Genomic DNA, 113,056 nt, shown 5'->3' with positions numbered 1-113,056 from the left:
ACGGCTACGGCCGCGGCGAGATTGTGCCCACCCTGGAACTGTTCCACTCGCACAAGCACCCGGACGACCGGAACCGCAGCAGGGAGATCTTCACACAGGTCCACAACGAGGGCGGCAAATTTTTCAGTTTCGACCGGCTGATCGACGCCCGCCTGCGGGAGCACCGGATCCTGACAACAGGGGAGGGTATCCTCGACCGGGACGCCAGGCTGAGCCACATAGCCGGCTTCGTCGTCGACCTCACCATGACGCTGCGGCGTGAGACCGAACAGTTCGCCCGGGCCGCCGTCTCAGCGGCCAATGCGAGCCGGAGCACCATCGAGCAGGCCAAGGGGATCCTGATGGGGGCCCTGCACATCAGTGCGGAGGATGCCTTCAACCTGCTCGTCAGCCACAGCCAACACAGCAACATCAAGCTGGCCCGGACTGCAGCCGACCTGGTGGACCTGGCCAACAACGCCAAGGACCCCGCACTTCTGGACAGCTTCATCCAGGCCCTCCACCGCGGCCCGTTCCGCCGCCGGCCGGAAACGCTTGGCATCCGGGGGCACCATGGGAGGCGGCAGCAGCGCTCCATGTAAAATTCCTTCTACGATGACTGCCGACGACGCCAACCGTTCCTCGCTGTTGCCCGCCCGGGCAATGGCGGGCCGCGATGACCCAGTGGACCGCATTCTTGCGACCGCCTATGAGCTTTTCTCCCGCCGCGGGATCCGCGATGTGGGGACAAACGAACTCATCAGCCGTTCCGGGGTGGCCAAGGCAACGTTCTACCGGCATTTCCCGTCAAAAGACGCCCTGGTCCTGGCGTTTCTGGCACTCCGGGACCAGGTGTGGACCGTTGACCTCATCGTCTCCGAAGCCCGCCGCCGCGGCAGCACCCCCGAGGAGCGGCTGCTCGCTGTTTTCGATGTGTTCGGCGACTGGTTCCACCGCGATGACTTCGAGGCGTGCACGTTCATCAACGTCCTGCTGGAAATGGGACCCGAGCATCCGCTGGGGAAGGCGAGCATCGGCTACCTCAGCCGGATCCGCGGCCATATCGAGGCCCTGGCCGAGGAGGCCGGGCTGAGCCGGACCGAGGAATTCGCGCGGTCCTGGCACATCCTGATGAAGGGCTCAATCATTTCAGCCACCGAGGGGGACTTCCTGGCGTCGAAACGGGCCCAGCAGATGGCCGGCTGGCTGATCGAGCACCACCGCAACTGAGCGCTTAGGCGTCCTGGGCGGCTGGGACTGCCGCGTCAGCAGCGGTATCGCGCAGCGGGCGGCGGGCCAGCCAGGCGGCCACGATGGCCCCCGAGATGTTGTGCCAGAGTGAAAACACCGCGGACGGCAGCGCCGCCAGGGGGCTGAAGTGGGCCGTTGCCAGCGTGGCGGCCAGGCCGGAATTCTGCATCCCCACTTCAAAAGCCAGTGCGCGGCGGGCCTTGTCGTCCAGGCGGCCGAGCTTCCCGGCCAGGTAACCGAGGCCCAGGCCGAAACCGTTGTGCAGCACAACGGCAAGGAACACGATGCCGCCCGCAGCAACAATCTTGCTGGCGCTGCCGGCCACCACAATCGCCACAATCAGTGAAATTACGACGGCGGACGCCCAGGGAAGCGCCGGCAGCACCTTCGCGACGAGCTTCTTGAGGAACAGGCGCGCCAGGAGTCCCGCAACCACCGGCAGCAGGACGGTCTTGACGATGTCCAGGACCATGGCACCGGCATCGATCTGCAGGAAGGACCCCGCCAGGAACAGGACCAGCAGGGGAGTGACGATCGGAGCGATCAGCGTGGAGACGGACGCGACGGCCACCGACAGTGCCACATCGCCCTTGGCCAGGAAAGCCATCACGTTCGAGGCCGTTCCCGACGGTGCGCAGCCCACCAGGATGAGGCCTACGGCCAGTTCGGGTGGCAGGTTGAGTCCTACGGCAATCAGCCAGCCGGCACCCGGCATGATCACGTAGTGGGCCACGATGCCCAGCACCACGGCCCAGGGGCGCTTGACCACCGAGGCAAAGTCCGGCGGGGTCAGCGTCAGGCCCATGCAGAACATGATGATGCCCAGCAGGTAGGGGACGCTTGGGCCCATGGGCTTGAAGGCGCCGGGCAGCAGGAAGCCGGCAATGCCTGCGGCGACTACCAGCAGCGGGAAAACCGTGACGGCGATCCGGGCAATTTTCGCCTCGGCGGCCAGTGCCGGATTCAGCGGGGCGGCGTCGGCTTCGGGGCCGGCTGCGGAGTTATCGTGGGTTTTTGTTGCCTCAAGCATCCAATAATGCTCACATCCTGGCGCCTATTCCAGCCACTTCATGAACAGACGTCAGACATTTGTGTCGGATTTCGGGCCGCTGTAATCGGCGATGTGCGCCGTGGCTGCGTGCTCGCGGATCTCCGTGACGCCGGAAGCTGCCGCTGCGCTGTCCCGGTAAATGCCCGAGACTGCCAGGATGTTGCCTGCGCCGTTGACGAGCCGGATGCGGACGCCGCCCTGTTCCGCGGCGACGAGTTCGAATTTACCTGCCATGCTGGACCTCCCCCAAGGTGGTGCGCCTGCACGGTAGCCGCAGGCTGCTCCCCTCCAACTGTAGATGACAATTCTTGTCATATGAATTAGACAACGATTTGTGTCGGCAGGGCGGAAGGCCGGCAGCGTTGTGTGGCAGGCGCACGGAACCGCGCTAGTCCGCGGCGTTCAGCTTCCCTGCGAGCCGTTCACGCATCTGGCTGCTGGCGGAGTTGAGGCCGATCAGCTCCACTTCCCTGCCGTGCCTGCGGTACTTCTCGGTGACGGCGTCCAGCACCGCGATGGTGGACGCATCCCACAGGTGGGAGGCATGGAAATCGATGATGACGCGGTCCACCGTGGGTGCGGCATCGCGGGCGTACTCGAACTGCGTGTAGAGGTCGTTGGAGGAGGCGAAGAAGAGCTCCCCGTCGACTGTGTACGTGGCAACGGTGTCTCCGTTGAGTTCGATCTCCGTCCGTTCCACGGTGGCGAAGTGGGCTACGCGCCGGGCAAACATGGCCATGGCCGCCAGCACGCCGACTCCCACGCCGATGGCCAGGTTGTGAGTGGCCACGACGGTGCCCACGGTGATGAGCATGACCGCTGTTTCGGACTTGGGCATCCGCTTAAGTGTCTTCGGGGCGATGGAGTGCCAGTCGAACGTGATGGCGGAGACGAAAATCATCACGGCCACCAGAGCGGCCATCGGGATCAGCCCCACGATGCCACCCAGCGTCACCACCAGGACCAGCAGGAAGACGCCGGCCAGGAACGTGGACACCCTGCTCCGGGCGCCGGAGCCCTTGACGTTGATCATGGTCTGGCCGATCACGGCGCAGCCGCCCATGCCGCCGAGGAATCCGGTGACGATGTTCGCGACGCCCTGGCCCCAGGACTCGCGGGTCTTGTTCGAGCGGGTATCGGTGATGTCGTCCACGAGCTTGGCCGTCATCAGCGATTCCAGCAGGCCCACCAGCGCCATGGACAGCGCGAAGGGTGCGAGGATCTGAAAGGTCTCCAGCGTCAGCGGCACATTGGGAATGAAGAGGGACGGGAGGCTTTCGGGAAGCTGGCCCTTGTCCCGGACGGCTGGAACGTCGAGGTGGGCCAGCACCGCAAACAATGTGAGCGCCACGATGGCCACCAGCGGGGAGGGCACGGCCGTGGTCAGCCGCGGGAGCGCAATAACAATTACCAGCCCGACTGCCACGAGCGGATAGACCAGCCAGGGAACGTTGATCAGCTCGGGCAGCTGCGCCATGAAAACAAGGATGGCCAGGGCGTTGACGAAGCCCACCATCACGGAGCGCGGAATGAAGCGCATGAGCTTGGTGACGCCCAGGAGCGCCAGGAGAATCTGGAAGACCCCCGCCAGGATCACCCCGGCGATCAGGTAGTCCAGGCCGTGGCTCCGCATCAGCGGGGCGATCACCAGCGCAACCGCGCCGGTAGCTGCCGAGATCATGGCGGGCCTGCCGCCCACGAAAGAAATGGTGACGGCCATGGTGAAGGACGCGAACAGCCCGATCCGGGGATCCACGCCGGCAATGACGGAGAAGGCAATGGCCTCGGGGATGAGGGCCAGCGCCACCACCAGCCCGGCTAGGGCTTCGGTTTTGAGGCGGCGCGGGGAGCGGAGCGTGGCCCGGACGGACTGGAGTTGTTCGGGCTTCATGTGTTCCTAGGGCTTGGTCTGGCGATAGCGCTCGATCTGCTTCAGCCTCCGCAGGAGACTGTCGCGCCGGGGGTGCGGAACGACGTCGGGCGCCTCCGCGGTGAGGTCAATGTGTTTGGTGCCGTACTGCCACAGCAGCAGGTCATCCAGCAGCCGGTCCGGGCCGGGGGAGTACCTGTGGTCCAGGGCCTTGCGGACCTCGGTGATCCGGTTCGCGCTGAGCAGCTCTGCCAGCTGCATGGTCTGGTTGAGGCCGTGCGCCGCCATGAGTTCGGCTGCCCAGCCCCAGTCATCATCCACTTTACGGTCAACGTGCGGAAGCAGCGTCCGCCAGACGTCGCGGATCCGGTTGGGTGTGAGCTGGGCTGCGCCTTCACCGTCCGTGTCCCAGTAGCTTCGGACTTCTTCGTACCGTTCGTGCAGGTCCGCGAAGGCGCCTTCCACTGTTTCCAGCATGGCCGCCGTGGCGGTGAACTGGCGGTCGAAATGCGGAGTCCAGGCCCGCGGGTCCTCGGCCTTGAAGCGGATGTCGTGCTCGATCTCGCTCCAGGCATGCGCAAAAACGGTGCGTATCTGGCATTCAAAGAAGTAGCTGCCGTTGGGCTGGATGTCCGGGTTGAACGCCTGCTGGTACTCCTTCACGGCCTCGTTCTGGATTGTCCGCAGGATCAGGTGCCGGCTGGAGTAGCCGTAGGTACCGGATTCGATGGAGCCGATGTCCTTTTCGCGGTCGCCGCGGCAGTCAAAGAGCTGCCGCTGGCGCTTGATCAGGTTGGCCACCACCGCGTTCTCTGCCGGCAGCTTGGTGATGACGCGGACGCCCACCATGTCATTGAGCGTGCGGAACGGGTCCGGGAACTTCAGGACCGGCGGCCCGCCCGGTTCCAACGGTTCCTCCACACGGGAAATCTTCTCCTTGAAGGACTCCACTGTCTTGGTGCGGCCGGTGACGAACAGCGGCGTTACCTCGGTGTCCTTGAGCATGCTCCGCAGCGTCAGCAGGACTTCCCGCGTGACCAGCTTCAGGGCAGGGCGCACCTGTGCATAGAGCTCCACGTTTTCCTGCACGGACTCGCGCAGGCCTGCGTCCAGGCGGTCCCAGTTGGTAGCCATGTTTCCAGCTTACGGGCGGCCTGCGACAGCCAGGCGGGTGACACCCCCGGGGTGTGTGCCGACCACGGCGCCGCGGTGCACGCGGCGAACGGCGCACGGCGCCGCCGTCGAACGCGCTGGCGCAAGCTGTCTGCCGCCCAAGGTAGGCTCGGCACATGGCTGATGTGCGGCGTCGGACCCTGCTTTCCCGCGGGCTTCTGGGCGCCGCCGCAGCAGTGACACTGGGGGCACTGTCCGCTTCCTGTTCGTCGGGCCCGAAGGAGGACGCAGTGAAGCGGCACAAGTACCAGTACGGCGATGACCCCAGCCAGTGGGGTGAGCTGTTCCTGCCGGACGCGGCGGTAACCCGCGGCGTGGTGGTGGTCATCCACGGCGGGTACTGGCGCTCGCAGTACGGCGCCGAGCTGGGCGAACCGCTGGCCCGGGACCTTGCCATGCACGGAATGCCCGCCTGGAACCTGGAGTACCGGCGCGCCGGCAACGGCGGCGGCTGGCCGCACACCTTCGAAGACGTGCTGGCGGGCATCGACAAACTCAGGGACGTAGCGGCCATCCACGGGCTCGGGCTGGAAAAAGTGGTGGCCCTGGGCCACTCCGCCGGCGGGCACCTTGCAGTCTGGGCTGCCGGCCGGACCCGGCTCGGACAGCTGGGCGCACCGGACGCTGACCGGCAGCTGAAGCGCAGGAACGACGACGACGGCGCCGTGCAGCTCACCGGGGTGGTGAGCCAGGCCGGCCTCCTGAACCTGGCCGATGCCGAAAAGCTGAACCTCAGCAACGGCGCGGTCAGCAACCTGCTGGGCGGTTCGTCGGCGAAATACCCCAAACGCCACAAATACGCGGACCCCATGAGCGCAGTCCCCCTGCGGGTTCCCGTGTACGCCGTCCACGGCAGTGACGACGACGACGTTCCCGCCAGCCAGTCCGTGTCCTACGCCGGCGCGGCCAAGGCTGCGGGCGGACCCGTCCAGCTGCTGCACGTCCCCGGAGACCACTTCGCCTTGATTGACCCCAAGGCCCCGGCCTACCGGAAATGCCGGGACCTGGTGCAGGAACTCCTGGGCTGAACCGCCGCGCCGCCTCGGCCCGCGCGGCGGCAGGGCCCGTCCCCTAGACTGGACGAAGGTGCGCCGGGAAGTCTGGTCGGCATGATTTTGTCGACTCAACGTTTAGGACGCTTCATGAGCCACACACCTCCGCCCGCCCCGGACGCCAAACCGCGCTTCACCGTCCTTGGCTACGGCAGCTACGCGGAATCGCTGCGCATCGGCGAGATCCTGCGCAAGGAAACGGTAGGCGGCGCCCTCCTCGTGGCCGCGGCCGTCATCGCCCTCATCTGGGCAAATTCACCGGTCTCCGACAGCTACTTCGCCTTGCGGGATTTCCGGATCGGGTACGAACCCTGGCACCTCGAGCTGAGCCTTGGCGCCTGGGCAGCCGACGGACTGCTGGCCATTTTCTTCTTCCTGGTGGGCCTGGAACTCAAACGGGAGTTCGTGGCCGGGGACCTGCGGCAGATCAGCAAGTCGATCGTGCCCGTGGCCGCCGCGGCCGGCGGCGTGATTGTTCCGGCGCTGATCTACACCGCCGTGAACATCGCCAGCCCGGAAACCCTGCGCGGGTGGGCCATCCCCACCGCAACGGACATCGCGTTCGCCGTGGCGGTGCTGGCAATCATCGGCTCACACCTGCCCAGTGCCCTGCGCATTTTCCTGCTCACCCTGGCAGTGGTGGACGACCTCATTGCCATCAGCATCATCGCGTTCTTCTATTCGAGCGACATCCAGGCCGTCCCGCTGCTGTCCGCCCTCATCCCGCTGGCCCTTTACGCCTTCCTGGCCCAGAGGTACCGCCGCTTCTTCGGCACCCACTTCCTGGCGGCCTGGGCCATCCTCCTGCCGCTCGGCGTCGCCGCCTGGGCCCTGGTGCACGCCTCCGGCATCCATGCCACGGTGGCGGGCGTGCTGCTGGGGTTCGCCGTGCCGGTGCTCCGCTCCAAGGCCAGCGGAGGTCCGGACGCCGGACCCGGCCTCGCGGAAATCTTTGAACACCGGTTCCGTCCCATTTCCGCCGGAGTGGCCGTTCCCGTCTTCGCCTTCTTCTCGGCCGGGGTGGCCGTCGGGGGCTGGGAAGGGCTGGGTTCGGCGCTGGCCGACCCCGTGGCCATCGGTATCATCATGGCCCTCGTCCTGGGCAAGCCGGTGGGAATCATGGGCACCACGTGGATCCTCACCAAGGCCACCCGGGCGCGGCTGGACGCGTCCTTCAAGTGGATCGATGTGTTTGGCGTTTCCCTGCTGGCCGGGATCGGTTTCACTGTGTCGCTGCTGGTCGCGGAACTCAGCTTCGGCCACGGCAGCCTGCACGACGACCACGCGAAGGTTGGCATCCTGGCGGCGTCGGTCCTCGCCGCAATGCTGGCAGCCGTGGTGCTGCGGACCAGGAACCGCCAGTACCGCGAGGCGGAGGAGCGCGAAAAGGTGGACTCGGACCAGGACGGCATCCCGGACGTCTACGAGCACGGAAACCAGGCCTGACGGGCTCCGCCGGCCTCTTGCTGCGCCATACCCCTATGGGTATGGTTTGAATACGGCCGGAAGCCCCGCCGCCAGGGGCAGGTAAGGCCGCCGAGGAGGATGCCATGGACGTCATTGTCATCGATACGCCGCCGCTGGGAGACCGGAGCTACCTGGTGCACGACGGCACGGTGGGCCTGGTCATCGACCCGCAGCGGGACACCGACCGGGTGGAGGCCGCCGCGCGTCAAGCGGGCGTGACCATCACCCACGTCGCTGAAACGCACCTCCACAACGACTACGTCACCGGCGGCCTGGAGCTCGCCAGAGCCCACGGCGCCAAGTACCTGGTCAACGCCGCGGACCCGGTCCAGTTCGAGCGAGAAGCCATAAACGACGGCCAAGCAATCCGCGTGGGATCCCTGACGGTCAGGGCCGTCGCCACTCCGGGACACACCCACACCCACCTGTCCTTCATCGTGGACGACGGCGACAGGCAGGCCGTGTTCTCCGGCGGCAGCCTGCTGTACGGCTCCGTGGGCCGGACGGACCTGGTCGCCGCGTCCGACACCGTGGGCCTGACCCACGACCAGTACGCTTCCGTTCGCCGGCTCGTGGCCGAGGCGCGGCCCGAAGCGGCACTGTTTCCCACGCACGGCTTCGGATCGTTCTGTTCCTCCGGCCCGGCCAGCAGGGCGGGTTCCTCCACTCTTGGCGATCAGCTCACTGCCAACCACGCCCTCACCGATCCGGACGAGGACCACTTCGTCCAGGAACTCATCGCCAACCTCTCCGCGTACCCCTCGTACTACGCGCACATGGGTGCCCTGAACGCCAAGGGGCCCGGCCCCGCTGACCTCGCCGTCCCGGAGTCCGTGGACCCCGCAGAGCTCACCCGCCGCCTGGATGACGGCGAGTGGGTGGTTGACCTTCGCCGCCGCGTGGCGTTCGCCAGCAACCACCTCAAGGGCAGCGTCAGCTTCGAATACGGCAGCGGCTCCAACTTCACCACCTACCTGGGCTGGGTCCTGCCCTGGGATGAGAAGCTCACCCTCGTGGGCTCGCGCGAGGACGTTGAAAAGGCCATCCGGGACCTTTCCCGCATCGGCATCGATTCGCCGGATGCCGCCGTCGGAACCGAGCCGCAGGCGCTGGCGCCGGATGCCGCCGTCGCCTCCTACCCGCGGGTCGGCTGGGACGGCCTGCTGGCAGGCCGCACGGACGGTGACACGGTCCTTGACGTACGTCGGACGGACGAGTTCGCTGCGTCCCATGTGGCCGGTGCCGTCAACGTTCCCGTCCACCAGCTCCTGACCCGCCTGGGCGAAGTGCCGGCCGGGCGGCTGTGGGTCCACTGCGGAACCGGCTACCGGGCCGGAGTGGCTGCCAGCCTGCTGCAGCGCGCGGGCCGGGACGTGGTCCACCTGGATGCGAGGTTCAGCGACGCCGAGGCAGCCGGGGTGCCCCTGGACAACGCCCCGCCAGCGTAATCAGGAGCGCACGCACCCCCTTCTCTGGCAGAGTATGACCATGCTCACAGTTATTGGCGAAGGCCTGGTCGACGTTGTCCAACGATCCTCGGGAATCGAGGCCCACGTGGGCGGCAGCCCGCTCAACGTGGCAGTGGGACTGGCGCGCCTGGACCACCCCGTGCAGTTCATCGGCAGGTTCGGGCGCGACGCCTACGGCGAGTCCGTGGCGGCCCACCTGAAATCCAGCTCGGTGATGGTCCCGCAGGGCCCGGATGCCCTGCCCACCAGCGTGGCCACCGCATTGATCGACGACGACGGCGCCGCCACCTACACGTTCGACCTCGCCTGGGAGCTTCCCGGACTCGCGGACCGGCTGCCGTTCATGCTGCAGGGCACCACCCTGGTGCACACCGGCTCCATCGCCACCATGCTGGCGCCGGGGGCCGCTGAGGTGCTTGCCGCCGTCGAGCACGCGCACCCCTCGGCCACCATCAGCTTCGACCCCAACTGCCGCCCCAGCATCATCACGGACGTGGACTATGCCCGCCGGCAGGCGGAAAAGTTCGTCACCCTCGCGGACGTGGTGAAGGCCTCCGATGAGGACCTCGAATGGCTCTACCCCGGCGTGGACGTCCTGGAGTCGGCCCGGCGGTGGCTGTCCCTGGGCGGTCCCGAGGGGCCTGCCCTGGTGGTGGTGACCCGCGGCGCGGCCGGACCGTGGGGCATCACGGCCGCCGGGGAAGCGGAGTTCCCCGCGCCCAGGGTGGAGGTGGCGGACACGGTGGGCGCAGGCGATTCCTTCATGGCCGCGCTGATTTCCGGGCTGGTGGACCGCGGCCTGGACGGTGCCCAGAACCGCAAGGAGCTGCGCGAACTACCGGCCGAGTCGCTCCGCGAACTGCTGGCCCATGCGGCGTGGGCCGCCGCCGTCACCGTGTCCCGGCCGGGAGCCAACCCGCCGACGAGGGCCGAACTCAACCACCTCGAGCTCGAAAGCCTGGAACGCGAGGCGGAATCCGCCGCCGAACGGGATGCCGCGCTCGCCGGCGACGACCTGAGGAATGCCGACTCCGCCAGCAACTGAAAGGCAGCACATGTCCAGCCACCAGTCCCCGTCCCTGCACGTCAGCAGCGAGTCCTTCCAGGACGGCCACACCCTGCCGCCCGCCCAGCGCAGCGGCAAGATGCGCGCCGGGGGCAAGGACGAATCGCCGCAACTGAGCTGGAGCGGTGCGCCGGCGGGGACCAAGGGCTATGCGGTCACGATGTTTGATCCGGACGCCCCGGGCCGCGGCGGCTTCTGGCACTGGGCGGTGCTGGACCTCCCGGCAGGCGTCACGTCGCTTCCCGCCGGCGCCGGTGCCGAGGGCGGCGGGCACCTTCCGGCCGGTTCAGTGCAGTTGAAGAACGACGGCGGTTTCCACGGCTACCTGGGCGCCGCGCCGCCGCCCGGCCACGGCCCGCACCGGTACATCGTCACGGTCTACGCCCTTGATGTGGAGCGCCTCGGGGTGGACGCGGGAGCCAGCCCGGGCAAGCTGGAATCCAAGCTGGCCCCGCACGTGCTGGGCCGCGGGACGCTGACCGGCATCTTCGAGCGCTGAGCCCGCCTGACCCGGACGGGTCCGCCGCCGGGCCAACGTAGACTGGCTGTATGCGGCTGGTAGCAAGTGATATCGACGGAACGATCCTCGGGCATGACGGCAAGATCAGTGACCGGACCATCCGCGCCTTCCACGCGTGCCGCGATGCCGGCGTCGAACTGGTGTTCGTGACCGGACGCCCGCCCCGCTGGCTGCACCCCCTGGAAGACCAGCTGGGGCACGCCGGAACCGTGATCTGCTCCAACGGTGCCGTCGTGTGGGACCTCGAGGCAGGCCGCCTGGTCTCCGCGCGCGCCCTCGCCCTGGAGGCTGTCTTCGAAGCGCGCCGCATCATCAAGCAGCTCCGGCCGTCCGCGCTGTTCGCGGCGGAAACGCTCACCGGCTTCCACCTGGAGCCGGGCTTCATCGAAAACGACTCCAGCGAACTCCTGACCGAATTCACCCCCGCCCCGCTGGCCAGCACGCTCACCGCCGACGACGCCGTGGTGAAGTTCCTGGCCATCGTCCGCGAAGGCACGGCGGACGACTTCCTGGCCGAAGTGTCGCCCGCAGTCGCGCACCTCGCCTCCGCCACCCACTCGGCACCCACCGTGGCCATGCTGGAGCTGGCCCTCCCGGGCGTCAACAAGGCGGTGACCCTCGCCGAATACGCCGCCACCCTGGGGATTGACGCAGCGGACGTGGTGGCGTTCGGGGACATGCCCAACGACATCGAGATGCTGCGCTGGGCCGGTGACGGCTACGCGATGGCCAGCGGCCACCCGGAGGCCATCCGCGCCGCAGGGCAGCAGGCGCCACATTTCGACGACGACGGCGTGGCCCAGATCCTCGAAGCCAAACTGGCCGAATTTGGCGTGAAGAGCGCCTAGGCAGGCGCCTGGAATGACCGAGCCCCAGCCTTTCTTCACCGCCGGAAGCGCGTCCGCGCGGATCGCGATGGCGCACCGCGGATTTTCGCCGGACGGGCTGGAAAATTCGATGGCGGCGTTCCGTGCCGCCGTCGAACTCGGCTACCGGTACCTGGAAATGGACGTCCATACCACCGCCGACGGCGTGCTGCTGGTGTTCCATGACCCCGCACTGGACCGTGTCACGGACGGGCAGGGACGCATTGCCAGGCTGCCTGCGGCAACGGTGGCCCAGGCCCGGATCGGCGGCCTGGAACCCATCCCGCTGTTTGAGGAGATGGTGCGGGCTTTCCCCGGCGTCCGGCTGAACCTGGACGTCAAGGACTGGAACTCCGTCCACGGGCTCGCCGCCGCGATTGAGAAGTACGCCGTTCACGATCAGGTGCTGATTACGAGTTTCTCGGACCGCCGCCGCCGGGCGGTGCTCAGACGGTTGAGCCGGCCGGTCGCGGCGTCGGCCGGCGTCGTATCCAATGCGCTCTTCACCATGCTGGGGCCGGTGCTTCCCGCGCCGGTCATCCGGCGGGTGGTGCGGGGCATCCACGCGCTGCAGGTGCCGGTCAGCTACAGTGCCGTCCGGGTGGTGACGCCGGCGTTTGTCCGCCGCGCCCACCGGCACGGCCTCCAGGTCCATGTGTGGACCATCAACGACCCCGCGGAGATGCACCGGCTCCTGGACCTAGGCGTTGACGGCATCGTGACGGACCGGGCCGATCTCCTCAAGACGGTGCTGCAGGACCGGGGGCAGTGGGACTAACTGCCGTGGTGTGAAGCCCGCTGCGCTTCCAGCACGGCCGCGAACTCGTCCGCAGGAACCGGGCGGCCGAAGTAATACCCCTGGGCGCTCACGCAGCCGATGCTGGCCAGGTGCTGTGCCTGTTCCGCCGTCTCCACCCCTTCCCAGACCGCTTCGAGGCCGCACGCCCGGATCAGCTGGAGAATCGCTGCGATCAGGTCCGGCTGTGCCGGGTCCGTTCCGAGGTCCTTCAGCAGCGAGCGGTCCACCTTGACCTTGTCCACCGGAAGCTTGCGCAGGTAGCTGATGGAGGAATAGCCCGTACCGAAGTCGTCGATTTCAAGGCCCACCCCGAGCTTCCGCAGGCTGCTCAGGGAGTACCGGTCCAGCTCATTGCCGCTGACAATCGCGCCCTCCGTGAGCTCCAGGACGAGCAGCTCCGGGCTGATTCCGGCCCCGCTGAGGGCATCCCGGACCTCTTCGATGAACTCGAGGCGCTGAAGGTCCGTGGGCGAGATGTTGATCCGCATGGAGAAGTCGTCCCCCGCGCGGCCCTCCGCCCGCCAGTCCTGCAGTTGCCTGACGGCGGTGCGGAGCACCCAGCCGCCCAGCTCGGAAATGAGTCCGGCATCCTCAGCGAGGGGAATGAACTCGTCCGGCATCACCATGCCGCGGGAAGGATGCTGCCAGCGGACCAGGGCTTCCGCGCCCTCGATCCGGCCGGAAGCCAGCGCGACCACGGGCTGGTAGAAAAGCACCAGCTCTGACTCGGAAATGGCCGTCCGCAGGTCCTCAATAAGCTGGCTCCGCAATTGGCGCGCGTGCAGCATGGCCGGTTCGAATACCTTGAGCCTGTTGCGCCCGCCGGCCTTGGAGGCATACATGGCCACGTCGGCTTCCATGAGGAGCTGTTCGGCGCTTTGCCCGGCGCCACCGATGCACAGCCCCATGCTGGCGCCGCACTGGACGGAATCGTTGTCGAGCTCCACCTGGCTGTCCAGGGCAGCGAGGATGCGGTTGCCCACGCCCGCGGCGCGGGCAAGGGTGGTGGCGGGCATCAGGACGGCGAATTCGTCACCGCCCAGGCGGGCCACCGTGTCCGTGTCCCGGACCGATGCCTTGATCCGTTCCCCGACGGCGGCCAGCACCTGGTCCCCGGCGGCGTGGCCGAGGGAATCGTTGATGCCTTTGAAAGCATCGAGGTCCAGCAGGAGGACGGCGGGCGGAAGGTCGCCCCGCTCAGCCTCCGCCAGGGTGTCGTTGAGGGCGCTGACCAGTGCCGTGCGGTTGGCCAGGCCGGTCAGCGAGTCCGTCAGCGCCATCTTCTGCATTTCCAGGTGCGCTTCGTTGAGCAGCCGGGTGCGCAGTTCCACCCGCTGTTCCAGCTCCTGGTACATGATCTGCAGGTCTTCGGCGAGGAGGTTGGTGCCCATGATGACGGCATCCAGCTCATCCCTCGCGGGGGATACTTCAATCCGCGAGTGAAGCTCCCCTGCGGCAAGGCGGACGATTCCGTCCAGCAGCTTCCCCAGGCGGGGGTCGCCCTCAGTGAACATGGGCGTTTTCCTTCAACCACTTGAGGGCCTCGGGCTCGGACGTGAAGTAACTGGCAGGCCCGGACTTGAAGTCGCCGCCAAGGATGAAGTGCGCCAGGATCCGGTCCACCGGCGTCCGTCCCAGCAGCGCCCAGGCGGCCACCGTGCTCACATTGCTGAACACCGCCCTCGCCGCCCTGCTGACCGACGCTACGTCCGTCACATCCAGGAGTACGGCCAGCGGAGAGCCGGAGCGCGGGCGCTGAAGGCCGGCAGCGAGCAGCCTCGCTGACTGCTCATCCAGGTGTTCGTCCCGGGGAAGCACGATCCTGACTATTTGCTCTTGCATCAATCCAAGCGGCTTAGACATTAATCCCCCGAACATATGAGAAGAGCCGTTCGGCCTCCCTGGCGCCACCTAACCTCCGGCGAGGCTTTGAAACTAAAAATACACCGTCCGTCCCTCCGGAGTGCGTTAGCTGACACCTGCCGCATACGCACGGACCTGGGCGCTTCGTTCGGAAGCGGCAGCATTGTCGAAGAGTTCGGCCGCATCAGCCAGGCGTTGGAGTGCTTCCTCGTGTTCACCGTTGGCAAGGAGCGATTTGCCCAGCAGGAACGAGGCCTCACCCGCTGTCTGGGTGGCCAGGATTCCTGCTTCGGTGCACAGCGGCCGGAGCATGTTGATGGCCGTGGCCATATCGCCGGTCAGGAAATGCCAGTGCGCGCGCACGAACGACATTTCAAGGAGGTCGCGGTCACTGCCGCCGACCACTTCGGTGGCGAGCTCGGCCCGCTCGATGCAGCGAAGGGTTGCGGGGTCGGTGAGCTCCGCCTCGAGGCGCATCACGGCCGACGCGCGGTTGAACCGGGCCCAGAGGTCCACGTCCTTCGACGGTGACAGGCTCTCTGCCGCCATGTCGTGGTAGCGGCCGCCGTCCATCACCCGGCCGGTGAGGAACGCGACGTTTCCAATCACCCAGTAGGCTTTTCCGGCAGTGTCCTCGTCCACGAGGTCCGTCAGCAGGCCCTCCAGCAGGAGGCACTGCTCCCACGCCTCATCCAGCCGGCGGCTTTCCGCGAGGGCGGCGATGAGCGCACGCTGGGCCTGGATGTGGAGGTAGACGTACTCGGGGTTGCCGGCAACGAGGTCGGCGGCGGAGGTGGCTGCGGCGACGGCGTCAGGTAGCCGCCCCAGCCCCTGCTGCGAGAGCGCCAACAGAATGAAGGCCCGTGCTCCCAGGGCCGGTTCCGCCGTGGAGAGCGGGTGGCCGGACAGGTACGTGATCAGCTCCATGCACTCGTGGATCTGACCCATGTCCTTGAGGCATTCAGCCTGGAAGAGCGTCATGTTCCACCAGGCGGTCTGGTCCCCCTCCAGCAAGGCGAGCTCCGCTGCCCTGCGTGCTTCGTCCCGCGCCCGCGAGTACTCGCGGCTTTTCCAGCTTTCGCGGGCCTGAAGCTCCGCAACCACATGCGGTAACAATTTCCGGGGAATCGGCATTTTTCAATTATCCCCCGGAATGGTTCTGCATCGTCCATCCGCGTCAATATTTTGCTGGTGTTACTGGAGTTAAATGTTGATCTTGTGACCGTATACTGACGCTCGTAATGAGTTTTTGCGCCCAATTGATTGAAAGGACCCGCGGATGAAGAAAATAGCCGCTACATTCTTGCTCACCGGCGTCCTGGCTGTCGCAGGTTTTGCTGCGCCCGCCACGGCCGCTCCCAAGTCGGATACCACCGTCAGCACGTCAAGCAAGGCGCCCACCACGCAGGCACACATCGGCTGGTGGCCAGACTAAGCTCCATGCGCCAAGACTGCCCCCGGATCTCCGATCCGGGGGCAGTTTCGTTTAAGGCCCGGAAACCGGCAGTTTTACGGTGATGGTGGTGCCCCTGCCCAGTTCCGAGCTGACCGCCACATCTCCCCGGTGCGCCTTGACGATGTCGTACGCAATGGCGAGTCCCAGGCCGCTGCCGGGGACGGCGGCCGAGGTCGCGTTGGATGCCCGGAAGAAGCGGGTGAAAAGATGCGGGATTTCTTCCTCCGGGATTCCAACCCCCGTATCACGCACGTGGACATTAATGCCGGGCTCGCCATCCGTCATTGACTCAAGGCTGCAACTGACAACAATCCCGCCTCCGCGAGGCGTAAATTTGATGGCATTTGAAACAAGGTTCGTAAACACCTGCTCCAGCTGAACTTCGTCGGCCATAATCGCGGAATCGCCGTCGCAGAGCTCCAGCGAGATGGAAACATCTCCCAGTTCGGCCAGCGGGCGCAGCGCCACTGTCACGATCTGGAGAGTGTGGCCCAGCTGGACGGGCCCCAGGTGGAGGTTGGCGCCGTCGTAATCCTGGCGCGAAACAGTGAGCATATCTTCGATCAGCCGCCGCAGCCGTTCCGAGTTCCTGACAATGATGTCCAGCATCCTGTCCACTTCCGCGGGCACCGGCCCTCCCACGCCGTCCTGGATCATGTCCAGGTAGGCGGAAATGGACGTCAGCGGAGTACGGAGTTCGTGATTGACGGTGGCAAGGAAATCGGTCTTTGCCTGGTCGAGCTGCCGCAGCTGCTTGACCACCCGCTGCTGCGCGCTCATCAAGTGGCTTTGGATGAGCCCGTACGCAACGTTTCCGGCCACATGCTGAATCAGGGAAATTTCGGTGCGCGTCCAGACCCGCGGCTCGTCCAGCTGTGCGATCCAGATGACGCCGAGCGATGACTTGCCCTCGCCCACGGGAACGAAGGCAGAGGCCCAGGGGGCCATATGCTCCGACCATGCCGCCAGTTCGTGGTCCTCGGGGGACCACTCGTGGAACCGGTGGTCCTCCACCGCGAGGACTTCGGCTTCCGACCACAGCCGGTCCGCAACGCGGTGCGCGGAGGATTCCTGGATGCCGAGGCCGTCCGGGACCGGGGCAAGCCCGGGCCGGTGCCACTGGGCAGCTATCCGCGGGACCCGGTCGTCGTCGAAAGTGGTGAACAGGACGCGGTCGGCGCCGAACGTCTCCCCGAATCCCGTCACCAGATAATCCGAAATCAGGAGGGGATCGTGGGTGGCGCGGACCGCAGAGGACACTCCGCGGAGCTTCTCGCGCAGCCGCTCAGCGCTTTGCCGGGCATCGGAGCGCTGCGCAGCGCGGCTGATCAGGACGTCCGCCCGATGGACAAGTTCGGCCGGGGCCGGGGGTTTCGCGATGTAGTCCGCCATGGGGAGCGACCGCACGCTTTCGGCCGCGGATTCGTCGTCCAGATCGATCAGGAGGAGCAGCGGTGCATCCACCGGCGGGCCGGCCAGCGAATGGTCCGCGACGACGATGCTGGGATGGTGCCGGTCCAGCAGCCCGGCGAGGCTTTCGTGGCTGGAGGCCGTGGAAACCTCGAACCCTGCGTCCGCCAAAACGGCCGCTGTAGCGGACAGGCGCCCGCTGTCCGGATCGGCCACGACAGCCGTGCGTTGTACAAGTGATTCCTGCGCCGCCTGAATTGCCACACTGCCCCCCTCGGTCCCCGGTTGAGTACATTGTAGGGTGACATAGGTCGCACGCATTCCGTGCGGTGCTTACCCTGGCGGGAGGAAGGGTGGATATGTCCGGAAATCGCGAGATGGGCACGGAAGCGGGACTGGCTCTGGGAGCCGACGGAGTGCTCCGGTTAACGTGGCCGCGCGGCGCCGTGATCACGGCCGAGGACGCGGAGCGTGCCATGCTCAGGGTGAACCAGTTGTGCGGCGACGAGCGGCATCCCATGCTGGTGGACATGGCCACCACTGCCGATGTGAGCAGGGGCGCGCGCGCCGTTTTTGGCCGCCCGTGCCAGGCCTCCCGGATCGCCTTGCTGGGGGCATCGCCGGTTGACCGCGTCCTGGCGAATTTCTTTTTGGGAATCAACGCGGTGCCGTGTCCCACGAAGTTCTTCACGTCGGAGCGGGACGCCATCGCCTGGCTGTCTGTGACCTGATCTCCGGACCTGGCTGACCGGGCATCAACAGACGTGCCCTTATATTTGGACCATGCTCGCCGCCCTAAAGAAATATCTGATGATCCCCAGGCTGGTGCGATTGTCCGCCGGCGCACCACGGGACCACCATGTTGCCTGGGACCGGTTCTGGTCCTCCGTGAAAACCACTGGGGCCACCGGCGACGTTCTGTGGGACTCCGGCAGCGACCACGAGATGCAGGGTTACGTGCACAGGCTGCACCAGCACCTGGACCCCCGGCTGCCGGTGGTGGACATCGGCTGCGGCAACGGCAGCTTCACCCGGCAACTGGCCGCGCTCTTTCCGCACGCCATGGGAGTTGATGTCTCCGCCCACGCAGTGCGGCGGGCGCTCAGCGAGTCAGCCGGGCTGGCGAACGTGTCGTACCTCGTCCGTGACATGACGGCCCCCGGCGCCGGCGGCAGGCTCGGGGAAGAGCTGCGGCTGCTTGGCGGGGGAGCCGGGGCAGGGGCGAATGTCTTTATCCGGGGCGTACTCCACGTCCTGGGGGAACGTGACCGGCACGCCCTTGCCGAAAACGTTCGTGCCATCGCCGGAGCCGACGGGCGGGTGTTCCTTGCCGAAACCGACTTCCAGGGAAACGCCGTCGAATACGTCTCACACCTCGGCGCAACGCTCCGGTCCATCCCGTCGCCTCTCGAAGGGGCCATCCGCGGGCTGCCGATGCCAGGACGCTTCGGCGCGAAAGAACGGAACCTGGCCTTCCCCGCGGGCCGCTGGGAACTGATCGAGGACGGTCCCACGACAATCGAGACGATGCCCCTGTCCCACCCGACGCGGGCTGACCTCATCCCCGGCTACTTCGCGGTGCTCAAAGCACGGAACTGGGAGAAGTTCCCTTAATCCGTTCCCGGGAGGACTGTTTCGCGGATACAGGCTTCACCCGCACCCGTCGTGTCATGACTTGAGCAAGCCCCGTGTTACTCGCAGGCAAGCGCTTTCCGGCGGTTGCTGGCAGGATAGACCCATGCGCATTCTCATCGCTCCGGACAAGTTCAAAGGGTCACTGACTGCTGCGGAGGCTGCCAGTGCCATCGCCGAGGGGGCGCTGCGCGTCTATCCGGACGCGGTGGCCACGCAGTTCCCCGTGGCCGACGGCGGGGAAGGCACCTTGGAGGCCGCCGTTGCCGCCGGCTACGAGGAACGGCTGAACGCCGTCGTCGGTCCCATCCTGGCGCCCATAGGCGCGGCCTGGGCACTCCGCAAGGATGCTTTCGGCGGAGCCACCGCTGTGATTGAAACCGCCCAGGCCTCGGGGCTGGCGCACATGGAGCCGACGCCCGCCAACGCGCTGCGCGCGCACAGCTACGGCTGCGGCCAGCTCATCGCGGCCGCGCTGGACGCCGGGGCCACCGAAATCGTGCTGGGCGTGGGCGGCTCTGCCATGACCGACGGCGGCAGCGGCGCCCTGCGCGCATTGGGACTGAAGTCGCTGGACGCCGGCGGCAACGTGGTTCCGCTGGGCGGCGGTTCACTGGGGGATGTTGTAGGCGTTGACGTTTCCGGCCTGGACCCCCGGCTGGCTGCCGTGAAATTCCGGATCGCCGTGGACGTTCAGAACCCGCTGTTCGGAAACGACGGAGCTGCGTACGTCTTCGGTCCGCAGAAGGGTGCCGACGCGGACGCCGTGGAACTGCTGGATGCGGGGCTCCGCAACTGGGCGTCGGTTCTGCGGGAGGCCACGGGACGCGACGTCAACGTTCCCGGAGCCGGCGCGGCCGGCGGGTTCCCGGCGTCGTTCCTGGCTTTCAGCAATGCCGCCCTCGAAGGAGGCTTCGCCCTGGTGGCGGGCCTCACGGGCCTGGCGGTCCAGCTGGCCGAGGCGGACCTGGTGATCACCGGCGAGGGATCCATGGACTCGCAGTCGCTGGAGGGCAAGGCGCCCATCGCTCTGGCCGATGCAGCGCGCGAGCGGGGCATCCCGGTGATTGTGGTGGCCGGCCGCATCCTGGTCACACCGGAGGATCTGGCCAGGCACGGGGTGGTGGCCGCGGCGCAGCTGCTGGACGTCGCTGCCAGCCCGGAAGATGCCGTCGCCAATGCCGCCAAGTACCTCACCTGGGCCACCAGCCAGGTCCTCGAAGGGGCCTGACCCGGGCCGCTAAGCCCCGGTCTCGTAATGCGGTTCGGCCACAGGTTTGGACTCGGGCGAGCCCCGTTCGCGCAGGTAGACGGACGCGCCAACCAGCACGGCGACCGCCAGGAATTCGCTCTGCCAGTTCTGGAACGACTCGAACCAGAACCGGCTGGTGCCGAGGTAGCCGAGCAGCGTCACGCCCGGCTGGCCGTGGCTTTGTTGTTCCTGGCTGTACTCCTCGCTGCCGCCAACCGCGTGGAGGATGAATGAGGCGAGGAACAGCACCAGGAACATGATGGACAGGGAGTGCTCGTAGAGCTTGAGCACCCAGCCGCCGCGACGTACGGGCCACGGCGTGGCGGCCTTCATGGCTGCATCTCGGGGGTCCTCGTCCTGCGGGGCTGCTTTACCCATCGGCTTCGATTCCGAAGAGCCTTTTTGGAAAAGGAAAACCGTCAGGATGACATACATTCCCATCTGCAGGAACTCCGATTCCCAGTTCTCGAACGTGGCTTCCAGGAACGCCCCGGTGGCGAGGTACTCGGCCACGGTCACTGCCGGCTGGCCGTGGGCGAGCTGGTCCTCGCTGTAATCGCTGGCTCCGCTGACCACCATGCCGCTGAAGAACGCAAGGAACAGCCCCACGTTGGCAAGCATCAGACCGTGTTCCTTGGCCCACTTCTTCATGGCGCCTCCCGAATTTGACTGGTGAACTTCATTGAAGACAGCCTTCGAACTATCCTCGCCTGGCGCGTTTGTTGAGCTGGATCGGGACGATTACCAGCAGGATCAGCAGGACTGCCAGCAGCAATCCGCCTGCCGTGAGTCCCGCGTTGCGTCCTGCGGTTACGTCGAAGACCAGGGCTGATGTTCCGACGCTCAGGAGTGCGACGCCGCCGAGGGCAACCTTCGTAATGCTGTCCGCGCTCGAAACCAGGGTGGCCTTCAGCCGTTGCCGGAACAACCTGCGGTGGACGCTGACCGGCAAGAGGATCAGTGCTGTGGTCAGGGCGGCCAGCACCACGTTGGTCAGGTAGAGGCCCACCTGGAAAGTGTCGAGGTCCTCGAACCGGGACTGGAAGGGAAGCGTGAGCAGGAAGCCGGCAAGGATCTGGACGCCGGTCTGGAGCACGCGCAGCTCCTGGATTAGCTCCATCCAGTTGCGGTCCATTTGCTGCTCGACCGTTTCGTTCCTACCGTTGCCCGGCGTCACCTCCGGGTCCGACAATTGCCCACCTCCGGTTGCCGCGAGCGGCCGAGCATGGCCGCAACTATGTCTCAACCTAGGCTTGAAGGCCCCTATTATCAAGCACTACTAAGTTTACTGACTAATTTGGCCAAAACCGTGGACTTGCCTTGTGCGCTGGGATAGTTTCGAAGAGCCAGTCACGCACCGGACCAGAAACGAACTGAGACGTTAGCGAGGTGGAAATGACCGACGAAAAGCAGGATCACCAGCCCCGGGACCCCAGGGCGGGCTACCATGACGGACCGTTCCCGGAGCAAGTCCAGAAGCAGCCCGGGCTCACGGCGCCCATGGAGCCACAGCCGGACCACGGCGAGGAAAGCTACGAAGGAAGCAACGCGCTCCCCGGCAAGGCAGCGCTCATCACCGGGGGAGACTCCGGCATCGGACGGGCGGTGGCCATTGCCTTCGCCCGCGAGGGGGCCGACGTCGCCATCTCATACCTTCCCGAGGAGGAAGCGGACGCCCAGGACACCGCCGCGTGGATCCGCAAGGCCGGGCAACGCGCGCTGTTGCTGCCGGGCGATGGGCGCCGTGAAGACTTCAGCACCGGGATCGTGGCGGACACGCTCGCGGAGTTCGGTCGCCTGGACGTGGTGGTGCTGAACGCCGCCTACCAAAAGAACCGCGACAGCTTTGAATCGCTGCCCACCGAGGAATTCGACCGTGTGTTCAAGACAAACCTGTATTCCCTGCTCTGGACGGCACGGGCCGCGGTGCCCCATCTCAAGGCAGGCGCCTCCATCATCACCACCGCCTCCATCCAGGCCTTCAACCCTTCTCCGCAACTCATTGACTACGCCATGACAAAGGGCGCCCAGGTGGCGTTCACCAAGGCGCTTGCCCAGGAGCTTGGACCCAGGGGCATCCGGGTCAATGCTGTGGCCCCGGGCCCCATCTGGACACCGCTCATTCCCGCGACGGAATGGCCCGACAAGCTGCCGACGTTCGGCCAGGACACTCCTCTGGGACGCGCGGGACAACCCGCGGAACTGGCGGCCGCCTACGTCCTGCTGGCCTCGGACCACGGCTCCTATATCTCCGGGGCCGTGCTTCCGGTGACAGGCGGCAAGGGTCTCTGATCCCGTCCAGGTCCAGGGTCCAGACTTTGGATCCAGGCCCGCATCCAGCAAGCCAGCAATCCCTACCACCCAGGAGGAATGAAATGACGCAGGATAACCAAGGAACACCCATCGAGGAAGAGGGCGGGTACGGTACGCCCACTGTGGAGCAGGAAATGGGTGGCGCTGACACGAAGAAGTTCGCCCAGCCGCGTGAGCAAGAGGCGTTCGACGCCGCGGGCCTGAGCCAGGACAGCCCGGACGGCGAAACCTATCCTGCCGGAGCGCCGGACCTCAGCCAGCTCGGCGGTGAAGACCAGGACAGCGCCGGCGAACCCGGCGCCGGCCGTTTCGGAGGAACGGAGGATCAGTTGCACGCAGAGAGTGAAAGCACGGACCCCGGCTTTGAGCCGGCTGAAGGCGACGCCGCAGTGCCGTCCGCGGAGGCGGAAATGGATGGATCCAACACCGAGGATCCCGACGCCGGACGGCCCTTCTCGTCTGAACCGCCGCAGGACGCCGCCGGGATCCCCGACGGCAGCGGCACGGACCTGCCGGACAGCAAAGCCCCCAAGGACCGCGAGGACGATGCCTTCGACGCCGGATAACGCTCCGCCGGTAAACGGCCCGTGCGGGCGGCTGCCGAGGCGGCCGCCCGCACGCGGTGCTTAAGGCCGCTTCTTCGGAGTCCGCTTGGCGGCGGCGTTGATGGCGGCCTTGACTGCAGGGGGCAGGCCGGCCTGTTCGGTCTCCGGCTCAGCGACGCTGCCGCGGGCCTTCGCGATCGCCTTCATGCCGTGGTAGATCACCAGCGCGGCGGCGGAGCCCAGGGCGATGCCGGTGAACGTCAGCTCGCCGATGGTCCAGGTGTAGTCCGCGATGCCGATGATCAGCGCCACCGCTGCGGTGGTCAGGTTGACGGGGTTGGAGAAGTTGACCTTGTTCTGGACCCAGATCTTGACGCCCAGGATGCCGATCATGCCGTAGAGCATGGTGGCCGCGCCGCCCAGCACCCCGGCGGGAACCGTGGCAATCAGTTCACCGAACTTGGGGGAGAAGCTGAGGATGATCGCGAAGGTGCCGGCCACCCAGTAGGCCGCCGTCGAGTAGACCTTCGTGGCTGCCATCACGCCGATGTTTTCGGCATACGTGGTGGTTCCCGAACCGCCGCCGAAGCCGGCCAGTACGGTGGCGGCGCCGTCGGCCATCAGGGCGCGTCCGGAGACGCCGTCGAGGTTCTGGCCCGTCATGGCGGACACGGATTTCACGTGGCCGATGTTCTCCGCAACCAGCACCAGCACCACGGGAACAAAGAGGCCTACCACGCCCAGGTGGAATTCGGGGGTCTGGAAATGCGGCAGCCCAACCCACGCTGCGGCGTCCATCTTGCTGTAGTTGACTTCGCCGCGGAGCATGGCCACAAGGTAGCCCACCACTACGCCCACCAGGATGCTGAGGCGGCCCAGGATGCCCTTGAACAGCACACTCACCAGGATGATGGTGGCCAGGGTGATCACGGCGGTGACCGGGGCGGCGTCGAAGTTGTTTTTCGCGGCCGGGGCCAGGTTCAGTCCGATCAGGGCCACGATGGCGCCCGTGACGATCGGCGGCATGAGCCGGTTGATCCAGCCGGCCCCGAACTTCTGGACCACCGCGCCGATGACGGCCAGGCCCGCGCCGGCGAGCACCACCCCGCCCAGGGCCCCGGGAATCCCGAACTGCTGCTGGGAGGCCATGATCGGGGCTATGAACGCAAAGCTCGAACCGAGGTAGCTGGGCACCCGGCCCTGGGTGATCACCAGGAATAGCAGGGTTCCGATGCCGGAGAAGAACAGCGTGGTGGCCGGCGGCATGCCGGTGATGATGGGCACCAGGAACGTGGCCCCGAACATCGCCACGACGTGCTGCATTCCCACCCCGATGGTCAGCGGCCAGGTCAGCCTTTCGCCGGGGGCCACCACCTCGCCCGGGCGGACCGACTTACCGTTGCCGTGGAGCTTCCATTTGGTACCAAGCATGCTCATGGCCGGGAGCCTTTCAAAGGAGGATGTGTCGGGAGCGGGGAAGGAATCTTCCGGAGCAACATTACCGCGCAGGTCCGCCAGTGCGCCCCGCAATCCGCCCGGCCCCCGGGGAGCCTGCGCTCCGGGCCGCCCGCCGGGGAGCCCGGCCGCCGGGCTGCCCGCCAGGCAGGTCGCCGCTGTGGGGAAGGTCACGCGGGGTCACGGGAAGAGGAATGATTCGCTTGAAGTTGCAACTATGGATAGCAGAACTGCCGGCCGCCTTCGGGTGAGCGGGCCCAGCGAAAGGTATGCAGATGACAATTGCCCATGAAGAAGCAGTGATCGACGCAGCCGCAGTGGACGCGATTTTCGCCGAAGCCCGTACGGCCAACGCATTCACCGGAGAGGTCACGGACGAGCAGGCCCGCGCCATCTACGAGCTGACCAAGTTCGGCCCCACGGCGTTCAACTCCCAGCCGCTGCGCGTGACCTACGTCCGCTCCGACGAGGCCCGCGCACAGCTCGTGGACACCCTGGCCAACGGCAACAAGGCCAAGACCGCGTCCGCCCCGCTCGTGGCCATCCTCAGCTACGACACCGACTGGGCCGGGCAGTGGGACAACTTCCTCCCCGGCTACAACGCCCCCAAGGCCATGTACGACGCCTCCCCGGAACTGGCCGCCAGCACGGGCAACAACAACGCCCACCTGCAGGCCGGTTACTTCATCCTGGCGGTCCGCTCGCTCGGGTTCGCTGCCGGCCCCATGACCGGAGCCGATTTCTCCGCCATCGATGCGGCGTTCTTCCCCGCCGGGGACCAGAAGAGCTTCCTGGTGGTCAACATCGGCCAGCCCGGTCCCGACGCCTGGGGCGAAGCCAAGCCGAAGTTCGCCTACGAGGATGTAGTCCGCACCGTCTAGGTCCCTAGCGTCCGGGCCCGGAGTGTCAACGGGTCCGGAGTGTCACCGGGTCCGGAGTATCAACGGGTTGGGCGAGCCCTGATGCGCAGAGAGGCCCCCGGCACGATGGGGGACACGCCGGAGGCACTCTAGACACATTTTTGCAGTTGAATGCATGGCATGTGTCCTGGGCCACTTCCCATTTTAGTCCAAATCGCCACGCTGGCTACTGTGCCCGTCCGCGCTCGCGGACGGGCACAGCCGGCCTGCGCAGTGGCACACTGGCCCTATGCGGAACCTGATTCTGGTGGCTTTCACCGAGCCCGTCACCGACGGGCTCGTTTTTCCCCGCGACGACTGGCCCCTGCATATCACCCTGGTGAAGTTCGACGTCGACCCGACCTCGGGCGCCGACCCCACCGAACGGATCGCCGGACTCATCGACCTGCCCGTGCGGGCGGCCCTTGGCGCCCGGCTGACCATCGGCGCAGACGCCGGCTTCGGCCGGCGGGAGTCCATCCCGGTCAGTCTCGTTGAGCCCAGCCGGCCCCTGCAGGAACTTCACGAGTCACTTGTGGAGGTCGTGGCGGCGCTGCCCGGCCGGGTGCCCACGCCGGACCACACCCTGGCCAACTATCGTCCCCATGTGTCGCACCATGGTGACAAGCGCACCCGCCCGGGAGACGCCGTCGTACTGGACCGCGTGGCCCTGGTGGACATGGCGCCGGACGGAAACCATTCCGTCCGGCGCATCCTCCACTTGTGGGAACTTACGAAATAACCCCGTCAACCAGTGCCTTGGCTTCGGCCTGGACCTGCTTGAGGTGGTCGGCGCCCTTGAACGACTCGGCGTAGATCTTGTAGACGTCCTCGGTGCCGGACGGGCGGGCGGCGAACCACGCGTTCTCGGTGACCACCTTCAGGCCGCCGATCGAGGCGCCGTTGCCGGGAGCCTCGGTGAGCTTGGCCGTGATCGTTTCGCCGGCGAGCTCCGTGGCGGTGACATCCGACGGCGACAGCTTGCCGAGCGCGGCTTTCTGCTCGCGCGTGGCGGCGGCGTCGATCCGGGCGTAGACCGGATCGCCGAACTGGTCGGTCAGGCCCTTGTACAGCTGCGACGGCGACTTGCCCGTGACGGCGGTGATTTCCGAAGCCAGCAGCGCCAGCAGGATGCCGTCCTTATCGGTGGTCCACACGCTGCCGTCCATCTTGTTGAACGAAGCGCCGGCGGATTCCTCGCCGCCGAACGCGCCCTCGCCGGACAGCAGCCCGGGAACGAACCATTTGAAGCCCACCGGCACCTCGACGAGCTTGCGCCCCAGGCTTTCGGCCACGCGGTCGATGATGGACGAGGAGACCAGGGTCTTGCCGATCACGGACTCCGGGTTCCAGCCGGTGCGGTGCCGGTACAGGTAGTCGATGGCCACGGCGAGGTAGTGGTTCGGGTTCATCAGCCCGCCGTCCGGCGTGACGATGCCGTGGCGGTCGGCGTCGGCGTCATTGCCGGTGGCCACGTCAAAGTTTGCGCCGCTGGACATGCGGTTGATCAGCGAGGCCATGGCCGACGGGGAGGAGCAGTCCATCCGGATCTTCTCGTCCCAGTCCAGGGTCATGAAGGCCCACTGCGGGTCCACGGTGGGGTTCACCACGGTGAGGTTCAGGTGGTGGCGCTCGCCGATCTCGCCCCAGTAGTCCACCGAGGCGCCGCCCATCGGGTCGGCGCCGATCCGGACCCCGGACTCGCGGATGGCGTTCAGGTCCAGCACGGACGGGAGGTCGTCCACGTAGCTGCTGAGGAAGTCGAACTTGCCGGTCGTCTCGGCGGCCAGTGCGTCCGCCACCGGGATGCGCTTGACGCCGCGGAGTCCGTTTTCCAGGAGTTCGTTGGCGCGGTTGGCGATCCAGCCGGTGGCGTCCGTGTCTGCGGGGCCGCCGTGCGGCGGGTTGTATTTGAAGCCGCCGTCACCGGGCGGGTTGTGGCTGGGCGTGACCACGATGCCGTCGGCCTGCGGTGCGCCGGCGGGGGCGTTCCGGTTGTGCGTGAGGATGGCGTGGCTCAGCGCCGGGGTGGGCGTGTAGCCATGGCGGGCGTCAATCAGCACGTTCACGCCGTTGGCGGCCAGCACTTCAAGCGCGGAGTTCTGCGCCGGTTCGCTGAGGGCGTGGGTGTCCTTTGCCATATACAGCGGTCCGGTGATGCCCTGCCCGGCACGGTATTCCACGATTGCCTGGGTGATGGCCACAATGTGGGGTTCATTGAACGACGCCTTCAGGCTGGATCCCCGGTGCCCGGAGGTGCCGAACGCAACGCGCTGGCCCGGGTCGCTCAGGTCGGGGGAAACATCGTAGTACGCATCCAGGAGCGCAGTGAGGTCAACAAGGTCTTGGGGTTGGGCAACTGTGCCCGCGCGGCTAGCCATGGCACCAGCATGCCAGACGACGGCGGGACGCAACACGGTATGTCCGGAATCCGGCCCCTGTGACGTCGAATTTCATCCGGCATTTACCAATTCATTCCCCTTTGCATTTATTGAGGGGCAGTAATTGGCTGCGGAAAAGCGAGTAGTGGCGCCAAAAGTACCTATATACCGGCCGTCCCGCGGCTGCTAATTTCTAAACAAATTACGACGGCGGGCCCTCCGCCGCCGTCAGCGTGGCGGCGAATCCACGTCGGATTGGTCCAGGTCCGGATGATCCAGGGTGCGGCAATTCAAAGGAGGACAGCCAATGGCGGCAGGCGACGAAGCGTCGGAACAGGCCCGGCTGGCTGCCGAACGGATTGCACGGCTCAAACGCCAGCTGGAGCATGCCGAACGCGCCGAGGAACCGTGGGGTTCCGGTGCGGACGGAGAGCGCCGCACTGCCAGCCTGCTGGGCCAGCTGACCCCGCACGGCTGGTTCCTGCTGCACGACGTGCACTGGCCCGGACGGCCCCTGGCCAATCTCGACCATGTTCTGGTGGGCCCGGGCGGAATAGTGGTGGTGGATGCCAAGAACTGGTCAGGCGCCGTTGAGGTCCGGGCAGGCGTCCTGAGGCAGAACGGCTACTCACGGAACCCCGCCGTGGACGGCTCCCTGGGGCAGGCGGCCGCCGTGGCCGCCCTGGTCGACGCGCCGCACCGGCACCTGGTCCGCTCGATCATCTGCCTGACCGGCCAGCCCGACCTCGCGGAGGTGACGGGGTCCGGGGTCGAAGTGCTGGGCGTCAACCGGGTGGTTGCACGGGTGGCGGCCCTCCCGGCAGTGCTGGATCCGCAGTCGGTGATTGGAATCTACTCCCACCTGGGACAGCAACTGACGCAGCCCCAGTCGCCCGCAGCCTCGGATGTCCGCGGGAGCGCGGGCCGCCATCCCCCGGCTCGCCCGTTTCAGGGCGGCGCTTATCCGTCGCCGGTCCCGGCCCGCACCGGATACCGGTCCGTGGCTGGTCCACCGCACTTGGGAAGCCGGTCCCTGGGAAGCCAGCCCAACAGAGGCTGGCTGGTGGCCGGATTATGGAGCCTGCTGGTCCTGGGGATCGTGGTGTTCGCACTTTCGACGCCGCTCTGGAACCTGTAGGTCCTGCCCGCTGGCGTATCACGGGTGTATCACGGCCGCGCACCTCCGGGCGGTGCGTTGGTAGGCTGGTTCTAGCCTTTCAATAAGGGGAATTCCCATGTCGAACCAGCCTGCCCCCGGCGACGAGGGGACGCCACAGGGCTACCAGCCGCCGTCGTACATTCCACCGCAAGGGTCACAGCCGGCCGGACCCTACGGCGCTGCCTACGGGCAGCCGTCCTATTACGGCATGCCGCCCGAGCCCAAGGGCCTGAGCATCGCCAGCCTGTGCTGCGGCATCGCCGTCTTCCTTGGCCTGGGCCTCTTCATCCTGCCGCAGATTGCGGCCGTGGTCCTGGGCCACCTGGCCCTGCTCAAGGAACCTGCCGGGCGGGGACTTGCCATCGCCGGCCTGATCCTTGGCTACCTCGGCCTGGCCCTGACCGCGATTGTGCTCACGTTCGCCGTGGCAGCGATTTTCGCCGCGGCCAACGCGGGGTACGGCTACTAGAACCGCTTCGAAACCGGCGCGCACCAGCCAGTCCAGGTACTCCGCCACGGCGAAACGCTGCGGCTGGTGCGGGCGGCGGATGGTTCCGCCCACCCGCACCACGCTGTCGGTGACGTCGGGTCAGCGGACGCCGCCCATGAGCTTCTTGATGGCCGGCGACGCAGCCGCAAGGCCGACGGCCAGCACCATGGCCGTGCCGCCGATGCCGATGAAATACGGCAGTTCGTCGGCCGGGTTGTACAGCCCGGACAGGATGCCGGCCAGGGTGGTGCCCAGCGAGACCGACAGGAAGAACAAGGCCACCATCTGGGTGTGGAAGGCCTGGGGCGCCAGCTTGGTGGTCACGGACAGGCCGATGGGGGAGAGGAAGAGCTCCGCCAGGGTGAACAGGAACAGGATCCCCACCAGGGCCAGCAGGGGCGTTTTCCCGTCGCCGGCGAGGGGGATGAAGGCCAGGAAGGCCAGCCCCATCACGAACAGGCCGATGGAGAATTTCACGGCCGAGCCGGGCTGCTTCTGGCCGAGGCGGGTCCACAGTGCCGCCATGACGCCGGCGAAAATGATGATGAACACCGGGTTGATGGACTGCACCCAGGCGGCCGGCATTTCCCAGCCGAACAGGTTCCGGTCCAGCTTCTCTTCCGAGTAGACGGCAATGAACGTGAACTGCTGCTGGAAGAGGGCCCAGAACGCCGCTGAGGCGATGTACAGGGGGATGAAGGCCACCACCCGCTTGCGTTCGGTGCCGGTGACCTTGTTGCTGCGGAAGATCAGGGCGAAGTAGAGCACGGAGGCGCCGATCGCCGCGTAGGCCATGGACATGGCCAGGTTTTCGGCGTTCACGGTGCCGGTGGCCAGGAGAACAGCCACCACGACGGCGATGCCCAGGAAGATCAGGCCGTACCTGGTGCGCTGGGCGGCCGGCAGCGGGTTGGGTACGTGATGGGCTTCGTCGGGGAGCTTCCCGCGTCCCATGGCGTAGATGCCCAGGCCCAGGGCCATGCCGACGGCGGCAGCGCCGAAGCCCCAGTGGAACCCCTGGCTTTCCTGCAGCCAGCCGGTGACCAGCGGGCCGATCAGTGCTCCGGCGTTGATTCCCATGTAGAAGATGGAGAAGCCGGCATCGCGGCGTTCGTCCTTCTCCCCGTACAGGGTGCCCACCAGCGCGGTGGCGTTGGCTTTCAGGCCGCCGGAGCCGACGCCCACCAGCACCAGCCCGGCGATGAGGCCCGGAATTCCGGGCACCAAGGCCAGTGCGATGTGGCCGGCCATGATCAGGACGGCCGAGCCGAACAGGACCCGTTCCGAGCCGAAGAGCCGGTCGGCCAGCCAGGCGCCCAGAATGGTGGAGAGGTAGACTCCGCCGCCGTAGGCTCCGACCAGGCTGGCAGCCAGGCCCTGCTCAATTTCGAGCCCGCCCTGCGCGGCCGTGAAGTACATGTAGTAGAGGAGGATGCCCTGCATGCCGTAGAAGGAGAAGCGCTCCCACATCTCTACGGAGAAGAGGCTGGCCAGCATCTTTGGGTGGCCAAAAAATGACGTATCGGCCGGCGTTGTAGCGGGACGATCGGATAAATGAGTTGTGCTCATTTACTTAAGGGTGACACCGGAGCGCGGGATTGTCACATTCGCGGCGAGAGGAAGCAAGGCGGACACGCTGGGTGGACGCCCCGTCTAGAACCCGATCTGCGCCGCGACCTGCAGCAGCAGTTCCTCGGATCCCGTGGGCCCCACCAGCTGGATGCCCATGGGCAGGCCGGCCCCGGCTGAGCCGCCGGTCCAGTGCACGGGAATGCTGATGGCGGGCAGCCCGCACACATTCACCATGCTGGACCACGGCGCGTATTCGCATTGTTTCCGGTAGTCGCCGTCGGCGTCGCCGGCCCATTCCGAGGCCGGCCAGTAACCGTCGCCGTGGGAGGCGCCCGTGAACCAGCCGACGGGCCGGGGCGTCTGGGCCAGGGCTGGCATCAGCATGAGGTCCCACCGGGAGTACTGGGACACGGTGTCCCGTTCAAACTGCCGCAGGAAGCCCAGCGCCTCATTCAGTTTTGACGCACTCCGCTGCTGGGCGCGCCGGCGGAAGGTGCGTGTGAGCGGGGTCAGCAACGCTTCGCGCTGCGGTGCAATCCTGGCACTTCCGACGCCGGCTGTCCACGCCGTGGTGAACGCGTCCGGGTAGCGGTTGTCGTACCCGACGGCGGCTTCGGCCGTGGAATGGCCCGCTGCTTCGAGCAGCCGGATGCCCTCCTTGAGGGCGTCCATTGCTTCCGGGTCCGGCGTAAACGGGAATATGGCCTGCCAGGGGCTGTCCAGGCTGACGCCGATCCGGAGCCGGCCCGGAGCCCGGGCCAGGGACTCGAGGTACCGGCCGTTGCCTTCCGGCACCATGGCGTCCAGCATCAGGGCGGCATCTCCGGCTGAGCGGGCCAGTGGTCCGGCCACGACGAGCCGTGCCGGGTCGCCGGTGCTTTCGCCGGCCGGGACGAGCCCCCGCCCGGGTTTCAGGCCCACCAGTCCGCAGGCGGCCGCCGGAATTCTGACGGAACCGCCGCCGTCGGACCCCGGAGCAAACGGCACAAGGCCGGCGGCCACCGCGGCGGCGCTGCCGCCCGATGATCCGCCCGAGCTGCGGCTCAGCGCATATGGATTACGCGACGGCGGCGCGATCAGGTTTTCGCTGTAGGCCGTCAGGCCGAACTCCGGAACCTGGGTCTTGCCCAGCGAGATGGCACCGGCACCCTTCAGGGCCGCCGCGAGTGCACTGTCCGCGGGAGCGGGCTTGTGGTCCAGGGCAGCGCTGCCGTGCGTGGTCACCACGCCCGCCACATCCGTCAGGTCCTTGAAGGCCACCGGCATTCCGTGCAGCAGCGGAAGCTGCCCGGGCGCCTCTGCGTGGAGGGCGTGGGCGTAGAGCGCGTCGGCGCGGGCGGCATCGTCCAGTGCCTGCTCTCCGGTCACCGTGATGAAGGCGCCGAGGCCCGGATTCCGCGCCGCTATCCGGGCCAGGAAATGCTCCGTCACTTCGCGGGCGGACCGATCGCCCGAGCGCAGCGCGTCGCGGAGTCCCACCGCGGACAGCTCGTGGATGTCAGCCAAGGAAACGGGCCTCCAGCCGCTCTTCGGCGGCGGCGGGTGCCCCGCCGTCGGCCTGGCGGGTGACGCGGTACGCCGCCTTGCCGTGCACTTCGGTGACTGCGTCCACGAGGTCCGTGCCGAAGTAAACCAGCCCCGCGCCGTCGTCCGTGCAGTGCGTTTCGCCGAGGGTGCCCTCGGCCACCAGCCGGTGCACCAGCGGGCGGCGCTGGTCCTCGGAGTCGTAGTGGACGCCGTTGGCGTACGGCAGGAAGCCCAGCGCGTTGGTCACGGGGCGCAGCTGCGGGCCGAACGAATCCGTGGTGCCGCCCTGGTACCAGCAGATGGACCCGGCCGAGACGCCTGCGAGGACCACTCCGGCCTCCCACACGCGCCGCAGGATTTCGTCGAGGCCGTGTGCGCGCCAGATGGCCAGCAGGTTCACCACCGACCCGCCGTTGACCCACACCACGTCCTGCTCCATGAGGTGCGCTTCAGGATCGTCGATGCTGGGCATCGTGAACAGGTTGAGGTGGCTGAAATCGAAGCCGGCGATTTTCGCGGCCTGGTCCAGCTCGGCATTGAACCAGCGCTGGTCGCCGGCGGCAGTGCCGATATGCGTCACGCGCGGCGCGCGTCCCGTGACGCCGGAAAGTTCGACGGCGTGGTGCAGCAGGGCGTCGAACTCCAGGCGTGAACGCTGGCCGGCCTTATATCCGCCGGACGTTGCCAGGATGGTTGGCTGTGGGGCTGTCATCGGCGATTCCCTCCTTTGCGGTCACCTTGAAGCGTAACGTGCTCCGGATTCGGGGTGCCTGCCTCCAGCGGCGGCTACGCTGGAGGCAGACCTTCATTTTCCGGAGAGGATTTCCATGAGCGACTTCGAAACCGTGACCGTGACCGACGTTCCCGCCGACGCCAAGATCCTTGATGTGCGGGAGGACTACGAATGGTCGGCCGGGCACGCGGAAGGTGCCCTGCACATACCGCTGGACCAGCTGCCGGGCCGGCTCGGCGAACTGGATCCGGACGAGGACCTGTACGTTATTTGCCGCACGGGCGGCCGCTCCTTCCGTGCGGCCAAGTGGCTCGTGGGACAGGGCTATACCGCCATCAACGTGGCCGGCGGAATGGACCAATGGCTCGAATCGGGCCTGCCGCTTGTGTCGGACAACGGACTCAAGCCGGTCATCCTCTAGCGCTCCTGCCAGTACCTGCGGCACCCGCAGTAGCCGCCGGGCCGCCCGCCGGGCGGCGCTTAGATTATCGAGAAGGACAGTCCATGCCCGCGTCGCCCGTCACCTACACCTTCCTCGGCCCGGAGGGGACGTTCACTGAGGCGGCGCTGATGCAGGTGCCGGGCGCCGTCGAGGCCGTCCGCATCCCCTCCTCCAATGTGAACACCGCGCTGGACAAGGTACGTGACGGGTCAGCCGATGCCGCCATGGTGCCCATCGAGAATTCCGTGGAGGGCGGTGTCACGGCAACCCTGGATGCCATCGCGTCCGGCCAGGAACTGAGGATTGTCCGCGAGGCTCTGGTTCCCATCAGCTTTGTCCTGGTGGCCCGCCCGGGGGTGGAAATCCGGGACATCCGCCGGATCTCCACCCACGGACACGCCTGGGCCCAGTGCAGGCTCTGGGTCGAAGCGAATATGCCAAATGTGGAATACATTCCCGCTTCCTCCACAGCGGCGGGGGCCATGGGGCTGCTGGACGAGGAGGGGGTCCACTACGACGCCGCCATCTGCGCCCCGATCGTGGCCACCGAGCAGCCCGGGCTGCAGGTGCTCGCTGAGAACATCGGCGACAACCCCGGGGCAGTGACGCGCTTTGTCCTGGTCAGCCGGCCCGGGGCGCTGCCACACCGCACCGGAGCTGACAAGACCACGGTGGTTGTGCCCCTGCCGGAGGACCGGCCCGGTGCGCTGATGGAGATCCTGGACCAGTTCGCCACCCGCGGCGTGAACCTTAGCCGCATCGAGTCACGGCCCACCGGCCAGTACCTCGGCCACTATTTCTTCAGCATCGACGCCGACGGCCACGTGGAGGACGCCCGTGTTGCCGATGCTTTGGCCGGCTTGCACCGGATCAGCCCGGCCACTCGATTCCTCGGCTCCTATCCGCGGGCCGACGAGCAGAGTCCGGAGGTGGAACCGCACACCTCCGACCAAGCATTCCAGGCGGCACATGAATGGGTGGCAGGGATTCTCCGAGGAGCATCGATCGCTCCCGTCCATGCCCCGCAAGGTTCGCCCACAGCTTAGGCAAATGCCCCTTGGGGTACTTCCCCGCCCGCACAGCAGTGCGTATGCTTGCCTGATCCATTGGGGAAGACCTCTACCGGAAGGAGCGGGTCATGTCAGGAACCAGCAGCGACAATGACGGCCAGGGAATGATTGTCAATCCCAAGCCGACTGCCGACAACCAGGACTGGGACGGCGACGATGCAGACAGGGCGGATCGCCTGCGCTTCGAAGAGGAGCAAGCCATGATCCGTGAACAGTCCGAAGCCCGTGCGGCGGCAAAGGCCGCAGCCGAGGCGGAGGAGAAGAAGGCCAGCGCCTGATTCCGGCGTCCCCGCAGGAAGCGTCCGTCCGGAGGCCTACTGCGGGGTGGAAGCTTCCCCTGCGGACGGTTCGCCGCCCTTGCTTTCCGTAACCCGCACCAACAGTGATCCCGGCGCCACCTGGACGGTAACGTCCGTGGCCTCGCCTGAGGGATCGCCGTCGACCTGCGTGGCCACCGGTTCCGCGCACTTGATCACGATCTTGCCGGAGCGGTAATAGCTCATCACCGGCAAGTTCCTCTTGTGCTTGAACATGATCTTTGTGTACATCGCAATCCACCCGATGGCGCTGCGCGGGCTCATCACCACCACGTCCAGCATGCCGTCGTCGATCATGGCCTGCGGGATGAAGTCGATGCCACCCGGAATCAGGCCGCAGTTGGCGAACAGCACGCTGCGGATCTTCCGGGACTGTTCCGGCTGGTCGTCCAGGGCGATGGACACCTTCTTCCGCCGCCCGGGCAGGTGCCTGACCCCGGCCTCGGTGTAGGCCAGCCAGCCGACGGCCTTCTTCAGCCCGTCGTTGGTGTCCCCGACGACCTCGGCATCCATGCCCATGCCGGCAATCACCAGGAACACATGCTCCGACGACGCGCCCGTCCGCGAGTTCCGGATGCCCATCCGCGCCGTGTCGATGTGCCGCTGGTGCCCGAAGAGCGCCGTCTGGATGCTGCCGTGGACGTCGTTGACGTCCAGGTGGATGTTCCTGGCCAGCAGGTTTCCGGTGCCGAGCGGGATGATGCCCATCGGCACGTTGGTGTGGGCCAGCTTCTCGGCCACAACGCGTACCGTGCCGTCTCCGCCGCCCACCAGGACGACGTCGGCACCGCTCTTCAGTGCCGCGTCGGCCTGCGCATATCCGGGATCTTCCGCTGTTGTTTCGAAAAAGACGGGGGCTTCCCAGCCGGCCGACAGGCAGGCGCGCTGGATGAGGGCGCGGGCCTCCGCCGACTTGGCCTTGATCGGGTTCATCACCACGGCCACCTTCTGCTGCTCCAGGCCGGGATGGTACGTGTCCTCCTGGACCGCACTGCGTGTGTGCAGCGCTTTGAGCCTCCGGACACCCCACCAGCTGGAGACCGCGAAAGCCAGGGCCGCAGCAAGGATGAGGTAGAGCAGCCAATCGTTCATGGTGCTCCAACACTATCCCGCACGGACCTCCGAACGGCCCACCGCGTCATCCCGGGCGGATTCGATACTCTTGTCTGGTGATCGACGTAAAAGACCTCAGCGAAAATCCGGACAAGTTCCGTGCCAGCCAGCGCGCCCGCGGCGCCGACGAGTCCGTGGTGGATGCGATCATCTCAGCGGACGCGGCCCGCCGCGCGGCATTGATCCGCTTCGAAAACCTCCGCGCCGAGCAGAATGTCTTCGGCAAGAAGGTGGCACAGGCCAAGGGCGAGGAAAAGCAGGCCCTGCTGGCGGAGGTCAAGGTCCTGGCCGCGTCGGTCAAGGAAGCCTCGGCCGAAGCCGACGTTGCCCAGGCCCAGCAGGAAGAACTGCTCCGCGCCATTCCCAACCTGATTGTGGACGGGGTGCCAGAAGGCGGCGAGGACGACTACGTTGTGGTCAAGACCGTCGGCGAACCCCGCGAATTCCCTGATTTCGAGCCGAAGGACCACCTGGAAATCGGTGAGCTGATCGGCGCCATTGACATGGAGCGCGGCGCCAAGGTGTCCGGCTCACGCTTCTACTTCCTCCGCGGCGTCGGCGCCCGGCTGGAGATGGCTCTCCTGCAGATGGCCATGGAACAGGCCATCGATGCAGGTTTCGTCCCCATGATCACCCCCACGCTGGTCCGTCCCGAAACGATGCAGGGCACCGGATTCGACGTCAAGCATGACGCCGAGATCTACCGCCTCGCCGAAGACGACCTGTACCTGGTGGGCACCTCGGAGGTGGCCCTCGCCGGCTACCACGCGGACGAGATCCTGGACCTCTCCGCCGGCCCCATCCGTTACGCGGGCCAGAGCTCCTGCTACCGCCGCGAGGCGGGGTCGCACGGCAAGGACACCCGCGGAATCATCCGCGTCCACCAGTTCAACAAGGTGGAAATGTTCATCTACACCACGGTGGAGGAGGCAGCTGCCGAGCACGAGCGCCTGCTCGCGTGGGAAGAGGAGATGCTGGCCAAGTGCGAACTCCCGTACCGGGTGATCGACACCGCCGCCGGCGACCTCGGCAACTCTGCAGCCCGCAAATTCGACTGCGAAGCCTGGGTGCCCACACAGGGCGCCTACCGCGAACTGACGTCCACGTCCAACTGCACCACGTTCCAGGCCCGCCGCCTGAACATCCGCGAGCGGGTCCTGAACGAGGACGGCGCGCCCAAGGGCACCCGCGCCGTCGCCACCCTCAACGGCACCCTGGCCACGACGCGCTGGATCGTGGCCATCCTGGAGCACCACCAGAACGAGGACGGCTCGGTGAACGTCCCCCGGGCGCTCCAGAAGTACCTCGGCGGCCTGGAAGTGCTTCCGGTCCTGTAGTTTTCGGGTTCTCCTAAGCTTGTTCGCGTTTCCTGCCCCTCACGGGCCTGATGCGCGGACAAGCTTAGGATCTGCCGGACGGAGGCGGCGTGACCGTTCCTCCACACGTCGCTCGGGTCCACATAGCCCACCGTTTCCGGTGCTGGCTGCCGCCTGGTGCGTCATTCTGTTGGCATGGAAATCCCGCCCGGACTGATCGACTCAGCCGCCGTTCTGCGCACCCAGGGCGGCACCAATTTCATCCATCGCGAGTTCAGGGCGGGAAAGCTGGTGCGGATCCGCCGCGGCTACTACGTGCGCACCACCGATTGGATCCGCGCCCACCCGTCGCAGCGCTTCGCATGGTCGACGGCGGCGGTGGCCAGATCGGTGAAAGACGCCGTGCTCTGCGGGGAAACGGCAGCCCTTGCCATCGGCCTGCCCACGCTCAGGACCCCCGCCTGCGTTGAGCTCGCAACAACCCTGCCCGGACGCAGCGGGACACGGTGAGTTCCGGTGCACGGGGCTGATGCAGACCGCGGTGGATGTCATGGCTTCCGGCCAGCTGGGCAACGCCCTGGTGGTTGCTGACGGTGTGGCCCGAAAACTGCACGCGGGGGGCGCCCTTGCCGCGGGTGCCAGCCTTCTTAGCGTGCCCGGCATTGCGGACCGCATAGCCGCCCACCCGTTTGCAGCTGCCCGGCGTCGTGCGGAACTGACTGCCGGCCTCGCCAGTCCGCTGGCTGAGTCTGTTGGCGAGTCGTTCAGCCGTGCGGCCTTTGAGTCTCTGGGCTTCGAGCAGCCCGTGCTCCAGCACGTCTTCAACGACCATGATGGCTTCATTGGCAGGAGTGACTGCTGGTGGCCGGAACAAGGTGTGGTGGGGGAGTTCGACGGCAAAGGCAAGTATGTTGACGCCGCGATCCGCGGCGGGGTCACGCCGGAGGAGGCCCTCTACCTCGAAAAGCTACGCGAAGACCGGATCCGCGGCCTGGGGTACGGCTTCGTGCGCTGGAGCTGGGCGGATGTGGATAACCCTGAACGGCTGAGGCGCAAGCTCCTGGCGGCCGGGCTGCGCCCACGGAACCGGCCCTAGTCCGCGCATCAGTACCCTCAAGGGCAGGAACTGCGAACAAGGTTCGGAAAGACCGGGATTTTGCGGCCGCACATGGCGTCGGGTGACACGCAGGCAAACACTCACAATGTGGACAAACTGTGGGTGTTTACCACAAGTTAACATCGGCTGTGGCGTGCGTCCTAGCGGCTGTCCGGGGGCGTCTGCTGTACTAGGTGAATGACAACATTGACTGAAACCTCAGTCGCTGGCAACGATGACCAGCGAGACAACGGCAAGAACAACTCACCCAAGCTCATGGTGGCCCTGGACGTGGACGGCACCCTGGTCAACCACGACGGCCACATGTCGGCCCCCGTCCGTGAAGCGGCCCAGGCTGTCGTCGCAGCGGGACACGAGGTCATGATCGCCACCGGCCGGTCCCTCAACGCCACCCTCCCCATCATCGAGCAGATCGGCATCGAAACCGGCTACGCGGTGTGCTGCAACGGCGGCGTGACGCTCCGGCTGGATCCGGCACACCCTGACGGCTACGAGGTCATCCGCAAGGCCACGTTTGATCCCGGCCCGGCGCTCCGTGCCCTCCGCAAGCGGCTCCCCATGGCCAAGTACGCGCTGGAGGACGAGCACGGCAACTTCCTCTCCACCGAGCGCTTCCAGGACGCGAGTTTCGGCGTGGAAGCCATCGGCGTGGATTTCCAGACCATGCTCGACGCCACCGCAGTGCGCGTGGTGGTCTTCAGCTCGGAAAACACCTCCGAGGAGTTCAACGAGGCCATCAAGCACATCGGCCTGTCCGGTGTAACGTACTCCGTGGGCTGGACCGCGTGGCTGGACATTGCCGCGGAAGGCGTCACCAAGGCCAGCGCCCTGGAACACCTCCGGGGGCACCTGAGCATCGAGTCGCACCTCACAGTGGCGATCGGCGACGGCCGCAACGACATCGAGATGCTCACGTGGGCCGGCCGCGGCGTCGCCATGGGCCAGGCTCCCGACGAAGTGGTTGCCGCCGCGGACGAGGTCACCATGTCCGTCCACGACGACGGCGCCGCGCACGTTCTCCGCAGCCTGCTGTCCTAAGCCGGACTGCTTTCCGGGGCGTCGCCAGGTAGCGTCGCTTCTACTTCTCGTCCGGTCCCAAGTCGGGCCCGACGGCGAACGTCACTTCACGCGTCGCGCTTCCGTGCAGTTCCAGGACGGCGAGCTCGTTGGGGCCTTTGCGCACCAAAGGTCCCGGGACGTAGAGCGTGCGCTGGGGGCCGCGGCTCCAGTACCTGCCAAGGTTGAACCCGTTGATGAACGCAACACCCTTGGTCCAGCCGTCGAGGCGCAGGAACCGGTCGCCGGGGCCGTCGGCCTCGAACCTGGCAAACGACAGTGACGGGCCCGGCATACCTGCCTCAGCGCCACCCGCCGCCGGCAGTTCCTGTGCCGCATCCCGGAAGGGCCCCAAGTCGCCCATATCAACGGTCCGGATCTCCCAGTCCCGCACTTCGGTGCCGTTCAGCAGCGCCGGCCCGATCAACCCCTTGGGTTCGCCGATCCGCTCCCCGTAATTGACCCTGCCTAGGTCCTCCAGAAGGACCCGCAGGCGCCCGCCGCCGGGCAGCGTGATGGCGCGCTCGCCGAGGTCGCGGCTCAGGACGCCCACGGGAACGTCATCCAGAAAGAACTGGGCACGGTCCCGGACCTCGGCGAAGGACAGGACGCCGCTGCGGGCAATGTCCACCTCGTAGAGATAGAAGCCGCGATAGCGCCCGGTGGCCTCGGTCGTAGGCACCGGACCCGGCACGGAGGACGGGGAAGCGAGGAGGGGCGCAATGTCCAGGAGCGGCAGGGACTTCTCCACGGAAATGACCGCCGCAGGCGCCTCCTGGCGCTTTGCCGGCGCCTCATCCGGCACAGGGAAATGCTTCGCGATGACGTCCCGGAATGCAAAGTACTTGGCGGTCGGGCTGCCGTCCTCGGCGAGCGGTGCGTCGTAGTCGTAGGAGGTGATGGTCGGCTCGTAGATGCCTTTGTCGTTGGCGCCGTTGGTGAAGCCGAAGTTGGTGCCGCCGTGGAACATGTAGATGTTCACCGAAGCCCCTGCGGTCAGGAGCGCATCGAGTTCGGCGGCGGAGGCAGCGGCATCGGTGGTGTGATGGTGTGTGCCCCAGTTGTCGAACCAGCCGTTCCAGAACTCCGCGCACATGAGCGGTCCGGCGGGCTGCCGTTCGCGGAGGAATTCCAGGCGTTCCACAGCACGCGAGCCAAAGGTTCCGGTCTTGTGTAGCCCGGGCAGGGAACCGTCCTCGATCATGGTGCCGAAGGGCTGGTCGCAGGTGAACAGCGGAACGTCCACGCCCTCCCGCTTCACGAGGTCCACCAGGTGCTGCAGGTAAACCTTGTCCTTGCCATAGGCGCCGTACTCGTTCTCGATCTGCAGCAGGACCACCGGCCCGCCGCGGCTGATCTGCCGCTCCACCACTATCGGCAAAAGCGCTTCGAAATAGGAGTCGACGGCGGCAAGGTAGCCGGGTTCGCTGCTGCGGACGCCGACGCCAGGGTCGGTGTAGAGCCACGCCGGCAAACCGCCATTGTCCCACTCGGCGCAGATGTACGGGCCGGGACGGACGATCGCCTTCATGCCCTCGGCCGCCACCAGCTCCAGGAAACGCCCCAGGTTCAGCCCGCCAGAGGTATCAAAAACACCAGGAGTAGGCGAATGCTCATTCCACGGCACATACGTCTCAATGGTGTTGAGTCCCATGAGCCGCGCCTTGCGGATGCGGTCCGCCCACAGGTCCGGGTGAACCCGGAAGTAGTGGATGGCTCCGGAGAGGATGTGGAAGGGGTGGTCGTTCAGGAGGAAATCCCGATCGCCGATGGCAAAGGTTTCCAAGGATGGTCCTAACAGTCGTACTGCGCCCGGCGGTACTAGGCGGAGTGTAGGGCGGCGTGGAATGAGTACGAAGCGTTGCTCCAGACCACGAACAGCAGCGGTGCGGGCGCCAGCGCGACGCCGAGAACGGGCTGCAGGACGGCGGCGGAGACGATGATGCCCAGCAGGATCAGCATGGCCACGCTCAGGTACCAGCGCTGGACGGCCAGATAAACGGATGCCTTGAGGATGCTTTTCAGTCCCGCCTCGGGCAGAAGCACGACGCCGGCAATCGCCGTCACCGTGAGGCTCACCGTCACAACCGCCGCGACGACGATCAGCGGCACCAGCACGGCTGCTGCCGGCATGGCTTGGACGATGACCAAGTCCACGCCGAGGAACATCAGCACGGCCACCGCACCCACACCGAGCGGTGCGGCCTGCCGGAAACTGCGCTGGTATCCGCGAAGGAAGGCGGCAACCGGCTTGACCGCGCCGCCGTCGTCGTTCAAGGAGCGGAAGGCGGCGAAGATGCCGGCGAGCGACGGAGCCACGGTGACCATGAGGGCCAGGAAGAACGGCCAGGCGGCCGCTGGATCGGCCACCAGCGCGAGGCACAGCACCAACGGCGCGTTGGCAGCAGCCAGCAGGACGTTCCCGGCCAGGAAGGTGTAAATGAACCCGAAGACGCTTCCGAAGGTTTCGAATCCCGGCCCCGCCCACCGGCGTGGCTGCTCCGACGCGGGCTGCTCACGCACAGCCGTCATCCTTTCATTCCGCTCGTCGCGATGCCCTGGATGAAGTAGCGCTGGCCAAGCAGGAAGATGAAGAGGATCGGGATCACGGAGATCACGGATCCGGTCATGATCATGGCGTACTCGGCGTCGAACTGGCCCACGAAGGAGCGCAGGCCCAGCTGGACGGTCCAGAGGCGGTTGCTGGTGAGGTAGATGAACGGACCCATGTAGTCGTTCCACGTGTTGACGAAGGTCAGCAGCGCCAGGCTGGCGAGGGCCGGTTTGGACAGGGGCAGGATCACCCGGGCCCAGATGCCGTACTCGCTGAGGCCGTCGATGCGGGCGGCTTCGCAGAGTTCATCCGGGATGGTCATGTAGTACTGGCGCATCAGGAACACCCCGAAGGCGCCGAACGCCTGTAACAGGATCAGGGCGTTGAAGCTGTTGGTCAGTCCCAGCTGCTGCATCATGATGTACTGCGGCACCATGTAGGCCTGCCACGGCACGGCGATGGTGCCGATGTAGCAGAGGAACAGGACATCGCGGCCCGGGAAGCGGACCTTGGAGAAGCCATAGGCCGCCAGCGAACCGGTGAGAACCTGCAGGCAGGTGATGATCACCGCGAGGTACAGGGAGTTCTGCAGGTAGCCCATCATGGGGATGCGGGTCCAGATGTCCGTGTAGTTGCTCCACACGAACTCGCTGGGGATCCACTGGATAGGGACGGTGAGGACCTGGTTGTTCTCCTTCAGTGAGGAGGAGACCATCCAGATGAACGGCATCATGAGCGCGACCACCAGCACCACGAGCGCGCCGTAGATGATGACATTGGTGGTCCGCTTCTTCCGTTCCCGGGTGGACCTCCGGTGGGTGGTATGACGGCGGTCTTCCGTGCTAATCGCGCCGCCCCTCAACGGTGCTCCGCCTGTGAGATCAGGGGCCTTGACGTCTTCGGCCATGTTGGTCATCAGCGTTCCCTCCGCTGTTGGATCTTGAATTGCAGGACGGTGACCGTCAGGACGATGAGGAACAGGACCAAGGAGATTGCCGACGAGTAGCCGAACTTCCCTTCGCCGATGCCCTCTTGGTAGATGAGCTGGGACAGAACCGTGGTGGATCGTCCGGGACCGCCGTTCGTCATGACCACGATCAGGTCGAAGACCTTGAAGCTGGAGACCGTTAGCATGACCACCACGAAGAAGGTGGTGGGCCGCAACGAGGGGATCGTGACGTTCCAGAAGCGCTGCCAGGCACTGGCGCCGTCAACTTCGGCGGCTTCGTAGAGTTCCGCGGGGATGGCCTGCAGGCCGGCCAAATACAGAACCATGTAGTAGCCCATGTCGCGCCACACGCTGGTGATGATGACGGCCGGAAGGGCCCAGTCGGAGCTGGACGTCCAGCCGGGCGCCTCGGCGATGCCGACGGCGTGCAGGAACTGGTTGATGGGGCCGCTGTCAGGACTGAACAGCATGTTCCAGACGACGGCGACAGCCACCAGCGAGGTGATGTACGGGAAGAAGATGGCCACGCGGAAGAAGCCGATGCCTTTGAGCTTGCGGTTCAGCAGCATCGCCAGGACCAGGGCGAGGGCCATGGTGAGCGGGACGTGGCCGAGTGCGTAGACCACCGTGTTGCGCAGGGCCACCCAGAACGAGTCGCTGGCGAACATCCGCTGGAAGTTGGCCAGGCCCACCCACTTGGGTGCGGTGAACGAGGTCCATTCCATGAAGGAGAGGGCGAAAGCGGCCAGGACGGGAATGAGTGTGAAGGCCAGGAAGCCCAGGAAGTTCGGAAGGATGAACGTCCAGCCGATCAGCGTGTTGCGCCTGGCCTGCTTCCTGTTGCCGCGGCTGTGCGGTGTGGTCCGTGCAGGGCCGGGAGCCTGGGTGATTGTTTCTGTAGTCATGGCTACTTCAGGACTTCGTCCTTGACGCGCTTGCCCATCTCGGCGATGCCGTCGGCGACGGAGCGCTCGCCGACCATGATGAGGTCGTGCTCCTGGTTGAGGATTTTGTCCGTCGCTGCGGACTTGTCGCTCACCGGCATTTCAAGGGCTGTCTCGTCCGGCGTGAAGGCCTTCTTCGAGAGCTCGTCGGTGGGCAGGCCGTCCAGCTTGAAGTACTCCGCCGTGACGGCGTCGTTCTTCAGGGCCGGCACAACGCCGATCTTGGAGATGGCCTTGGCGCCTTCCTCTCCGGCTGCCCACTCGATGAACTTCTTGGCTTCATCGGAGTGCGCTGCGTTCTTGTTCACAGCAAAGGCGGTGGGGGAACCGAACGTGGTGACCTTGCCGTTGGCGTCCTTCTGCGGCAGCGGAGCCAGGCCCCAGTTGACGTTGGTCTTGCCGTCCTTCTTGGCCTGGAGGATGCCGGCGATGTACCAGGTGCCCATGGGCATCATGGCAGCCTGGCCGGATTCAAACATGGTGCGGTAACTGGTCTTCTGGCTCTTCGCGGTGCCGAAGTCCAGGGTGGCACCGGCCTTCTGGAGGTCCAGCGCAGTGGTGTACTGGTCCTGGAAGAAGCCGTAGTCGCCGCTGACCTGGTCGCCGTCGTTCTGGGCAGCCGCGATTGCCTGGACCACCGAACGCCAGATGTGGTGGTACGTGCCGTAGACCTTCTTGCCGTCGGCGGTGCTGGTGAGCTTCTTGGCGAGTTCGGAGTACTTCTCCCACGTGAGGTCCTTGGGCTCGTCCACTCCCGCGGCCTTCAACAGGTCCTTGTTGTAATAAAGCAGCCAGAAGTCCTGCCGGTACGGAGCGGCAAAGTACTTGCCGTCCAGGTTGAAGGCGTCCAGGCCCGCAAGGTTGTCCTTGCCCACCGTGTCCACCACACTGTTGATCTCCTGCAGCTGGCCGTTGCTGGCGTATCGGGAGTAGTCGATGACGTTCTTCATGGTCAGGACGTCGGTGGTGTCGCCACCGGCCAGCATGGTGGTGACCTTCTGCGGGTAGTCGTCCGCCAGGATGTCCACGGGTTCAATATCGACGTCGGGGTGGGCCGCTTCGTAGCCGTCGAAGAGTGCCTTGAACTCCGGCGTGCCCTCGTAGTTCCAGACCGAGACCGTCAGCCGGGTCTTGCCTTCGGCTGCCTGCGGTTCCGCGGTTCCGGCGGCGCCGGCGCAGCCTGTAAGGCCAAGTCCGGCGGTTACCGCCAGTGCGATCCCGGCGAGGGTTGTGCGCTTCATTGCGTTCTCCTTAGTAGGGGTTAAAGTTTGCCGCACGCGCGGCCGTCAAGAGGTGGGGCGGGGTGGGGCCTAGGCGCTGAGGCCCAGGTCTTCGTGCATTACCTGGGCCAGAAGGTCCTTGCCGGCGAGGTACCGTTCAAGGTCGTTCAGGGCTGCATCCGACATCCTCCGCGTTTCGGTCCCGAGGGAGCCGGCGATGTGCGGGGTGATGATCACGTTGGGAAGGTCGTACAGCACGGAGTCCGCGGGCAGGGGCTCGGGTTCCGTGACGTCGAGCAGCGCGGTGATGCGTCCCGTGGCGCATTCGGCTTCGAGTGCTTTGGTGTCAAGGAGCGAACCGCGTGCGGTGTTAATGAGCGTTGCGTGGTCCTTCATGGCGCGAAGCTCCCGGGTGCTGATCATGTTGCGTGTTTCCGGCAGGGCCGGTGCGTGGATGGTGACGACGTCGGACACCGGCAGGAGTTCCTCAAGGTTCACCAGCCTGCCGCCCGCAGCGGCCACCTCGAGGGGATCGGCGTAGGGATCGCTGACCAGGCAGGTGACGTCCTGGAGTTGCTGGACCAGTTGGACCACCCTGCGGCCGATGCGTGAGAAGCCGATGACGCCCACCACGCGGCCGATGTTTCCCAGCTCGCCCCGTTCGGTGGCGTAGCGCCAGTCATCACGGGAGACGCGGGCATCGTTGGCGAGAACGTGGGCCTTCTTGCCGGCCAGGACGATCGATGCGAACGTGAATTCGGCGACGGGGATCGCGTTGGCGTCGGCGCCGTTGGTCACGAGGATGCCCCGGTCCCATAGTTCTTCGCTGACGAAGCCCCGGACCGTTCCCGCGCAGTGGAAGACGGCGCGCAGCTTGGGCATGCGCTCCAGCCGCTCTGCGTTGAGCCGAGGCACTCCCCAGCTGGTAAGGAGGATTTCAACCTCCGCCAAACGTCCTGCGAGTTCGGGTGAGTCCAGGGAATCCGTCCACGGCTGACCGCCGAGGTCGACCAGTCCTGCCAGCCGGTCCAGCCGCGTGGAATCAAACTGGTCAGCAAAGGTTCCGCTATTCATGACCAGCAGTGCCTGGGGCTTGAGCGACATTGAGGGGATCCTCCCTTCGAGTTTCGGGCGGCCTGCTCGGCCGGTTATTTATGTGTTGCATCACATCTAATAGTCAGTACATACTCATAAACAAGACAATTCATTCAACCCAATCGAACTTGATCTGAAACGATCAGACTCGAACAAGCGAGGGAAGAATCCAGTATGGCAACAACCTCCGGCACCGCAGCCGTGGAAGCGCCGCCACTGTCCAGCACGCACCCGCTGCGCGCAGCGTGGGGCAGTAAAGCTGACGCCCCTGCGCTGATTGAGGCGCTCCATGGTTCGAGGCGGCGCCTCATCGTCCGTCCCGCGTCCGACGGCGCGTGGCAGCCCGCCGGCTCCCGCCCGCTGGGGAAGTTGGCCGCCCGCGCGAAAGACGAGAAGGGGAGCCCGTGGCCCCAGCCGCTTGTGTCCCAGTACGCGAGGTACTTCCGCGATGGAAACCGCACGGCCTATGAGGGTCTCGTGGCGGATCGCCAGCAGCGGCTGACCCGCGCCGTCGTGATGGCGGCTCTTTCCGGAGAGCCTGACTGGCTGGATGAAGCGATCGACGGGGCGTATCTCCTGTGCGAGCAGAGTTCCTGGAGCTGGGCCGCGCACGACGACGTCAACAGCCGCGCCGGGGAGGTGGTCCCGGACCGCTCGCGCCCGTATGTGGACCTTGGCGCAGGCGAGGTTGCGGCGCAGCTGGCCTGGCTGGACCTGGTGCTGGGCGAACGGCTGGACGAGCGGGCACCAGGGCTGCGGAAGCGCCTGCGGGACGAAACGCACGACCGCGTGATCCGGCCTTTCCTGGACCGCCTCGACTGGCACTGGCTCGGCCTCGACGGGGATGTCCACAACTGGAACCCGTGGATCCACTCGAACATCATCGTTGCCGCGCTGCTCCTCGTGGGCGATCCCGCGCTGCAGGCCCGCACCATCGCACGGTGCATCGAAGGCATTGACCGTTTCCTCGCGTCCATCCCGGACGACGGCGCCATCGACGAGGGTTTCGCCTACTGGTGGAACGGCGCGGGCCGGGCGCTGGAAGGCCTCGCGGTCCTGGAACAAGCCACCGACGGGATGCTCGACGCCGACCTCCCGGTCACCCGTGCGCTGGCCGCCTTCCCGCACCGCATGCACCTCGGCCACCGGTGGTTCCTCAATGTTGCCGATGGTCCGGCGCGCGCAGCCGGCGGGCTCCCGTGGGACATGCTGCACCGGTGGGCCGTGCGCCTGGGCGACGCGGAAGCCGCGCAGCACGCTGCGGCCTTCGCCGGCACGGAACCTGATGCGGCGGCGGGACTCGGCCGGGTCTTGCACTCGCTGTTGGCGCCCCGTCCGGGGGCCGGCGGGAAGCGCCCGACTGAGCCGCCACTGACGGCCTTCGCCTACCTTCCGTCCGTGCAGATCATGGTGGCCCGGCAAACTCCGGGCACCGTGGCCGGCCTGACCCTGGCAGCCAAGGGCGGCCACAACGGCGAGCACCACAACCACCGCGACGTCGGCTCGGTAATGGTGGCCGTCGACGGTGTGCCGCTGCTTGTGGACGCCGGCCAGCCCACCTACACCGCCCAGACTTTCGGACCCGACCGCTACGGAATCCGGGCCATGCAAAGCGCCTGGCACAGTGTCCCGGCGCCGTTCGGGCTGGAGCAGGGGACCGGGAAGGAGTTCGCCGCGACAGTCCTCCAGGAGCCCGCGGCGGACGAACCGGCGCTTGCCCTCGGACTCGGCGCAGCCTACGGGCTGGGCCACGCCGAACAGTGGATCCGCACATCGCTGCTCAACCGGGAACAGGGCACGGTTGTCATCGACGATCGCTGGAACCTGCCCGAACCGCCGCCTGGGGGGCTTCCGCCGGAAGGAACGAACGACGTCGACATCACGTACCTCGCCGCCGGCACCGTGAGCGTCGGTAGTGACGCGATGGCCACTGTTCTGCCGCACGGTATCCCGGCGGACGGCCTGCCGGCCCGAAGCGGAGGACGGGGCGTCCGGTTGCGCTGGAAGCCGGCCACCGCCGTCGTACTGACGGACGAATGGCATCTTGACGATCCGCTCCTGCGGGACGTCTGGGGCGAAAAACTGACCCGCCTGCGGTTCCGCATGCCAACCGAAACCCGCGCCTCCGGCGCGTTCACCCTCACTGTGGAGGCAACTCATGAGCACTGAACCAGGCCCGGAAGCGGGCGGCAAGTCCCTGTTCTCGCTGCAGCGCCGTGAGCGGCTCATGGAGGAACTGCGGGCCCACGGGGCCATCACGGTCCGTGGCATCGCCGCGAAACTGGGTGTCAGCGAACTGACCATCCGGCGTGACGTGAACCTCCTCGCTGATGAAGGGCTGGTGTCCCGCGTGCACGGCGGCGCCACGCTTCCCAGTCCGCTGGACCGTTCCGCGACTGCGGGCCGGCCGTCGCCCCACAGCTACTCCATCGGCATGGTGGTCCCTTCCCTGGACTACTACTGGCCGCAGGTCATCAGCGGAGCCCGGGCGGAGGCCGAGGAGCAAAACCTGCGGATCCTGGTCCGCGGTTCCGCCTACGACGCTGCCGACAACCGCCGGCAGGTGCAGGCCCTGCTGGACACCCAGAACATCGACGGGTTGATTGTGGCCCCGGACATGACCGGTGAACGCGGCCAGGAGCTGCTTCGGTGGCTCAATGCGCTGCCCATCCCGGTGGTGCTGGCGGAGCGCCGCTCGCCCGGCGACAACCCGGCCCACCGCCTTGAGTGGGTTGCCACTGACCATGCATTCGGCGCCGGCATGGCGGTCCGGCACCTGTGGCAGGAGGGCCACCGGCAGATCGGCTGCCTCACCGATTCCTCCAGTCCCACCAGCCCGCACGTGGTGCGGGGGTGGCGGCAGGCCATGAAGGCCCTGAAAATCCCGGTGGAGAAGTCCGTCCATGAAGACTCGGCCCAGCTGGTGAACGGCGACCGCGCCGCGCACTTTGACCACGTCCTCGAGCTTTGCAAGACCACGGGGACCACGGCCATGCTGGTCCACTCGGACACCCAGGCGGTGGCGTTCGTGCAGCACTGCGTGGACAGGGGAATTCAGGTGCCGGGGGACATGGCGGTCGTGGGATACGACGACGAAGTGGCCTATCTTGCCGAGCCCGCCATCTCTGCTGTGCGGCCGCCCAAACAGTATGTGGGGAAGGTTGCCGTTCAGCTCATGGCGGCACGCCTGGCGGAAGGAAGGTTGCGGCCGGTACACCGCATTGAACTGAACCCGGAGCTGATCCTCCGGGAGTCATCGGTCGGTGCGCCGCGGGTTCCTGCCGCAGGCGTGCTTCAGGACTCCCTGTGACCGCGGCTGCACCGCGGGCGCTGGTGCTGAGCGGCACGGGGCGGTACGCGGATCCGTGGCATCCTTTCGCGGAGACTTCCGCGGCCCTGGCGGTGCTCCTGCGGGAGGCCGGCTTCGGCGTGGAGACTCCCGACGACGTCGATGCCGCCCTGGCCGGGCTGGCTGCCCCTGGCCGGTCAGCGCCGGAGGGGCCCGTCGACGCCGGCCTTCCCGGGCTGCTGGTGGTGAACCTCGGCCTCCCGCGTGATGGCCGGCCCTCGCCCGGAACGCCGGAAGCCATGGCAGGTCTGCGGCGCTGGCTGGCGGACGGCAGGCCCATGCTGGTGAGCCACGTCAGCTCCACCAGTTTCCTGGACTTTCCGGAGTGGGCGGAGGCGCTGGGCGGCCGCTGGATCCGCGGAACGTCAATGCACCCCGACTACGGCCACGCGGAGATTCGCGTGCGGCCGGAATCCGGTGGCCTGGTCGAGGGCATCGCGGACTTTGAGCTGCTGGACGAGCGCTACAGCTATCTGCAGACAGCGCCTGCCATCAACGTCCATGCCACCCACACTTACGAGGGCCTCGAGCATCCGGTCATGTGGTCCCTGGACCGGGGCCCTGGCCGGACGTTCTACGACGCCCTGGGCCACGACGCCGCCTCCTTCGAATCTCCTGAGCACCGCGAGCTCCTGCTGCGCGCCATTGCGTGGCTCACCGCCTAGCCTCCACGACCCCAAGGAACCCATGCCACTCACAGCGCCTCCTGCTGCCTTGACCCTGCCCGCACTGGACCGCGCGTTGTCGCCGCACACCGGCCTGACCCGTGAGCACTGGTGTGCCTACGCCGACTTCCTGCTCCGCTCCGCCCACCGGTACGGCAGCGAAGACCACGCCAACCTCCGGCTGCCTGGTGCCAACAGCGCCTACGGCCCGCGAAGCGATGCGCTGGAGGCGTTCGCACGGACCTTCCTTCTGGCGTCCTTCCGGATGGCAGGCGACCCCCAGGGGACAGGCTGGATTGCGGACTGGTATGCCCGTGGCCTTGACGCCGGGACCAACCCTGCCAACGAGGACCGCTGGCCCACGCCCGGGGAACTCGGACAGGCCAAGGTGGAGGCGGCCTCGCTGGCGGTCGGGCTGGCGCTGACCCGCGACGTGCTGTGGGACAAACTCCCGGAGCGCGTCCAGGCACAACTGATCGCCTGGTTCGAAACGGTCATCGGAGAGGAATACCCGCCCATCAACTGGGTGTGGTTCCAGATCGTGGTGGAGACGTTCCTGGCCGGCGTCGGAGGACGATATTCGGACGGGGACATCGACGCCGGGCTGGCCATCCATGATTCCCTGTACCGCGGCCACGGCTGGTTTGCCGACGGCCCGGAACGCGCCTATGACCACTACGTCGGCTGGGCCTTCCAGGTCTACCCGCAGCTCTGGGCGCTCATGGCCCCGGACGATCCGCGGGTCCAGGCCCGTAAAGTGCGTGACGGAGAGCGGTTGGCCGACTTCCTCGACGACGCCGCCTGCCTTGTGGGGGGCAACGGCGCGCCGCTGATCCAGGGACGCAGCCTCATCTACCGCTTCGCCGCCGCCGCGCCTTTCTGGGCGGGTGAGCTTTCGGGACACACCCGGCTGTCCCCGGGAATGAGCCGGCGGGCGGCTTCCGGGATGCTGGACTATTTCGCCCGCCGCGGGGCGATAACCGAGGACGGCCTGCTCTCCATCGGCTGGCACGGCGAGTTTCCCGGCATGAGGCAGTCCTATTCAGGCGCCGGCTCACCGTACTGGGCCGCCAAGGGGTTCCTCGGGTTGGCCTTACCGGCGGATCACCGGGTGTGGACCGCGGTCGAGGAGCCACTCCCTGTGGAAACAGGCGATATCCAGCGGCTCATCACCGCCCCGGGGTGGCAGGTGGACGGAACCGCGGCAGACGGTGTGGTGCGCATCCGGAACCACGGGACGGACCACGCCAACCCCGGGGTTGCAGCCGCAGACTCACCGCTCTACGCGCGCCTCGGGTACTCCACGCATACCTTCCCGGACCTTGAACCGGAATCCTTGGATAACGCCGTCGTTCTGGTGGACAGCGAGGGCCGGCTCACGCACCGCACCGGCTTCGAAAACCTCGGCCAGCGGGACCTTGGCGGTGTCCTCGCCGGCGCGTCCCGGGCCTGCACTAACTGGATTGCGGTTGATCCCGATGGCGGTCCCGACCACGGCAGCGGCGCCACAGGCACGGCAACCCGGGGTCCCGAGGTGACAGTGGTGTCGCTGACGCGGGGTGCGGTGGAACTGCGGCTCGTCCGTGTCCGCGGCGCGGCCCCGGACAGGGAGGCTATCCTGCGGATCGGCGGCTGGCCGGTCGATGCCGGTTCGGCGGTGGCCAGCCGGATCCGTCCGCTTGCCGGCTGGGGCTTGCCCCTGGACGACGCCGGAACCTGGGACCGTGAGGGTCCGCACCCGATGGGGGAGTGCCTGACCATTCCGTGGGTTGGCACGTCGGGGCGGGTGGCGGACGGTGACTACGCCGCCGTCGTCGGGCTTGGTGGAAGGGGTGCGGAGCAGGCGCTGGACGGTGCCCGGCTGGTTGGCGGGGGCCAGCGGTTCGAGTTCGCGGACGGCACCCAGGTTGACCTTGGCGCCGTGTGGGCGGAGTACACCGCACCGTAAAAGTCGCAGAGCCCGCAGCGCGGCGCGGGCAGCACCAGCTCAGCGGACCTCGAGAATCAGCTGCAGCAGCCGGGCCGCAGCGGGGCGGGCCGCGTGCTCCTCGTTCCACTGGGCCCTGGCCACGGCCTTGCTGACAGCCTGGGTGGTGATGCCAAGCTCCTGGGCGACAGCCTTTTGCTGGCCTCGCACGCCGGGCGTCAGCAAATCCAGGACACGCCACTCTGCCGCGCTACGGTCGTGCACAATGTGGCCGAGGAGCTTCAGGACGGCCTCTGCTTCCGCGGCGAGATCTGCGAACGGACCGTCAACTGCAACGGGGACGCGTTCCTTGCCGTTCCGCAGGCGGTCCACGGCCCGGCGGGCGTAGATCAGGCCATGCCCGGTAGCGTCCCTGATCTGGTTGGGCAGCGGCTCATTCACCGGCCCAACGCCGATCCCGACGAACCAGCTGCCGCAGCGAAGGGCGATCAGGGCAGCCTCCACCGCCTGGTGCGGGAACTCAACGATGCCCTGGACCTCGTCCTCAACCGACCGGTCGAAGTCGAGGCGCGCCGGTATGTGCCGCAGGTCCTTGAGCAACTGCGGCACCCGGTCACCGTCGCGCCGGCTGTCCGTTTGATTGATGGTCAGCGTGAACATTCTGGATGACAGACTACCCGGTGACGGCCCGGGCTCAGCGGGAATCTGACAGGCGGACAGTTCCGTGCTGTCGCTGCCCACCTTGGACGCGGCGGGTTCCTGACCATGCACCCATCATCTAATCCAAAGACGCCGCGGAATGGACGACGGCGGGCGGCAGCGCTGGTAATGCGGCTGCGGCTTCCGGGACGCCAGTCCCGGCGCCGTCCGAACCTGATGCGGGCTGCGCTGTGGCTGTTACCCGTGATTCCCTGGCGCGGAACACTACCGCAAACTGTCCCCGCACACCCAGTGAAATCTTGTCCTCAGGGTTCAGCGTCTTCAGCAGCCGGTCCGCGTCCGTTATTGCCCTCGCGGCGAGACCAACCCATCGCTATGAACTTCTCGTCGAAAGTGTCCGGGGTTGTGTCAGGCGCGTGGAGATGTTGCGATGGGAGCTGTGCCACCGACGGAGCCCCAGCGAAACGAGGACTGCAGTGACCAGTGACGTGAGTGATGCCCTGCTTGGTGACTCCGAACTTGGGCTCGTGGACCGCTGGTGGCGGGCGGCCAACTACCTGTCCGTGGGCCAGATCTACCTCCGCTCCAACCCGCTGCTGCGCGAACCACTCCGTGCGGAGGACGCCAAGTCCAGGCTCCTGGGCCACTGGGGCACCACCCCGGGACTCAACTTCGTCTACGCCCACCTCAACCGGGCCATCCGGCGGGACCGGCAGGAGATGCTGTTCATCGCCGGACCCGGCCACGGCGGCCCGGCGGTGGTGGCCAACGCGTGGCTCGAGGGCACCTACTCGGAGATCTACAGCAACGTGGGCAACGACGAACCGGGGCTTGCTGAGCTGTTCCGGCAGTTCTCCTACCCGGGCGGCATCCCCAGCCACGCCGCTCCCGAGACCCCGGGCTCCATCAGCGAGGGCGGCGAACTCGGCTATTCCCTGGCGCACGCGTACGGGTCCGTCTTCGACAATCCGAAGCTGATTACCGCCGTCGTGATCGGTGACGGCGAGGCGGAAACCGGGCCGCTGGCGGCCAGCTGGCACTCTCACAACTTCCTGGACCCCGTTGCTGACGGCGCAGTGCTGCCCATCCTGCACCTGAACGGCTACAAGATCGCCAACCCCACGATCATGGCCCGGATGCCAGAGGCCCAGCTGGAACAGCTCCTGCGCGGCTACGGCCACCAGCCGTACTTTGTCACCGTGGCGGATCCCGACGACGTCGACAGGGCCCACCGCGATTTCGCCGCTGTTCTGGATACGTGCCTGGCTGACATCCGCGCCATCCAGTCGGAGCGCCGCGCCGCCGTCGCCGTGTCGTCGGACGGCGCCCCGTCGCCAGCCGACGCAGGCGCCGGCGACGACGCAGGCGCCGCCCGGTGGCCCATGATTGTGCTGCGTTCACCTAAGGGCTGGACCGGACCCAAGCAGGTGGACGGCAAGCAGGTGGAGGGCACCTGGCGGAGCCACCAGGTGCCGCTGTCCGAGGTCCGCACCAATCCGGAGCACCTGGCCCAGCTGGAACAGTGGCTCCAGTCCTACCGGCCGGGCGAACTGTTCGACGACGCCGGCCGGCTCATGCCCGACGTCGCGGAAAACGCTCCCGCCGGGGAGCTGCGGATGAGTGCGACGCCGTACGCCAACGGCGGCATCCTGCTGCGCGACCTCAAACTGCCGGACTACGGCAAGCACGCCGTCGAGGTGCCCGTGCCGGGCGTGGAGCGGGTCAGCGCCATGATCACCCTGGGCGGTTGGATGCGGGACGTTGTTGCGCAGAACCCCGAGACGTTCCGGCTTTTCGGCCCCGATGAGACCGCGTCCAACCGCCTCCAGGACGTCTACGACGTCACGGACAAGGTCTGGCAGTACCGGATCGACGACGTCGACGAGCACCTCGCGCGGGCCGGGCGCGTTATGGAGGTGCTCAGCGAACACCTCTGCCAGGGCTGGCTGGAAGGCTACCTCCTGACCGGCCGGCACGGAGTGTTCAGCTGCTACGAGGCCTTCATCCACATCGTCGACTCCATGTTCAACCAGCACGCCAAGTGGCTCAAGGTCCACCGGGAGCTCGCCTGGCGCCAGCCCGTGGCGTCGCTGAACTACGTCCTGTCCTCGCACGTGTGGCAGCAGGACCACAACGGCTTCTCGCACCAGGACCCGGGCTTCATCGACCACGCCGTCAACAAGAAGGCCGAGGTCATCCGGGTGTACCTGCCGCCGGATGCCAACACGCTGCTCTCCGTCATGGAGCACTGCCTCGGATCCAGGGACTACGTCAACATCGTGGTCAGCGGCAAGCAGCCCTCACCCACCTGGCTGGGACCCGCCGATGCCGCCCACCACTGCCAGCGCGGACTGGGGATCTGGGAGTTTGCCGGATCCGAGGTGCCGGGAGAAGAGCCGGACGTGGTGCTGGCCTGCGCCGGGGACGTACCCACGGTGGAGACCGTCGCCGCCGCGGAGTTGCTGAAGGAAGGCGCCCCCGGGCTGAAGATCCGGGTGGTCAACGTGGTGGACCTGATGCGGCTCCAGGACGACCGAGAACACCCCCACGGGCTGAGCTCACGCGACTTCGACGGCATCTTCACCGCGGACAAGCCGATCATCTTCGCCTACCACGGCTACCCGTCCCTGATCCACCGGCTGGCCTACCGGCGCACCAACCAGGAAGGCCTGCACGTCCGCGGCTACAAGGAAGAAGGCACCACCACGACGGCGTTCGACATGGCCATGCTCAACGGGATTGACCGCTTCCAGCTGGCCATCGACGCCATCGACCGGGTTCCCGGACTGGCGGAGCGGCACTCCCTGCTGCGCCAGTCGCTGCAGGACCAGCGCATCCGGGCGCACAACCACACGCGCAGCCACGGCGAGGACATGGCGGAGATCCGCGACTGGACGCTTGGCGGGTAGCCCCGGGGCGGGCAGCGCTCGGGGCGTAGCCCGGGAAGGGTAGTCCGGTGAACGCAGGTTACCCGGTCCCGGGCAGGCCCGCGAGCGGGCCGGACGGCACATGGATCCAGCCTTCGCTGAGGGCCGCGGCGGCATGGTCATCCGGCGGCATCAGGGTCTGGCGGAGGCTCACGGCGCGGGCCGTGAGCGAGGCGATGACGGCGTCGAACATGTCGTCGGAGGCTTCGAGGGCATCACGGTATCCGGCCAGGTCCAGCCAGGGCGCAGCGGCGGTCAGGCTGTCCAGGATCACGCCCAGCCGCTCCGCCTCCGCGGTGCCGCGCCCTTTGTAGCCGCGGGCGCGGATTCCCCAGAGTTTCAGCGAGGCGGCGGGGTAGACCTCCGCCAGCCGCCCGGAGCCGTCCCTGGCCTGCGGGCCGTAATCCTGTGCGATCTTGGCCTGGATGACCGCGCAGCGCATGGCGGGATGGGCCAGCCGGTCCGCGGAGACGCTGAGCGGAATGAGGCCGGTGGCGCCCGTGACGAACCTGTCGGTGTCCCTGTAGGCCAGCAGCCGGCGGCCCGCAATCCCGTCGTGGTCCAGGACCGGATGCGGGTCGAACTCCAGGTGCCCGGCAAGGAACGGAAGGAGTGCGTCCGGCCAGCCCAGCGGGCAGTCGACGCCCGTCAAGTCGCTGCTGCCGAACAGCTCCACGATCTCCTCGTCGGTGACGTCCAGGGAGAGGTGGACAAGCCGCGCACCACCTTCCGTCCACTCGAGAACCGCCGCCGCGGTTTTCCTGGTGGCCGCAGCGAGGTCCACGCCCAGGGTCCTCACGGGTCAGGCGGAACGGTAGCGGAGCGTGCCGGGGAGTTCTCCCCGGGTATCGAGGCCCTCCCCGGAAGCGAACCGGGCCCAGATGGCGCGGAGGGCGCGGCCCTGGGCGTCGATGTCGTCCCAGGTGGCGCCCGCGACAAGGCCGGCCGTGGCCCACGTCTGTTTGTTTCCGAACAGCAGCGGCAGGTCAACCGTGTGGGCGGCCCCAAAGTAGTTCCCGGGCGCGGCCCACGTGAGCACGTAGCTGTACGCTTTTCCTCCGGCCCGGGCATGCCGCCGGGCGAACTTGCGGGCGGCCCGGCCGTAAACGGCTTGGGTCACGGCACGGCTGACTGCGTTAACGACGGCGGTTCCTAGCACCGGGATTTTGGCCAGGCGTTCGGCGACGGGGTTTCCCGGCAGGAACATCCGTGCCTCGTCGGCGGTATGGCCGATCAGGACCTCGATGCCGGGCGCGGCCGAGTTCCACGCGGCTTCAATCTCGTGTTCCGGCGGCAGCGGTGCGTGTCCGTACTGCGTGCCGAAGGGCATGGCGGCCTTCAGCCCGTACTTCCGGGCCACCTGGGAAACACGCCCTTCGATGGCAACCACGTCCATCGCGGGGGTGTCTTCGGTGACATGTTCCGCAGCGACGCCCATCGCGGCGTTCATCTTCTCCCGGCCCCGGGTAATGCCCAGGGGCGCACTCTGGATGATGGCGCGCTGGAACAGCGAGGCTGCCTCCGGCGTCGCCATCAGATGCGCGACGGCGTCGCCTCCCGCCGACTGGCCAAAGGCGGTCACGCGCTCTGGATCGCCGCCGAAGGCGCGGATATTGCGCTGCACCCAGCGGAACGCCTCAAGCTGGTCCAGCAGGCCGAGATTTCCGGGCCGGCCTGTGCCGGTCGCGAGATATCCGAACAGGCCCAGGCGGTACGTCACGGAGACAACGATGACCCGGTTCTCGGCCACCAGGGTCTTGGGATCGAAAATGGCCAGGTCGCCGGAGCCCGAGGTGTAGGACCCGCCGTGGAGCCACACCATGACCGGAACGCGCTCGCCGTCGGCAAGGCCGGCCGGGATGGTGATCGAGAGGCGCTGGCAGTCTTCGCTGCCGGGAAGCTCACCGTAGCGGGTTCCGAGGATGTCGTCGAGGAACGGCACCGGGCCCTGCGGGCACGCGGGGGAGAGCGAGGTTGCGGCCAGGACTTCGGTCCAGTCGGGTGCACTGGCCGGCGGCTGGAAGCGGCCCGCCGTGGCGTACGGGATTCCCGTGGCGCGCACGACGTCGCCGTCGCGCCAGCCGCTGACCGGCCCGCAGGGCGGACTGAAGCACGGAGGATTGAAGGCAGGAACGTCACTCATAAGGCAACGATTTCACGGAAGGCTGGCACACTCCTGAGAACGACGACGGCGGGTGCCGGGTTCCCGTGCTCCCCGCCAGAGCGCGAGCGGACACTTGAGGCCCCGGAATCCGCAGATTCCAGGGCCTCAAGTGTCCGTTCGCGCTAATGCGCGGCGATGGCGTAACTAGTGTGCTGCCGGAACGTAGCGCTTGATGGAAGCTTCCAGCTCGGCTTCGGCAGCGGCGCGGTCGCCCCAGCCTTCAGCCTTGACCCACTTGCCCGGCTCCAGGTCCTTGTAGCGGGTGAAGAAGTGCTCGATTTCCTTGATCAGGTATTCGCTGACGTCGCTGACCTCTTTGATGTGGTCGAAGCGGGCGTCGGTGGGAACGCAGAGGACCTTGGCGTCCCCGCCGCCGTCGTCGGTCATGTTGAACACGCCGATGGGGCGGGCTTCAACGATGACGCCCGGGTGCAGATCGAAGTCCTGCAGGAGCACCAGTGCGTCCAGCGGGTCGCCGTCTTCGCCGAGCGTGTTCTCGAAGAAACCGTAGTGGGTGGGGTACTGCATGGACGTAAACAGGACACGGTCCAGGCGGACGCGGCCGGTCTCGTGATCGACTTCGTACTTGACGCGTGATCCCTTGGGGATCTCGATGGTCACGTCATGCTTCATGGAATGCTCCTCGACTTCAGGGTGTTCGCGGCACACAGAATGACCAGCAAAAGGAGTGTCGGTGCCGCCGACTACTATTGAGGATATAGCGATAGGCCCAGGTTTCATGAACTAGTGGGGACATTTCAGGACTATAAGGACCAGCAGCAGCATGAAACGCATGATGAGCCACGTGGCCAGCCATCCCTGGGCCGCCATCATCAGGCGGCAACTGCCGCTCGCGCTGCTCACCATCCTGATTGTGGCGCTCGCCGTCCCCGCGGCCATGCTGATCGCCCCTGCCTTCACCGGGCGGGGCCCGGAGCCGGCCAACACTGAGTCTGCTGTTCCCGCCTGGCAGCAGGTCCCGCGGGACCTCTCCCTTCCGCAGGGAATCGCCCCCCTCAAGGACTCGGCTCCCGTACCCTGGCCGGACGCCCTAGGAGCCCAGCTCAACACCACACTGCAGGCCGACGGCGGCGGGTCCTTCACCGGCGTGGTGCAGGACGCCGCCACCGGGCAGGTGCTGTTCGACCGCGGCGTTGCGGAAGCCCGGGTGCCCGCCTCCAACATGAAGCTCCTGACGGCCGCCGCCGCCGTCCGTGCCATCGGCCCGGACCAGCGCTTCAGCACCCGGGTGGTGTCCGGGGCTGAGCCGGGGTCGGTGGTTCTCACCGGCGGCGGCGACGTCCTGCTGGGTGCGGGGGAGTCGTCCCGGGACAGCGTGCTGGGCCACGCCGGGCTGGCCACGCTGGCCCAGCTCACGGTCAAGGCCCTGCAGGAAAGCGGCGTCAAAGGCCCGGTGCAGGTACGGCTGGACGATTCCTTGTTCACCGGTCCGGCGCTGAACCCGACGTGGAGCCCGGACGATGTGGCAGCCGGCGAGACCGCACCCCTGTTCCCGCTCGCCCTCAATTCGGCCAGATACGACCCCGCAGTGACCACCGGACCTCGTCCGCAGGACGCCGCCATGACAGCGGCAGAGGCGTTCTCCGCCCAGCTCACGACGGCGGCCGCCGCCGCCGGGCTGTCCGTCACGCCCGGCGTCGTGCGTGGCCAGGCACCGGAAAGCAGCAAGGTGCTGGCCGAGGTCCAGTCCGCCACGCTCCGCCAGCAGGTGGACCTGATGCTTCAGACCTCGGACAACTACCTCGCCGAGGTGCTGGGCCGGCTGGCGGCTGTCGCAGCCGGACAGCCCGGCAGCAATGACGGCGCCACGGCCACGGTGTTCAAACAGGTGCAGGACCTCGGAATCCCCACGGACGGCCTTCGCGTGGCCGACGTCTCGGGGCTGTCGCTGGGCAACCAGGTCTCGGCCGGGCAACTGGCCGAGATCGTCCGGGCCATCACCTCCGGCACGGACCCCAGCCTGCGGGCGGCCATCGGCGGCTTCCCCGTGGCCGGCCTGACCGGAACCCTGGGCAGCAGGTACACCGACGCATCGACGGAGCGCGGTGCCGGGCTGGTCCGGGCCAAAACCGGAACCCTGAATTCCGTGATCGCCCTGAGCGGCTACGTGGTGGACGCCGACGGGCGCCTCCTGGTGTTCTCCTTTATAGGAAACGGGCTGCAGCCCGGCGCTGCGGGCAACCGGACCGCGCTGGACCGCACGGCGTCGGCCCTTGCTTCCTGCGGGTGCCGCTAGTTTTCTGAAGCGGAACTCAGCTGCGCTCCGGTTCCGGGTGATGCCTCCGCAGCCCCAAACGCGGCGGTGCCCAGCAGTGCAGCCATCAGCACAGCCGACAGGACGGACCTCCAGCCGGTGCTCTTACCCAGGCTCAGCGGCGGGATCGGACGGTACGCAATCATCGGACTCTCCTTGGTGGTGTGGACCTCGGTACCAACTCTGGTCCGGAACATTTGTGTTCCTCTGTTCCGATCCTGTGCCCTGCCTGTGCGTTGAACCCGTTCGCCGGTCAGCGAACTTAAGGCGTAACCGCAGGGTGCTGTGATCTGATGGACGCTATGGAGTCAACTGCAGGCGATTCATCAGCACAGGCCCAGGCACTGATCAACTGGGAGCTCGCAGCGTCAACAGCCGCGCGGCTGGCTCCCGCGGGCCCCGCGCTGGGGTCCGCCGAAATCGGGGCGGCCGTGGAGAACCTGCGCCTCATGGCGGATATTTCCGTGCCGCACGTCCACGACATCACCGGGCTGGAGGCGGCACGGGACCTCCGTGATTCGTCCGTGCTGGTGGTGGACCGCGCTTCCTGGGCAAAGGCCAACACCCAGAGCTTTGCCGTCATGCTGAAACCGGCCATGGAAAAAATGCTCGAAGGCCGGCGCGGAACCATGAGCCCCGGTGCCGCGTCCGTGAGCGGAGCCATCACCGGAAGCCAGCTGGGCGCCGTGCTCGCCTTCCTCTCCAGCAAGGTCCTGGGCCAGTACGATCCTTTCTCGGCGCTCGCCGAGGACTCCACCGCCCCCGCCGCCGGGCGCCTGCTGCTCGTGGCGCCGAACATCGTCCAGGTGGAGCGCGAACTCAACGTTGCCCCCGAGGATTTCCGGCTGTGGGTCTGCCTGCACGAACAGACCCACCGCGTCCAGTTCGCCGCCGCGCCCTGGCTCCGCCACCACATGCTCAACGAAATCGACAATCTCAGCGAACACCTGCTGGGCAACGTGGACACGCTCCTCGAACGCGCATCGGCCGCGGCCCGGTCGCTGAAGGACCGCACGGCCGCCGGAACAGCGCCCGGCCGCGGCGCCATCCTGGACCTGCTGCAGGACCCGGAGGAAAAAGCTTCCCTCTCGCACCTGACTGCCGTGATGAGCCTGCTGGAGGGCCACGCCAACGTGGTGATGGACGCCGTGGATTCCAGCATCGTCCCGTCCGTCAAGACCATCCGGCAACGCTTCAACGCCCGTGGCAAGGACCGCGGCGTCGTGGAGAAGTTCATCCGCAGCCTGCTGGGCCTCGATGCCAAGATGCGGCAGTACACGGACGGCGCCAAGTTTGTCCGCGCCGTGGTGGACGTCGCCGGCATGGACGGCTTCAACCGGGTCTGGGAATCCGCCGGGAACCTGCCCACCGAACCGGAAATCCATGACGCCAAGCTCTGGCTCGAGCGGATGGGGCTCTAGTTGTCCCAACCCGCAACCGGACGACGGCGTCCCGGCCGGCTGTCGCCCGTCGTCGGCAAGGCGCGCAAAATGTTGCAGAACGCCCTGGCCGACGCCGGCTACCCCGGCCGGGTGCTCGTCGCCTGCAGCGGCGGCCCGGACTCCCTGGCCCTCGCCGCCGTCGCGTCCTACTTCGGGCGCCGCGGCCATGTGGACGGGCACCCCGTATCGGTGGGCGCCGTCGTCGTGGACCATCAGCTGCAGCCCGGTTCAGCCGGCGTTGCCGCCCAAACCGCAGACATCCTCCGGGGCCTGGGGCTCTCTCCCGTGGACATCCGGCGGGTTGACGTTGCGTCCACCGGGATCGGCCCCGAAGCCGCTGCGCGGGACGCCCGGCACGCCGCCCTGGAGGAAGCCGCCGCCCAGGCCGGTGCCGGCGCGATCCTCCTCGGCCACACCCTGGATGACCAGGCGGAACAGGTGCTGCTGGGACTGGCCCGGGGCTCCGGAACACGCTCGCTTGCGGGAATGCGGCCGGTCCGCGGACTCCTGCTCCGGCCTTTCCTGGGCCTCCGCCGTGCCGACACCCTGGAGATCTGCGCCGTCGAAGGCCTGGACCCGTGGCACGATCCGAGCAATGCCGATCCGTCCTTTGCACGGTCAAGGACGCGGGTGGAGGTCCTTCCGATGCTGGAGGAAAAACTTGGTCCCGGCGTCGCGGAGTCCCTCGCCCGGACGGCGGCCATCCTGCAGCTGGACGCCGATTACCTCGACGACGTGGCGAACAGCACTTATGGGCAACTGGCCGAGCAATCCGGCGACGAAGTCAGCCTGCCTGAGAAAGCCCTGGGCGAGCTGGCCCCCGCCATCCGGTTCCGGGTGATCGCGAAGGCGGCCGCCGCCGTCGGGGGCCAGCAACCAAGCTATCAACGGCTGCTCGCCGCGGAAGCGCTCCTGCGCCGGCAGGGCTCCGCCGGTCCCGTGGAACTTCCCGGCGGCGTGAGTGCCTACCGGCTTTCCCTGGCGCAGATCCTCGCCGGCGAAGGGCAGAATCAGCCGGCCGGGGCGCAGGACGCTCCCAACGGCGGTCCCCGCGAAGCCGCCCGCTGTGGGAAGCTAGTATTCCGGCTTCACAAGCCGCCCCAAAAATAGTCGCACCCGCATCTACACAGGAGCCATTGGTGGATTCAAACGACGTCCAGGCAGACCTCAAGCACGTTCTCTACACCAAGGATCAGATCCAGCAGCGGATTACCGAGCTCGCTGCCGAGATCGACAAGGACTACGAGGGCCGGGAGCTCCTCATCGTCGGCGTTTTGAAGGGCGCGGTGATGGTCATGGCGGACCTGGCGCGGGCACTTCACAGCCACGTTTCCATGGACTGGATGGCAGTTTCCTCCTATGGTTCCGGGACCCAGTCATCCGGTGTGGTGCGGATCCTGAAGGACCTCGACACCGACCTGATGGGCAAGGACGTGCTGATCGTTGAAGACATCATCGATTCCGGCCTGACGCTGTCCTGGCTCAAGACCAACCTGGAATCCCGCGGCACCGCCTCTGTGGAAATCTGCACCGCCTTCCGCAAGCCCACGGCCGCGAAGGTCCAGATCGACGTCAAGTACGTCGGCTACGACATCCCCAACGAGTTCGTGGTGGGCTACGGCCTGGACTACGCCGAGAAATACCGCAACCTGGACTTCGTGGGCACCCTGGCCCCCCACGTCTACGAGTAGGCACACTCCCCGGGATCCCTCCCGGCCGGCTGGGCCCGAAAAGGCCGCGGCCATGCACCGCTACGCCTAGAGGGAACTTTTGCCCTACACCGTGCGTGATTCACTCCGAACGGTGTATAGCTAGAAGCTGACGCAGCACCACACGCGCGCAGACCAGTCGCCGTGCAGCACTACCAGGAGGGACGGGGCCAGCCCCCGATCAGATGAAAGCTAAGAGTTTCTTCAAGGGCCCGGGCATCTGGATCGTAGTTGTGGTCGGAATGCTCCTGCTGGCCTTTGCCACGCTCGCCCCCGGCGGGGCTACCCGGATCGACACCAAGCCGGGCCTCGAGCTTCTTGCAGACAGCGGCAAGGTGGAACAGGCCAAGATCTTCGACGCGGAAAACCGCGTGGACCTGGTCCTCAAGGACAACCTGGTCATCGACGGCCAGGACAAGGGCAAGAACGTCCAGTTCTTCTTCGTCAACGCCCGCGCCGCGGACGTGGTCAAGGCAGTCACCGACGCCAACCCCTCAAGCGGTTTCACTGACCAGCCGATCGAAAACAACTGGTTCTCCGGCCTGTTCTCCCTCCTGATTCCGGTACTGCTGCTGGGTGTCCTCTTCTGGTTCCTGCTTTCCCGCATGCAGGGCGGCGGATCCAAGATCATGCAGTTCGGCAAGTCCAAGGCCAAGCTGGTCAACAAGGACATGCCCCAGGTGACCTTCAGCGACGTCGCCGGTGCCGACGAAGCCGTCGAAGAGCTCCAGGAAATCAAGGAATTCCTCCAGGAACCGGCCAAGTTCCAGGCCGTGGGTGCCAAGATCCCCAAAGGCGTGCTGCTCTACGGCCCTCCGGGCACCGGCAAGACCCTGCTGGCCCGTGCCGTCGCCGGTGAAGCGGGCGTGCCGTTCTTCTCCATCTCCGGTTCCGACTTCGTCGAAATGTTCGTCGGCGTGGGCGCGTCCCGTGTCCGCGACCTCTTCGAGCAGGCCAAGGCCAGCTCGCCCGCCATCATCTTCGTGGACGAGATCGACGCCGTCGGCCGCCACCGCGGCGCCGGCATCGGCGGCGGCAACGACGAACGCGAGCAGACCCTCAACCAGCTGCTGGTTGAAATGGACGGCTTCGACGTCAAGACCAACGTCATCCTGATCGCCGCCACCAACCGTCCTGACGTGCTGGACCCGGCCTTGCTGCGCCCCGGCCGCTTCGACCGCCAGATCACCGTTGAGGCACCGGACCTCGTGGGCCGCGACCAGATCCTGCAGGTGCACGCCAAGGGCAAGCCGATGGCGCCCGGCGTCGACCTGAAGGCCGTCGCCAAGAAGACCCCCGGCTACACCGGTGCCGACCTCGCCAACGTCCTCAACGAAGCCGCCCTGCTGACGGCCCGCTCCAACGCCAACCTGATTGACGACCGCGCCCTCGATGAAGCCATTGACCGCGTTATGGCCGGTCCGCAGAAGCGCAGCCGCGTCATGAAGGAACACGAGCGGAAGATCACGGCCTACCACGAAGGCGGACACGCCCTGGTGGCAGCCGCCCTGCGGAACTCCGCCCCGGTCACCAAGATCACCATCCTGCCCCGCGGCCGCGCCCTGGGCTACACCATGGTGGTCCCGGAGAACGACAAGTACTCCATTACCCGCAACGAACTGCTGGACCAGATGGCCTATGCGATGGGCGGCCGTGTGGCCGAGGAAATCGTCTTCCACGATCCGTCCACCGGCGCCTCCAACGACATTGAGAAGGCCACCGGAACGGCCCGCAAGATGGTCACGGAGTTCGGCATGAGCGAACGCGTCGGCGCCGTACGCCTCGGACAGGGCGGCGGGGAGCCGTTCCTGGGCCGCGACGCCGGCCACGAGCGCAACTACTCGGACCAGATCGCCTACATTGTGGACGAGGAAGTGCGCCGCCTGATCGACCAGGCGCACGACGAGGCCTACGCGATCCTCACCGAGAACCGCGACATCCTCGATTCCCTGGCCCTTGAGCTCCTGGAGCGGGAAACCCTCAACCAGGCCGAGATCGCCCACGTCTTCCGGGATATCCGCAAGCGCGACTTCCGCGAAGTCTGGCTCTCCAAGGAATCCCGGCCGGTGCAGACCTCCGGTCCCGTGGAATCCCGCCTCGAAAAGGCCGAACGTGAAGCCCAGGAAGAAGCCAAGGAAGCACGCCTGGAAGAGCCACTGGACGCCCAGCCGCCCCACCCCCAGGGCGTGTCAAGCCAGGAGACCTTCGGCGGCGGTGTTACGGACGTCGGCGCCGACGGACCGCATCACGGCTAAGCTTCTGCTGTGAATCATTTCGACGACGACGACGTTTCCGGCTCCGCCAACCCCTCGACTGCAGACCATTCGCGGCATGGGGGAGGCACCAAGGTGGACCGCCCCAGGATCGAGGCGGCCGTCCGGGAAATCCTGCTGGCCATCGGGGAAGACCCGGACCGCGGCGGGCTGCTGGACACTCCCAAAAGGGTGGCCAAGGCCTATGCGGAAATGTTCGCCGGCCTGCACCACGACCCCGCGGAAATCCTGGCCACCACCTTTGACCTGGACCACGAGGAGCTGGTCCTGGTCAAGGACATTCCGTTCTACTCCACCTGCGAGCACCACCTGGTGCCGTTCCACGGGGTGGCGCACGTGGGCTACATTCCCTCGCACGACGGCAAAGTCACCGGGCTGAGCAAGCTCGCCAGGCTGGTGGACATGTTCGCCAAGCGCCCGCAGGTGCAGGAACGGCTGACCACCCAGATCGTCGAAGCACTGGTGACGCACCTGAAGCCGCGGGGCGCGATCGTGGTCGTTGAGTGCGAACACCTCTGCATGTCCATGCGCGGCATCCGCAAGCCCGGTGCCAAGACCGTCACCAGTGCCGTGCGCGGTCAACTGCATGACCCGGCCACCCGCGCCGAAGCCATGAGCCTCATACTCGGAAGGTAATAAAACAGACTATGGACTCCCTCGCTGCTGCCCCTGGAACCGGACCCGCAACAAACCCCTTGCCCATCCTGCGTAAACCGCGGCCGGCAGCCAAGTTTGAAGATCTCCCCACGGACCGCACGCTGGTGATGGGCATCCTGAACGTCACCCCGGATTCCTTCAGCGACGGCGGCACGCATCCGACGCCGGACACGGCCATCGCTGCAGGCCTCCGGATGTTCTACGCCGGAGCCGACATCATCGACATCGGCGGCGAATCCACCCGCCCCGGCGCTGAGGAAGTCAGCCCGGAAGAGGAGCAGCGCCGCGTCCTGCCGGTGGTCGAGGCCATGGTCAAGGCCGGCGCCCTGGTCAGCATCGACACCACCCATGCGTCAACGGCAGCCGCGGCCCTCAAGGCCGGCGCCGCCATCATCAACGACGTTTCCGGGCTGACGATGGAGCCGGAGATGGCCGAACTGGCTGCCCGGACCGGCGTCCCGTACGTGCTGACCCACCGCCGCGGCGATGCCAAGACCATGACCTCCCTCGCGGAGTACGGCAACGTGGCAGAGGAAGTCGCGGCTGAACTGGTGGGCGTGCGGGACAAGCTGTACGCGGCAGGGGTGGCGCCGGAACAGATCATCGTGGACCCGGGGCTGGGCTTCTCCAAGAACGATGTCCAGAACTGGGAGCTCCTGCGGAACATGGGACCGCTGGAGGCCCTCGGCCACAGGATCCTGGTGGGAGCTTCGCGCAAGCGCTTCCTTGGCACGCTGCTGACCGTGGCTGGCAAGGCCGCCGCTCCCCAGGAACGGGACCACGCCACCGCCGCCATCACGGCGATCAGCGCCGCCCGCGGCGCATGGGCTGTGCGCGTGCACGACGTCGAACCCAGCCTTGACGCCGTCAAGGTTGCCGCCCGGATGTCCGCCGCACCGCTCGGCGACTCCAGACCCACCAACTAGGCAGCCACGATGGACACAATCACGCTGAGCGGTGTTACCGCCGTCGGCCATCACGGGGTGTTCGATTTCGAACGCCGCGACGGCCAGCCGTTCATCGTTGATGCGGTGCTGCACCTGGATTTCAGCAAGGCCGCCGCCTCGGACGACGTCCTGGACACCGCCCACTACGGCGAGGTGGCCGAGCGGATCAAGCACTGGATCACCGGCGAGCCGCTGAACCTGATCGAGGCCCTGGCCGTGCGCATCGCCGAAGACCTGCTGCGGGAATTCCCGCTGGCCGCCGTCGACATCACGGTGCACAAGCCCAAGGCGCCCATCGAAGTTGAGTTCGGCGACGTCTCCGTCAGCGTGCATCGGCGGCGCTCATGAACCCGCCGTACTCGAACAACCCTTATGTCCGGGCCGTCCTGGCCCTGGGCAGCAACCTGGGGGAGCGGAACGACACCCTTTCCAGCGCAGTCGCGGACCTGGTGGACCGGCCCGAAGTGCGGCTGACCGCGGTGTCCCCGGTGGTGCAGACCAAAGCCGTCGGCGGGCCGGAAGGCCAGCCGGACTTCCTGAACATGGTGATCACGGTAGAGACCTCGCTGCCGCCGTCGGAACTGCTGCGCCACTGCCAGGCCGTGGAAAACAAGCACCACAGGGTGCGCGAAGTCCGGTGGGGTCCGCGGACCCTGGACGTGGACATCATCACGTACGGGGACCTGGTGAGTGCGGATCCCGCCCTGACCCTGCCCCATCCGCGTGCTGCCGAGCGCGCGTTTGTGCTGTATCCGTGGTCGCTGATCGACCCGTCGGCGGAGCTCAACGGCGTCCGCGTGGGTGAGTTGGCGGCCCGCGCCGCCGACTTTCCCGATCTTGCCCCGTTCGACGGTTTCGGGGACTTCGACGGCCTTCCCACCGCGGGAGCAGTGGAATAGGCCGTGAAACCCGTCAACCCCTTCCTGCTGATCGTCGTCGGGCTGATCCTCGCCATCGCCGGCTGGTTTGCGACCGTCATGACCACCCGCTACGGCCTGGCCACCCCGGTGCTGCCCCAGACCGGCCTGGTGACCATGGGCGTGATCGTGGCGCTCACGCTGGTGCTCGGAATCCGCGTCCTGCGCTGGCGGAACGGCAACAAGAAGAAAATGCTCAACCCCATCCTGGCCGCCTGGACGCTGGTCCTCGCCCAGGCCTGCGCGTACACAGGGGCCGTGCTCCTGGGCTGGCACGCGGGAATCTTCCTGGACCTGCTAAGGCTCTGGAACCTGCGCAGCGACCAGGGAATCACCTGGCTGGCGCTTTCCATGGCCGGCGGCGGACTTGCGATGATCATCGTCGGGCTGGTGGTGGAACGCTTCTGCCGGATCCCGCCCGAAGACGGCGACGCCGACGGCGCGCCGGGATCGCCCGGAAGAAGCGCCCGCAAGCCCAAGGGGGAGGGCGAATATGCGTACCGAGGCGATTGATCCGCCGGGGATCTCCTGGCTCCGCGTTTCACCCAAATACGTCACCGTCCGCCTGGTTGAATGGGCGGTCGGCAACCTCATCGCCGTGGGATTGCTCTCACTGCCGCTCGTCTTCACCCTGGCGGGCTGGTGGGTGTGGCTTCCGCTCTGGCTGGCCATCACGGTTCCGGCCGTCATGCTGCTGCTGGCCGTCTGGCGGCTGCTGCTGATACCGCGCCAGGTGCGCGCGATCGGGTATGCCGAGCGCGACGACGATCTGCTGATCCGCAGCGGCATCTTTTTCCAGCGCACCCTGGTGGTTCCCTACGGCCGGATGCAGTACGTCGACATCGGCGTAGGTCCCGTGGAACGCGCCCTCGGGCTCTGCACGCTGAAGCTGCACACCGCGTCCGCCGGCACCAACGCTGAAATCCCCGGCCTGCCTGCCGACGAGGGGGCACGGCTCCGCGAGCAGCTTTCCGCCCGGGGCGCTGCACGGCTGGCCGGGCTGTGACCCCAGGCTACGCCGCGACCCCTGAAGGTCCCGTGGCCACCGAGGGGCCCGGGCAGGTTTCCGGGAAGCCCGACGGCGAGTGGCTGCGGGTACACCCTGCGTCGCCGTTCATCCGGGGCTGGGTAGCGCTTGCCGCCATCGGCTACTTCTTCGGCCGCGACACTTTTGAACGGCTCCTGCAGGGCCGGCCCCTGATGGATGACATGTTTGCCGGGCGCGTGCCATTCCTGGTCGCCGGCGGCGGGCTGGTCCTGCTGCTGTCCGTACTCGGGTTCATCATGACCTGGTACTTCACCCGCTACCAGGTGGCCGAAGGCTATGTCCGGGTGAACACCGGCTTCCTGTTCAAGCAGCAGCGGCAGGCCAGGCTGGACCGCGTGCAGGCCATCGACATCGTGCAGCCCCTCCTGGCCCGGGTCTTCGGCCTTGCCGAGCTCAAATTCGAGGTGGCCGATGCCGGCGAATCGGCGGTCCGCCTGGCCTACCTCCGCATCGACGACGCCCGCCAGCTGCGGGCCACCATCCTGGCCCGCGCGGCCGGGCTGGAACCCGACCCCGAGCGGCCGGAAGCAGCCCTGCCGGAGGCGCCGGAATTCCCGGTCCTGGCCGTCCCGCCGTCGCGCCTTGTCGGTTCGCTGCTCCTGAGCGAGCAGAGCTTCTTCGTGGTGCTGGGCGCGGTGGCGTCCGTGGTGCTCTCAACCATCACCGACAACCGCAGCTTCTACTTCTACCTTATCCCTGCCGTCCTTGGCCTGGCCGCCGCCTACTGGGGGTCCTTCAACAAGGGCTACAACTTCACCGCCGCCATTTCGCCCGACGGCATCCGGCTCCGCTACGGGCTGCTGGACACGCAGGCGCAGACCCTTCCGCCGGGAAGGATCCAGGCCCTGAAAGTGACGCAGCCGCCGCTGTGGCGGATCTTCGGCTGGTACCGGATGCAGGTGAACGTGGCCGGCTACGGCGGCCCCGGCAGCAACGGCGAGGCCGCCTCACGCACCACGATCCTCCCGGTGGGGGTACTGGCGGACGTCATGAGGATGCTCTCCCTGGTGCTCCCCGATCCCGGAACAGCGGACCCTGCCCGCGTCTTTGGCGCCGGCCTGACCGGCCTCGCCCCCGCGGGAGCGGTCTCCGCTGCGGAGACTCCCGCGGGAGTGTCTTCCGGCGGGGCGCCCGACGGCGGGTTCGTCACCAGCCCGCGCCGCGTGCGGCTGCTGGCTCCCCTGGGCTGGCGCCGCAACGGCTTCGCCGCCACGGATACGGCGCTGCTTATCCGTTCCGGCCGGCTGTGGCGCGAGCTCGTGGTGGTTCCGCACCAGCGCACACAGTCGATGGCCCTGCACCAGGGGCCGCTGGCGCGGCGATTCCGGGTGGCGGACCTTGTCCTGCACACCACGGCCGGTCCGGTATCGCCCCGGGTCATCCAGGCCGGACTGGACGAAGCCCGGGCCCTGTTCGATGCCCAGGCGGCCCGCGCACGGGAAGCCCGCAAACGCCAGACCAGCGAGCAGTGGCTCGCGCAGGTCGCGCCGGAGGCGACGGCGGACCGGCACACTCCCGACCACCCCCAGAACCACGAGGAAGGCCCGCAACATGGCTAAGCCAGGACGCCTCGGCATCGGAATCATCGGTGCAGGCAAAGTCGGAGCCGTGCTCGGTGCAGCACTCCGCGCAGCCGAGCACGCCGTCGTCGGGGTTTCCGCCGTCTCCGACGCAAGCCGCGAACGCGCCGAAACCCTGCTGCCCGGCGTGCCGGTACTCGACGTGCAGGACATCGTGGAACGGTCCGAACTGGTGCTGCTCGCCGTTCCGGACGATGCCCTCGGCGACCTCGTGCAGGGACTCGCGAAGCTGGGTGCCTGGCAGCCCGGACAACTCGTGGCCCACACCTCGGGCCGCTTCGGCGTTGGCATCCTGCATCCGGTGCGGGCAGCCGGTGCCATCCCGCTCGCGCTGCACCCCGCCATGACCTTCACCGGCATGAGCCTGGACCTCACCCGGCTCCTGGACTGCACCTTCGGAGTCACGGCGGACGCCGCGATGCTGCCCATCGCGCAGGCCCTGGTGGTGGAGATGGGTGCCGAACCGGTGGCCATTGCCGAGGGCGACCGTACCCAGTACCACGCGGCCCTGGCGCACGGCTCCAACCACATGGTCACCCTGGTTGCCCAGGCCTCCCAGCTGCTGCGCGAAGTGGGCGTCGAATCCCCTGAACGCATGCTGGGCCCGCTGCTGCGGGCAACGCTGGAGAACGCACTGGCCTCCGGCGAGGCCGCCCTCACCGGGCCGGTGGCCCGGGGCGACGTGGGCACGGTTGCCGCGCACGCGGAAGCCCTGCGCGAACACGACGCCGGTGCAGGCGGCGATATTCTCGAGGCATACCTGGCCATGGCGCGGGCCACAGCCCACCGCGCCGGGAGCCGGGGGCTGCTGAAGCCCGACCGGCTGGACGCGATCCGGAAAGCACTGGCCGGGGAAGACGGTCTGGATGACAACGGGCCGGACAACGACGGGCCGGACAACGACGGGCCGGACAACGACGGGCCGGACAACGACGGGCCGCAGGCCACTGGAGGTAACTGACTTGGCGATCAAACTCGTGACCACGGCGGCGCAGCTGCGCGCCGAAAGCGCCCGGCTGCTGACGGAGAAACAGGGTTCGTCGCAGGGCCTCGTTCCCACGATGGGCGCCCTGCACGAAGGCCACGCGAAGCTGGCGCGCACCGCCGTCGAACAAAACGACGTGGTGGTGGCCAGCATCTTCGTCAACCCGCTGCAGTTCGGCGAGGCCGTGGACCTGGACCGCTACCCCCGGACCCTGGAGGCGGACATGGAGCTCCTGGACGCCGAGGGCGTGGACCTGGTGTTCGCGCCGTCCGTGGAGGAGGTCTACCCCGGCGGCGAACCCCTCGTCCGCGTGACGGCAGGACGCCTTGCCGGGAAATGGGAGGGTGCGTCCCGGCCGGGCCACTTCGACGGCGCACTCACAGTGGTGGCCAAGCTGCTGCATTACGGGATCCCGGGGACCGGACTGCCCGGCGGAGGCGCGTTCGTGACCGGCGCCGGCGCGGGACTGCCCGCGTACCGCGCCTACTTCGGCCAGAAGGACGCCCAGCAGCTGGCGCTGGTGCGTCGCATGGTGGCGGACCTGAACTTCCCGGTGGAGATCGTGGCCGTGCCGACGGTCCGTTCCGCCGACGGCCTGGCCCTGAGCAGCCGGAACAGGTTCCTGTCCGGGGAGGAACGCGAAGCCGCCCTGGTCCTCTCCCGTGCGCTGCGGCTCCTCGAAGAGCGGGCCAACGCCCACGAACCGCTCGACCTGGAATCCGCCCAGGCCCTGGTGGAATCACAGCCCCTCGTGGGACTGGACTACTTCGACGTGGTGGACCCGGACACCCTCGAACCCCTGGCGGAGAACTGCAAGGAGACACCGTTCCGCGGCGAGGGCCTGGCCATCATCGCGGCGAAGGTGGGCCCGGTCCGGCTGATTGACAACGTGCCCCTCAGCTCCTGAACTTTTTTCCAATGACGGGAATTACCCCGGGGGATACACTGTTGGAATCTGCAGCGACGAAGCTCGCCGGAAACCACTTCACATCTCCCTGAGGGAATCCCCATGTCTACAGACGTCTCTTCCAACGCCCACGGCGACCCCGTGGCCCCCGCCGCGCCAGCGTCTGAGACGGTAACGGCGGCCGGCCCTGCGAAGATGTCCCGCGAGTCGGTCACCATCATCGTCACACTGCTCGTTGCCACCTTCGTGGTCATCCTCAACGAGACCATCATGAACGTCGCCCTCCAGCGTCTCATGGTGGACCTTGGTGTCGATGCGCCTACGGTGCAGTGGCTGTCCACGGGCTTTATGCTCACCATGGCCGTGGTCATTCCCACCACCGGATTCATCCTGCAGCGGCTGTCCACCAGGGCGGTCTTCATGCTGGCCATGGGGCTGTTTTCGGGCGGCACGCTACTGGCGGCGCTTGCTCCGGGATTCGAAGTCCTCCTGCTGGCACGCATCGTGCAGGCCGGCGGCACCGCCATCATGCTTCCGCTCCTGATGACCACCATCCTGACGCTGGTCCCCATCGAACGGCGCGGCGCCGTGATGGGCAACGTCAGCATCGCCATTTCGGTGGCCCCGGCCATGGGCCCCACCGTGTCCGGGCTGATCCTCGAGCACTTCACGTGGCGCTTTATGTTCGTGTTCGTCCTCCCCATCGCCCTGGCCGCCTTCGCCATCGGAGCCCGCTACCTCACCAACATCGGCGAATCCGAGAAGACCCGGCTGGACATCCTTTCCGTCCTGCTGACCGTGCCTGCCTTCGGCGGCCTGGTGTACGGGCTTAGCCAGGTCGGCGGAGGCCACGGCGGGCAAAGCGGCCCCGGAACGCCAGCCCTGGCCGCGCTGGCAATTGGCCTGGTGGCCATGACGGCGTTCGTCTTCCGCCAGCTGAAGCTGCAGAAGTCGGAGGGCCCGCTGCTGGACCTGCGCGCATTCAACTTCCGCATGTTCACGGTGTCCGTGCTGCTCCTGGTGGTGGCCATGATCGCCCTGTTCGGCGCCGTCATCCTGCTGCCGCTGTACCTCCAGGAAATCCGCGGGCTGAAGTCCCTGGAGACCGGCCTGGCCCTGCTGCCCGGCGGCCTGGCCATGGGCCTTCTGGGCCCGTTCATCGGCCGGCTTTTCGACAAGGTCGGACCCCTTCCCCTGACCGTCACCGGCTCCGTCATGATGGTGCTGTCCCTGTGGCAGTTCTCCATGCTGAACGCGGAAACAGCCGTCTGGTGGATTGTGATGCTGCACGTGGTCCTCAGCCTGGGCCTGGCGCTGCTGTTCACCCCGGCGTTCACCACCGGACTCAACCCGCTGCCGCCGCACCTCTACTCGCACGGCTCGGCCATCATGAGCACCCTGCAGCAGGTTGCCGGTGCGGCCGGAACCGCGCTCCTGGTCTCGATCTACGCCGTCGTGTCGGCAGGATCGGGCATCGTCGCAGGCATGCACGCAGCGTTCCTGACGGCGGCAATCATCGCCGTCGCCGCCGTCGTGCTTTCCGCCATGATGCGCAAGACCGCCGGTGCGGAGCACCCGGTGCCGGCGGCGCACTAACGTCCCATTAAGCGCGAACGGACAGTTGGGGCCCCACAAAGCGGGCCCCAACTGTCCGTTCGCGCTGTGTGCGGTAAACCGGCGTCAGCCGGCGAAGAACTCGCTGAGTTCGCTGATCAGCTTGTCGGGGGCCCGGTTGACGCCGTCGTGGCCCGCGCCGGGCAGGATGGTGTAGCTCGACCCGGACAGGACGTCGTGGATCTGGCCGCAGGCGATGCCGAAGTAGGCGGGGCTCTTTTCGCCCACGATGATCAGGGTCTCAAGCGGTAGGGCCAGGAACGGCTCGGCCGGCATGTCGGCGGCGATGATGGCCTTGATCTCGCGCACCCCGGTCTTCATCAGCTCGCGCTGCTGCTTGCCGATGGGCGTTCCGGCGGTGAGCTTGTTGGCCAGCGTGAGCATTGAGAGCGGCATCCGGGAGGACAAAGCCCCTCCCGTTTCGAGTCCCCGGACCAGCACGGCGAGGGCGCGGTCGTCGTCGCCGGCAGCGGTGGCGCGTTCGTATTCGGCGATCCAGTCAGCTTTCACGCTGTGGTTCACGGAGACGGCGGGATCGTAGACGGCGAGCCGTTCCACCGGCAGCGTGCGGGCCGCGTGCAGAGCCACGGCGCCGCCGAAGCTGTGGCCGAAAACGTCGGTGCTCGCCGTGTGCCTCATTACGGTGTCCAGGTCGCGGATGTCCACGTCCAGGGTGTAGTCCTCGGGCTGCGGTGACGATTCGCCGCGGCCGCGCCGGTTGAACGTGTGCACGGGCCGGCCCAGCGAAGCACTGAGTTTCTGGGCAAAGCGCGTGTAGTCCGCGGCGGTGACCATGGAAGCCTGAACGACGACGACGCCCGAGCCCGCCGAAGCCAGCTCGGCCCCCGTGGTGTAAAGCTCCAGCGTTCCGCCGTCGGGTGTTTTGATGTTCTCGCGCGTCATGTTCCGAGCCTACCCGGGGCGGCAGGAACCGCGCAGCAGCTTCGGCCCGGCACGCAGTGCGTCAGCCCTTGTAATACGCGGAGATGTCCTCGACCAGTTCCTTGACGGCCGCGGGAATGGAGGCATGGACGCACTTGGGTGAAACCTGGAGGGCGCTGCCGGGCACCGCACGGTGCAGCAGTTCCGCCGTCACCTTGTAGTACCGGGGGCTCCTGGCTCCCACCATGAACCGGGTGTTCGGCGGCAGGACGGAGAAGTCGCGGACGTGGTCGGCCTCGTCGAACACCGCCTTCAGCTCGCCCACCCCGCTGGGCATGAGCTCCTTGAAGAGCCGGTTCACCTTGGTCCGCGACACCAGCGCCATCAGCCCGGCAAGGACCGGCTCCGGAATCCTGGCCAGCGCCGAGCTTGGCTGCATGCCCTTCTTGAGCTTGGCCAGGGCGTGCGGGACGTTTCCCTCATTGACTGAGCGTTCGAAACCCTCCAGCCAGGACGTATCCACGCTGCCGTCGATGTTCACGGCGGCGTCATAGACCGCAAGCTTGTCGGGCTGGTGGGCGGTGCCGATGAACTCCTGCACGGCGTTGAGCGCCACGGAGCCGCCCAGGCTGTGGCCGAAGAGGTTACGCGCACCGGTGGCGTCCATGATGGTCCGGACGTCGGCAATCTCGGTGGCCATGGAGTAGTCCGCGGGCTGCGGCGTGGAATCACCGCGGCCGCGCCGGTCGTAGACGTCCACCGCCCAGCCGACCCCGAGGCCCTTGGACAGCGCCTCGGAAAACGGCCGGTAGATCGATGCCGTGAGGAAGGCTCCGCCGATCACCACCACACGGCGCTCGCCGGGGGCATCGACGGTCCCGTAACTGTACAAAGCCAGCCGTCCGCCGTCATGTGCGGGGATGACCTGCTGCTTGACTGTGCCCTCACGGGCGCGGGTTTCCTTCACCGGCCCATCCTAAAACGGTTGCCCAGCGGAATCCCGGCGGCGCGGAGGCGCTGAAGCCGCAACCCGGCGTCGTCGGCCAGGAACCGCGCGGTGGTGAGGGCAAGCCGGGCCCCCGGACGGAGCGGGCCTTCGTGCAGCTGCCCGGGAACGAGGGCGAAGTCGATCGCCTGGACTGACGCCGCGAGCTGGCGGCCGGTTTCGGCGAAGTACGCCGGGCTCCAGCCGCCGCTCAGCATCAGGGTGGGGGTGGTGATGCCGGCGAAGTCCTCCAGCTCGGCGTCTGCCTGGAGCACGGCCCGCATTTCGACGACGGCGGTGGGCAGCAGCTGCCGCATTTCCGCGCCGAGGCGGGTCCGGGCGGACAGGATGCTCAGCATGCGCAGTGCGCCGAGGGGGAGTTTCGACACCGGCCCGGCGGTCTCCAGCCCCTGGACAAGATGGGCCCACGCCTGGTCGAGCTGCCCGGCCGCCATGGAGTGTTCGAGTTCCGGCCGCCACCGGCGGCTGAGGCTGCCGGAGAGGGAAACCGCGGCGTCGTAGGTCACGAGCCGCCGGATGGACCCGGTCCGGGCCGCCTGCAGCGCCACGAACCCGCCGTAACTGTGGGCCACGACGTCGGCGGAGCCGGTTGTCCGCATGACGGCCCGGAGGTCGCTGACCTCCGTCGCCGCAGAATAGTCTTCGCGCTGCTCGGAGGAACCTCCCCGGCCGCGGCGGTTGTAGGTGTGCACCGGCCGCCCCAGCAGGCGGGCGAGCTTGAGCGCGAACGGCCGGTACAGCGCGTCGGTCACCAGGGTGCCGTGGATTACGACGACGCCGGGTTGTGCGGCGCCGTCCGCTGCGGGAAGTGCCGCTGCGGGAATTGCGGTGGCGGGAGCAGGACTGAAGGAGTGCACCTGAAGGTGACCCTCGCCGTCGTCCGTCCTGATCGTCCGAGTTTCCACAGCCCCGAGTCTATGCCCACCCCTCGAAGCGAAAACGCCCGGGGGAGGGGATCCCGGGCGGCCGGAAAACATGCCGGGGAACTCCCGGTAAACTTAGGGATTGTGACTTCCCAAAACACCCCCACCCCGACCAATGCTGCCGAACCGGCGGACGCCAGCGAACAGATGCGCATCCGCATGGAGAAGCGCGCCAAGCTGATTGAACGCGGCGTTGAGGCCTACCCGGTGGGTGTTGAACGCACGCATTCCCTGAGCGAAGTCCGGGAGAAGTACGCACACCTGCAGGCCGACGAGACCACCGGGGACACCGTGGGCGTCACCGGCCGCATCGTCTTCATCCGCAACACCGGCAAGCTGTGCTTCGCCACGCTCCAGGAGGGCGGCACGGACGGCAAGGGCACCCGCCTGCAGGCCATGCTGAGCCTGGCCAACGTGGGCGAGGAAGCCCTGGCCGAGTGGAAGGCCCTGGTTGACCTGGGCGACCACGTCTTCATCAAGGGCGAGGTCATTTCCTCCCGCCGCGGCGAGCTGTCCGTAATGGCGGACTCGTGGTCCATGGCGTCCAAGGCGCTGCGCCCGCTGCCCGTGCTGCACGCCGGCCTGAACGAGGAAACCCGCGTCCGCCAGCGTTACGTGGACCTGATGGTCCGCGACGAGGCCCGCGAAATGGTGTACACCCGCGCCGCGATCACCCGCTCCATCCGCGAAAGCCTGCACCGCCGCAACTACGTCGAGGTGGAAACCCCGATGCTGCAGCTGGTCCACGGCGGCGCCCTGGCCCGGCCGTTCGAGACCCACATGAACGCGTTCGACCAGAAGATGACCCTCCGCATCGCCACCGAGCTGTACCTCAAGCGTGCAGTGGTGGGCGGTATCGACCGCGTCTACGACATGGGACGGGTGTTCCGCAACGAAGGCGTGGACTCCACACACAGCCCGGAATTCACCACGCTGGAATGCTACGAAGCCTGGGCCGACCAGTTCGTCATGGCGGACCGCATCAAGGAGATCATCCTCGACGCCGCCGACGCCGCCGGCGTGGGCCGCACCCTCCAGACCGAAGCCGGGGAGATCAACCTCGACGGCGAATGGAAGTGGCTGGCTGTCTACCCGGGGCTTTCCGAGGCCGTGGGCCAGGAAATCACGCCGGACACCACCGTGGAGGAACTGCGGGCCGTGGCGGCCAAGCACGACGTCAAGGTGGATCCCAAGTGGGACGCCGAAAAGCTGGCCGTTGAACTGTTCGGCGAAATCGTGGAACCCACGCTGCTGAACCCCACCTTCGTGTATGACTACCCGCCCTCCGCGCAGCCGCTCGCACGCCAGCACCGCGACGACGATCGCCTGATCGAGGCCTGGGACCTGATCATCGGCGGCATGGAGCGCGGCACGGCCTTCTCCGAGCTCATCGATCCCGTCATCCAGCGGGAGCGCCTCACCGAACAGTCCAGGCACGCAGCCGCCGGTGATGTCGAGGCCATGCAGCTGGATGAGGACTTCCTCCGCGCGCTCGAGTACGGCGCCCCGCCCATGGGCGGCATCGGGCTGGGCATCGACCGCCTGGTGATGCTGTTCACCGGCGCAGGCATCCGCGAAACAATCCTCTTCCCGCTGCTGAAGCCCGAAGGGCACTGACCGTGGAGTACGTTGCAGTCCTCCTGCCGTCCCTTGTGGTCGGGTTGCTTTTCTGGTTTGCCATGAAGTCGATCTTCAATGCCGATAAGTCGGAGCGCCAGGCGGAAGCGCGCGCCCAGGCCGAAGCGGATGCCCGCTCGGCTGAAACCAATCAAGGCCCCAATGGCGCGCCGAATACCGGGACGAATGCCGGCAACGGGAACGGCACAAACTAATACTCCCGGTATATTCCTGCCCACCATTCACAGGAACCTTTTGGCGCTTTGACGCGTTGCCATAAACCGGGGGATACTTTTTACAGATACATCCTGCTTTTCTGCATACCCGTCCTTTCCAAAAGAGAGAATTTATATGGCACAGAAAGTAAAAATCATCCTTGTCGATGATCTGGATGGGGGAACCGCGGACGAAACTGTCCGATTTGGCCTTGACGGCGTCAGTTACGAAATTGACCTGTCGGGTGCCAATGCTGCAGAACTCCGCTCCTCCTTGGAGCGGTTTGTTTCCAGCGCCCGCAAGACGTCCACCGGCCGCGCCACCCGTACCAAGGTCTCAGGCGGCAGGAACCAGGACTCTGCACAGATTCGCCAGTGGGCCAGGGAGAACGGTTACGCGGTTAACAGCCGCGGCCGCATCCAGGCTGAAATTCAGGAAGCCTACCAGAAGGCAAATTCCTAGCACTGCCGCAGATTTGCGTGGAAAATCAATGCCCCTGCCAATCGGCGGGGGCATTGCCTTTTGAATACCAGTGCCTGCCGGTGAAGCCGCCCGGGTAAAGCGGTGCCAGCTATTGCGCGGATATTGCGGCGGGGAACAAGGCAGTTTCAAGGCAGTTACCAGGCGGGGACGAGTTCCGTGTTCAAGTTCGGAGCGGCCGAGCCGCATTAGAAGTCGCTCAAGTCGCGGGATTCCGGACCGATAACAAAGCCATTAGGCGCGGAGTTCCGGCACTGCCGCGGCCCTGATGACCAGGGAAGTCAACCCGGAAGGACTGCCCCGGGTTTCCCCTGTGGCGAACACGCTCCACAAGTCCGGGTCTGCCACGTAGCATCAAAGTACGTCGTAGCTAGGAGTGTGGCGAAATGTTTGAGCGATTTACGGACCGTGCCCGTCGCGTAGTTGTGCTTGCCCAAGAAGAGGCACGCATGCTGAACCACAATTACATCGGTACCGAACACATCCTCTTGGGTCTGATCCACGAGGGTGAGGGCGTTGCCGCCAAAGCTCTGGAGTCCTTGAGCATTTCGCTCGACGGCGTACGCGAGCAGGTGCAGGAGATTATCGGCCAGGGCCAGCAGGCCCCGTCCGGCCACATCCCCTTCACCCCGCGCGCCAAGAAGGTGCTGGAGCTCTCGCTCCGCGAGGCACTGCAGCTGGGCCATAACTACATCGGCACGGAGCACATCCTGCTGGGGCTCATCCGCGAGGGTGAAGGTGTGGCTGCCCAGGTGCTGGTGAAGCTCGGAGCGGACCTCAACCGCGTCCGCCAGCAGGTGATCCAGCTGCTCTCGGGCTACCAGGGCAAGGAGACCACCGGCGCAGGCGTCGGGGCCGGCCAGCCGGAAGGAACTCCTGCAGGTTCCGTGGTCCTGGACCAGTTCGGCCGCAACCTGACCCAGGCTGCGCGCGAGAACAAGCTGGACCCGGTCATCGGGCGCGAACAGGAAATGGAACGCGTCATGCAGGTCCTTTCCCGGCGCACCAAGAACAACCCCGTGCTCATCGGCGAACCCGGCGTCGGCAAGACCGCCGTCGTCGAAGGACTCGCCCAGGCGATCGTCCGCGGGGACGTCCCGGAGACCATCAAGGACAAGCAGCTCTACACGCTGGACCTTGGATCCCTGGTGGCAGGCTCCCGGTACCGCGGTGACTTCGAAGAGCGCCTGAAGAAGGTGCTCAAGGAGATCCGGACCCGCGGCGACATCATCCTGTTCATCGACGAGATCCACACCCTGGTGGGTGCGGGTGCCGCCGAAGGCGCCATCGATGCCGCGTCCATCCTCAAGCCCATGCTGGCGCGAGGCGAGCTCCAGACCATCGGCGCCACCACGCTGGATGAATACCGCAAGCACATCGAGAAAGATGCAGCGCTTGAGCGCCGCTTCCAGCCGATCCAGGTCAAGGAGCCTTCGGTGGCGCACGCCATCGAGATCCTCAAGGGCCTGCGCGACCGCTATGAAGCGCACCACCGCGTGACCATCACCGACGGCGCCCTTGCCTCGGCAGCCAACCTGTCCGAACGCTACATCTCGGACCGCTTCCTGCCGGACAAGGCCATCGACCTCATCGATGAAGCCGGTGCACGCCTGCGCATCCGCCGCATGACCGCTCCGCCGGAGCTGAAGGCCATGGACGAGCGCATCGCCGAACTCAAGATGGAGAAGGAGTCCGCGATTGACGCGCAGGACTTCGAAGGTGCCGCCTCGCTGCGCGACAAGGAGCAGAAGCTCATTGCCGAGCGTGCCGAGAAGGAACGCCACTGGAAGACCGGCGGCATGGACGACATCTCCGAGGTGGATGAGGATCTCATCGCCGAGGTGTTGGCGAATTCCACCGGTATTCCCGTCTTCAAGCTGACCGAGGAAGAGTCCTCGCGACTGCTGAAGATGGAAAGCGAACTGCACAAGCGCGTCGTCGGCCAGGACGAGGCCATCAAGGCCCTGTCCCAGGCAATCCGCCGCACCCGTGCAGGCCTGAAGGACCCCAAGCGTCCGGGCGGTTCGTTCATCTTCGCCGGCCCCACCGGTGTCGGCAAGACCGAGCTCGCCAAGGCCCTCGCGGAGTTCCTGTTCGGTGAAGAGGATGCCCTCATCACGCTGGACATGTCCGAATACTCCGAGAAGCACACGGTGTCGCGCCTCTTCGGTGCCCCTCCGGGCTACGTCGGCTACGAAGAAGGCGGGCAGCTGACCGAAAAGGTCCGCCGCCGTCCGTTCTCCGTAGTGCTGTTCGACGAAGTGGAAAAGGCCCACGCGGACCTCTTCAACTCACTGCTGCAGATTCTGGAAGACGGCCGCCTGACCGACTCCCAGGGCCGCGTGGTGGACTTCAAGAACACGGTGATCATCATGACCACCAACCTCGGCACCCGGGACATCTCCAAGAGTGTCGCCACCGGCTTCCAGTCCGGCACGGACACGCAGACCGGCTACAACCGGATGCGCGCCCGGGTCACTGAAGAGCTCAAGCAGCACTTCCGCCCCGAGTTCCTGAACCGTGTTGACGACGTTGTGGTCTTCCCGCAGCTGACCCAGGACGAGATCATCGAGATCGTCGACCTGTTCGTTGGCCGCCTCGAGAAGCGCCTCAAGGACAAGGACATGGGCATCGAGCTCACCAAGGCTGCCAAGGTTCTCCTGGCAACCCGCGGCTACGATCCCGCCATGGGTGCCCGGCCGCTGCGCCGCACCATCCAGCGCGAGATCGAGGACCAGCTGTCCGAGAAGATCCTCTTCGGGGAGATCCACGCGGGCGACATCGTAGTGGTGGATGTGGACGGCGAAGGCGACGACGCCAAGTTCACCTTCGAAGGAAACGCCAAGCCGCGCATCCCGGAAATCGCTCCGAGCGTCTAAGCATCACCGCCAAGGCCCGTCTGCTCCAAAAGGAGCCGGCGGGCCTTTCGCGTTGCCGCCGGGTTCCCGTGGCCGGGCCGGGCGCTGACCGTCGCCTCCAGCTCGGCGCCGTCGCCTTCAGCCTTTGCGTGGGCGGGGTGTGAAAGTAGTGTTTCACTAATAGTGAACGTGCTGTGATCTGGCCCACGGTCGGTGTTGAATCTCTTCATGGCTTCCCAAGACTCAGCGATCCTGAGCGAACAACCGGCGACCCCTTTCCACGATATTGACCACTACCTCGCCATACCCCGGGTGAGCGGCCTGGCGCTGAGCCCGGACGGAAAGCGCCTGGTGACCACCGTCGCCACGCTCAACTCCAAAGGCACCGAGTACGTCACCGCCCTGTGGGAACTGGACCCCGCGGGTGAGAAGCATGCCCGGCGGATCACCCGCAGCGCCAAGGGCGAGGCGGGTGCTGCCTTTGCCTCCACCGGCGATCTCTACTTCACGTCCGCCCGCCCCGATCCCGAGAGCCCGGACGACGAACCTGTCAGTGCACTCTGGCAGCTGCCCGCCGACGGCGGCGAGGCCCGGGTGGTCCTTTCGCGCGCGGGCGGAATCAGCCACGTGATGTCAGCCCGGGACACCGGGGCCACGTTCGTCACGGCCTCCGTCCTGGCAGGTTCCCCCGATGAGGAGGCGGACGAAGCGCGGCGGAAGAGCCGCAAGGACAACAAAGTGTCCGCCATCCTCCACAGCGGCTACCCTGTGCGCTACTGGGATGCCGACCTGGGCCCGGACCAGCCGCGGATTTTCGCTGTCGAGCCAGGGGAGGGGAAGGAGCGGGGCAAGCCGGCAACGGTCGATGCCGCCGCGCCGCTGAAGCTCCGGAACCTGACGCCGGACGCGGCAGGACTGTTGCGCAACGCGGATTCGGTGGTCAGCCCGGACGGCAGGACGATCTACACCAGCTTCGACAAACCCCTCGCCAAGGCCGACTCGCGCTCGGTCCTGGTGGCCGTCGACGTGGCCACAGCAACGCACAGGGTCCTGCTGGACCGCGAAGGCATGAGCTACTTTGCCGGGCCGGTGAGCCCTGACAACCGCACACTGGTGGTGCTGAGCGAATCGGACAGCACTCCCCTCGAGGCTCCGCAGGTCAGGCTCCACCTGCTGGACGTCAGTGCGCCGGGGGATCCGGAAGCGAACCTCCGGCCGCTGGCCCGCGACTGGGACCGCTGGGCCATCAAGGCGGCGTGGCTGCCGGACGGCTCCGCCCTCCTGGTAACGGCCGACGACGACGGCGCGTCGCCGGTTTTCCGGATCACAGTTCCGGCGTCTGCCGGCGAAGCGAGGGTCACCCGGGTGACCCGGGACGCCGCCGCCTACACCGACGTCGTGGTTTCCCCGGACGGGCGCAGCGCCTACGCGCTGCGGAGTTCGTACGAATTTCCGCCCGAGGCAGTCCGGATCGACCTGGAGACCGGGGACGTCACCCGCCTCCAGGCTCCGGCTGAACGCCCGCACATCCAGGGCTCCCTGGAGCGCCTTGACACGACCGCCGCCGACGGCACGCGGGTGCCCGCCTACCTTGCCCTGCCGGACGGCGCCTCCGCGCAGGAACCGGTGCCGCTGCTCCTCTGGATCCACGGCGGACCCCTGGGCTCGTGGAACGCATGGACGTGGCGCTGGAACCCGTGGCTGCTGGTGGCCAAGGGCTACGCCGTCCTGCTGCCGGATCCGGCCCTTTCCACCGGCTACGGGCAGTCCTTCATCCAGCGCGGCTGGGGAGAGTGGGGGAAGGCGCCCTTCACGGACCTTATGGAAATTACGGACGCCGTCGTGGAGCGCCCCGACATTGACGCGGAGCGTACAGCTGCCATGGGCGGCTCCTTCGGCGGCTATATGGCGAACTGGGTGGCAGGCCAGACGGACCGCTTCGGCGCCATCGTCACCCACGCAAGCCTGTGGGCCCTGGACCAGTTCGGCCCCACCACCGACGCCTCGCAGTACTGGCTGAAGGAAATGACGGCCGAGATGGCGATGGCGAACTCGCCGCACCTGCACGTCGAGAAAATCAGCACGCCCATGCTGGTGATCCACGGCGACAAGGACTACCGCGTGCCCATTGGCGAGGGCCTGAGGCTCTGGTACGAGCTGCTGTCCAAATCGCAGCTGGCAGCGGACAGCGACGGCCGGACGCCACACCGTTTCCTCTACTACCCGGACGAGAACCACTGGATCCTGCAGCCGCAGCACGCCAAGGTCTGGTACGGGGTCGTCGAGCACTTCCTGGCGAAGAACGTGCTGGGCAGCGACCTGCCGTTGCCGCCGGATCTGGGGCTCTAGCCGGACGGAGGTCGGCCGTAAGATGGGGGCTGTGACTGAGACCTTCCGCATCCGCCCTGCCCGCACCAGCGATGTAGCTGCCATCAAGCGCCTGGTGGCTCCGCTGGCGGACAAGAGGATCCTGATGGCCAAGGAAACGGTGGCCTATTACGAAAGCCTGCAGGAGTTCAGGATCGCGGAGTCGGCCGACGGCGAGGTGATCGGCTGCGGCGCCCTGCACGTCATGTGGGAGGACCTCGCCGAGGTGCGCACCCTCGCGGCCTCGGACGCGTGGCGGGGCAAGGGCGTGGGCCACGTCCTGGTGGAAAGCCTGCTGGAAGAGGCCAGGGCGCTGGGCGTCTCGCGCGTGTTCTGCCTGACGTTCGAGGTGGATTTCTTCAAGAAACACGGCTTCGATGTCATGGCTGACCAGACGGCCGTTGACCCTGTTGTCTATTCCGAGCTGCTCCGCTCGCATGACGAAGGTGTGGCGGAATTCCTGGACCTCGCCCGGGTGAAGCCGAACACGCTGGGCAACACCCGGATGATCAAGGCCCTCTAGCCCCGTCACGTCGCAGGCGTGCCCGGTACCATCCATAATGTCGTATTTCTAAACTCTTCCCATATATCGAATCGATGTATAAAATTAATCAAGCCTGCCAGTAACACCAGAATCCCGAAACCACTTCAAAGGACAGAAATGCGCGAGCACGCCATTTTTCCGGATTTTTCGGCGTTTCAAATGGACCTGCCGACAGTACTGACTCGAAGGGATCCGCTGAGTCAGCCCTGCGAGTCCTCGGCATTCCACATAGGCGCCGCGGCGTGGCCGGATTTCCTCCCGGCATCCTGGGGGAAGCGCTGAACCCGGCCGGGGGACACAAGCTGGAAGGGGAAGGGACAGTCTATTGGGGGCTGTCCCTTTCTTTTGCCCTCGCTGAACCGGCCTCCGGCGCCGGCTGAACCAGCCGATTCGACAGAGCGCTACCGTTGCCCGGGCCGCGGTAGTACTGTCAAGACAAAGCCGCCAGGACACTCCAGGGAGCACTCCAATGAAGAAGCTGATCAACGATCCCCGCGCTGTAGTGGACGAGTCCGTGGAAGGCTTCGGCCTGGCCCACGCAGACCTCGTAACCGTCAGTGCCGAGCCGAAATTCATTACCCGCAAGGACGCCCCGGTGGCAGGGAAAGTGGGCCTTGTCAGCGGCGGCGGCAGCGGCCACGAGCCGCTTCACGGCGGCTTCGTGGGGCTGGGAATGCTCGACGCCGCTGTGCCGGGTGCCGTCTTCACCTCGCCCACGCCCGACCAGATCATTCCGGCCACCCTGGCCGTGAATTCCGGCGCCGGTGTGGTGCACATCGTCAAGAACTACACCGGCGACGTCCTGAATTTCGAAACGGCCGCCGAAATGGCGGAGGCCGAAGGCGTGCAGGTGCGGACTGTCCTGGTCAATGACGACGTCGCGGTTGAAGACTCGCTGTACACGGCCGGCCGGCGCGGCGTGGGCGGCACCGTCCTGGTCGAGAAGATCGCCGGTGCGGCCGCGGAACGCGGCGATGACCTGGACGGCGTCGCCGCCATCGGAGACCGCGTCAACCAGAACGTGCGCAGCATGGGCGTGGCACTGACCGCCTGCACGGTCCCCCACGCCGGTACGCCCAGCTTTGATTTGGAAGAGAACGAAATCGAAATCGGCATCGGCATCCACGGTGAGCCCGGGCGGCACCGGATCCCCATGGAAAATGCCGACGGCATCACCGACCGACTCCTGGAGCCCATCCTGTCCGACCTCGGCATCGCCTCCGGCGACAAGGTCCTCCTGTTCGTGAACGGCATGGGCGGCACCCCGCAGAGCGAGCTGTACATCGTCTACCGCCGCGCGGCGCAGGTGCTCGCGGAGAAGGGCGTCACGGTGGAACGGTCCCTGGTGGGCAACTACATCACCTCCCTCGAGATGCAGGGCTGCTCCATCACGGTGCTGCGGCTCGACGATGAACTCACCACGCTCTGGGATGCGCCGGTCCACACCGCTGCGCTGCGATGGGGCATCTGACAGTGGGACTGGACGTTGACTGGGCGGTACGATGGCTCACCCTTTCCGCGCAGGCCATGGCGGACCACCGCGTGGAACTGATCGAACTGGACCGGGCCATCGGGGATTCCGATCACGGTGAAAACATGGACCGCGGCTTCAAGGCCGTGATGGAGAGGCTCGCAGAGGCGCCGCCCGCCACGCCGGGAGCGGCGCTGAAGCTCACGGCCATGGCCCTGATGTCCAAGGTGGGCGGCGCGGCAGGACCCCTCTACGGGACTGCCTTCCTGCGCGCCTCCACCTCGCTGGGCGACACCACGGACATCGACCCCGGGGCCTTGGCTGTTGCCATTCAGGCCGCCCGCGACGGCATTGTGGCCCGTGGCAAGGCCGAATCCGGCGACAAGACCATGGTGGACGCGTGGACCCCCGCCGTCGATGCTGCGGCAGCGCAGGCCGCTGCAGGGGACGGGGACGTCCTCAAGGTCCTCCTGGCGGCGGCGGAAGCCGCCGAGGCGGGTGCCGTGGCCACCGATCCGCTGATCGCCCGCAAGGGCCGGGCCAGCTACCTGGGGGAGCGGAGCGCGGGCCACCGCGATCCCGGCGCCGTGTCCACCGCCCTCATCCTGCGCGCTGCGGCCGGGGCAGCCGAGTGACGGTCCGCCTGGTGGTGGTCTCCCATAGCGAAAAGATCGCCGACGGCGCGGTGGAGCTGGCGGCCCAAATGGCACCCGACGTCGTGATCCTCCCCGCGGGCGGTACCGACGACGGCCGGATCGGCACCAGCCTGGAGAAGGTGATGGCCGCCCTCGAACAGGCCGCCGGCGATGACGGAATCGTGGTGCTGACGGACCTCGGCTCCGCCGTGATGACGGCCGAATCAGCAGTGGAGTTCCTGCCGGACCCGGACACGGTCCTGTTGGCCGACGCGCCGCTGGTGGAGGGGCTGGTGGCGGCTGCCGTTGCGGCGCAGGCCGGGGCGGACGCCGCCGGAGTGAAGCAGGCGGCGGAAGCGGTGCGCCGTGCAGCTGCCCCGGAGGCGCCGTCGGAGGCGGAAACAGTGGGGCCGCCGGACGCTACGGGCGATTTTGAGCTGGTCAACCAGGCCGGCATGCATGCGCGGCCCGCAGCGAAGATCGCCGGGGGGATCTCGGGCCTGGAAGCCGAGGTGACCGTCAACGGCGTGGACGGTGCGTCCATGACCGGCCTCATGACCCTGGGCGCGGGCAGGGGATCGATCCTCCACGTCGAGGCCTGGGGGCCGGACGCGGCCAAAGCTGTGAAGTACGTCGGCGGACTGGTGGAGGCAGGGTTCGGCGAGCCCTGACTTGCGGCCTGTAGTTACGGTGACTGCCGGAGGCCGTCGGCATCCAGCACCACGCCGGCCGTGATGAACTTTCCGCACTGCTCGCCGTAGGGATACTCGGCCCTGGGCATAAAGCTGAGCCTGCGCTCGGGCAGCGGCGTCCCCGCAGTGGACGTGCCGGTGGCAGTGGCGTCAATGCGCGATTCGGTCAGGACGTCCATCATCAGCATGCCGGTGAGCGTGCCGTCCGGGGAGGACGTTGCGGAGCACGTGCCGTCCGGGCCGGCCGAGGGCTCGCAGCCCTGGTCCACCGTGGTGCTGCCCGGCATCAGCTCAAGGTCGGCTTCCCGGCATGTTCCGTCCTGGCAGGCCTTGAGGTGGATGGCCTCGACCTCGGGCACATAGCTGGCAGCCACGGTCAGCGCCACCACGGACGCCTGCGCGATTGCCGGGCACGGCACTGCCTCGGGCATGCACGCGGACGGGATCAGCGACGTCGTGACCGCTGCCAGAAGTACCCCAACGCTGCGCATGCTTCAGGGTAGGTCCGCAGGCTCGGGCCGCACCAGCACAGGGTGGTTCCAGTTCCGGAACGAATGCATAACGGGCGTCAGGCAGGAAGCCGCAGGCCGCCGAGGTGCAGCTCGGCCAGGCCGTCGCTGACCAGGCCCGCCAGTGCGCGTTCCAGCTGTTCCGGCGCGGAATTCAGCCGATGCAGCGCCGCAAGCGGGACGCCGATGCCGTCCGCTTCGAAGCCAAGATCCGCGGCGGGCTGATGGAACATTTCCGGTGCCACCGGTGAGTCCGCCAGCCGGAGCACAGCCATCACGGCACCCCGCACCTGCCGGTCGGTGCCGTGCCAGGACTGCCCTTTGGGGGTGTACGACGGCGGCGGCTCGCCGGCCGCCAGCCACTGACACGCGCCACGCACCGGGCAGTCGCCGCATTTCGGCGCCCTCGCCGTGCAGACCAAGGCTCCCAGCTCCATAACCGCCGCGTTCCAGCGGACAGAGAGTCCGACGTCGGCCGGCAGCAGCTCGGCGGCGAGCCGCATCTCGGCGGCCGTCAGCGACTGTGACGGCAGCGCCGTGCCCGAAAAAAGCCGTGCATGCACGCGGCGGATGTTGGTGTCCACCACCGTCTCGCGGCGGCCGAAAGCGAATGCGGCCACGGCGGCGGCCGTGTAGCTGCCCACGCCCGGAAGTTCCAGCAGTTCCGCGTACGTTCCCGGCACCCCGCCGTCGTGCTTCTCCACGATGGCGACGGCGGCAGCGTGCAGGCGCAGTGCCCGCCGCGGGTAGCCCAGCCGGCCCCAGTGCCGGACAGCTTCGCCGGACGGTTCCACGGCGAGGTCTGCCGGTGCCGGCCAGCGGCGAAGCCACTCTTCCCACACGGGCAGAACCCGGACCACCGGAGTCTGCTGCAGCATGATTTCACTGACCAGGACGCCCCAGGCGGAACAGTCGGGTTCGCGCCACGGCAGTTCCCTGGCGGTGTCTGCGAACCAGGCGTCAAGGGTTTCGTGGAGGACTGCCAGCGGCGCCGGCGCAGGGCGACTCGCCGGGGAAAGGGCAGTGGGTAAGGCTAAGGCTTCGATGCAAATACTGTAGTGGATACTGGCCGACGTCCGTGTTCGCGGCGTGGTGGTGCGTCAATGTGCCCGGCGTTCTTTAGCCTAGAAGGATGGTCAGGCAAGGCACTTCAGGAAAGAACAGTTCGAAACCGAAGGGCACCCCCGGCCGTCAGGCGGGGCGGCCTCCGCTGAAGGCCGTCTACCGCCGTCGCAGGCTGTTCGTTGCCGTGGTGCTGCTTCTCGTGGCCTCGGTGGCTTTGGGAGGCTTCGCCGCCGTGTCCGCTGCCATGCGCTCATCCGAGCAGGCCTCCTCCACCGACCCCGCGGGCCGCGACGGTTCTGACGGGGCGGCGGCGAATCCTGAGGCCACGCCCTCCGCGTCCGCGACTCCCAGCGCCCAGGCCACGCCGACATGCGACCAGGGCCTTGTCACCGTTTCGGCGTCCACGGACAAGGCTGCTTACGCGGCGGGGGAGAACCCGCTCCTTAGCCTGAAAGTCACCAACGGCGGAAAAGTGGCATGCGAGGTGAACCTGGGTACGTCCCAGATGGAGTACACGGTCACCAGCGGCTCCGACCGGATCTTCTCTTCGGTTGACTGCCAAGTGGAGAGCGGGGACCTGGTCAAGACCATCGCTCCGGGCCAGAGCGAGACCGCCAACTTCCCGTGGGAGCGCAACCGCAGCGTCCCCGGGTGCGGCCCGGTGTCCGCGAAGCCCGGCGCCGGCGGGGCGTATTACATGTTCGTCGCCAGGCTCGGGACCAAGTCAAGTACCAAGGCCGTTTTCCAACTCCTCTAACAACCCTCCCATTCCATGTACGCCCGCTCTGGCGGCGCGTTCAGGGCAAATTCATTGTTACCAAATAGGACAAGGGACGTCCCATCTCCGGTAGGATTAGTAGCAGACCTGCTTGCTAGGCAGGTCCGATCCCTAGGAGACAGCCGTGACCGTGGCCCCGCAAGAAGTGTCAGCTGCCCGCTTCAGCGCGCAGCTGCGCTCCCATGCCCTGCAAACGCGCATCATGGAACTGATCCTGGAGCAGGGACTGGACGTTGGCGATGCGCTCCCCACTGAAGCCGAACTCTCCGGAACTCTGGGCGTGGGGCGCAATACGGTCCGGGAGTCCTTGAAAGTCCTGCAGGCCCTCGGCGTGATCGAGATCCGCCATGGCTTCGGGACCTTCGTGGCCCCCAACAACTTCCATGCCCTCGCCGACGGACTGGCCTTCCGGGGCCGGCTCTCCCTGCGGCACCGGGGAGAGGAAGCCATGGAGCTGGTGGATGTGCGCCAGGCGCTCGAATCCGGGCTGATCGGTTCGGCGATGGACCGGATGACGGCTGCGCAGCAGGAGGACCTGCAGCACGCGCTGGAAGCCATGGAGGTGGCAGCCGGGAAGGGCGAACCCCTGTTTGCCCACGACGCCGAGTTCCACCGCCGGTTGTTCGCGCCGCTGCGCAACGACCTGCTCATGAACCTGATGGACGTCTTCTGGAAGGTTTACCGCCAAATCCACCTGGAACTGGGGCCGGCGCCCGTGGACCTGCTTCAGCAGGTGCGCGACCACCGCGAGATCTACGAGGCGGTGGCGGCGGGCAACAAGCCACTTGCCTCCGAGCGGCTGCAGCGCCACTTCGACGGAATCCGGGGAAAGCTCCGCGCCGTCGCGGCCCGCTAGAACCGCCTTCTGCAACATCCCCGCGGGTGCTCCTCCTTGAGCACGCCCGTCAGTCCCCCGTCCATCCAGACACAGCACCCCCGTCAACACAGAAGAGAGCCCGTTCGGCATGGAGTTTTTCGTAGTTCAGGACGCAGAGGCAGCCGGCGCGGTCGGCGCGGGGCTTCTGGCGGCCGTGATCCGCAGCAACCAGGATGCCGTGCTGGGGGTGGCAACGGGCGGCTCGCCCTTGCCCGTCTACCGGGCGCTGGCAGGATACGGGCTGGAGATGTCACGCGTCCGCTGCTTCGCGCTTGATGAATACGTGGGCCTGCCCGCCGGCCATCCGGAAAGCTACGCGGAAGTTGTCCGCCGTGAAGTCACCGAGCGGCTCAGCCTGGACCCTGCCAACGTGTTTGTCCCGGACGGCAGCGCAGCGGACCCCGAACGCGCGGCCAACGACTACGAAGCTGCCATTGCGGCCCACGGCGGGATCGATATCCAGCTGCTGGGCATCGGCCATAACGGCCACCTGGCCTTCAACGAGCCCGGGTCGTCGCTGGAGTCCCGCACCCGGGTAGAGGACCTCACTGAACGCACGAGGCAGGCCAACAGCCGCTATTTCGACTCGCCTGCAGACGTGCCCGGGCGGTGCATCACACAGGGCCTCGGCACCATCCTCGAGGCGCGCCAGCTCCTGATGGTGGTCCGTGGAGCGGACAAGGCGGAAATCCTGCACCGTGCGCTCACCGGACCGGTGACGCCGGATTGCCCCGCTTCCGTCCTGCAGCGCCATCCGCACGTAACCGTGATCGCGGACGAGGGTGCGGCCGCCCTGATGCCGTGCACGGCCACGCGTGTGGCCGCCGCGAGCGTTTAGGCCCGGAAGGTTTAGGGCCTTGCGGGGTTGAGGGCAGGAGCCTGCAGACGGGCAGAAGGCTAGGGCCCGACGGCGGGGCGGGCCAGCTTCCGGCCCTCCCGCAGGACCAGCACTGGGCGGAAGTCCCGGTCCACCGCCACGACGTCGGCCCGCAAGCCGGCGCGGAGGCTTCCGATTTCGTGCTGCCGGCCGATGATCGCCGCCGGTACCGCGCTGGCTGCCTGAACAGCCGCGGCGGGTGCAACGCCTGCAGCGATCGTCCGACGGACAACGTCCAGCAGCGTGGCGGTGCCTCCGGCCAGGGAACCGTTGCTCGCCAGCCGCGCTTCGGCGCCCCTGACTGCGACGGCGGCGGGACCCAGTTCATAGTCGCCGTCGGGCAGGCCGGTGGCTGCCATGGAATCGGTCACCAGGACCACGTTCCCGGCGCCCACCAGCTCGAAGACCATCCTGACCGTGTCCGGATCCAGGTGTGCGCCGTCCGCGATCAGTTCGACAGCTACAGTGCCTGCCGCTGCCAGCCGGAGGCAGGCGGCGACCGGTCCGGGGTTGCGGTGATGCAGGGGCGGCATTCCGTTGAACAGGTGCGTGACGGTGGGGCGTGACCCGCGGACTCCCGCCGCCATCAGCTCCGCCGCCTCGGTGAGGGACGCCGCGGAGATCCCGGAGTCCGCGTCAGTGTGGCCCAGCGAAGGCGTTACGCCGTGCTGCACGAGCGTCCGGACCAGGTCGACGGCGCCGGGCAGTTCCGGCGCGTAAGTCATGGTGCGCAGGTGCCCGCCGGCAGCTTCCAGTATTTCCTCCAGCAGGCCGGGGTCCGGGTCACGCAGAAACCGGGGATCCTGCGCGCCGCACCGTGAACGGGAAAGGAACGGGCCCTCTGCGTGGATGCCCGCAATCAGGCCTTCGTCCGCCAGCGGCCTGAGGTTGGCCAGCCCACGCAGCAGATCCTCGCGGGACGCCGTCACCAGGCTGGCCAGCAGGGTGGTGGTGCCGGAGCCGTGCAGGAAGTCGACGGCTGTGCGGGCCGGGCCGGCATTGCCCGTGGGGAAATCACCCCCGGCTGCACCGTGGCAGTGCAGATCAACAAGGCCCGGGAGAATCATGCTGCCTGGCGGGAGTTCGAGTTCCTCAAGGCCGGAGAGCGCCGCCTCGTCCAGCCCTTCGCGTTGACCCACATACGCGATGTGGCCGTCCGCGACGGCCACGACGGCGTCGTCCAGCGCCAGCCCGCCGGTAAGGACGGCGCCAGCCAGCAGATAGCTGCCGGACCCGGCGGCTTCCGGCTGTTTTCGTTCCGGCTGTATTTGTTCCGGCTGCGGAGTCACTTCAGGGCCTCGGCGAACCAGCCGGTGATGCTCGCCGGGTGCGTGATTGCGGTGCCGACGACGACGGCGAACGCGCCGGCGTCGAGGGCCTGCCTGGCCTGGGCGGGGGTGTGGAGGCGGCCTTCGGCGATGAGCGGCCGGCCGAAACCGGCGGCGGCGATCTGCTCCAGCAGTTCCAGGTCCGGGCCCTGCGTTTTGGGGCGCTCGCCGGTGTATCCGGAAAGTGTGGTGCCGATCAGGTCCGCGCCGGCTGCGACAGCGGCCGCGGCATCGTCGAAGGAACCGCAGTCTGCCATCACCAGGGCGTGGGAGTCGTTGTGGATGCCTGCCACGGTTTGTGCGAGGGAAAGCCCGTCCGGGCGTTCCCGGCGCGTGCCGTCGATCGCCACCACGTGGGCGCCCGCATTGGCCACCGCCAGGGCGTGCCGGAGCGTGGGGGTGATGAAGACGCCGTCGTGTCCGTCCTTCCAGAGCCCGATCACCGGAACCTCCACCGCGGCCCGCGTCTGCTGCACATCCGCCACCCCCTGGACACGGATGGCGGCGGCGCCGCCGATCACGGCAGAGGCGGCAACCTGCGCCATGGTGCGCGGGTCCCGCATGGGCTCGCCGGGGTACGCCTGGCAGGACACGATCAGTTGCCCGCGCAGGGCTTCGAGGGCTCGGGGACTCAGGATCACGGTCAGTTCCTCAGGAAAGTGGTGGTGTGGATGGAGCGGACAGGACCAGGCGTGCGGCGCCCACGATGGCTGCCGCGTTGCCGAGCTTGGCGGGGAGGACGGGGAGCCCGGATAGGGCGGGCAGGAGCTCGGCCCGGAGTGCGCGCTCCATGGGGTGCCACCAGGGGGCGCCGGCGTCGGACAGTCCGCCGGATACCACAATTACCTCGGGGTCCAGGATGTTGGCGAGGCCGCCCACTGCCTGGCCCGCCGCGGAGGCGCCCCAATCCACTGCCCCGGCGGCGACGGCGTTGCCCGCGCCGGCCAGGGCAAAAACACCGCGGGCATCGACTGCCGTTTCCTTGCCGCCAAGACGGAGGAAGGACTGCAGGACGGCCGGTCCGGAGGCGACGGCCTCAACATGTCCGGCTCCGCCGCAGACGCAAGGAAGGGGTTTGCCACGGTGGTACGCGTAGGGCGAGGCAAAATGGCCCACATGCCCGCCCGCATACCTGTTGCCCAGGACCGGACGGCCGTTTAGGACAAAACTGCCGCCGACGCCGGTGCCGAAGGCCACCAGCAGCGAACTCTCCGTCCCGGCTGCGGCGCCCGCCCACGCCTCGCCCAGAGCATGCGCATGGACATCGTTCACGGCCTGCACCGCAGCCGGATCCAGGCCGAGCCGAACAGCAAGACCGGCCGTCAGTTCCGTCCCTGCCCACCCGAGGATCGCGTCGGTAGCGGACACCACCACTCCGCGGGCGGTATCGATCACACCGGCAGAACCAACGCCAACCCCCGCCACGTCCAGGCCCTCTGCTTGAGCCTTCGAAAGGAGAGAGGAAACCAGCGCCGCCGTAGCATCAAGAATCGCCTCGCCACCATCCCGGTTGAGTGTCGGAATGGTCTCCGAATACAGCACCTCGCCAGCCGCCGAAACAACCCCGGCAGCAGTCTTAGTGCCGCCAAGGTCGACACCGATCGCGTACGTCATTTTCTTCCTAACAGGGGATCGTTGCTGGGTAGGCCCCAACGCGCCTGATTAGACGAGCCCGTTGCGTTCCAGGATGGCGCGGATTGCCTTGGTCTCGTCGTCATTGAGGGAGAGCATCGGCACGCTCATGGTGTTGGATTCGATGATGCCCATGACCTGGAGCGCGGTCTTGAAAGCGCCGAGGCCCGCCGCCCCGCCGGAGACGCGGCCGTTGGGGGTGTAGACGATCTCGAAGAGGTCGGCCAGGCGGTCCTGCTCGCGGGCGGCCCCGGCCCAGTCGCCGGACTGTGCGGCATCGAACAGACGACGGTAGCCGGCCGGGTCCACGTTGCCGAGGCCCGGGACTACGCCCTGGGCGCCGCCGAGGAGGGCGCCGTCAACTACTACTTCGTGGCCGGTGAAGATGTCGAAGTTGTCGATATCGCGGGCTGCGAGGAGCAACTGTCGGAACGAGACGTCATCGCCGGAGGAGTCCTTGACGCCGGCAATGACGCCGTCGCGGCCCAGGCGGACCAGCAGGTCGGTGGGGAGCTTGAAGTGCGTGCGCACGGGAACGTCGTAGGCGAAGATCGGCTTGTTGACCGCGGCGTGGATGGCGCGGAAGTGTGTCTCGGTCTCGTCGGCGTTCCCGATGGCGTAGTACATGGAGGTGACCACGATGGCGTCGGCGCCGAGGTCGATGACTTTCCTGGCTTCCTCGATGACGCGGTTGGTGGTCTGCTCGTTGGCGCCCACGATCAGCGGGACGCGGCCTGCGCCGGCCGCCGAGTTGGCTTCGGCGATGGTGCTGACTACGAGTTCACGCTCGGCGTTGGTCATGTAGGGGACCTCAGCGGAGGAGCCCAGGACGAAAAGTCCGGACACGCCGCCGTCGAGCAGGTGCTTGGTGACGTTCTTCAGCGACTCAGTGTCGATGCTGCCGTCAGCGTGGCGGGGGGTGACAACCGGCGGGATAACGCCCTGGAACTGGGAAGACACGGAAAACTCCAATGATGGGTGGTTGAAAACTGGTGAGTGGAAAAGCTAGATGTGCAGCAGGCTCGGCGCGGCGCCCAGCAACTTCTTGGTGTAGTCGTTGGAGGGGGTGTCAAAGACCTGCGAGGCGGTGCCTTGTTCGACGATCCTGCCGAAATACATGACGCAGATGCGGTCCGAGACGTAGCGGACCGTCTGGATGTCGTGTGAGATGAACACCATTCCAAGGTTCAGCTGGGTCTTCAGGTCCGAGAGAAGGTTCAGCACCTGCGCCCGGACGGAAACGTCTAGGGCAGACGTCGGCTCGTCCGCCACGATGATGTCCGGGTCCAGGGCCAGGGCGCGGGCGATGGCCACCCGCTGGCGCTGGCCGCCGGAAACCTGCGACGGTGTGACTTCGGCAGCCGATTGCGGCAGGCCCACCAGGGCCAGCAGTTCACCCACCTTGGCAGCGCGGGTGGCCGCCGTGCCGATGCCGTGGATCTGCAGCGGGTCGGTCAGGATGTCCTGGATGGTCATGCGCGGGTTCAGTGCCGTGGACGGATCCTGGAAGACCACGGACACGGACCGGCCGAACTCCTTGCGCAGGGCGGCGTTCCTTTTGATGGCGGGCTTGCCGTGGAACAGGACGTCACCCGAGGTTGGTGCCTGCAGCCCCACGAGGACCGAGGCCAGCGTGGACTTGCCGCAGCCGGACTCACCCACGATTCCCACGGTTTCGCCGCGGCTGATGGTGAAGTCGACGCCGTCCACTGCCTTGACGATGTTCGGGCGGAACAGCTTGCCGCCACGGGCATGGTGGTGGACTTTGACGTCCTTGAGCTCAATGACCGGCTGGGAGCCGTTCTGCGTTGAATCAGTCACTTCGCGTCCTCCTTCAGGTGGCTCGCCCAGTAGTGGTCCGTGTTTCGCCCTCCGGCGGATGAAACCGAGGTCAGGACCAGCTGCTGGTTGGGATCGGCGTCGGGCCGCAGCGAGCGTGCGGCGAAGCGGTCGCCGGACGCGAAGTCCTGTGGTGACGGGACGGTCCCGGGGATCTGGTGCAGGCGGACGGCGTCGGCTTCGATGGAGAGCACCGCGCCGAGCAGGCCGCGGGTGTATTCGTGCCTCGGGTTCTGCAGGAGCTCCGAGGCCTGCGCCGATTCCACCACCTGGCCGGCGTACATGACCGTGATGCGGTGCGCCAGTGAGGCCACCAGGGCGAGGTCGTGGCTGACGAAAACCATGGCGAATCCGAGCTGTTCGCGCAGTTCATTCAGGAGGTCAACCACTTGTTTCTGGACGGTGACGTCCAGGGCGGTGGTGGGCTCGTCGGCCACTACGATCTTCGGTGAACGGGACAGGGCCATGGCGATCAGGACGCGCTGGCGCTGGCCGCCGGAGAGCTCATGCGGGTAGCTGGCGAGCGTGCGGACGGGATCAAGCTTGACGAGTTCCAGCAGCTCGGCCGGGGTCTTGCGGCCGCCGCGCCGGGTCAGCTGCTCCATCTGGTCCTTGATCTTCATGGACGGGTTCAGGGAGCTCAGGGCGTCCTGGTAGACCATGGCGATCTGCTGGCCGCGCAGGCCCTCGTAGGCCTTGGTGCTGCTGTGCCTGGTGGCCGGATCCAGCAGTTCCTTGCCATCGAACTTGATGGATCCCGTCACCTGCGCGGTTTTGGGCAGCAGGCCCATGATCGCGAGGGAGGTGATGGACTTGCCGCAGCCGGATTCGCCCACGAGGCCCATGGTTTCGCCTTCCCGGACGGTGAACGAGACATTGTCCACGATCGCAGTGTTCCCGTAACGGCCCGGGAAACTGATGGACAGGTTCTTCACCTCCAGGATGCTGCGTGCGCCGGCCGGGACCTGCGGGAGCCGGTCGGTCCGGCTGGCCTCGATCGCTGTGAGCAGTTCCAGTTCCCTGTCGAGGAGGAGGTGCGGGTTCACCGCAGCCAGTTTCGGATCGGACAGGACGGCGGACTCGCTGTAGCGCTCGTCGGTGAGGACGTCACCATAGGCGGCACGGACGCCGTCGAGCTCGTGCTCTTCCAGCACTGACGGCTGGGCAACGGACATCGCTACCCGTGTATCCACAGGCTCGACGGCGGCACCCGCCGCAGCGCCGGACACAGCAGCCGCAGAGCCGTCGTCGTCTTTCACAACCGGCGCCTTGCGCAGCTTCGGGTTGACCATGGCGTCGGTGAGGCCTTCGGCCAGGATGTTCAGCGACAGCACGGTGAGCAGGATGGTCACACCGGCGAAGGTGGTGGCCCACCAGCCGCCGGACAGGACCAGGTTGCGGCCGTAGGAGATCACGTTGCCCCAGGACGGTGCGGGATCCTGCACGCCGGCGCCGAGGAAGGACAGCGAGGCCTCAAGGATGATCGCGTCCGCCACCATGACCGTGGCGAACACCAGGACGGGGGCTGCGGTGTTTCGGACGATGTGCTTGAGCAGGATGTAGAAGCGGCCCGCACCGATCACGCGCTCGGCGCGGACGTAGTCTTCGCTGTACTGCGAGAGCACGTTGGCGCGGACCACGCGGGCCAGCTGCGGCGTGTAGATGATGGCGATCGCAATGATGATGGTGGGAACCGAATTGCCGAAGGCCGCCAGGAGCACCGCCGCCAGGGCAATACCCGGGAACGCCATGAGGATGTCCATCAGCCGCATGATGATCTCGTTGACAGCCTTGCTGGAGGTCGCCGCGAACGAGCCCAGCAGGGCACCGGCCAGGATGGCCAGGGCCACCGCGCCGAGGCCGATCATGAGCGAGGATTGTGCACCGAAGAGCAGCCGGGAGAAGATGTCGCGGCCCAGCCGGTCCGTTCCGAAGAAGTGCTCGGCGCCGGGCGGGGTGGCCGGGATGAAGGTTTCCAGCGGATCATGCGGGGCGATGACCGGGGCGAACACGGCCGCGAGGACGATCAGGACCAGGAAAAGGAGGGCAATGCGGGAACCCCAGGGCAGGGCCTTGAAGCGGAGGCCCGGGGCACTCAGCCGTTCAGCGAGTTTGCTACGCATGAGCTATACCGTCCTGATTCGGGGGTTGATGAGCAGGTACAGGAGGTCCACCACGATGTTCACCAGAACGAAGGTGACCGAGATGGTGAGCACCACGCCCTGGACGAGGTTGACGTCCAGGTTGGTAATGCCGTTCAGGATCAGCTGGCCCATGCCGGGCAGGGCAAAGATCATTTCAATCACGACGGCGCCGCCCAGCAGGTAGCCCACGCGCAGTCCCAGCACGGTCACCGGAGTGACCAGGGCGTTGCGCAGGACGTTTTTGGAGACCACCTCGCCGTAGGGGACGCCGTTGCCGATCGCGGTGCGGACGTAATCGCGGTCGAGTTCTTCCACCATCGATGTGCGGACCACCCGGATCAGTGACGCGGAGACCGGGATGCCGAGCGCGAGGGCCGGAAGGGCCATCGAGTTGAGCCAGCCGCCAAAGCCGGATTCCGGCGTCGCGATGCCCCCGGAGGGGAACAGGGGGCTGGAGCCGAGGGCGAACCACTGGATCAGCAGGATGCCCAGCCAGAACGACGGCGTGGCGATCGCGGCGATGGAGAAAACGCGGACCAGCTGGTCCTGCCACTTGTCGCGGTAGAGGGCGCCGAGGATGCCGAATGCGAGGGAGAGGACGATCGCGATGAGGACGCCCAGGAAGGTCAGCTGCAGCGTCAGGGGGAACGCCGAGCCGATCATGGAGGCCACCGATTTTGCGGGCGGGGTGGTGACACCAAGATCGAACTGCAGCAGCTTGCCAAGGAAGCGGAGGTACTGGAGGACCAGCGGATCGTTCAGGCCGTTTTCCTGGCGGTACTGCTGTTTGGCTTCCTCGCTGGCGCCGTCGCCCAGGGCCGAGCTGGCCTGGTCGCCGGGAGCGGCCTGCAGGACAAGGAAGACGAGCAGGGTGATGCCCAGGATCATCAATGGCAGTGCTGCGAGTCTGCGGCCGAGCAGACGCAATATCGTGACCAATTTGTTCTCCGGTTTGTTTGGTTGTGCCGCGGGGGCCGCGTCACAGGGTGGTGCTTTGCCGGCCCGTCGCAGCGTCTCGGCTGCGACGGGCCGGTGCTTCTCAGCGCAGCTTAGGCAGTGCGTCCGACGTCGATGAAGGACATGCCGGTGGTGGGCAGGGGCTTGAATCCGTTGAGCTTCTTGCCGTCCCAGGCACTGGGCAGCTGGCGGTGGAAGACCGGGTAGAGCGGCACCTCGTCGGAGATGAGGTCCACGATTTCGCCGGTAATCTTCTTGGCATCTGCCGCAGCGGCCTGTGATCCCTTGTTCATCAGCTCCTGCAGCTGGGCCCGTTCAGGGGCGGTCCAGTAGGCGCGCTTTTCCATCCAGGTGGCACCGGAGTAGAACCAGCTCAGGAGCAGGTCCGCGTCGTTGCCGAAGACGGACGGGTCGCCGGGAGCTGCGACCACCGAGTAATCGCCGGTGCCCACGCGGTCGGTGTACAAGGCGCCTGACTGGATGCTCTTCACGGTCACCTTGACGCCCGGGATCTTGTTCCAGGATTCGAGGATCAGCGGGGCAACGTCCTTGACCCAGGCGGTGTCTGTGGTCAGCAGCTCGAATTCGAGGTTGGTGACCCCGGCCTGCTTGAGCAGGTCTGCGGCCTTGCCGGCGTCGTAGCCGTAAACGTTCTTGGCCTTGACGTAGTCCGGGTGGCCTTCCTGGAAGTAGGAGCTGGCGGGCTTGGCGTTGCCGAACAGCGCCTTCTTGATGATGGCCTCCTTGTCCAGGCCGTAGTGCAGGGCCTGGCGCACCAGCTTGTTGTTGAAAGGAGCCTTCTTGCAGTTGAACATAAGGAACAACATCCCGAAGGACTGAACTGATTCGACGGTGACCTTCGACTTCAGGCCTTCAATATCGAGGTAGGGGACATCCTCGATGGCCTGGACGCGGCCGGACTGGACGGCGGTGACGCGGGCCGCGGCATCGGAGAGCAGCAGCCAGTTCATCCCCTTGGCCAGTGCCGGCTTGGGGCCGTTGTAGTCGGCGAAGGCTTCGAAAACGATCTTGTCGTCCTTCACGGCGGAAACAAGCTTGTAGGGGCCGGAGCCGACGGGCGCGGCGTCGAAGGCCTTCAGGTCGGTGGCCAGTGCCTTGGGCACAACCTTGACTACGGAGATGCGGGATGCGAAGCCCGGGAACGGGTACTTGAGCGTGAACTCGACCGTCTTGGCGTCTACGGGCTTAACGTCCTGGATGAACGGGATGAACTGCGAGAACAGGGATTTGTTCGCGGGGTCCATAACGCGGGTGAAGGAGAACGCGACGTCTTCGGTGGTGACCGGGGCGCCGTTGTGGAACTTGGCGCCGTCGCGGATGGTCACCTGGTAGGTGGTGTCGTTGACCTTCTTGGGGTCGGCTGCGGCCAGTGCGTTGTACGGTTCGCGGGTGGCCGGGTGGAGCTCGATGAGGCCCTCGAAGATGTGCAGGTTGGCGGCCATCGGGGTGGCGCCGGAGGAGCTCAGCGGGTCGAAACCGGTGGAGAGGGCGTAGGAGATGCCCGCTTCGATGATGAGGTCCTTGTTGATGGCTCCGCCACCGGCGGCGGTGCCGGTGGTGGTGGCCGCAGGCCCGCCGCAGGCTGCCAGGGTGGTGGCGAAAGCAGCTGCGACGCCCGCGGCCCCGCTCAATTTCAGGAAGCTCCGGCGGCTGGCGGAACTGACCAGCGGAAGGTTCTTGATCGTCTTATCCATAGAGTTGCCTCACCGTTCAGATAGTTATCGGATGTAGGACGTCCGATGCTCGTAGGAAAACTGTAAGGGCGGTCACAAGGTTCCGTCAAGTGTGACCCGGCTCGCTTGGCCCCGCCGTTCCGGGCTTCTAGGCTGAAGATATGACATCCCACCTTATAAATTGCCCGGAAGGCATCCCGTTGGCCCGGCCCGACGTAGAGCACGTGCTGGCGGAAAGGGGGCGGGGCGGTTACCGGCAGTACAGGATTCCGGCGCTGGCCGTGACAACCCGCGGAACCCTCCTTGCCGCCTACGACGGACGGCCCAATCTCGATGATCTTCCCAGCCCCATCGACCTGTTGCTGCGGCGCAGTGTGGACAACGGGCGGACCTGGCGGGATCAACAGGTGGTGCGGACCGGCGTCGGGCTTGAAGGCTACGGGGACCCCAGCCTGCTGGTGGACGCGGTGACCGGCAGGATCTTCCTGTTCCATGCAGCGGGCACCCGCGCCGGCTTCTTCGAAGCCGCCGCAGGGTTGGGCACGGGCGATGACGTCCAGCACTGCGACCTCAGCTTTTCCGACGACGACGGACAGACCTGGCGTCACCGTCGCCTCACTGCCCAGCTTAAGCTCGGTGGCGGCCCGGAGCGCGGAATCACCGGAATCTTTGCCGCCGCAGGACAGGGCATCCAAATCCATGCCGGCCCGTTTACGGGCAGGCTGGTCCAGCAGTTCGTGGTCCTCGTTGCGGGGAACATCCTGGCGGCCTCCGCCTACAGTGACGACCACGGGGAGACCTGGACACTGGGTCAACTCATTGGCGCCGAGGCCGGCGCCGCGGCACCCAATGAAAACAAGGTTGTCTGCCTTAGCGACGGCCGGCTGCTGCTGCACAGCCGGGCAACGCCGCGCCGCCTTTCCGCGATTTCCGGCGACGGCGGGCACACCTGGAGTGCGCTGGCCGCCGTCGAGGGCCTCCCGGACCCGGGGGACAACGGCTCCCTCGCCCGGTTTGACGGACTTCCCCTGCCGGCGGGGCACGCCATGGCGGAAACGGACACCTGGCTGCTGGCAAGCAACAACCACGACCCCGCGCTCCGCCGTAACACCGTCCTCAGCCTCTCGCGTGACAACGGAGCAACCTGGCCGGCGAAGCTCGTCATTTGCCCGGGCAGTTCGGCATATTCAACAGTGGCACGCCTTCCGGACGGCAATATCGGCGTCCTCTATGAGCGGCAGGGCTACCGGCAAATTGTGTTCTGCTCGATTCCGGCAGCGCAGGTCACGGAGGCCGGCGCACCGCCGAAGGACGGGCCGGGCGACGACGGCGTGGTTTTCGACATGGAGCTGCGCTCCATTACGCCCGGCCGCCCCGCCGTCTGGCGGAACGCCGGTGAATTCCATGTGATGGCACCTGCCGCGGCCGGCGACTGGGACGTCCACACCTGGAAGGAGATCGGACAGGGCTACTCGCCGGAGGCAGCCCAGGTGATCGGAACCCGGGAGGCGCAGGACCTGAACTACGGGCCCGTCATCCCCGGCTACAAGGAGGGGGACATCCTCGCCTTCACCGGACGTGCCCGCAACCACGGCAGTGCGTTGGCGGCCGGCGTGCGGCTGACCGGACCGGGCGCTGCGGGTTTCGATGCCGCAGACCTGCAGCCCGGCGAGGAGGCGCTGTACTTCACCCCGGTCTGCACGGTGACGGCGGAGGACATCGAGCGCGGCTTCCTCGACATCAGGTACGCCGTGGAATGGGCGGCCCGGGGCCGGGGCCGGCGGCTGGAACGCCGTCTCACCGTCAACACTTCGGACGGGACCGTGGAGGCCCGGACCTAGAGGAAGCGGTCCAGCAGGCTCGCTTCGGCCATCCGGCTCAGTCCCTCCCGGACGGTGCGGGCGCGCTGGTCGCCGATGCCGTCCACGGTCATGAGGTCATCGATGGTGGCCGCCATCAGGTACTGGAGGCCGCCGAAGTGGTCCACGAGCCTGTCCGCCACAGCCTTGGGCACTGCCTTCAGGCCGGACAGGAGGCGGTACCCGCGCGGCTGCACCACGGCGTCGAGCGTGTCCACGCCTCCGGCGAAGCCGATGATGCCGGCAATCCGGCTGAGATCGATCAGTTCGGTGGGTCCCAGGCTGAGCAGGGCACTGACAGCGCCGTCGATGTCCTCGGGGGACGCGTTCGGGCCGGCGTAATCACGGATGATCACATCGCTGCCGGGCCCGCGGCCCACGGTGAGTTCGTCCAGCTGCAGCGACAGCAGGCGCCCGTCTTCGCCGAGTTCCAGAACGTACTGCGAGATTTCCTCGGAGATCCGGCGCACCATTTCCTGGCGCTGCAGTGTCACCGCGACGTCGCGGACGGTGACCATGGCTTCGATTTCCAGGGCGGAGAGCGAACTGGTGACCTGGTCCAGGCGGGACCGGTAGCGTTCCAGCGTGGCCAGCGCCTGGTTGGCACGGGCCAGGACCTTCTCGGAACCTTCGAGGACGTGCCGCAGCCCGTTCACGTACAGGGCGATGATCTGCATGGACTGGCTCACCGAAATCACGGGAACCCCGGTCTGGATGGCGACGCGCTCGGCCGTGCGGTGCCTCGTGCCGGATTCCTGGGTCTCGATGCTCGAATCCGGAACCAGCTGGACGGCCGCCCGGAGGATGTTGCCGGCGTCCTTGTCGCAGATGATGGCGCCGTCCATCTTGGCGAGTTCACGGAGCCGCGTCGGCGAGAAGTCGATCCCGATGTCGAATCCGCCGGAGCAGATGGACTCAATGGTGCGGTCCGAGCCCAGAACGATCAGCGCGCCGGTCCTTCCGCGGAGGATGCGTTCCAGACCGTCACGCAGAGCGGTGCCTGGAGCCACCCTGCCCAGAGTCGCCTTCAGCGAATCCTCAGGGCTCCGAGCCATAGGTTGTCCCTTCAAAGGTGCAAGCCGTTGCCTGCAAGTATGCCGGTTTTACGATTCCGCCGACAGGATCAAAAGTACTCAATTTCCCACTGGCTCCATCCTAGAGGCAAAGGAGTGCATTAACCGCACGGACAAGCCTCAAAGTGGCCCGTTTGACCTGCCGCCGGGAACGGCCCCGAAGGCACCGGACGGCGACGGCGGGAGGCGGCAGTTGGGCGTCCACCGGCGGCTCCTGCCGCCCTGCGATAAACTGGGAACCTTGGCTGCACAGTTCACGCCTGCCGGCCCCACGTTCACAACGCACGTCCACGTCACGCATAAAGCCCAGCCCACCCCCCCTGTCGCAGCGAAAGTAGCACCGTGTCTCAAGAAGTCCTTAGCCCCGCCCGAGTCCAGGAGATTCACAAGCAGGCGGCCCGGCGTCGGACTTTCGCGGTCATTTCCCACCCTGACGCCGGCAAGTCCACGCTCACCGAAGCCCTGGCCCTGCACGCGAAGGTGATCGGCACGGCCGGCGCGTCCAGCGGCAAGGCCAACCGCAAGGAAACAGTCTCGGACTGGATGCAGATGGAAAAGGACCGCGGCATCTCCATCAGCTCGGCCGCCCTGCAGTTCGCCTACCGGGACACCGTGATCAACCTCCTGGACACCCCCGGCCACGCCGACTTCTCGGAGGACACCTACCGCGTCCTGGCCGCCGTCGACTGCGCCGTGATGCTGGTTGACGCCGCCAAGGGCCTGGAAACACAGACCATGAAGCTCTTCGAGGTCTGCAAGCAGCGCAACCTGCCCATCATTACGGTGATCAACAAGTGGGACCGCCCCGGCCTGGATGCACTGGCGCTGATGGACGAAATCACCGAGCGCACCGGCCTCCAGCCCATGCCGCTGACCTGGGCGGTGGGCATCTCCGGTGACTTCCGCGGCGTGTGGGACCTCCGGAACGACCGCTTCGCCAGGTTCCAGCGCAACAACGCCGGCGCCAACATCGCGCTGACCGAGTACTTCACCCCGGAAGAAGCCGCCGCCAGCCAGGGGGACGACTGGTCCAACGCCGTGGACGAAGCCGGGCTGGTCATCGAATCCAACCTTGAGTTCAACACCGACGCCTTCTACGCGGGCAAGGCAACGCCCATCCTCTTCAGCTCCGCCGCCCTCAATTTCGGCGTCAAGGAGATCCTGGACGCGCTGGTGGACTTCGCCCCGCCCGCGGCGCCGCGGCCCGACGTCGACGGCGACCCCCGGCCCGTCGATGCCCCCTTCGCGGGCTTCGTCTTCAAGGTCCAGGCCGGCATGAACAAGGCCCACCGCGACCACGTCGCCTTCATCCGGGTCTGCTCCGGTGTCTTCGAACGCGGCATGGTGGTCACGCAGACGCGCACCGGCAAATCGTTCGCCACCAAGTACGCCCAGCAGGTGTTCGGCCGTGAGCGCGAGGTCATCGACGAAGCCTTCCCCGGCGACGTCGTCGGACTCGTGAACGCCTCCTCGCTCCGGGTGGGCGACAGCCTGTTCCTGGAAGAGCCCGTGGAGTTCCCTGCGATCCCGCTGTTCGCGCCGGAACACTTCCAGGTGGCACGCTCCAAGGACCCCAGCCGGTTCAAGCAGTTCCGCCGCGGCATTGAGCAGCTTGAGCACGAGGGCGTCATCCAGGTGCTCCGCTCAGACATCCGCGGTGACCAGGCGCCCGTCCTCGCCGCCGTCGGCCCCATGCAGTTCGAAGTGGTGGAGGACCGGATGGCGCACGACTTCAGCGCCCCCATGCGCCTGGAGCGGCTCCCGTACTCGATGGCCAGGATTTCGACGGCGGATGCCATGCCCACGCTGGCCAACGTCCCCGGCGCGGAGGTGCTGTTGAGGTCCGACGGCGAATACCTCGCCTTGTTCAATGACGTCTGGGCGCTGCGCCGGATTGAGAAGAACCACCCCGACCTGACCCTCGTGCCCATCGGCACGCACAACCCCGCCAAATAGCGGGCCCGGCGTCACGCGGGCGGCCGCCGCCGGGATATCATAAGCATACTTATTAAATTAATAGCTGAGAGGCCATCATGGCTGCGAGCATGGAACCCGGTTACCTCCTCAGCGGCCGGTACCGGATTGACGTCCTCATCGGCAGGGGGAGCCAATCGGGCGTCTACCGGGCCTTCGATGAACTCCTGCAGCGTGACGTTGCGGTGAAGCTCTTCCGGGACGATCCAGGGAACGTAGACCACACCCGCCGCCAGGGCGAGGAAGTGCGCATCCTGGCCGGAATGAGCCACCACGCGCTGGTGACCCTGCTGGACGCCGGTGCGGACCTCAGCGATCCGCGGCACCGCCGCACGTACCTGGTCATGGAACTGGTCCGCGGCCCGGACCTGCGCCAACGCACGGCCCAGGGCCCCATTTCCGCGGCACACCTGGCGCTGATCGGCCACGACCTTGCGGACGGGCTCGCCTACATCCACCACCACGGCATCGTGCACCGCGACGTCAAGCCCGCCAACATCCTCCTGGTGGACTACAACATCGATGACCGCCGGCCACGGGCCAAGCTGAGCGACTTCGGCGTGGCCATGATCCTCGGCGAGGGTCGGCAGAGCGGCCCCGCGGAAAGCTCCGGAACCCCGCAGTACCTCAGCCCGGAACAGGCCGCCAGCGAGCCGGTGGGTCCGGCGAGTGACGTGTATTCCCTGGGGCTGGTCCTGCTCGAAGGGCTGACCGGCAAACCCGCCTACCCCGGGGCGCCGATCGCCTCGGCCATGGCGCGGCTGCTGCGGGATCCCCACATTCCCGAGGGCGTCGCACCCAAATGGGCAGCACTGCTCACCTCCATGTTGTCCCGGGAGCCGTCCGCCAGGCCCGCTGCCCGGGAAGTTTCCCTCGCCCTCCGGCAGGAGGTCATCAGCGCTGCCGGCCGCCGCCGGAGCAGGCGGACACCGGCCGCCGCCGACGCACCGCCGTCGGACGTTTCTGCATCGGACGTTTCTGCGTCGGATGTTTCCGCGTCGGACGTTTCTGCGTCGGATGGGCGCGCGAACGAAGAGGCGCGGATGCTCGCCGTCGAGCGTTACCGGATCCTGGACACACCCCCGGACGGAACGTTCGACCGGATCGTGGGCCTGGCCGCCCGGATGTTCTCCGTGCCCGTGGCGATCGTCAGCGTGGTGGACCGCGACCGGATCTGGTTCAAAGCCCACCACGGCACCGACGTTGGCGAGATCGGGCGGGACCCGGGGCTGTGCGCGTCCGCCATCCTCCAGGACGAGGCCTGGGTGGTCCCGGATGCCCTCACCGACCCGCGGACGCTGGCGAATCCGCTGGTTGCAGGCGAATTCGGCCTGCAGTTCTACGCCGGTGTTCCGCTGCGCACTCCCGACGGCTACAACCTCGGCACGTTTTGCATCCTGGACCGGGAGCCGCGGGAGTTCACGGCGGAGGACATCCGCACGCTGGAGGACCTGGCCGCGATCGTGATGAACGACCTTGAGCTGCGGCTGCAAAGCCGGAGCGCGCTGGCAGCCGGCAGATGACCGGGCTCCTAGCGCCGCCCCGCATGCAGGGCCAGTTCCAGCTCGAAACGGGCCCGCGGGTCTTCCAGCGCCTCCCCGAAGAGTTCGCGCAGCTGCGCCGCCCGGTAGCCCACGGTCTGCGGATGGATGCCCAGCTCGGCCGCCACCGGAGCGCGCTGGCCCCAGTGGCGCAGCCAGGAGAGCAGGGTCTCCGCCAGCCTTTCGCGCTGTGCCGGACGCAGGCCTTCCAGTGGCGCCAGCCTGCGCTCCGCCAGCTCGGCAATGGCCGAGGGCTCGGAGCCGAGGACGATCTGCGCCAGGTGGTCGTCCGCCCAGATCGGCGGATCCTCGGGGCCTTCGCGCGGCGGCAGCACGGAGGCTGCGAGCACGGCCAGCCGCAGGGAATCCGGCACCTTTTCCCAGCCGCCCGCCGGACCCACGGCAGCGGACCTGCCTTTCAGCGCCTTCTCCAGCGCAGCCCGGGCGGCATCGGATTTCCTGGCCGGGACAAGCGCCACGGCGTCCGTTTCGCGTTCAACCACCAGTGTTCCCGGGCCCAGCTGCAGCCGGAGCCCTGCCGACCGGTCCAGCGGGAGCGTGACCACCACCAGCCTCGCCGGCAGGGACCAGTCGGCCATGGATGCCGCCTGCCGCAGGGCGGCTTCGTCCGCCTGGCCCATCAGCAGCAGCTCCAGCAGCTCGGTCCTGCGCCGGTCCACCGCTCCCGCGCGCTCGGACTGTTCAAAGGCGTAGGCCTCGGCGCTCACGGCGGACAGCTCGTCGATGTAGGCCAGGATCGATTCGCCCAGGTCCACCACAACGCTCAGGCCCAGGTCCTTTTCCATCGAGATCTTCGACATTTCCCGGAACGTTACGCGGGCACCCATGCGGTAGGCGCTCAGCAGCGCGTCCATGCTGCGCCCCTGGCGGAATTCGCCGCTGCCAAGGCCTGCCACGAGCTCCCGGCTCTCCTCGGACAGGGCGGGCAGCCGGGTGCCGGGCAGCTGCAGGAAGCGCTCCAGCGCCGCGGCCACCCCGCGCCGCAGGCCGCGTCCGAAGCGGCCCTCGATGGGCCTGGCGTAGGCCGGAACCAGCTGCGGAACCGCGTCGATGATGGCCTCCACAATGCCCGGCATCCTGGGTCGCAGCAGGTCGCTGACCTCCCGGGGCAGGGCCAGCCACGGCGGATCGTACGCGGGGGCTGCAGGACTCTTCGAGGCCGGAGGGTTCATGAGAGACTTCCATAAGTTGTTTCGGGGGAACAGTTTAGAACGTTCGATCGTATGCCTTGGGAGAAGAAATATGCCTCGATCCAACATAAGGTTAATAACATGATCCGGCTCCGTAAGCTGGCGCGCGCCGCATCTGTACTGACCACCCCGCTAGCTCCAGAAGATATTCTGTCGCTGTTCAATCCTGTGTTTTCCGCCCGCCAGTTGCGCGGCGTGGTTACCAGGGTGGTCGCCGAGACGGCCGATTCCGCCACTATCTTCTTCCGTCCCGGCCGCGGCTGGAAAGCCCACCAGGCCGGCCAATGGGCGCGCATCGGCGTCGAACTCGACGGCGTGCGGCACTGGCGTTCCTATTCGCTGAGCGCCCCCGCCGGCCAGGACCCTGCCATCACGGTGACCGACGTGGGCGCCGTTTCCGGCGTCCTGGTCCGCGACACCCGCCCCGGTGATGTCCTGTTCCTGGCGCCGCCGCAGGGCGACTTCGTCCTCCCCGAGCACCCCCGCCCGCTGCTGATGCTTACCGCCGGCAGCGGCATCACCCCCGTCATGTCCATGGTGCGCACGCTGGTGCCGCACCGTCCGGATGCCGACGTCGTCCTGATCCATTCAGCCCGGACCCCGGAAGACAGCATTTTCCGGGAAGAGCTGTCCGAGCTTGCCGACCAGTTCCCCAACTTCAAGGTCACGCACTGGTTCACCGGCGAACGCGGCCGGGTGGACTTTTCCTCCGCCGCCGTCCTCGACGAACTCTGCCCGGACTGGCGCCACCGCGCAGCCTATGCCTGCGGGCCCGAGGGTTTCCTGGACGACGCCGAGGCGCTGTGGTCCGCAGAAGCAGCCGCAGCGGCGGCCGAAGGTTCCACCGGTTCCGAAGCCGGTGGGTCCCACCAGCCGGAAGGGCCGTTTGCGGCCGACCCGATCAACCTCATCATCGAACGCTTCACCACCAGCCTGGCGGCCGGTGCAGGGCACGACGGCGGACTGGTCACCTTTGAAGCCTCCGACCGCGAGGTGGAGGCAGACGGCGGCACGCCGCTCCTCGACGTCGGCGAAGACGCCGGCGTGCTGATGCCCAGCGGCTGCCGGATGGGCATCTGCCACAGCTGCCTCATCCCCCTGCGGGCGGGGCATGTCCGCGACCTCCGCACCGGCGAAGTCCACGGCGAGCCGGGCCAACTAATCCAGACGTGTGTATCGGCAGCCGCCGGACCCGTTAACCTCGACATTTGAGGAGCACCACCGCATGGCAATAGTTACTAACCACGAAGCCGAGACCACGGAAGACGCCGTTGTGCCGTCCTCGCGCGACGATGCTGCCCTGAAGGCGGACGGCGCAGCTGCGGCTGCCGCCGGCGCCCAGGCTGCCAAGACCCGTCGGGGGGCGCTGGCCACCTCCGGCAGCCCGCTGGTCCGACCGCCGGCCGCGGCGCACCTCTCCGACGAGCAGGTGGCCGAACTGGGGCGCGAACTCGACGCCATCAAGGACGACATCCTGGCCAAGCGCGGAGCCTCCGACGCGGCGTACATCCGCCGCATGATCAAGATCCAGCGCGCCCTGGAGATCTCTGGCCGCGCCACGCTCCTGGTCAGCCGGAACAAGGGTGCCTGGTTTGCCGGCACCACCCTGCTGAGCCTTGCCAAGATCCTCGAAAACATGGAGATCGGGCACAACGTGCTGCACGGCCAGTGGGACTGGATGCGGGACCCGGACATCCACTCCACCACCTGGGAATGGGACTTCGTCACCCCGGCCCGCGCCTGGCAGCACACGCACAATGACCTGCACCACCGCTGGACCAACGTGGTGGGCAAGGACAATGACGTCGGATACAACCTCCTGCGCATGGACCCCCAGCAGGAGTGGAAGCCGTTCAACCTCGGCAACCCGCTGTACAACGCGATCCTGGCGCCGGTCTTCGAGTGGGGCATCGCGATCTACGACCTCGAGCTGCAGGACTTCAAGGACGGCAACAAGTCCAAGGAAGCCCTGGTCAAGGACCTCAAGGCACTCGGCGTCAAGGCGCTAAAGCAGTTCACCAAGGATTACGCCGCCACCCCCGCGGTTGCCATGCTGACCGGTTCCGGCAAGCAGGCCCTCTACGGCACGCTGACGGCCAACGCGGTACGCAACGTTTGGGCCCACGCAGTGATCTTCTGCGGCCACTTCCCCGAGGGGACGGACACCTTCACCGAGGAAATGGTGGAAGGTGAGACCCGCGGCGACTGGTACGTCCGGCAGATGATCGGCTCGGCCAACATCTCCGGTTCCAAGCTCATGCACCTGATGACCGGCAACCTGTCGCACCAGATCGAGCACCACCTCTTCCCGGACATTCCGTCCAACCGGTATGCCGAGGTGGCGCCGAAGGTGCAGGAGATCTGCAAGCGCTACGGCCTGCCGTACACCACCGGGCCGATGTGGAAGCAGGTCGGCTCCACCTGGGCCAAGGTCTTCAAGCTGGCACTGCCGGGCGGCGGCAAGGCCTAACGGCCGACCGTTGCTTCCCGGAAGGGCGCCTGCCATTGCGGCAGGCGCCCTTCTTTGTCTTTCCCGGGAGCATCCTGCCGGCGATCCCTGAGCCGGGGGCCTATTCCCGGGGCTTGGCCGCCGTGCCAAGAATGTGGGCGACCCGCGGATTGCCCGGGAGGGCAGAGAAGCCGAAGCGCTCCACGTCCTGCAGCGTGAGCCCCGCTGCCGCGATTCCCGCGGCGGTGTCTCGGTTCAGGTGGCATCCTCCTCCGAGCCGGCTCCACAGCGGTGTGAGCAGGTCCTCGACGGCTGCGAGCACCCGGTGTGCCGAGCGGACGTGTTCATAGAACAGCAGGAGGCCGCCGGGCCGGAGAACCCGCAGTACCTCGGCCAGCGCTGCTGCCTGGTCCGCCACGCTGCACAGGACTAGGCTCGAGACCACCACGTCCACGGATTCGTCGCCCGCAGGGAGGGCCTCCGCCACGCCGTCGTTAACCGTGACGGGAACCGGGGCTTTGACGGCCTCGGCCACCGCCAGCGCCCGCAGCGTTGCGTCCGGTTCGAGCGCCAGCACCCCGGTCACGGCCGAGGGGTAGAAGGGGAAAGTGGCGCCGTAGCCGGCCCCGATTTCGACGACGGCGCCGTAGGCCGCCCCGACGAGGCGCCGGCGGTGGGCTGCCGCTCCGCGGGCGTCCATGCGCGGACCCACGCGGGCAAAGTATTGCCCGTAGGAGGAATTTCCGGCGCTGGTTTCCGGCATCGGTTCCTCCCTTGCTCAGCGCACCTGGGCGGGATTGAGCTTCAGCCGGCGCAGCAGCTGGGCGTTGAGGGCCACCACAATTGTCGAGGCGGACATCAGCACGGCGCCGGCCGCGGGGGAGAGGACCACCCCGGCGAAGGCGAGCACCCCGGCAGCCAGCGGCACCGCCAGGATGTTGTAGCCGGTGGCCCAGACGAGGTTCTGCCACATTTTGCGGTAGCTTGCCCGGGACAGGTCCACCATGGACAGCACCGCCCGCGGATCGTTGCCGGCCAGGACCACGCCGGCGGATTCCACCGCCACGTC

General features: G+C 67.0%; 107 protein-coding genes (2 of these 107 cut by a window edge). 63 read left to right on the top strand and 44 right to left on the bottom strand.

Annotated elements, in window-relative coordinates; all coding sequences use genetic code 11:
- Both AC6JAC_RS21680 and AC6JAC_RS21675 read left to right on the top strand, forming a co-directional pair.
- Window positions 1–581, top strand: the 3' portion of a protein-coding gene (locus tag AC6JAC_RS21680) for a PAS and ANTAR domain-containing protein (protein WP_028270265.1). It extends 127 nt beyond the left edge of the window; 581 of the gene's 708 nt are visible here — the last part of the coding sequence; its start codon lies beyond the left edge, outside the window; it ends in the stop codon at window positions 579–581.
- Window positions 582–594: 13 nt separating this feature from the next.
- On the top strand, window positions 595–1,209 hold the full coding sequence (locus AC6JAC_RS21675; RefSeq protein WP_028270266.1) for a TetR/AcrR family transcriptional regulator: 615 nt from the start codon (window positions 595–597) through the stop codon (window positions 1,207–1,209).
- A 4-nt stretch (window positions 1,210–1,213) separates the two neighbouring features.
- Here AC6JAC_RS21675 and AC6JAC_RS21670 read toward each other — a convergent pair whose 3' ends face one another.
- From AC6JAC_RS21670 to AC6JAC_RS21655, 4 genes are all read right to left on the bottom strand, one after another.
- Window positions 1,214–2,260 (bottom strand): bile acid:sodium symporter family protein, encoded by a 1,047-nt coding sequence (locus AC6JAC_RS21670; RefSeq protein WP_028270267.1) that lies wholly within the window; start codon window positions 2,258–2,260, stop codon window positions 1,214–1,216.
- 51 nt (window positions 2,261–2,311) lie between these two features.
- Window positions 2,312–2,515 (bottom strand): YegP family protein, encoded by a 204-nt coding sequence (locus AC6JAC_RS21665; RefSeq protein WP_043438031.1) that lies wholly within the window; start codon window positions 2,513–2,515, stop codon window positions 2,312–2,314.
- Window positions 2,516–2,669: 154 nt separating this feature from the next.
- Window positions 2,670–4,172: a SulP family inorganic anion transporter gene (locus AC6JAC_RS21660; RefSeq protein ID WP_497966608.1), complete on the bottom strand. Its 1,503-nt coding sequence runs from the start codon at window positions 4,170–4,172 to the stop codon at window positions 2,670–2,672.
- 6 nt (window positions 4,173–4,178) lie between these two features.
- Window positions 4,179–5,285 carry a GTP pyrophosphokinase gene (locus AC6JAC_RS21655; RefSeq protein ID WP_497966606.1) on the bottom strand — a complete coding sequence of 369 codons (1,107 nt, stop codon included), beginning with the start codon at window positions 5,283–5,285 and terminating at the stop codon, window positions 4,179–4,181.
- 269 nt (window positions 5,286–5,554) lie between these two features.
- On the opposite strand from AC6JAC_RS21655, the gene AC6JAC_RS21650 reads away from it, so the two are divergent.
- The 7 genes from AC6JAC_RS21650 to AC6JAC_RS21620 all read left to right on the top strand — a co-directional run bounded on the left by AC6JAC_RS21650 (window position 5,555) and on the right by AC6JAC_RS21620 (window position 12,542).
- The gene (locus AC6JAC_RS21650) at window positions 5,555–6,352 is read left to right on the top strand and encodes an alpha/beta hydrolase (protein WP_028270270.1); all 798 of its coding nucleotides are present in this window, start codon (window positions 5,555–5,557) and stop codon (window positions 6,350–6,352) included.
- Window positions 6,353–6,466: 114 nt separating this feature from the next.
- Window positions 6,467–7,822, top strand: a complete 1,356-nt coding sequence (gene nhaA / locus AC6JAC_RS21645; protein ID WP_497966604.1) for a Na+/H+ antiporter NhaA — start codon at window positions 6,467–6,469, stop codon at window positions 7,820–7,822.
- Between the two features lie 104 nt (window positions 7,823–7,926).
- Entirely contained in the window at window positions 7,927–9,291 is a 1,365-nt protein-coding gene (locus tag AC6JAC_RS21640) for an MBL fold metallo-hydrolase (protein ID WP_497966602.1), read from the top strand.
- A gap of 40 nt (window positions 9,292–9,331) precedes the next feature.
- Window positions 9,332–10,357: a carbohydrate kinase family protein gene (locus tag AC6JAC_RS21635; protein ID WP_231511126.1), complete on the top strand. Its 1,026-nt coding sequence runs from the start codon at window positions 9,332–9,334 to the stop codon at window positions 10,355–10,357.
- 10 nt (window positions 10,358–10,367) lie between these two features.
- Window positions 10,368–10,877: a YbhB/YbcL family Raf kinase inhibitor-like protein gene (locus AC6JAC_RS21630; RefSeq protein ID WP_156037085.1), complete on the top strand. Its 510-nt coding sequence runs from the start codon at window positions 10,368–10,370 to the stop codon at window positions 10,875–10,877.
- Between the two features lie 50 nt (window positions 10,878–10,927).
- Window positions 10,928–11,746 carry a Cof-type HAD-IIB family hydrolase gene (locus tag AC6JAC_RS21625; protein ID WP_028270275.1) on the top strand — a complete coding sequence of 273 codons (819 nt, stop codon included), beginning with the start codon at window positions 10,928–10,930 and terminating at the stop codon, window positions 11,744–11,746.
- 13 nt (window positions 11,747–11,759) lie between these two features.
- The gene (locus tag AC6JAC_RS21620) at window positions 11,760–12,542 is read left to right on the top strand and encodes a glycerophosphodiester phosphodiesterase family protein (protein ID WP_028270276.1); all 783 of its coding nucleotides are present in this window, start codon (window positions 11,760–11,762) and stop codon (window positions 12,540–12,542) included.
- Here the strand turns inward: AC6JAC_RS21620 and AC6JAC_RS21615 are convergent.
- The 3 genes from AC6JAC_RS21615 to AC6JAC_RS21605 all read right to left on the bottom strand — a co-directional run bounded on the left by AC6JAC_RS21615 (window position 12,539) and on the right by AC6JAC_RS21605 (window position 15,560).
- Entirely contained in the window at window positions 12,539–14,077 is a 1,539-nt protein-coding gene (locus AC6JAC_RS21615) for a putative bifunctional diguanylate cyclase/phosphodiesterase (RefSeq protein ID WP_028270277.1), read from the bottom strand. The two genes, AC6JAC_RS21620 and AC6JAC_RS21615, sit on opposite strands and share 4 nt — an antisense overlap.
- Entirely contained in the window at window positions 14,067–14,405 is a 339-nt protein-coding gene (locus AC6JAC_RS21610) for a DUF7793 family protein (protein WP_156037086.1), read from the bottom strand. Before AC6JAC_RS21610 ends, AC6JAC_RS21615 begins: the two co-directional genes overlap by 11 nt.
- Before the next feature lie 126 nt (window positions 14,406–14,531).
- Window positions 14,532–15,560: a hypothetical protein gene (locus AC6JAC_RS21605; protein WP_028270278.1), complete on the bottom strand. Its 1,029-nt coding sequence runs from the start codon at window positions 15,558–15,560 to the stop codon at window positions 14,532–14,534.
- A 145-nt stretch (window positions 15,561–15,705) separates the two neighbouring features.
- Here AC6JAC_RS21605 and AC6JAC_RS21600 point away from each other — a divergent pair, with 145 nt between their 5' ends.
- Window positions 15,706–15,861 (top strand): hypothetical protein, encoded by a 156-nt coding sequence (locus tag AC6JAC_RS21600; protein WP_156037087.1) that lies wholly within the window; start codon window positions 15,706–15,708, stop codon window positions 15,859–15,861.
- 51 nt (window positions 15,862–15,912) lie between these two features.
- Here AC6JAC_RS21600 and AC6JAC_RS21595 read toward each other — a convergent pair whose 3' ends face one another.
- On the bottom strand, window positions 15,913–17,613 hold the full coding sequence (locus AC6JAC_RS21595) for an ATP-binding protein (protein WP_081818845.1): 1,701 nt from the start codon (window positions 17,611–17,613) through the stop codon (window positions 15,913–15,915).
- Window positions 17,614–17,651: 38 nt separating this feature from the next.
- On the opposite strand from AC6JAC_RS21595, the gene AC6JAC_RS21590 reads away from it, so the two are divergent.
- The 3 genes from AC6JAC_RS21590 (at window position 17,652) to AC6JAC_RS21580 (ending at window position 20,155) form a co-directional block, all read left to right on the top strand.
- On the top strand, window positions 17,652–18,023 hold the full coding sequence (locus AC6JAC_RS21590) for a DUF7793 family protein (protein ID WP_028270280.1): 372 nt from the start codon (window positions 17,652–17,654) through the stop codon (window positions 18,021–18,023).
- A gap of 52 nt (window positions 18,024–18,075) precedes the next feature.
- On the top strand, window positions 18,076–18,906 hold the full coding sequence (locus tag AC6JAC_RS21585; RefSeq protein ID WP_028270281.1) for a class I SAM-dependent methyltransferase: 831 nt from the start codon (window positions 18,076–18,078) through the stop codon (window positions 18,904–18,906).
- A 124-nt stretch (window positions 18,907–19,030) separates the two neighbouring features.
- Window positions 19,031–20,155, top strand: a complete 1,125-nt coding sequence (locus AC6JAC_RS21580) for a glycerate kinase (protein WP_497966597.1) — start codon at window positions 19,031–19,033, stop codon at window positions 20,153–20,155.
- 9 nt (window positions 20,156–20,164) lie between these two features.
- On the opposite strand, the gene AC6JAC_RS21575 is transcribed toward AC6JAC_RS21580, so the two are convergent.
- Both AC6JAC_RS21575 and AC6JAC_RS21570 read right to left on the bottom strand, forming a co-directional pair.
- Window positions 20,165–20,827: a DUF6766 family protein gene (locus AC6JAC_RS21575; protein ID WP_028270283.1), complete on the bottom strand. Its 663-nt coding sequence runs from the start codon at window positions 20,825–20,827 to the stop codon at window positions 20,165–20,167.
- 49 nt (window positions 20,828–20,876) lie between these two features.
- A complete protein-coding gene (locus AC6JAC_RS21570; RefSeq protein WP_028270284.1) occupies window positions 20,877–21,368 on the bottom strand; it encodes a DUF6328 family protein in 492 nt (163 codons plus the stop codon).
- 203 nt (window positions 21,369–21,571) lie between these two features.
- Between AC6JAC_RS21570 and AC6JAC_RS21565 the strand changes: the two genes are divergently transcribed.
- Both AC6JAC_RS21565 and AC6JAC_RS21560 read left to right on the top strand, forming a co-directional pair.
- The gene (locus tag AC6JAC_RS21565) at window positions 21,572–22,468 is read left to right on the top strand and encodes an SDR family oxidoreductase (protein ID WP_028270285.1); all 897 of its coding nucleotides are present in this window, start codon (window positions 21,572–21,574) and stop codon (window positions 22,466–22,468) included.
- A gap of 83 nt (window positions 22,469–22,551) precedes the next feature.
- Window positions 22,552–23,055 (top strand): hypothetical protein, encoded by a 504-nt coding sequence (locus AC6JAC_RS21560; RefSeq protein ID WP_028270286.1) that lies wholly within the window; start codon window positions 22,552–22,554, stop codon window positions 23,053–23,055.
- 60 nt (window positions 23,056–23,115) lie between these two features.
- On the opposite strand, the gene AC6JAC_RS21555 is transcribed toward AC6JAC_RS21560, so the two are convergent.
- A complete protein-coding gene (locus AC6JAC_RS21555) occupies window positions 23,116–24,471 on the bottom strand; it encodes a uracil-xanthine permease family protein (RefSeq protein WP_028270287.1) in 1,356 nt (451 codons plus the stop codon).
- 293 nt (window positions 24,472–24,764) lie between these two features.
- On the opposite strand from AC6JAC_RS21555, the gene AC6JAC_RS21550 reads away from it, so the two are divergent.
- On the top strand, window positions 24,765–25,370 hold the full coding sequence (locus AC6JAC_RS21550; RefSeq protein WP_028270288.1) for a malonic semialdehyde reductase: 606 nt from the start codon (window positions 24,765–24,767) through the stop codon (window positions 25,368–25,370).
- A 268-nt stretch (window positions 25,371–25,638) separates the two neighbouring features.
- A complete protein-coding gene (locus tag AC6JAC_RS21545; RefSeq protein WP_028270289.1) occupies window positions 25,639–26,130 on the top strand; it encodes a 2'-5' RNA ligase family protein in 492 nt (163 codons plus the stop codon).
- Here AC6JAC_RS21545 and pgm read toward each other — a convergent pair.
- The gene (gene pgm / locus AC6JAC_RS21540; protein ID WP_028270290.1) at window positions 26,120–27,769 is read right to left on the bottom strand and encodes a phosphoglucomutase (alpha-D-glucose-1,6-bisphosphate-dependent); all 1,650 of its coding nucleotides are present in this window, start codon (window positions 27,767–27,769) and stop codon (window positions 26,120–26,122) included. The two genes, AC6JAC_RS21545 and pgm, sit on opposite strands and share 11 nt — an antisense overlap.
- A gap of 307 nt (window positions 27,770–28,076) precedes the next feature.
- Here pgm and AC6JAC_RS21535 point away from each other — a divergent pair, with 307 nt between their 5' ends.
- Both AC6JAC_RS21535 and AC6JAC_RS21530 read left to right on the top strand, forming a co-directional pair.
- Window positions 28,077–28,907, top strand: coding sequence for a nuclease-related domain-containing protein (locus tag AC6JAC_RS21535; protein ID WP_028270291.1), 831 nt, complete (start codon window positions 28,077–28,079; stop codon window positions 28,905–28,907).
- A gap of 97 nt (window positions 28,908–29,004) precedes the next feature.
- Complete coding sequence (locus AC6JAC_RS21530) at window positions 29,005–29,397, top strand: DUF4190 domain-containing protein (protein ID WP_347893985.1); 393 nt, start codon at window positions 29,005–29,007, stop codon at window positions 29,395–29,397.
- Between the two features lie 120 nt (window positions 29,398–29,517).
- Here AC6JAC_RS21530 and AC6JAC_RS21525 read toward each other — a convergent pair whose 3' ends face one another.
- From AC6JAC_RS21525 to AC6JAC_RS21515, 3 genes are all read right to left on the bottom strand, one after another.
- A complete protein-coding gene (locus tag AC6JAC_RS21525) occupies window positions 29,518–30,987 on the bottom strand; it encodes a peptide MFS transporter (protein ID WP_497966593.1) in 1,470 nt (489 codons plus the stop codon).
- An 84-nt stretch (window positions 30,988–31,071) separates the two neighbouring features.
- A complete protein-coding gene (locus tag AC6JAC_RS21520) occupies window positions 31,072–32,496 on the bottom strand; it encodes an amidase (RefSeq protein WP_497966591.1) in 1,425 nt (474 codons plus the stop codon).
- Window positions 32,489–33,229 carry a Type 1 glutamine amidotransferase-like domain-containing protein gene (locus AC6JAC_RS21515; RefSeq protein ID WP_497966589.1) on the bottom strand — a complete coding sequence of 247 codons (741 nt, stop codon included), beginning with the start codon at window positions 33,227–33,229 and terminating at the stop codon, window positions 32,489–32,491. Before AC6JAC_RS21515 ends, AC6JAC_RS21520 begins: the two co-directional genes overlap by 8 nt.
- 115 nt (window positions 33,230–33,344) lie before the next feature.
- Between AC6JAC_RS21515 and AC6JAC_RS21510 the strand changes: the two genes are divergently transcribed.
- The 3 genes from AC6JAC_RS21510 (at window position 33,345) to AC6JAC_RS21500 (ending at window position 35,040) form a co-directional block, all read left to right on the top strand.
- Window positions 33,345–33,671, top strand: coding sequence for a rhodanese-like domain-containing protein (locus tag AC6JAC_RS21510; RefSeq protein ID WP_028270296.1), 327 nt, complete (start codon window positions 33,345–33,347; stop codon window positions 33,669–33,671).
- Window positions 33,672–33,754: 83 nt separating this feature from the next.
- The gene (gene pheA / locus AC6JAC_RS21505; protein WP_028270297.1) at window positions 33,755–34,738 is read left to right on the top strand and encodes a prephenate dehydratase; all 984 of its coding nucleotides are present in this window, start codon (window positions 33,755–33,757) and stop codon (window positions 34,736–34,738) included.
- A 92-nt stretch (window positions 34,739–34,830) separates the two neighbouring features.
- Entirely contained in the window at window positions 34,831–35,040 is a 210-nt protein-coding gene (locus AC6JAC_RS21500) for a hypothetical protein (RefSeq protein WP_028270298.1), read from the top strand.
- Between the two features lie 36 nt (window positions 35,041–35,076).
- On the opposite strand, the gene AC6JAC_RS21495 is transcribed toward AC6JAC_RS21500, so the two are convergent.
- On the bottom strand, window positions 35,077–36,171 hold the full coding sequence (locus AC6JAC_RS21495) for a diacylglycerol/lipid kinase family protein (protein WP_497966586.1): 1,095 nt from the start codon (window positions 36,169–36,171) through the stop codon (window positions 35,077–35,079).
- A 77-nt stretch (window positions 36,172–36,248) separates the two neighbouring features.
- Here AC6JAC_RS21495 and serS point away from each other — a divergent pair, with 77 nt between their 5' ends.
- From serS to AC6JAC_RS21475, 4 genes are all read left to right on the top strand, one after another.
- Window positions 36,249–37,529, top strand: a complete 1,281-nt coding sequence (serS, locus tag AC6JAC_RS21490) for a serine--tRNA ligase (protein ID WP_347893996.1) — start codon at window positions 36,249–36,251, stop codon at window positions 37,527–37,529.
- A gap of 174 nt (window positions 37,530–37,703) precedes the next feature.
- Complete coding sequence (locus AC6JAC_RS21485; RefSeq protein ID WP_043438041.1) at window positions 37,704–38,018, top strand: hypothetical protein; 315 nt, start codon at window positions 37,704–37,706, stop codon at window positions 38,016–38,018.
- 40 nt (window positions 38,019–38,058) lie between these two features.
- Window positions 38,059–38,604: a hypothetical protein gene (locus tag AC6JAC_RS21480; RefSeq protein WP_497966583.1), complete on the top strand. Its 546-nt coding sequence runs from the start codon at window positions 38,059–38,061 to the stop codon at window positions 38,602–38,604.
- A gap of 198 nt (window positions 38,605–38,802) precedes the next feature.
- Window positions 38,803–39,663, top strand: coding sequence for an HAD family hydrolase (locus AC6JAC_RS21475; protein ID WP_497966581.1), 861 nt, complete (start codon window positions 38,803–38,805; stop codon window positions 39,661–39,663).
- A gap of 40 nt (window positions 39,664–39,703) precedes the next feature.
- On the opposite strand, the gene AC6JAC_RS21470 is transcribed toward AC6JAC_RS21475, so the two are convergent.
- From AC6JAC_RS21470 to AC6JAC_RS21445, 6 genes are all read right to left on the bottom strand, one after another.
- On the bottom strand, window positions 39,704–41,467 hold the full coding sequence (locus tag AC6JAC_RS21470) for a glycoside hydrolase family 35 protein (RefSeq protein WP_497966579.1): 1,764 nt from the start codon (window positions 41,465–41,467) through the stop codon (window positions 39,704–39,706).
- A 35-nt stretch (window positions 41,468–41,502) separates the two neighbouring features.
- Window positions 41,503–42,204 (bottom strand): hypothetical protein, encoded by a 702-nt coding sequence (locus AC6JAC_RS21465; protein WP_497966577.1) that lies wholly within the window; start codon window positions 42,202–42,204, stop codon window positions 41,503–41,505.
- 5 nt (window positions 42,205–42,209) lie between these two features.
- The gene (locus AC6JAC_RS21460; protein ID WP_497966575.1) at window positions 42,210–43,151 is read right to left on the bottom strand and encodes a carbohydrate ABC transporter permease; all 942 of its coding nucleotides are present in this window, start codon (window positions 43,149–43,151) and stop codon (window positions 42,210–42,212) included.
- Window positions 43,151–44,089 carry a carbohydrate ABC transporter permease gene (locus AC6JAC_RS21455; RefSeq protein WP_497966573.1) on the bottom strand — a complete coding sequence of 313 codons (939 nt, stop codon included), beginning with the start codon at window positions 44,087–44,089 and terminating at the stop codon, window positions 43,151–43,153. The genes AC6JAC_RS21460 and AC6JAC_RS21455 overlap by 1 nt, the downstream gene beginning before the upstream one ends.
- A 2-nt stretch (window positions 44,090–44,091) precedes the next feature.
- On the bottom strand, window positions 44,092–45,369 hold the full coding sequence (locus AC6JAC_RS21450; RefSeq protein ID WP_497966571.1) for an ABC transporter substrate-binding protein: 1,278 nt from the start codon (window positions 45,367–45,369) through the stop codon (window positions 44,092–44,094).
- Window positions 45,370–45,438: 69 nt separating this feature from the next.
- Window positions 45,439–46,452, bottom strand: a complete 1,014-nt coding sequence (locus tag AC6JAC_RS21445) for a hydroxyacid dehydrogenase (RefSeq protein ID WP_028270306.1) — start codon at window positions 46,450–46,452, stop codon at window positions 45,439–45,441.
- A gap of 165 nt (window positions 46,453–46,617) precedes the next feature.
- Here AC6JAC_RS21445 and AC6JAC_RS21440 point away from each other — a divergent pair, with 165 nt between their 5' ends.
- Genes AC6JAC_RS21440 through AC6JAC_RS21425 form a run of 4 tightly spaced genes read left to right on the top strand, consistent with a single transcriptional unit; the run spans window position 46,618 to window position 52,405 of the window.
- A complete protein-coding gene (locus AC6JAC_RS21440) occupies window positions 46,618–48,612 on the top strand; it encodes a heparinase (protein WP_497966569.1) in 1,995 nt (664 codons plus the stop codon).
- Window positions 48,602–49,753 (top strand): LacI family DNA-binding transcriptional regulator, encoded by a 1,152-nt coding sequence (locus AC6JAC_RS21435; RefSeq protein ID WP_497966567.1) that lies wholly within the window; start codon window positions 48,602–48,604, stop codon window positions 49,751–49,753. The genes AC6JAC_RS21440 and AC6JAC_RS21435 overlap by 11 nt, the downstream gene beginning before the upstream one ends.
- On the top strand, window positions 49,750–50,457 hold the full coding sequence (locus AC6JAC_RS21430; protein ID WP_497966565.1) for a ThuA domain-containing protein: 708 nt from the start codon (window positions 49,750–49,752) through the stop codon (window positions 50,455–50,457). The genes AC6JAC_RS21435 and AC6JAC_RS21430 overlap by 4 nt, the downstream gene beginning before the upstream one ends.
- A 22-nt stretch (window positions 50,458–50,479) precedes the next feature.
- Window positions 50,480–52,405, top strand: a complete 1,926-nt coding sequence (locus tag AC6JAC_RS21425; protein ID WP_497966563.1) for a DUF2264 domain-containing protein — start codon at window positions 50,480–50,482, stop codon at window positions 52,403–52,405.
- A 39-nt stretch (window positions 52,406–52,444) separates the two neighbouring features.
- Here AC6JAC_RS21425 and AC6JAC_RS21420 read toward each other — a convergent pair whose 3' ends face one another.
- Window positions 52,445–53,044, bottom strand: a complete 600-nt coding sequence (locus AC6JAC_RS21420) for a MarR family transcriptional regulator (protein ID WP_028270311.1) — start codon at window positions 53,042–53,044, stop codon at window positions 52,445–52,447.
- Between the two features lie 422 nt (window positions 53,045–53,466).
- On the opposite strand from AC6JAC_RS21420, the gene AC6JAC_RS21415 reads away from it, so the two are divergent.
- Window positions 53,467–55,953: a phosphoketolase family protein gene (locus tag AC6JAC_RS21415; protein ID WP_497966561.1), complete on the top strand. Its 2,487-nt coding sequence runs from the start codon at window positions 53,467–53,469 to the stop codon at window positions 55,951–55,953.
- A gap of 58 nt (window positions 55,954–56,011) precedes the next feature.
- On the opposite strand, the gene AC6JAC_RS21410 is transcribed toward AC6JAC_RS21415, so the two are convergent.
- From AC6JAC_RS21410 to AC6JAC_RS21400, 3 genes are all read right to left on the bottom strand, one after another.
- Entirely contained in the window at window positions 56,012–56,770 is a 759-nt protein-coding gene (locus AC6JAC_RS21410) for a DUF429 domain-containing protein (protein WP_028270313.1), read from the bottom strand.
- A 3-nt stretch (window positions 56,771–56,773) separates the two neighbouring features.
- On the bottom strand, window positions 56,774–58,114 hold the full coding sequence (locus tag AC6JAC_RS21405) for a carboxylesterase family protein (protein WP_028270314.1): 1,341 nt from the start codon (window positions 58,112–58,114) through the stop codon (window positions 56,774–56,776).
- A gap of 165 nt (window positions 58,115–58,279) precedes the next feature.
- Window positions 58,280–58,768 carry an inorganic diphosphatase gene (locus tag AC6JAC_RS21400; RefSeq protein ID WP_028270315.1) on the bottom strand — a complete coding sequence of 163 codons (489 nt, stop codon included), beginning with the start codon at window positions 58,766–58,768 and terminating at the stop codon, window positions 58,280–58,282.
- A gap of 160 nt (window positions 58,769–58,928) precedes the next feature.
- Here AC6JAC_RS21400 and dacB point away from each other — a divergent pair, with 160 nt between their 5' ends.
- Entirely contained in the window at window positions 58,929–60,392 is a 1,464-nt protein-coding gene (gene dacB / locus AC6JAC_RS21395) for a D-alanyl-D-alanine carboxypeptidase/D-alanyl-D-alanine endopeptidase (RefSeq protein WP_497966901.1), read from the top strand.
- On the opposite strand, the gene AC6JAC_RS21390 is transcribed toward dacB, so the two are convergent.
- Entirely contained in the window at window positions 60,389–60,607 is a 219-nt protein-coding gene (locus AC6JAC_RS21390; protein ID WP_454697306.1) for a hypothetical protein, read from the bottom strand. The genes dacB and AC6JAC_RS21390 overlap by 4 nt on opposite strands.
- A gap of 105 nt (window positions 60,608–60,712) precedes the next feature.
- On the opposite strand from AC6JAC_RS21390, the gene AC6JAC_RS21385 reads away from it, so the two are divergent.
- The 14 genes from AC6JAC_RS21385 to AC6JAC_RS21320 all read left to right on the top strand — a co-directional run bounded on the left by AC6JAC_RS21385 (window position 60,713) and on the right by AC6JAC_RS21320 (window position 74,471).
- A complete protein-coding gene (locus tag AC6JAC_RS21385; protein ID WP_347894012.1) occupies window positions 60,713–61,831 on the top strand; it encodes a zinc-dependent metalloprotease in 1,119 nt (372 codons plus the stop codon).
- 69 nt (window positions 61,832–61,900) lie between these two features.
- Window positions 61,901–62,962 carry a tRNA lysidine(34) synthetase TilS gene (gene tilS / locus AC6JAC_RS21380; RefSeq protein WP_347894014.1) on the top strand — a complete coding sequence of 354 codons (1,062 nt, stop codon included), beginning with the start codon at window positions 61,901–61,903 and terminating at the stop codon, window positions 62,960–62,962.
- 29 nt (window positions 62,963–62,991) lie between these two features.
- A complete protein-coding gene (gene hpt / locus AC6JAC_RS21375) occupies window positions 62,992–63,543 on the top strand; it encodes a hypoxanthine phosphoribosyltransferase (RefSeq protein ID WP_028270320.1) in 552 nt (183 codons plus the stop codon).
- A 203-nt stretch (window positions 63,544–63,746) separates the two neighbouring features.
- A complete protein-coding gene (gene ftsH, locus AC6JAC_RS21370) occupies window positions 63,747–65,816 on the top strand; it encodes an ATP-dependent zinc metalloprotease FtsH (protein ID WP_497966557.1) in 2,070 nt (689 codons plus the stop codon).
- Window positions 65,817–65,825: 9 nt separating this feature from the next.
- Window positions 65,826–66,470 carry a GTP cyclohydrolase I FolE gene (gene folE, locus AC6JAC_RS21365; protein WP_028270322.1) on the top strand — a complete coding sequence of 215 codons (645 nt, stop codon included), beginning with the start codon at window positions 65,826–65,828 and terminating at the stop codon, window positions 66,468–66,470.
- An 11-nt stretch (window positions 66,471–66,481) separates the two neighbouring features.
- The gene (gene folP / locus AC6JAC_RS21360) at window positions 66,482–67,417 is read left to right on the top strand and encodes a dihydropteroate synthase (RefSeq protein ID WP_028270323.1); all 936 of its coding nucleotides are present in this window, start codon (window positions 66,482–66,484) and stop codon (window positions 67,415–67,417) included.
- 9 nt (window positions 67,418–67,426) lie between these two features.
- Entirely contained in the window at window positions 67,427–67,786 is a 360-nt protein-coding gene (folB, locus tag AC6JAC_RS21355; RefSeq protein WP_497966554.1) for a dihydroneopterin aldolase, read from the top strand.
- The gene (gene folK / locus AC6JAC_RS21350) at window positions 67,783–68,337 is read left to right on the top strand and encodes a 2-amino-4-hydroxy-6-hydroxymethyldihydropteridine diphosphokinase (protein WP_028270325.1); all 555 of its coding nucleotides are present in this window, start codon (window positions 67,783–67,785) and stop codon (window positions 68,335–68,337) included. Before folB ends, folK begins: the two co-directional genes overlap by 4 nt.
- 3 nt (window positions 68,338–68,340) lie before the next feature.
- A complete protein-coding gene (locus AC6JAC_RS21345) occupies window positions 68,341–68,868 on the top strand; it encodes a DUF3180 domain-containing protein (RefSeq protein ID WP_497966552.1) in 528 nt (175 codons plus the stop codon).
- Window positions 68,849–69,361 (top strand): PH domain-containing protein, encoded by a 513-nt coding sequence (locus AC6JAC_RS21340; RefSeq protein WP_454697308.1) that lies wholly within the window; start codon window positions 68,849–68,851, stop codon window positions 69,359–69,361. The genes AC6JAC_RS21345 and AC6JAC_RS21340 overlap by 20 nt, the downstream gene beginning before the upstream one ends.
- A gap of 32 nt (window positions 69,362–69,393) precedes the next feature.
- On the top strand, window positions 69,394–70,962 hold the full coding sequence (locus AC6JAC_RS21335) for a PH domain-containing protein (protein ID WP_497966550.1): 1,569 nt from the start codon (window positions 69,394–69,396) through the stop codon (window positions 70,960–70,962).
- The gene (locus AC6JAC_RS21330) at window positions 70,955–71,944 is read left to right on the top strand and encodes a Rossmann-like and DUF2520 domain-containing protein (RefSeq protein WP_497966548.1); all 990 of its coding nucleotides are present in this window, start codon (window positions 70,955–70,957) and stop codon (window positions 71,942–71,944) included. Before AC6JAC_RS21335 ends, AC6JAC_RS21330 begins: the two co-directional genes overlap by 8 nt.
- Window position 71,945: 1 nt before the next feature.
- On the top strand, window positions 71,946–72,875 hold the full coding sequence (locus tag AC6JAC_RS21325; RefSeq protein ID WP_454697311.1) for a 4-phosphopantoate--beta-alanine ligase: 930 nt from the start codon (window positions 71,946–71,948) through the stop codon (window positions 72,873–72,875).
- Between the two features lie 102 nt (window positions 72,876–72,977).
- Window positions 72,978–74,471 carry a DHA2 family efflux MFS transporter permease subunit gene (locus AC6JAC_RS21320; protein WP_497966546.1) on the top strand — a complete coding sequence of 498 codons (1,494 nt, stop codon included), beginning with the start codon at window positions 72,978–72,980 and terminating at the stop codon, window positions 74,469–74,471.
- 84 nt (window positions 74,472–74,555) lie between these two features.
- Here AC6JAC_RS21320 and AC6JAC_RS21315 read toward each other — a convergent pair whose 3' ends face one another.
- From AC6JAC_RS21315 to AC6JAC_RS21305, 3 genes are all read right to left on the bottom strand, one after another.
- On the bottom strand, window positions 74,556–75,392 hold the full coding sequence (locus AC6JAC_RS21315) for an alpha/beta fold hydrolase (RefSeq protein ID WP_028270331.1): 837 nt from the start codon (window positions 75,390–75,392) through the stop codon (window positions 74,556–74,558).
- A gap of 61 nt (window positions 75,393–75,453) precedes the next feature.
- Entirely contained in the window at window positions 75,454–76,338 is an 885-nt protein-coding gene (locus AC6JAC_RS21310) for an alpha/beta fold hydrolase (protein ID WP_497966544.1), read from the bottom strand.
- On the bottom strand, window positions 76,335–77,282 hold the full coding sequence (locus tag AC6JAC_RS21305; protein ID WP_497966542.1) for an alpha/beta fold hydrolase: 948 nt from the start codon (window positions 77,280–77,282) through the stop codon (window positions 76,335–76,337). Before AC6JAC_RS21305 ends, AC6JAC_RS21310 begins: the two co-directional genes overlap by 4 nt.
- Window positions 77,283–77,384: 102 nt before the next feature.
- Here AC6JAC_RS21305 and lysS point away from each other — a divergent pair, with 102 nt between their 5' ends.
- The 9 genes from lysS (at window position 77,385) to dhaM (ending at window position 88,159) form a co-directional block, all read left to right on the top strand.
- Window positions 77,385–78,917, top strand: a complete 1,533-nt coding sequence (lysS, locus tag AC6JAC_RS21300) for a lysine--tRNA ligase (protein WP_497966540.1) — start codon at window positions 77,385–77,387, stop codon at window positions 78,915–78,917.
- A 2-nt stretch (window positions 78,918–78,919) separates the two neighbouring features.
- On the top strand, window positions 78,920–79,132 hold the full coding sequence (locus tag AC6JAC_RS21295) for a hypothetical protein (RefSeq protein WP_028270335.1): 213 nt from the start codon (window positions 78,920–78,922) through the stop codon (window positions 79,130–79,132).
- Window positions 79,133–79,268: 136 nt separating this feature from the next.
- Window positions 79,269–79,595 (top strand): histone-like nucleoid-structuring protein Lsr2, encoded by a 327-nt coding sequence (locus AC6JAC_RS21290; protein WP_028270336.1) that lies wholly within the window; start codon window positions 79,269–79,271, stop codon window positions 79,593–79,595.
- Between the two features lie 404 nt (window positions 79,596–79,999).
- Window positions 80,000–82,492 carry an ATP-dependent Clp protease ATP-binding subunit gene (locus AC6JAC_RS21285; protein WP_028270337.1) on the top strand — a complete coding sequence of 831 codons (2,493 nt, stop codon included), beginning with the start codon at window positions 80,000–80,002 and terminating at the stop codon, window positions 82,490–82,492.
- A gap of 207 nt (window positions 82,493–82,699) precedes the next feature.
- A complete protein-coding gene (locus tag AC6JAC_RS21280; protein WP_028270339.1) occupies window positions 82,700–84,820 on the top strand; it encodes a S9 family peptidase in 2,121 nt (706 codons plus the stop codon).
- Between the two features lie 22 nt (window positions 84,821–84,842).
- Entirely contained in the window at window positions 84,843–85,361 is a 519-nt protein-coding gene (locus tag AC6JAC_RS21275; protein WP_043438053.1) for an amino-acid N-acetyltransferase, read from the top strand.
- A gap of 490 nt (window positions 85,362–85,851) precedes the next feature.
- Window positions 85,852–86,853: a dihydroxyacetone kinase subunit DhaK gene (dhaK, locus tag AC6JAC_RS21270; RefSeq protein WP_028270341.1), complete on the top strand. Its 1,002-nt coding sequence runs from the start codon at window positions 85,852–85,854 to the stop codon at window positions 86,851–86,853.
- A 2-nt stretch (window positions 86,854–86,855) separates the two neighbouring features.
- A complete protein-coding gene (gene dhaL, locus AC6JAC_RS21265) occupies window positions 86,856–87,488 on the top strand; it encodes a dihydroxyacetone kinase subunit DhaL (protein WP_028270342.1) in 633 nt (210 codons plus the stop codon).
- Window positions 87,485–88,159 (top strand): dihydroxyacetone kinase phosphoryl donor subunit DhaM, encoded by a 675-nt coding sequence (dhaM, locus tag AC6JAC_RS21260; RefSeq protein WP_043438055.1) that lies wholly within the window; start codon window positions 87,485–87,487, stop codon window positions 88,157–88,159. The genes dhaL and dhaM overlap by 4 nt, the downstream gene beginning before the upstream one ends.
- A 14-nt stretch (window positions 88,160–88,173) precedes the next feature.
- On the opposite strand, the gene AC6JAC_RS21255 is transcribed toward dhaM, so the two are convergent.
- Both AC6JAC_RS21255 and AC6JAC_RS21250 read right to left on the bottom strand, forming a co-directional pair.
- Window positions 88,174–88,671 (bottom strand): hypothetical protein, encoded by a 498-nt coding sequence (locus tag AC6JAC_RS21255; RefSeq protein WP_028270343.1) that lies wholly within the window; start codon window positions 88,669–88,671, stop codon window positions 88,174–88,176.
- A 77-nt stretch (window positions 88,672–88,748) separates the two neighbouring features.
- A complete protein-coding gene (locus tag AC6JAC_RS21250) occupies window positions 88,749–89,567 on the bottom strand; it encodes an iron-sulfur binding domain-containing protein (RefSeq protein WP_231511129.1) in 819 nt (272 codons plus the stop codon).
- A gap of 254 nt (window positions 89,568–89,821) precedes the next feature.
- Between AC6JAC_RS21250 and AC6JAC_RS21245 the strand changes: the two genes are divergently transcribed.
- From AC6JAC_RS21245 to AC6JAC_RS21235, 3 genes are all read left to right on the top strand, one after another.
- On the top strand, window positions 89,822–90,511 hold the full coding sequence (locus AC6JAC_RS21245; RefSeq protein ID WP_028270345.1) for a membrane protein: 690 nt from the start codon (window positions 89,822–89,824) through the stop codon (window positions 90,509–90,511).
- A gap of 151 nt (window positions 90,512–90,662) precedes the next feature.
- Window positions 90,663–91,388, top strand: coding sequence for a FadR/GntR family transcriptional regulator (locus AC6JAC_RS21240; RefSeq protein ID WP_043438106.1), 726 nt, complete (start codon window positions 90,663–90,665; stop codon window positions 91,386–91,388).
- 109 nt (window positions 91,389–91,497) lie between these two features.
- Window positions 91,498–92,247, top strand: coding sequence for a glucosamine-6-phosphate deaminase (locus tag AC6JAC_RS21235; RefSeq protein WP_028270347.1), 750 nt, complete (start codon window positions 91,498–91,500; stop codon window positions 92,245–92,247).
- 59 nt (window positions 92,248–92,306) lie between these two features.
- On the opposite strand, the gene nagA is transcribed toward AC6JAC_RS21235, so the two are convergent.
- The 8 genes from nagA to AC6JAC_RS21195 all read right to left on the bottom strand — a co-directional run bounded on the left by nagA (window position 92,307) and on the right by AC6JAC_RS21195 (window position 101,901).
- On the bottom strand, window positions 92,307–93,575 hold the full coding sequence (nagA, locus tag AC6JAC_RS21230; RefSeq protein ID WP_442853338.1) for an N-acetylglucosamine-6-phosphate deacetylase: 1,269 nt from the start codon (window positions 93,573–93,575) through the stop codon (window positions 92,307–92,309).
- A complete protein-coding gene (locus tag AC6JAC_RS21225; RefSeq protein WP_028270348.1) occupies window positions 93,572–94,255 on the bottom strand; it encodes an N-acetylmannosamine-6-phosphate 2-epimerase in 684 nt (227 codons plus the stop codon). The genes nagA and AC6JAC_RS21225 overlap by 4 nt, the downstream gene beginning before the upstream one ends.
- A 10-nt stretch (window positions 94,256–94,265) precedes the next feature.
- Complete coding sequence (locus tag AC6JAC_RS21220; protein WP_028270349.1) at window positions 94,266–95,228, bottom strand: ROK family protein; 963 nt, start codon at window positions 95,226–95,228, stop codon at window positions 94,266–94,268.
- Window positions 95,229–95,276: 48 nt separating this feature from the next.
- Window positions 95,277–96,206, bottom strand: a complete 930-nt coding sequence (locus AC6JAC_RS21215) for a dihydrodipicolinate synthase family protein (protein WP_028270350.1) — start codon at window positions 96,204–96,206, stop codon at window positions 95,277–95,279.
- A 45-nt stretch (window positions 96,207–96,251) separates the two neighbouring features.
- Complete coding sequence (locus AC6JAC_RS21210; RefSeq protein ID WP_028270351.1) at window positions 96,252–97,067, bottom strand: ATP-binding cassette domain-containing protein; 816 nt, start codon at window positions 97,065–97,067, stop codon at window positions 96,252–96,254.
- Window positions 97,064–99,208: a dipeptide/oligopeptide/nickel ABC transporter permease/ATP-binding protein gene (locus tag AC6JAC_RS21205; protein ID WP_028270352.1), complete on the bottom strand. Its 2,145-nt coding sequence runs from the start codon at window positions 99,206–99,208 to the stop codon at window positions 97,064–97,066. The genes AC6JAC_RS21210 and AC6JAC_RS21205 overlap by 4 nt, the downstream gene beginning before the upstream one ends.
- A gap of 3 nt (window positions 99,209–99,211) precedes the next feature.
- The gene (locus AC6JAC_RS21200) at window positions 99,212–100,168 is read right to left on the bottom strand and encodes an ABC transporter permease (RefSeq protein ID WP_043438059.1); all 957 of its coding nucleotides are present in this window, start codon (window positions 100,166–100,168) and stop codon (window positions 99,212–99,214) included.
- Between the two features lie 110 nt (window positions 100,169–100,278).
- Window positions 100,279–101,901, bottom strand: coding sequence for an ABC transporter substrate-binding protein (locus AC6JAC_RS21195; protein WP_028270354.1), 1,623 nt, complete (start codon window positions 101,899–101,901; stop codon window positions 100,279–100,281).
- Between the two features lie 140 nt (window positions 101,902–102,041).
- Between AC6JAC_RS21195 and AC6JAC_RS21190 the strand changes: the two genes are divergently transcribed.
- Window positions 102,042–103,721: a sialidase family protein gene (locus AC6JAC_RS21190; protein ID WP_028270355.1), complete on the top strand. Its 1,680-nt coding sequence runs from the start codon at window positions 102,042–102,044 to the stop codon at window positions 103,719–103,721.
- Here AC6JAC_RS21190 and disA read toward each other — a convergent pair.
- Window positions 103,718–104,794, bottom strand: a complete 1,077-nt coding sequence (disA, locus tag AC6JAC_RS21185; protein ID WP_028270356.1) for a DNA integrity scanning diadenylate cyclase DisA — start codon at window positions 104,792–104,794, stop codon at window positions 103,718–103,720. The genes AC6JAC_RS21190 and disA overlap by 4 nt on opposite strands.
- A 360-nt stretch (window positions 104,795–105,154) precedes the next feature.
- Between disA and AC6JAC_RS21180 the strand changes: the two genes are divergently transcribed.
- Together AC6JAC_RS21180 and AC6JAC_RS21175 are read left to right on the top strand one after the other, a co-directional pair.
- Window positions 105,155–106,768 carry a peptide chain release factor 3 gene (locus AC6JAC_RS21180; RefSeq protein ID WP_028270357.1) on the top strand — a complete coding sequence of 538 codons (1,614 nt, stop codon included), beginning with the start codon at window positions 105,155–105,157 and terminating at the stop codon, window positions 106,766–106,768.
- Between the two features lie 77 nt (window positions 106,769–106,845).
- Window positions 106,846–108,309 (top strand): GAF domain-containing serine/threonine-protein kinase, encoded by a 1,464-nt coding sequence (locus AC6JAC_RS21175; RefSeq protein ID WP_497966531.1) that lies wholly within the window; start codon window positions 106,846–106,848, stop codon window positions 108,307–108,309.
- Between the two features lie 8 nt (window positions 108,310–108,317).
- Here the strand turns inward: AC6JAC_RS21175 and AC6JAC_RS21170 are convergent, their stop codons facing one another.
- Window positions 108,318–109,520 (bottom strand): PucR family transcriptional regulator, encoded by a 1,203-nt coding sequence (locus tag AC6JAC_RS21170; RefSeq protein ID WP_347894062.1) that lies wholly within the window; start codon window positions 109,518–109,520, stop codon window positions 108,318–108,320.
- A 99-nt stretch (window positions 109,521–109,619) separates the two neighbouring features.
- On the opposite strand from AC6JAC_RS21170, the gene AC6JAC_RS21165 reads away from it, so the two are divergent.
- Window positions 109,620–110,750, top strand: coding sequence for a ferredoxin reductase (locus tag AC6JAC_RS21165; RefSeq protein ID WP_028270359.1), 1,131 nt, complete (start codon window positions 109,620–109,622; stop codon window positions 110,748–110,750).
- Between the two features lie 13 nt (window positions 110,751–110,763).
- Window positions 110,764–112,008 (top strand): fatty acid desaturase family protein, encoded by a 1,245-nt coding sequence (locus AC6JAC_RS21160; RefSeq protein ID WP_231511132.1) that lies wholly within the window; start codon window positions 110,764–110,766, stop codon window positions 112,006–112,008.
- Between the two features lie 100 nt (window positions 112,009–112,108).
- Here AC6JAC_RS21160 and AC6JAC_RS21155 read toward each other — a convergent pair whose 3' ends face one another.
- Window positions 112,109–112,750 carry a class I SAM-dependent methyltransferase gene (locus tag AC6JAC_RS21155; RefSeq protein ID WP_497966528.1) on the bottom strand — a complete coding sequence of 214 codons (642 nt, stop codon included), beginning with the start codon at window positions 112,748–112,750 and terminating at the stop codon, window positions 112,109–112,111.
- 15 nt (window positions 112,751–112,765) lie between these two features.
- Window positions 112,766–113,056: the final stretch of a heavy metal translocating P-type ATPase gene (locus tag AC6JAC_RS21150; RefSeq protein WP_497966526.1), read on the bottom strand. The gene runs 1,908 nt beyond the window's last position; the window shows 291 of its 2,199 coding nt (coding positions 1,909–2,199); its start codon lies beyond the right edge, outside the window — the gene reads right to left on this strand; the stop codon is at window positions 112,766–112,768.

It is taken from the genome of Arthrobacter sp. KUASC02, assembly GCF_059739395.1.
The sequence above is the reverse complement of the archived record's forward strand: the minus strand, read 5'-3'. Positions and strand labels throughout refer to the sequence as shown.

Bases quoted from the DNA above. Each gene is read 5' to 3' on its own strand.
- AC6JAC_RS21675 (WP_028270266.1), top strand. From the start codon at position 595: ATGACTGCCGACGACGCCAACCGTTCCTCGCTGTTGCCCGCCCGGGCA.
- AC6JAC_RS21670 (WP_028270267.1), bottom strand. From the start codon at position 2,260: ATGCTTGAGGCAACAAAAACCCACGATAACTCCGCAGCCGGCCCCGAA.
- AC6JAC_RS21665 (WP_043438031.1), bottom strand. From the start codon at position 2,515: ATGGCAGGTAAATTCGAACTCGTCGCCGCGGAACAGGGCGGCGTCCGC.
- AC6JAC_RS21660 (WP_497966608.1), bottom strand. From the start codon at position 4,172: ATGAAGCCCGAACAACTCCAGTCCGTCCGGGCCACGCTCCGCTCCCCG.
- AC6JAC_RS21655 (WP_497966606.1), bottom strand. From the start codon at position 5,285: ATGGCTACCAACTGGGACCGCCTGGACGCAGGCCTGCGCGAGTCCGTG.
- nhaA (WP_497966604.1), top strand. From the start codon at position 6,467: ATGAGCCACACACCTCCGCCCGCCCCGGACGCCAAACCGCGCTTCACC.
- AC6JAC_RS21640 (WP_497966602.1), top strand. From the start codon at position 7,927: ATGGACGTCATTGTCATCGATACGCCGCCGCTGGGAGACCGGAGCTAC.
- AC6JAC_RS21635 (WP_231511126.1), top strand. From the start codon at position 9,332: ATGCTCACAGTTATTGGCGAAGGCCTGGTCGACGTTGTCCAACGATCC.
- AC6JAC_RS21630 (WP_156037085.1), top strand. From the start codon at position 10,368: ATGTCCAGCCACCAGTCCCCGTCCCTGCACGTCAGCAGCGAGTCCTTC.
- AC6JAC_RS21625 (WP_028270275.1), top strand. From the start codon at position 10,928: ATGCGGCTGGTAGCAAGTGATATCGACGGAACGATCCTCGGGCATGAC.
- AC6JAC_RS21620 (WP_028270276.1), top strand. From the start codon at position 11,760: ATGACCGAGCCCCAGCCTTTCTTCACCGCCGGAAGCGCGTCCGCGCGG.
- AC6JAC_RS21615 (WP_028270277.1), bottom strand. From the start codon at position 14,077: ATGTTCACTGAGGGCGACCCCCGCCTGGGGAAGCTGCTGGACGGAATC.
- AC6JAC_RS21610 (WP_156037086.1), bottom strand. From the start codon at position 14,405: ATGCAAGAGCAAATAGTCAGGATCGTGCTTCCCCGGGACGAACACCTG.
- AC6JAC_RS21605 (WP_028270278.1), bottom strand. From the start codon at position 15,560: ATGCCGATTCCCCGGAAATTGTTACCGCATGTGGTTGCGGAGCTTCAG.
- AC6JAC_RS21600 (WP_156037087.1), top strand. From the start codon at position 15,706: ATGAAGAAAATAGCCGCTACATTCTTGCTCACCGGCGTCCTGGCTGTC.
- AC6JAC_RS21595 (WP_081818845.1), bottom strand. From the start codon at position 17,613: ATGCGTGCGACCTATGTCACCCTACAATGTACTCAACCGGGGACCGAG.
- AC6JAC_RS21590 (WP_028270280.1), top strand. From the start codon at position 17,652: ATGTCCGGAAATCGCGAGATGGGCACGGAAGCGGGACTGGCTCTGGGA.
- AC6JAC_RS21585 (WP_028270281.1), top strand. From the start codon at position 18,076: ATGCTCGCCGCCCTAAAGAAATATCTGATGATCCCCAGGCTGGTGCGA.
- AC6JAC_RS21580 (WP_497966597.1), top strand. From the start codon at position 19,031: ATGCGCATTCTCATCGCTCCGGACAAGTTCAAAGGGTCACTGACTGCT.
- AC6JAC_RS21575 (WP_028270283.1), bottom strand. From the start codon at position 20,827: ATGAAGAAGTGGGCCAAGGAACACGGTCTGATGCTTGCCAACGTGGGG.
- AC6JAC_RS21565 (WP_028270285.1), top strand. From the start codon at position 21,572: ATGACCGACGAAAAGCAGGATCACCAGCCCCGGGACCCCAGGGCGGGC.
- AC6JAC_RS21560 (WP_028270286.1), top strand. From the start codon at position 22,552: ATGACGCAGGATAACCAAGGAACACCCATCGAGGAAGAGGGCGGGTAC.
- AC6JAC_RS21555 (WP_028270287.1), bottom strand. From the start codon at position 24,471: ATGAGCATGCTTGGTACCAAATGGAAGCTCCACGGCAACGGTAAGTCG.
- AC6JAC_RS21550 (WP_028270288.1), top strand. From the start codon at position 24,765: ATGACAATTGCCCATGAAGAAGCAGTGATCGACGCAGCCGCAGTGGAC.
- AC6JAC_RS21545 (WP_028270289.1), top strand. From the start codon at position 25,639: ATGCGGAACCTGATTCTGGTGGCTTTCACCGAGCCCGTCACCGACGGG.
- pgm (WP_028270290.1), bottom strand. From the start codon at position 27,769: ATGGCTAGCCGCGCGGGCACAGTTGCCCAACCCCAAGACCTTGTTGAC.
- AC6JAC_RS21535 (WP_028270291.1), top strand. From the start codon at position 28,077: ATGGCGGCAGGCGACGAAGCGTCGGAACAGGCCCGGCTGGCTGCCGAA.
- AC6JAC_RS21530 (WP_347893985.1), top strand. From the start codon at position 29,005: ATGTCGAACCAGCCTGCCCCCGGCGACGAGGGGACGCCACAGGGCTAC.
- AC6JAC_RS21525 (WP_497966593.1), bottom strand. From the start codon at position 30,987: ATGAGCACAACTCATTTATCCGATCGTCCCGCTACAACGCCGGCCGAT.
- AC6JAC_RS21515 (WP_497966589.1), bottom strand. From the start codon at position 33,229: ATGACAGCCCCACAGCCAACCATCCTGGCAACGTCCGGCGGATATAAG.
- AC6JAC_RS21510 (WP_028270296.1), top strand. From the start codon at position 33,345: ATGAGCGACTTCGAAACCGTGACCGTGACCGACGTTCCCGCCGACGCC.
- pheA (WP_028270297.1), top strand. From the start codon at position 33,755: ATGCCCGCGTCGCCCGTCACCTACACCTTCCTCGGCCCGGAGGGGACG.
- AC6JAC_RS21500 (WP_028270298.1), top strand. From the start codon at position 34,831: ATGTCAGGAACCAGCAGCGACAATGACGGCCAGGGAATGATTGTCAAT.
- AC6JAC_RS21495 (WP_497966586.1), bottom strand. From the start codon at position 36,171: ATGAACGATTGGCTGCTCTACCTCATCCTTGCTGCGGCCCTGGCTTTC.
- AC6JAC_RS21485 (WP_043438041.1), top strand. From the start codon at position 37,704: ATGGAAATCCCGCCCGGACTGATCGACTCAGCCGCCGTTCTGCGCACC.
- AC6JAC_RS21480 (WP_497966583.1), top strand. From the start codon at position 38,059: ATGGCTTCCGGCCAGCTGGGCAACGCCCTGGTGGTTGCTGACGGTGTG.
- AC6JAC_RS21475 (WP_497966581.1), top strand. From the start codon at position 38,803: ATGACAACATTGACTGAAACCTCAGTCGCTGGCAACGATGACCAGCGA.
- AC6JAC_RS21460 (WP_497966575.1), bottom strand. From the start codon at position 43,151: ATGACCAACATGGCCGAAGACGTCAAGGCCCCTGATCTCACAGGCGGA.
- AC6JAC_RS21455 (WP_497966573.1), bottom strand. From the start codon at position 44,089: ATGACTACAGAAACAATCACCCAGGCTCCCGGCCCTGCACGGACCACA.
- AC6JAC_RS21450 (WP_497966571.1), bottom strand. From the start codon at position 45,369: ATGAAGCGCACAACCCTCGCCGGGATCGCACTGGCGGTAACCGCCGGA.
- AC6JAC_RS21445 (WP_028270306.1), bottom strand. From the start codon at position 46,452: ATGTCGCTCAAGCCCCAGGCACTGCTGGTCATGAATAGCGGAACCTTT.
- AC6JAC_RS21440 (WP_497966569.1), top strand. From the start codon at position 46,618: ATGGCAACAACCTCCGGCACCGCAGCCGTGGAAGCGCCGCCACTGTCC.
- AC6JAC_RS21435 (WP_497966567.1), top strand. From the start codon at position 48,602: ATGAGCACTGAACCAGGCCCGGAAGCGGGCGGCAAGTCCCTGTTCTCG.
- AC6JAC_RS21425 (WP_497966563.1), top strand. From the start codon at position 50,480: ATGCCACTCACAGCGCCTCCTGCTGCCTTGACCCTGCCCGCACTGGAC.
- AC6JAC_RS21420 (WP_028270311.1), bottom strand. From the start codon at position 53,044: ATGTTCACGCTGACCATCAATCAAACGGACAGCCGGCGCGACGGTGAC.
- AC6JAC_RS21415 (WP_497966561.1), top strand. From the start codon at position 53,467: ATGTTGCGATGGGAGCTGTGCCACCGACGGAGCCCCAGCGAAACGAGG.
- AC6JAC_RS21405 (WP_028270314.1), bottom strand. From the start codon at position 58,114: ATGAGTGACGTTCCTGCCTTCAATCCTCCGTGCTTCAGTCCGCCCTGC.
- AC6JAC_RS21400 (WP_028270315.1), bottom strand. From the start codon at position 58,768: ATGAAGCATGACGTGACCATCGAGATCCCCAAGGGATCACGCGTCAAG.
- dacB (WP_497966901.1), top strand. From the start codon at position 58,929: ATGATGAGCCACGTGGCCAGCCATCCCTGGGCCGCCATCATCAGGCGG.
- AC6JAC_RS21390 (WP_454697306.1), bottom strand. From the start codon at position 60,607: ATGTTCCGGACCAGAGTTGGTACCGAGGTCCACACCACCAAGGAGAGT.
- AC6JAC_RS21385 (WP_347894012.1), top strand. From the start codon at position 60,713: ATGGAGTCAACTGCAGGCGATTCATCAGCACAGGCCCAGGCACTGATC.
- tilS (WP_347894014.1), top strand. From the start codon at position 61,901: ATGTTGCAGAACGCCCTGGCCGACGCCGGCTACCCCGGCCGGGTGCTC.
- ftsH (WP_497966557.1), top strand. From the start codon at position 63,747: ATGAAAGCTAAGAGTTTCTTCAAGGGCCCGGGCATCTGGATCGTAGTT.
- folP (WP_028270323.1), top strand. From the start codon at position 66,482: ATGGACTCCCTCGCTGCTGCCCCTGGAACCGGACCCGCAACAAACCCC.
- folB (WP_497966554.1), top strand. From the start codon at position 67,427: ATGGACACAATCACGCTGAGCGGTGTTACCGCCGTCGGCCATCACGGG.
- folK (WP_028270325.1), top strand. From the start codon at position 67,783: ATGAACCCGCCGTACTCGAACAACCCTTATGTCCGGGCCGTCCTGGCC.
- AC6JAC_RS21340 (WP_454697308.1), top strand. From the start codon at position 68,849: ATGCGTACCGAGGCGATTGATCCGCCGGGGATCTCCTGGCTCCGCGTT.
- AC6JAC_RS21330 (WP_497966548.1), top strand. From the start codon at position 70,955: ATGGCTAAGCCAGGACGCCTCGGCATCGGAATCATCGGTGCAGGCAAA.
- AC6JAC_RS21320 (WP_497966546.1), top strand. From the start codon at position 72,978: ATGTCTACAGACGTCTCTTCCAACGCCCACGGCGACCCCGTGGCCCCC.
- AC6JAC_RS21315 (WP_028270331.1), bottom strand. From the start codon at position 75,392: ATGACGCGCGAGAACATCAAAACACCCGACGGCGGAACGCTGGAGCTT.
- AC6JAC_RS21290 (WP_028270336.1), top strand. From the start codon at position 79,269: ATGGCACAGAAAGTAAAAATCATCCTTGTCGATGATCTGGATGGGGGA.
- AC6JAC_RS21285 (WP_028270337.1), top strand. From the start codon at position 80,000: ATGTTTGAGCGATTTACGGACCGTGCCCGTCGCGTAGTTGTGCTTGCC.
- AC6JAC_RS21280 (WP_028270339.1), top strand. From the start codon at position 82,700: ATGGCTTCCCAAGACTCAGCGATCCTGAGCGAACAACCGGCGACCCCT.
- AC6JAC_RS21275 (WP_043438053.1), top strand. From the start codon at position 84,843: ATGGGGGCTGTGACTGAGACCTTCCGCATCCGCCCTGCCCGCACCAGC.
- dhaK (WP_028270341.1), top strand. From the start codon at position 85,852: ATGAAGAAGCTGATCAACGATCCCCGCGCTGTAGTGGACGAGTCCGTG.
- AC6JAC_RS21255 (WP_028270343.1), bottom strand. From the start codon at position 88,671: ATGCGCAGCGTTGGGGTACTTCTGGCAGCGGTCACGACGTCGCTGATC.
- AC6JAC_RS21250 (WP_231511129.1), bottom strand. From the start codon at position 89,567: ATGCTGCAGCAGACTCCGGTGGTCCGGGTTCTGCCCGTGTGGGAAGAG.
- AC6JAC_RS21245 (WP_028270345.1), top strand. From the start codon at position 89,822: ATGGTCAGGCAAGGCACTTCAGGAAAGAACAGTTCGAAACCGAAGGGC.
- AC6JAC_RS21235 (WP_028270347.1), top strand. From the start codon at position 91,498: ATGGAGTTTTTCGTAGTTCAGGACGCAGAGGCAGCCGGCGCGGTCGGC.
- AC6JAC_RS21220 (WP_028270349.1), bottom strand. From the start codon at position 95,228: ATGACGTACGCGATCGGTGTCGACCTTGGCGGCACTAAGACTGCTGCC.
- AC6JAC_RS21205 (WP_028270352.1), bottom strand. From the start codon at position 99,208: ATGCGTAGCAAACTCGCTGAACGGCTGAGTGCCCCGGGCCTCCGCTTC.
- AC6JAC_RS21195 (WP_028270354.1), bottom strand. From the start codon at position 101,901: ATGGATAAGACGATCAAGAACCTTCCGCTGGTCAGTTCCGCCAGCCGC.
- AC6JAC_RS21190 (WP_028270355.1), top strand. From the start codon at position 102,042: ATGACATCCCACCTTATAAATTGCCCGGAAGGCATCCCGTTGGCCCGG.
- disA (WP_028270356.1), bottom strand. From the start codon at position 104,794: ATGGCTCGGAGCCCTGAGGATTCGCTGAAGGCGACTCTGGGCAGGGTG.
- AC6JAC_RS21175 (WP_497966531.1), top strand. From the start codon at position 106,846: ATGGCTGCGAGCATGGAACCCGGTTACCTCCTCAGCGGCCGGTACCGG.
- AC6JAC_RS21170 (WP_347894062.1), bottom strand. From the start codon at position 109,520: ATGAACCCTCCGGCCTCGAAGAGTCCTGCAGCCCCCGCGTACGATCCG.
- AC6JAC_RS21165 (WP_028270359.1), top strand. From the start codon at position 109,620: ATGATCCGGCTCCGTAAGCTGGCGCGCGCCGCATCTGTACTGACCACC.
- AC6JAC_RS21160 (WP_231511132.1), top strand. From the start codon at position 110,764: ATGGCAATAGTTACTAACCACGAAGCCGAGACCACGGAAGACGCCGTT.
- AC6JAC_RS21155 (WP_497966528.1), bottom strand. From the start codon at position 112,750: ATGCCGGAAACCAGCGCCGGAAATTCCTCCTACGGGCAATACTTTGCC.